At 65.1% G+C, this 115,343-nt stretch carries 101 protein-coding genes, 4 tRNA genes, 1 pseudogene and 1 riboswitch (1 of these 107 running past the window's edge); of the genes and pseudogenes, 40 read left to right on the forward strand and 66 right to left on the reverse strand.

Annotated elements, in window-relative coordinates; translation table 11 throughout:
* Positions 1–639 precede the first annotated feature (639 nt).
* Both E3T31_RS18100 and E3T31_RS00930 read right to left on the reverse strand, forming a co-directional pair.
* Positions 640–963 (reverse strand): hypothetical protein, encoded by a 324-nt coding sequence (locus tag E3T31_RS18100; RefSeq protein WP_241977456.1) that lies wholly within the window; start codon positions 961–963, stop codon positions 640–642.
* Positions 899–1,675, reverse strand: a complete 777-nt coding sequence (locus E3T31_RS00930) for an FtsK/SpoIIIE domain-containing protein (protein WP_241977457.1) — start codon at positions 1,673–1,675, stop codon at positions 899–901. The genes E3T31_RS18100 and E3T31_RS00930 overlap by 65 nt, the downstream gene beginning before the upstream one ends.
* A 19-nt stretch (positions 1,676–1,694) precedes the next feature.
* Here E3T31_RS00930 and E3T31_RS18590 point away from each other — a divergent pair, with 19 nt between their 5' ends.
* Together E3T31_RS18590 and E3T31_RS00940 are read left to right on the forward strand one after the other, a co-directional pair.
* On the forward strand, positions 1,695–2,375 hold the full coding sequence (locus tag E3T31_RS18590) for a PAS domain-containing protein (RefSeq protein WP_370304179.1): 681 nt from the start codon (positions 1,695–1,697) through the stop codon (positions 2,373–2,375).
* Positions 2,372–2,746 (forward strand): EAL domain-containing protein, encoded by a 375-nt coding sequence (locus E3T31_RS00940; RefSeq protein WP_134467078.1) that lies wholly within the window; start codon positions 2,372–2,374, stop codon positions 2,744–2,746. The genes E3T31_RS18590 and E3T31_RS00940 overlap by 4 nt, the downstream gene beginning before the upstream one ends.
* Positions 2,747–2,756: 10 nt before the next feature.
* Here the strand turns inward: E3T31_RS00940 and E3T31_RS00945 are convergent, their stop codons facing one another.
* From E3T31_RS00945 to rpoB, 12 genes are all read right to left on the reverse strand, one after another.
* Positions 2,757–3,497 carry a type 4a pilus biogenesis protein PilO gene (locus tag E3T31_RS00945; protein ID WP_134467079.1) on the reverse strand — a complete coding sequence of 247 codons (741 nt, stop codon included), beginning with the start codon at positions 3,495–3,497 and terminating at the stop codon, positions 2,757–2,759.
* A gap of 2 nt (positions 3,498–3,499) precedes the next feature.
* Positions 3,500–4,165 (reverse strand): hypothetical protein, encoded by a 666-nt coding sequence (locus tag E3T31_RS00950; protein WP_134467080.1) that lies wholly within the window; start codon positions 4,163–4,165, stop codon positions 3,500–3,502.
* The gene (gene pilM, locus E3T31_RS00955; protein WP_134467081.1) at positions 4,162–5,208 is read right to left on the reverse strand and encodes a type IV pilus assembly protein PilM; all 1,047 of its coding nucleotides are present in this window, start codon (positions 5,206–5,208) and stop codon (positions 4,162–4,164) included. Before pilM ends, E3T31_RS00950 begins: the two co-directional genes overlap by 4 nt.
* Before the next feature lie 64 nt (positions 5,209–5,272).
* Complete coding sequence (locus tag E3T31_RS00960) at positions 5,273–6,691, reverse strand: hypothetical protein (RefSeq protein ID WP_134467082.1); 1,419 nt, start codon at positions 6,689–6,691, stop codon at positions 5,273–5,275.
* Complete coding sequence (locus tag E3T31_RS00965) at positions 6,682–7,251, reverse strand: type II secretion system protein J (RefSeq protein WP_134467083.1); 570 nt, start codon at positions 7,249–7,251, stop codon at positions 6,682–6,684. Before E3T31_RS00965 ends, E3T31_RS00960 begins: the two co-directional genes overlap by 10 nt.
* 1 nt (position 7,252) lies before the next feature.
* On the reverse strand, positions 7,253–7,669 hold the full coding sequence (locus E3T31_RS00970) for a hypothetical protein (protein WP_134467084.1): 417 nt from the start codon (positions 7,667–7,669) through the stop codon (positions 7,253–7,255).
* Positions 7,670–7,809: 140 nt separating this feature from the next.
* Positions 7,810–8,217 (reverse strand): type IV pilin protein, encoded by a 408-nt coding sequence (locus E3T31_RS00975; RefSeq protein WP_134467085.1) that lies wholly within the window; start codon positions 8,215–8,217, stop codon positions 7,810–7,812.
* A gap of 121 nt (positions 8,218–8,338) precedes the next feature.
* Positions 8,339–9,568, reverse strand: coding sequence for a type II secretion system F family protein (locus E3T31_RS00980; protein ID WP_134467086.1), 1,230 nt, complete (start codon positions 9,566–9,568; stop codon positions 8,339–8,341).
* A gap of 4 nt (positions 9,569–9,572) precedes the next feature.
* The gene (locus E3T31_RS00985) at positions 9,573–10,928 is read right to left on the reverse strand and encodes a type IV pilus twitching motility protein PilT (RefSeq protein ID WP_304993875.1); all 1,356 of its coding nucleotides are present in this window, start codon (positions 10,926–10,928) and stop codon (positions 9,573–9,575) included.
* Between the two features lie 19 nt (positions 10,929–10,947).
* A complete protein-coding gene (locus E3T31_RS00990; protein ID WP_134442829.1) occupies positions 10,948–12,618 on the reverse strand; it encodes a GspE/PulE family protein in 1,671 nt (556 codons plus the stop codon).
* A gap of 267 nt (positions 12,619–12,885) precedes the next feature.
* Complete coding sequence (locus tag E3T31_RS00995; protein WP_134467087.1) at positions 12,886–16,809, reverse strand: DNA-directed RNA polymerase subunit beta'; 3,924 nt, start codon at positions 16,807–16,809, stop codon at positions 12,886–12,888.
* Between the two features lie 55 nt (positions 16,810–16,864).
* A complete protein-coding gene (gene rpoB / locus E3T31_RS01000) occupies positions 16,865–20,356 on the reverse strand; it encodes a DNA-directed RNA polymerase subunit beta (RefSeq protein WP_134467088.1) in 3,492 nt (1,163 codons plus the stop codon).
* Between the two features lie 307 nt (positions 20,357–20,663).
* Here rpoB and E3T31_RS01005 point away from each other — a divergent pair, with 307 nt between their 5' ends.
* Positions 20,664–21,548, forward strand: a complete 885-nt coding sequence (locus E3T31_RS01005; protein WP_134442832.1) for a spermidine synthase — start codon at positions 20,664–20,666, stop codon at positions 21,546–21,548.
* 79 nt (positions 21,549–21,627) lie between these two features.
* On the opposite strand, the gene E3T31_RS18110 is transcribed toward E3T31_RS01005, so the two are convergent.
* Entirely contained in the window at positions 21,628–21,939 is a 312-nt protein-coding gene (locus E3T31_RS18110; protein WP_241977459.1) for a hypothetical protein, read from the reverse strand.
* Between E3T31_RS18110 and E3T31_RS18115 the strand changes: the two genes are divergently transcribed.
* The 3 genes from E3T31_RS18115 (at position 21,931) to E3T31_RS01020 (ending at position 24,011) form a co-directional block, all read left to right on the forward strand.
* A complete protein-coding gene (locus tag E3T31_RS18115; RefSeq protein ID WP_241977461.1) occupies positions 21,931–22,170 on the forward strand; it encodes a hypothetical protein in 240 nt (79 codons plus the stop codon). The two genes, E3T31_RS18110 and E3T31_RS18115, sit on opposite strands and share 9 nt — an antisense overlap.
* A gap of 103 nt (positions 22,171–22,273) precedes the next feature.
* Entirely contained in the window at positions 22,274–23,434 is a 1,161-nt protein-coding gene (locus E3T31_RS01015) for a sorbosone dehydrogenase family protein (RefSeq protein ID WP_134467090.1), read from the forward strand.
* A gap of 64 nt (positions 23,435–23,498) precedes the next feature.
* Positions 23,499–24,011: a SprT-like domain-containing protein gene (locus tag E3T31_RS01020; RefSeq protein WP_134467091.1), complete on the forward strand. Its 513-nt coding sequence runs from the start codon at positions 23,499–23,501 to the stop codon at positions 24,009–24,011.
* Positions 24,012–24,086: 75 nt separating this feature from the next.
* On the opposite strand, the gene E3T31_RS01025 is transcribed toward E3T31_RS01020, so the two are convergent.
* On the reverse strand, positions 24,087–25,352 hold the full coding sequence (locus E3T31_RS01025; RefSeq protein WP_134467092.1) for a hypothetical protein: 1,266 nt from the start codon (positions 25,350–25,352) through the stop codon (positions 24,087–24,089).
* A 30-nt stretch (positions 25,353–25,382) separates the two neighbouring features.
* Entirely contained in the window at positions 25,383–25,823 is a 441-nt protein-coding gene (locus tag E3T31_RS01030) for an EVE domain-containing protein (RefSeq protein ID WP_233194879.1), read from the reverse strand.
* 44 nt (positions 25,824–25,867) lie between these two features.
* Here E3T31_RS01030 and E3T31_RS01035 point away from each other — a divergent pair, with 44 nt between their 5' ends.
* The 5 genes from E3T31_RS01035 (at position 25,868) to E3T31_RS01055 (ending at position 30,791) form a co-directional block, all read left to right on the forward strand.
* Complete coding sequence (locus E3T31_RS01035) at positions 25,868–26,410, forward strand: hypothetical protein (protein ID WP_174844830.1); 543 nt, start codon at positions 25,868–25,870, stop codon at positions 26,408–26,410.
* A gap of 64 nt (positions 26,411–26,474) precedes the next feature.
* Positions 26,475–27,113 (forward strand): DUF1684 domain-containing protein, encoded by a 639-nt coding sequence (locus E3T31_RS01040; RefSeq protein WP_134442837.1) that lies wholly within the window; start codon positions 26,475–26,477, stop codon positions 27,111–27,113.
* 401 nt (positions 27,114–27,514) lie between these two features.
* On the forward strand, positions 27,515–29,113 hold the full coding sequence (locus tag E3T31_RS01045; protein ID WP_134467093.1) for a DEAD/DEAH box helicase: 1,599 nt from the start codon (positions 27,515–27,517) through the stop codon (positions 29,111–29,113).
* A 100-nt stretch (positions 29,114–29,213) separates the two neighbouring features.
* Entirely contained in the window at positions 29,214–29,711 is a 498-nt protein-coding gene (locus E3T31_RS01050; protein WP_092452001.1) for a GNAT family N-acetyltransferase, read from the forward strand.
* Between the two features lie 90 nt (positions 29,712–29,801).
* Entirely contained in the window at positions 29,802–30,791 is a 990-nt protein-coding gene (locus tag E3T31_RS01055; RefSeq protein ID WP_134467094.1) for a nucleoside hydrolase, read from the forward strand.
* A 24-nt stretch (positions 30,792–30,815) separates the two neighbouring features.
* On the opposite strand, the gene E3T31_RS01060 is transcribed toward E3T31_RS01055, so the two are convergent.
* Positions 30,816–31,400, reverse strand: coding sequence for an NUDIX hydrolase family protein (locus E3T31_RS01060; RefSeq protein WP_134467095.1), 585 nt, complete (start codon positions 31,398–31,400; stop codon positions 30,816–30,818).
* Between the two features lie 299 nt (positions 31,401–31,699).
* Here E3T31_RS01060 and E3T31_RS01065 point away from each other — a divergent pair, with 299 nt between their 5' ends.
* On the forward strand, positions 31,700–32,365 hold the full coding sequence (locus E3T31_RS01065; protein WP_134467096.1) for an alpha/beta hydrolase: 666 nt from the start codon (positions 31,700–31,702) through the stop codon (positions 32,363–32,365).
* A gap of 197 nt (positions 32,366–32,562) precedes the next feature.
* Here E3T31_RS01065 and E3T31_RS01070 read toward each other — a convergent pair whose 3' ends face one another.
* Positions 32,563–33,003, reverse strand: coding sequence for a DUF5997 family protein (locus E3T31_RS01070; protein ID WP_134467097.1), 441 nt, complete (start codon positions 33,001–33,003; stop codon positions 32,563–32,565).
* A gap of 67 nt (positions 33,004–33,070) precedes the next feature.
* Here E3T31_RS01070 and E3T31_RS01075 point away from each other — a divergent pair, with 67 nt between their 5' ends.
* The gene (locus E3T31_RS01075; protein WP_370304161.1) at positions 33,071–33,922 is read left to right on the forward strand and encodes a LysR family substrate-binding domain-containing protein; all 852 of its coding nucleotides are present in this window, start codon (positions 33,071–33,073) and stop codon (positions 33,920–33,922) included.
* A 43-nt stretch (positions 33,923–33,965) separates the two neighbouring features.
* Here E3T31_RS01075 and E3T31_RS01080 read toward each other — a convergent pair whose 3' ends face one another.
* From E3T31_RS01080 to E3T31_RS01090, 3 genes are read right to left on the reverse strand one after another with little or no spacing between them, the layout of a single operon-like run.
* Positions 33,966–34,358, reverse strand: coding sequence for a VOC family protein (locus E3T31_RS01080; RefSeq protein ID WP_134467099.1), 393 nt, complete (start codon positions 34,356–34,358; stop codon positions 33,966–33,968).
* A gap of 37 nt (positions 34,359–34,395) precedes the next feature.
* Entirely contained in the window at positions 34,396–35,364 is a 969-nt protein-coding gene (locus E3T31_RS01085) for an ABC transporter permease (RefSeq protein WP_134467100.1), read from the reverse strand.
* Positions 35,361–36,431, reverse strand: coding sequence for an ATP-binding cassette domain-containing protein (locus E3T31_RS01090; RefSeq protein ID WP_134467168.1), 1,071 nt, complete (start codon positions 36,429–36,431; stop codon positions 35,361–35,363). The genes E3T31_RS01085 and E3T31_RS01090 overlap by 4 nt, the downstream gene beginning before the upstream one ends.
* A 432-nt stretch (positions 36,432–36,863) precedes the next feature.
* On the opposite strand from E3T31_RS01090, the gene E3T31_RS01095 reads away from it, so the two are divergent.
* On the forward strand, positions 36,864–37,328 hold the full coding sequence (locus E3T31_RS01095; protein ID WP_134442846.1) for a hypothetical protein: 465 nt from the start codon (positions 36,864–36,866) through the stop codon (positions 37,326–37,328).
* A 112-nt stretch (positions 37,329–37,440) separates the two neighbouring features.
* Here E3T31_RS01095 and E3T31_RS01100 read toward each other — a convergent pair whose 3' ends face one another.
* The 4 genes from E3T31_RS01100 to ald form a co-directional block, all read right to left on the reverse strand.
* A complete protein-coding gene (locus E3T31_RS01100) occupies positions 37,441–38,727 on the reverse strand; it encodes an ATP-binding protein (RefSeq protein ID WP_134467101.1) in 1,287 nt (428 codons plus the stop codon).
* 236 nt (positions 38,728–38,963) lie between these two features.
* Positions 38,964–40,721 (reverse strand): aldehyde dehydrogenase family protein, encoded by a 1,758-nt coding sequence (locus E3T31_RS01105; protein ID WP_134467102.1) that lies wholly within the window; start codon positions 40,719–40,721, stop codon positions 38,964–38,966.
* 38 nt (positions 40,722–40,759) lie between these two features.
* The gene (locus E3T31_RS01110; RefSeq protein ID WP_134467103.1) at positions 40,760–41,002 is read right to left on the reverse strand and encodes a hypothetical protein; all 243 of its coding nucleotides are present in this window, start codon (positions 41,000–41,002) and stop codon (positions 40,760–40,762) included.
* A gap of 32 nt (positions 41,003–41,034) precedes the next feature.
* Positions 41,035–42,150, reverse strand: a complete 1,116-nt coding sequence (gene ald, locus E3T31_RS01115) for an alanine dehydrogenase (protein ID WP_134467104.1) — start codon at positions 42,148–42,150, stop codon at positions 41,035–41,037.
* 150 nt (positions 42,151–42,300) lie between these two features.
* Here ald and E3T31_RS01120 point away from each other — a divergent pair, with 150 nt between their 5' ends.
* From E3T31_RS01120 to E3T31_RS01130, 3 genes are all read left to right on the forward strand, one after another.
* A complete protein-coding gene (locus E3T31_RS01120; protein ID WP_092452027.1) occupies positions 42,301–42,786 on the forward strand; it encodes an Lrp/AsnC family transcriptional regulator in 486 nt (161 codons plus the stop codon).
* 22 nt (positions 42,787–42,808) lie between these two features.
* Positions 42,809–43,435 (forward strand): LysE/ArgO family amino acid transporter, encoded by a 627-nt coding sequence (locus tag E3T31_RS01125; RefSeq protein WP_134467105.1) that lies wholly within the window; start codon positions 42,809–42,811, stop codon positions 43,433–43,435.
* A gap of 362 nt (positions 43,436–43,797) precedes the next feature.
* The gene (locus E3T31_RS01130) at positions 43,798–45,075 is read left to right on the forward strand and encodes a hypothetical protein (protein ID WP_134467106.1); all 1,278 of its coding nucleotides are present in this window, start codon (positions 43,798–43,800) and stop codon (positions 45,073–45,075) included.
* A gap of 204 nt (positions 45,076–45,279) precedes the next feature.
* Here the strand turns inward: E3T31_RS01130 and E3T31_RS01135 are convergent, their stop codons facing one another.
* From E3T31_RS01135 to E3T31_RS01150, 4 genes are all read right to left on the reverse strand, one after another.
* Entirely contained in the window at positions 45,280–45,798 is a 519-nt protein-coding gene (locus E3T31_RS01135; RefSeq protein WP_092107039.1) for a CarD family transcriptional regulator, read from the reverse strand.
* 11 nt (positions 45,799–45,809) lie between these two features.
* Entirely contained in the window at positions 45,810–46,478 is a 669-nt protein-coding gene (locus E3T31_RS01140; RefSeq protein WP_134467107.1) for a TetR/AcrR family transcriptional regulator, read from the reverse strand.
* A gap of 80 nt (positions 46,479–46,558) precedes the next feature.
* Positions 46,559–48,934 carry a trehalase-like domain-containing protein gene (locus tag E3T31_RS01145; RefSeq protein WP_134467108.1) on the reverse strand — a complete coding sequence of 792 codons (2,376 nt, stop codon included), beginning with the start codon at positions 48,932–48,934 and terminating at the stop codon, positions 46,559–46,561.
* Between the two features lie 205 nt (positions 48,935–49,139).
* Positions 49,140–49,484 (reverse strand): HPF/RaiA family ribosome-associated protein, encoded by a 345-nt coding sequence (locus E3T31_RS01150; RefSeq protein WP_134467109.1) that lies wholly within the window; start codon positions 49,482–49,484, stop codon positions 49,140–49,142.
* A 344-nt stretch (positions 49,485–49,828) separates the two neighbouring features.
* Between E3T31_RS01150 and E3T31_RS18595 the strand changes: the two genes are divergently transcribed.
* Together E3T31_RS18595 and E3T31_RS01160 are read left to right on the forward strand one after the other, a co-directional pair.
* A complete protein-coding gene (locus E3T31_RS18595) occupies positions 49,829–49,951 on the forward strand; it encodes a hypothetical protein (RefSeq protein WP_370304163.1) in 123 nt (40 codons plus the stop codon).
* A 9-nt stretch (positions 49,952–49,960) separates the two neighbouring features.
* On the forward strand, positions 49,961–50,974 hold the full coding sequence (locus E3T31_RS01160; protein WP_134467110.1) for a DUF418 domain-containing protein: 1,014 nt from the start codon (positions 49,961–49,963) through the stop codon (positions 50,972–50,974).
* 1 nt (position 50,975) lies between these two features.
* On the opposite strand, the gene E3T31_RS01165 is transcribed toward E3T31_RS01160, so the two are convergent.
* Positions 50,976–51,746 carry a hypothetical protein gene (locus E3T31_RS01165; protein ID WP_134467111.1) on the reverse strand — a complete coding sequence of 257 codons (771 nt, stop codon included), beginning with the start codon at positions 51,744–51,746 and terminating at the stop codon, positions 50,976–50,978.
* A 117-nt stretch (positions 51,747–51,863) separates the two neighbouring features.
* Here E3T31_RS01165 and E3T31_RS01170 point away from each other — a divergent pair, with 117 nt between their 5' ends.
* Together E3T31_RS01170 and heR are read left to right on the forward strand one after the other, a co-directional pair.
* Positions 51,864–52,082 (forward strand): hypothetical protein, encoded by a 219-nt coding sequence (locus E3T31_RS01170; protein ID WP_134467112.1) that lies wholly within the window; start codon positions 51,864–51,866, stop codon positions 52,080–52,082.
* Between the two features lie 968 nt (positions 52,083–53,050).
* Positions 53,051–53,854 (forward strand): heliorhodopsin HeR, encoded by an 804-nt coding sequence (gene heR / locus E3T31_RS01175; RefSeq protein WP_134467113.1) that lies wholly within the window; start codon positions 53,051–53,053, stop codon positions 53,852–53,854.
* Between the two features lie 140 nt (positions 53,855–53,994).
* Here heR and E3T31_RS01180 read toward each other — a convergent pair whose 3' ends face one another.
* Entirely contained in the window at positions 53,995–55,041 is a 1,047-nt protein-coding gene (locus E3T31_RS01180; protein WP_134467114.1) for a TerC family protein, read from the reverse strand.
* Between the two features lie 606 nt (positions 55,042–55,647).
* The gene (locus E3T31_RS01185; protein ID WP_134467115.1) at positions 55,648–55,926 is read right to left on the reverse strand and encodes a hypothetical protein; all 279 of its coding nucleotides are present in this window, start codon (positions 55,924–55,926) and stop codon (positions 55,648–55,650) included.
* An 84-nt stretch (positions 55,927–56,010) separates the two neighbouring features.
* Here E3T31_RS01185 and E3T31_RS18125 point away from each other — a divergent pair.
* A pseudogene (locus E3T31_RS18125) lies at positions 56,011–56,157 on the forward strand (recombinase family protein); the annotation flags it as partial.
* A 249-nt stretch (positions 56,158–56,406) separates the two neighbouring features.
* Here the strand turns inward: E3T31_RS18125 and E3T31_RS01195 are convergent.
* Positions 56,407–56,496: transfer RNA gene (locus E3T31_RS01195), tRNA-Ser, on the reverse strand.
* Positions 56,497–56,582: 86 nt separating this feature from the next.
* Between E3T31_RS01195 and E3T31_RS01200 the strand changes: the two genes are divergently transcribed.
* Positions 56,583–57,362: an SGNH/GDSL hydrolase family protein gene (locus E3T31_RS01200; RefSeq protein WP_241977463.1), complete on the forward strand. Its 780-nt coding sequence runs from the start codon at positions 56,583–56,585 to the stop codon at positions 57,360–57,362.
* A 53-nt stretch (positions 57,363–57,415) separates the two neighbouring features.
* Complete coding sequence (gene radA / locus E3T31_RS01205) at positions 57,416–58,777, forward strand: DNA repair protein RadA (RefSeq protein ID WP_134467116.1); 1,362 nt, start codon at positions 57,416–57,418, stop codon at positions 58,775–58,777.
* 149 nt (positions 58,778–58,926) lie between these two features.
* Here the strand turns inward: radA and E3T31_RS01210 are convergent, their stop codons facing one another.
* From E3T31_RS01210 to tilS, 21 genes are all read right to left on the reverse strand, one after another.
* Positions 58,927–59,334 (reverse strand): dehydrogenase, encoded by a 408-nt coding sequence (locus tag E3T31_RS01210; RefSeq protein WP_241977465.1) that lies wholly within the window; start codon positions 59,332–59,334, stop codon positions 58,927–58,929.
* Positions 59,335–59,598: 264 nt separating this feature from the next.
* A complete protein-coding gene (locus E3T31_RS01215) occupies positions 59,599–60,246 on the reverse strand; it encodes a hypothetical protein (protein WP_134467118.1) in 648 nt (215 codons plus the stop codon).
* 131 nt (positions 60,247–60,377) lie between these two features.
* The gene (locus E3T31_RS01220; protein ID WP_134467119.1) at positions 60,378–65,114 is read right to left on the reverse strand and encodes an ExeM/NucH family extracellular endonuclease; all 4,737 of its coding nucleotides are present in this window, start codon (positions 65,112–65,114) and stop codon (positions 60,378–60,380) included.
* Between the two features lie 212 nt (positions 65,115–65,326).
* Positions 65,327–65,875: an amino-acid N-acetyltransferase gene (locus E3T31_RS01225; RefSeq protein ID WP_166788351.1), complete on the reverse strand. Its 549-nt coding sequence runs from the start codon at positions 65,873–65,875 to the stop codon at positions 65,327–65,329.
* A gap of 344 nt (positions 65,876–66,219) precedes the next feature.
* Positions 66,220–68,745 carry an ATP-dependent Clp protease ATP-binding subunit gene (locus E3T31_RS01230; protein ID WP_134467120.1) on the reverse strand — a complete coding sequence of 842 codons (2,526 nt, stop codon included), beginning with the start codon at positions 68,743–68,745 and terminating at the stop codon, positions 66,220–66,222.
* A 193-nt stretch (positions 68,746–68,938) separates the two neighbouring features.
* Positions 68,939–70,402 (reverse strand): cardiolipin synthase, encoded by a 1,464-nt coding sequence (gene cls, locus E3T31_RS01235; RefSeq protein ID WP_134467121.1) that lies wholly within the window; start codon positions 70,400–70,402, stop codon positions 68,939–68,941.
* A 6-nt stretch (positions 70,403–70,408) separates the two neighbouring features.
* Positions 70,409–70,588, reverse strand: a complete 180-nt coding sequence (locus E3T31_RS01240; protein ID WP_092451794.1) for a hypothetical protein — start codon at positions 70,586–70,588, stop codon at positions 70,409–70,411.
* Positions 70,589–70,622: 34 nt separating this feature from the next.
* Positions 70,623–70,769 (reverse strand): hypothetical protein, encoded by a 147-nt coding sequence (locus E3T31_RS17585; protein WP_166788352.1) that lies wholly within the window; start codon positions 70,767–70,769, stop codon positions 70,623–70,625.
* A gap of 13 nt (positions 70,770–70,782) precedes the next feature.
* The gene (lysS, locus tag E3T31_RS01245) at positions 70,783–72,309 is read right to left on the reverse strand and encodes a lysine--tRNA ligase (RefSeq protein WP_134467122.1); all 1,527 of its coding nucleotides are present in this window, start codon (positions 72,307–72,309) and stop codon (positions 70,783–70,785) included.
* Between the two features lie 47 nt (positions 72,310–72,356).
* Positions 72,357–73,229: a pantoate--beta-alanine ligase gene (panC, locus tag E3T31_RS01250; RefSeq protein ID WP_134467123.1), complete on the reverse strand. Its 873-nt coding sequence runs from the start codon at positions 73,227–73,229 to the stop codon at positions 72,357–72,359.
* Positions 73,226–73,987, reverse strand: a complete 762-nt coding sequence (locus E3T31_RS01255; RefSeq protein ID WP_092451788.1) for a Rossmann-like and DUF2520 domain-containing protein — start codon at positions 73,985–73,987, stop codon at positions 73,226–73,228. The genes panC and E3T31_RS01255 overlap by 4 nt, the downstream gene beginning before the upstream one ends.
* Entirely contained in the window at positions 73,984–75,645 is a 1,662-nt protein-coding gene (locus E3T31_RS01260) for a PH domain-containing protein (RefSeq protein WP_134467124.1), read from the reverse strand. The genes E3T31_RS01255 and E3T31_RS01260 overlap by 4 nt, the downstream gene beginning before the upstream one ends.
* Complete coding sequence (locus E3T31_RS01265) at positions 75,642–76,178, reverse strand: PH domain-containing protein (protein WP_241977467.1); 537 nt, start codon at positions 76,176–76,178, stop codon at positions 75,642–75,644. The genes E3T31_RS01260 and E3T31_RS01265 overlap by 4 nt, the downstream gene beginning before the upstream one ends.
* Entirely contained in the window at positions 76,171–76,647 is a 477-nt protein-coding gene (locus E3T31_RS01270; protein WP_134467125.1) for a DUF3180 domain-containing protein, read from the reverse strand. The genes E3T31_RS01265 and E3T31_RS01270 overlap by 8 nt, the downstream gene beginning before the upstream one ends.
* Complete coding sequence (folK, locus tag E3T31_RS01275) at positions 76,644–77,177, reverse strand: 2-amino-4-hydroxy-6-hydroxymethyldihydropteridine diphosphokinase (protein WP_134467126.1); 534 nt, start codon at positions 77,175–77,177, stop codon at positions 76,644–76,646. The genes E3T31_RS01270 and folK overlap by 4 nt, the downstream gene beginning before the upstream one ends.
* A complete protein-coding gene (gene folB, locus E3T31_RS01280) occupies positions 77,174–77,539 on the reverse strand; it encodes a dihydroneopterin aldolase (RefSeq protein WP_134467127.1) in 366 nt (121 codons plus the stop codon). The genes folK and folB overlap by 4 nt, the downstream gene beginning before the upstream one ends.
* Positions 77,536–78,390 carry a dihydropteroate synthase gene (folP, locus tag E3T31_RS01285; protein ID WP_134467128.1) on the reverse strand — a complete coding sequence of 285 codons (855 nt, stop codon included), beginning with the start codon at positions 78,388–78,390 and terminating at the stop codon, positions 77,536–77,538. The genes folB and folP overlap by 4 nt, the downstream gene beginning before the upstream one ends.
* Positions 78,391–78,404: 14 nt before the next feature.
* Positions 78,405–78,974 carry a GTP cyclohydrolase I FolE gene (gene folE, locus E3T31_RS01290; protein ID WP_092451776.1) on the reverse strand — a complete coding sequence of 190 codons (570 nt, stop codon included), beginning with the start codon at positions 78,972–78,974 and terminating at the stop codon, positions 78,405–78,407.
* A gap of 6 nt (positions 78,975–78,980) precedes the next feature.
* Complete coding sequence (gene ftsH / locus E3T31_RS01295) at positions 78,981–80,990, reverse strand: ATP-dependent zinc metalloprotease FtsH (RefSeq protein ID WP_134467129.1); 2,010 nt, start codon at positions 80,988–80,990, stop codon at positions 78,981–78,983.
* 82 nt (positions 80,991–81,072) lie between these two features.
* Entirely contained in the window at positions 81,073–81,645 is a 573-nt protein-coding gene (gene hpt, locus E3T31_RS01300; protein ID WP_092451772.1) for a hypoxanthine phosphoribosyltransferase, read from the reverse strand.
* Between the two features lie 28 nt (positions 81,646–81,673).
* Positions 81,674–82,648 carry a tRNA lysidine(34) synthetase TilS gene (gene tilS, locus E3T31_RS01305; protein WP_134467130.1) on the reverse strand — a complete coding sequence of 325 codons (975 nt, stop codon included), beginning with the start codon at positions 82,646–82,648 and terminating at the stop codon, positions 81,674–81,676.
* A 45-nt stretch (positions 82,649–82,693) separates the two neighbouring features.
* On the opposite strand from tilS, the gene ppa reads away from it, so the two are divergent.
* Positions 82,694–83,185 (forward strand): inorganic diphosphatase, encoded by a 492-nt coding sequence (gene ppa / locus E3T31_RS01310; protein ID WP_134467131.1) that lies wholly within the window; start codon positions 82,694–82,696, stop codon positions 83,183–83,185.
* A 339-nt stretch (positions 83,186–83,524) separates the two neighbouring features.
* Here ppa and E3T31_RS01315 read toward each other — a convergent pair whose 3' ends face one another.
* Together E3T31_RS01315 and E3T31_RS01320 are read right to left on the reverse strand one after the other, a co-directional pair.
* The gene (locus tag E3T31_RS01315) at positions 83,525–84,970 is read right to left on the reverse strand and encodes an NlpC/P60 family protein (protein WP_134467132.1); all 1,446 of its coding nucleotides are present in this window, start codon (positions 84,968–84,970) and stop codon (positions 83,525–83,527) included.
* Positions 84,963–86,312 (reverse strand): M23 family metallopeptidase, encoded by a 1,350-nt coding sequence (locus E3T31_RS01320; RefSeq protein WP_241977469.1) that lies wholly within the window; start codon positions 86,310–86,312, stop codon positions 84,963–84,965. Before E3T31_RS01320 ends, E3T31_RS01315 begins: the two co-directional genes overlap by 8 nt.
* A 255-nt stretch (positions 86,313–86,567) precedes the next feature.
* Between E3T31_RS01320 and E3T31_RS01325 the strand changes: the two genes are divergently transcribed.
* The 8 genes from E3T31_RS01325 to E3T31_RS01360 all read left to right on the forward strand — a co-directional run bounded on the left by E3T31_RS01325 (position 86,568) and on the right by E3T31_RS01360 (position 91,768).
* A tRNA-Glu gene (locus tag E3T31_RS01325) sits at positions 86,568–86,640 on the forward strand.
* A gap of 99 nt (positions 86,641–86,739) precedes the next feature.
* Positions 86,740–86,813: transfer RNA gene (locus E3T31_RS01330), tRNA-Asp, on the forward strand.
* A 69-nt stretch (positions 86,814–86,882) separates the two neighbouring features.
* Positions 86,883–86,958 (forward strand) — tRNA-Phe (locus tag E3T31_RS01335).
* A gap of 269 nt (positions 86,959–87,227) precedes the next feature.
* Positions 87,228–87,524, forward strand: a complete 297-nt coding sequence (locus E3T31_RS01340) for a hypothetical protein (RefSeq protein ID WP_134467133.1) — start codon at positions 87,228–87,230, stop codon at positions 87,522–87,524.
* Positions 87,525–87,676: 152 nt separating this feature from the next.
* Positions 87,677–88,183 carry an HAD domain-containing protein gene (locus E3T31_RS01345; protein WP_134467134.1) on the forward strand — a complete coding sequence of 169 codons (507 nt, stop codon included), beginning with the start codon at positions 87,677–87,679 and terminating at the stop codon, positions 88,181–88,183.
* Positions 88,180–88,851: a haloacid dehalogenase type II gene (locus E3T31_RS01350; protein WP_134467135.1), complete on the forward strand. Its 672-nt coding sequence runs from the start codon at positions 88,180–88,182 to the stop codon at positions 88,849–88,851. Before E3T31_RS01345 ends, E3T31_RS01350 begins: the two co-directional genes overlap by 4 nt.
* A 57-nt stretch (positions 88,852–88,908) precedes the next feature.
* On the forward strand, positions 88,909–89,838 hold the full coding sequence (locus E3T31_RS01355; RefSeq protein WP_134467136.1) for an aldo/keto reductase family oxidoreductase: 930 nt from the start codon (positions 88,909–88,911) through the stop codon (positions 89,836–89,838).
* 31 nt (positions 89,839–89,869) lie between these two features.
* Positions 89,870–91,768: a Na+/H+ antiporter gene (locus tag E3T31_RS01360; protein ID WP_134467137.1), complete on the forward strand. Its 1,899-nt coding sequence runs from the start codon at positions 89,870–89,872 to the stop codon at positions 91,766–91,768.
* Here the strand turns inward: E3T31_RS01360 and E3T31_RS01365 are convergent.
* Positions 91,765–92,139 carry a multidrug efflux SMR transporter gene (locus tag E3T31_RS01365; RefSeq protein ID WP_134467138.1) on the reverse strand — a complete coding sequence of 125 codons (375 nt, stop codon included), beginning with the start codon at positions 92,137–92,139 and terminating at the stop codon, positions 91,765–91,767. The genes E3T31_RS01360 and E3T31_RS01365 overlap by 4 nt on opposite strands.
* A gap of 11 nt (positions 92,140–92,150) precedes the next feature.
* Positions 92,151–92,214, reverse strand: a riboswitch (guanidine-III (ykkC-III) riboswitch).
* 90 nt (positions 92,215–92,304) lie between these two features.
* Positions 92,305–93,354 carry a dipeptidase gene (locus tag E3T31_RS01370; protein ID WP_134467139.1) on the reverse strand — a complete coding sequence of 350 codons (1,050 nt, stop codon included), beginning with the start codon at positions 93,352–93,354 and terminating at the stop codon, positions 92,305–92,307.
* 471 nt (positions 93,355–93,825) lie between these two features.
* Between E3T31_RS01370 and E3T31_RS01375 the strand changes: the two genes are divergently transcribed.
* The 5 genes from E3T31_RS01375 (at position 93,826) to E3T31_RS01395 (ending at position 100,009) form a co-directional block, all read left to right on the forward strand.
* Positions 93,826–95,373 carry a sugar transferase gene (locus tag E3T31_RS01375; protein WP_134467140.1) on the forward strand — a complete coding sequence of 516 codons (1,548 nt, stop codon included), beginning with the start codon at positions 93,826–93,828 and terminating at the stop codon, positions 95,371–95,373.
* A 1-nt stretch (position 95,374) separates the two neighbouring features.
* Complete coding sequence (locus tag E3T31_RS01380; protein WP_134467141.1) at positions 95,375–96,628, forward strand: DUF1972 domain-containing protein; 1,254 nt, start codon at positions 95,375–95,377, stop codon at positions 96,626–96,628.
* A complete protein-coding gene (locus E3T31_RS01385; RefSeq protein WP_134467142.1) occupies positions 96,625–97,398 on the forward strand; it encodes a CDP-alcohol phosphatidyltransferase family protein in 774 nt (257 codons plus the stop codon). Before E3T31_RS01380 ends, E3T31_RS01385 begins: the two co-directional genes overlap by 4 nt.
* A 149-nt stretch (positions 97,399–97,547) precedes the next feature.
* Positions 97,548–99,005, forward strand: a complete 1,458-nt coding sequence (locus tag E3T31_RS01390; protein WP_134467143.1) for a polysaccharide biosynthesis tyrosine autokinase — start codon at positions 97,548–97,550, stop codon at positions 99,003–99,005.
* Positions 99,005–100,009 carry a glycosyltransferase gene (locus E3T31_RS01395; RefSeq protein WP_166788353.1) on the forward strand — a complete coding sequence of 335 codons (1,005 nt, stop codon included), beginning with the start codon at positions 99,005–99,007 and terminating at the stop codon, positions 100,007–100,009. Before E3T31_RS01390 ends, E3T31_RS01395 begins: the two co-directional genes overlap by 1 nt.
* A 25-nt stretch (positions 100,010–100,034) precedes the next feature.
* Here the strand turns inward: E3T31_RS01395 and E3T31_RS01400 are convergent, their stop codons facing one another.
* From E3T31_RS01400 to E3T31_RS01420, 5 genes are all read right to left on the reverse strand, one after another.
* A complete protein-coding gene (locus E3T31_RS01400) occupies positions 100,035–101,111 on the reverse strand; it encodes a glycosyltransferase (protein WP_134467145.1) in 1,077 nt (358 codons plus the stop codon).
* A gap of 60 nt (positions 101,112–101,171) precedes the next feature.
* Positions 101,172–105,452, reverse strand: a complete 4,281-nt coding sequence (locus E3T31_RS01405; RefSeq protein ID WP_241977471.1) for a LamG-like jellyroll fold domain-containing protein — start codon at positions 105,450–105,452, stop codon at positions 101,172–101,174.
* 116 nt (positions 105,453–105,568) lie between these two features.
* Positions 105,569–106,516, reverse strand: coding sequence for a glycosyltransferase family 2 protein (locus E3T31_RS01410; RefSeq protein ID WP_241977473.1), 948 nt, complete (start codon positions 106,514–106,516; stop codon positions 105,569–105,571).
* 99 nt (positions 106,517–106,615) lie between these two features.
* Positions 106,616–109,912 carry a LamG-like jellyroll fold domain-containing protein gene (locus tag E3T31_RS01415; RefSeq protein ID WP_241977482.1) on the reverse strand — a complete coding sequence of 1,099 codons (3,297 nt, stop codon included), beginning with the start codon at positions 109,910–109,912 and terminating at the stop codon, positions 106,616–106,618.
* 122 nt (positions 109,913–110,034) lie between these two features.
* Positions 110,035–110,748 carry a hypothetical protein gene (locus E3T31_RS01420; protein ID WP_134467147.1) on the reverse strand — a complete coding sequence of 238 codons (714 nt, stop codon included), beginning with the start codon at positions 110,746–110,748 and terminating at the stop codon, positions 110,035–110,037.
* 172 nt (positions 110,749–110,920) lie between these two features.
* Here E3T31_RS01420 and E3T31_RS01425 point away from each other — a divergent pair, with 172 nt between their 5' ends.
* Positions 110,921–112,048 (forward strand): glycosyltransferase family 4 protein, encoded by a 1,128-nt coding sequence (locus E3T31_RS01425; RefSeq protein ID WP_134467148.1) that lies wholly within the window; start codon positions 110,921–110,923, stop codon positions 112,046–112,048.
* Positions 112,049–112,064: 16 nt separating this feature from the next.
* Here E3T31_RS01425 and E3T31_RS01430 read toward each other — a convergent pair whose 3' ends face one another.
* Complete coding sequence (locus E3T31_RS01430; protein WP_134467149.1) at positions 112,065–113,948, reverse strand: hypothetical protein; 1,884 nt, start codon at positions 113,946–113,948, stop codon at positions 112,065–112,067.
* Between the two features lie 366 nt (positions 113,949–114,314).
* Here E3T31_RS01430 and E3T31_RS01435 point away from each other — a divergent pair, with 366 nt between their 5' ends.
* On the forward strand, positions 114,315–114,827 hold the full coding sequence (locus tag E3T31_RS01435; protein WP_241977484.1) for an adenylyltransferase/cytidyltransferase family protein: 513 nt from the start codon (positions 114,315–114,317) through the stop codon (positions 114,825–114,827).
* Positions 114,828–114,926: 99 nt separating this feature from the next.
* Here the strand turns inward: E3T31_RS01435 and E3T31_RS01440 are convergent, their stop codons facing one another.
* A protein-coding gene (locus tag E3T31_RS01440; protein WP_134467150.1) for an acyltransferase family protein crosses the window boundary here: on the reverse strand, positions 114,927–115,343 show its 3' portion. 645 nt of this gene lie beyond the right edge of the window; the window shows 417 of its 1,062 coding nt (coding positions 646–1,062); its start codon lies off the right edge, out of view — the gene reads right to left on this strand; the stop codon is at positions 114,927–114,929.

Raw genomic sequence — 115,343 nt, forward strand, 5'->3', positions numbered from 1 at the left:
CCGATCGACCCCGAGACCGCCCGCCGCCTCGCTGGGACCGCGACGAGTTTTCTGCGCATCCTCACCCACCCGCACACCGGCATCGTCCTCGACGTCAGCTCCACCCCGTTCCGCGTGCCCGCGGCGCTGAAGAAATACCTCCGCCTACGCGATGGAACCTGCCGCTTCCCCGGCTGCAACCGCTCCGCCGGCCACAGCGACCTCGACCACACCCTAGATAAACAATTCGGCGGCCCCACCACCGCCACCAACCTCCACTTCCTCTCGCCCGCCCACCACAACCTCAAACACTTCTCCGCCTGGAAAGCCGTCGCCGACCCCGACGGCACCGTCCACTGGACCAGCCCCGCCGGCAAACACTACGCCACCGACCCCGCCACCCGCATCANCTACGCCACCGACCCCGCCACCCGCATCAGTCCGCACTTGCAGCAAACCGAAACACCACCACCGGCACCATCCCCACCAGACGAACCCCTGAGTGACCCCTGGAACACCCCCTGGAACACCGCGCGGAACACCGACGACCCCAACCCCCAACCGTTCTAGCAGCCAGTCCCCGGAGGAGGAGTGGCGCGGGATGATTGTCAATACTGATGGTCAATACAGCAGCCAGAGACCCCGGGAAGGCACTTGCCGCTATTCCACGAGCGGAAGCTGCACCCGCAGAACCTTGCCGCCGGCCACCATCATGCCGCGGCCGGGCGGAAAATCGGCCCGGTTCAGTCGCGGCAGCGGAGTCTTGAGCAGAATGTCGCCCGCGATGGTGTCGGGCTGCAGCAGCAGGCCGCGCCTGGAGTTCTTCATCTCGGCGAACAGTGGCCAGGACGAGTTCCACGACGCGGTTTCACCATCGGCGATCAGAAACTGGTCACTGCGCTTGACCTGTTTGATGAGCTCAACCAGCGCGGCATCGGCCGGGGTCTGCAGAAAGTCCGGGAGGTTTTCGACGACGAGCGCCACGCGCGGGCTGGCCAGGTAGGCGGTAAAAGCCACGTGGATGCCCAGCTGACGACCATCCGAGAGGATGCTGCGGAACACGTCGTACCAGTTCGACCGGCCGCTCGCGACCTCCCAGTCTTCCCGAAAGGCCGCGAACCCGTCGATGAGCAGCAGGATGCGCGGCTCGTTCGGGCGGTTCGTTGGGGCGGTTCGCCAGCGCGCGGTACTCGGCGATGGTTGACGCGGTGGCCTCGGCAAAGCGGTTGCCGCGCGCTTCAAGTTCGGCCTGGAGCAGCCGGAACAGGCGAATGATGCGTTCAATGTCGTCGCCGCCGCCGCCGATCATGCTGCCCACGTGCGGCAGCGGTTCGAGCATGCGGAGGCTGCCGGCGGCGAAGTCGAGGCCATAAACCGCGACGGGCCCGCCGGCGCTCGTGCGGCTGGCCGCGATCGCCAGGGTGCGCAGGGCGACGCTCTCCAGTTCATGGCCGAGCAGGGTGACCATCGACACCGAGCTCGGCAGGTCGCTCGAGTCAGCGATGAGCGCACCGGCGTCGATGACTGGGGCCAGGCGGCGCGCGAAGTGCAGGGTCGTGGCGGAGTCGACCGACTCGACCGCGACATCCGTTAGGGTCTCACCGGGGAAGGACCAGTGCTCGGGCCGTCGGGTCCACATGAGCCGTCCGCGCTCGAACGACACTAACGTCGGTGTTGCGCTCCTCGTTATAACCATGATGATTCTCGGCTGCGGAATGAGCTGGGCCGCGGCAGTGCGGTTGCGCAACCTCGACCGACTCCGCGATCGCTCCACTGACGACCTCACGCAATCAAACGCGACGGAGCGAACCCGCGAATTGACTAACACCGCCACGCAGCTCTACGCGCTCGTGCGACTCGCCCCCGTTGGCATCGTCGAGCTCGACGCCAGCGGCGATCTGCTGACGGCGAACGACCAATTTCACGCGCTCAGCGGCCTGCGACTTGACCATTCCCGGGGTTCGGGCTGGGCCGTCACCATCCATCCCGACGACATGGAGCGGTTGACGGCCGAGCGGGCCGTGCGGGCCGTGCGCGTAGCCGAGCAGGAAGCATCCGCTACCCATGCCCGGTTTGAGGCGGCTTTCGAGTCGTCTCCCCTGGGAACGGCCATTGTGACCCTCAACGGTTACGTCGTGGAGGGTCACAATGGCCGTTCGAGCTGGCCGGGCCGGCCCACGGAGCGCTCAACCGGCCCATCGAGAATATTTTCAAGCCGGGCAAGTCAGCGGATCACGGTGCAAACGTCAGCCCGTCGGCTGACGAGTACACGCACCAGCGCTCAGAGCGGGCGCTGCGTGGCATCGGCGAGAACTGTGTCAACGTCAGCGTCGCCGAGATCCACGAGGATACCCGGGTCACCGGCCTGCTCTACCAGGCTTCCCTCGCGGCAATGACCCTCAACCAGGTGACTGTCAGCGTCAACGTGTCGGCCCGTCAGTTCGCCCGCGACGATTTTGGTGCCACGGTGCGGCAAGCCCTGCAGGTATCGGGGCTTTCGCCAGCGCAACGCTGCCTGGAATTGACCGAAAGCGCACTGCACGATGCCATTGGCCCGGCCGCCGCGACGTTTGCCGAGCTACGACAGCTCGGGGTGCGCCTCGCCGACGTGATGCACCTCGACGTTATCGCCGAGGGGATCGAGACGGCCGGTCAACGCGACCTGCTCTGCGAGATGGGTTGCCACTACGGCCAGGGCTACTACCTCTCGCGGCCCAGCCCGCCCTGGTTTCGCACGACTGAGGGCGGCGAATTGGGGTTGGGGTAGGGAAATCCGATTATTGGGCTGTCTGCGTCTCCGTGTTCGGATCGAGGAGAACGTAGACAAGGGCGGTAATCGTGCCCGTGACTGTGCCGCTCACTACCGCGACGTCGAGGGTCGGCACCGTGGAGAGGGCGTTGATCAGGACGAGCCTCCGGCCGTGCTGAATGCCCGAAACGAAATCGAGCACACTGTCGTATCGACCGGTAACGGTGATGCTGAGCGGGATCGCAATGAAATTCGCCGGAGTGAGGCGGGGGTCAACCCCTGCGGCTGGAACCGCGCCGGCAGCAGTCGCCGCCTCGGTGGCAGCGTCGGCAGCTTCGCTCGGCGCCGGACTCGGCGTTGCCTCCGAGGCGGGCGCCGACGGGGGCGCCGCTGCTGTGGGTGCCGCCACGACGAGCAACGCCGGGTCAAATGCCTGCGCGTCGTTCTGCCTGAACGCGGAGATCACGACCTGGCTGCTCGCGGCGATCGAATTGAACTCGTCAATCAGGGCTGGAATCTCGGCGGAGCTGGGAACGGCCAGTTGAATTGCGGACAGGTCGTCCGTGAGCTCGTCGATGTTCTCGAACTGCTTCTTGAGGGCAATCACCTGTAGCTCATAAGCGGCATTTTGCGCCAGCGTCGTGTCACGATCGGCCTCCGCCACCCGAACCTCGCTCAGTTTGGGCGAAATCCCGAGAAGCCACCCGAGGCCCACGATCGCGCCGATCACCAGCAGGGCACCGATCACCCAGAGCCTGTTCTTGTCCATGATCACTTCCCCTCCGCAGTGGCGAAGCGTCCCGAAAACGCGCCCTCATTGACGTGCAGCACGAAGTCAACGGTGTAGAGACCGGCATCCGTCCGGGTGATCGCGGCCGGCAGGGAATCCGCATAGCCGGGCAGCGTCGACATGCGCTCCAGCCACGCCGGCACGCTCGTGGCATCGGGGCTCCTGAAAAGTATCCTGATCGTCGCCACCCGGGCGTTCAGCAGGGGGGACGCCGCCTGCTCGTAGGGAACCAGGGGCGATGCTGAGTCGATCGAAAGCGTGTCAACGGTCACGGTGCTCGGCACGAGTGCCAGCACCTGGGCGAGGTAGGCCTTCCAATCAATTTCAGTGGATGCGCCGAATTGCCGCGCGACCAGTGTTGTGTCGAGAGCGGCCTGCACCTTCTGAACCTCGGAATACTTCGATTGGCTGGCCAGCAGCTCCGTGGTGCGTTCCCGCGCAGCGGCAAGTTCGGCCTGGCTCTGCAGGGCGTACCAGCTGGATGCGCCGACCCCCGCCCCAACGAGTACCAGCACCGCCAGCAAGAGGCCTCCGAGGCGTCGCCGGGTAGCCTTGACCTTCTTGAGCAGACGAACTTCGGGCGGAAGCAGGTCCATGCGGGGTTCCGCCCCGAGAACGAGTTCATCCGTCGGCTTCTTGCTGGTCATGCTGTGCTCCCCAGCGCGAGGCCGAGTGCCACGGTAAAGGCACCATCCGTGAGCTGCAGGGCTGCGGCATCTATGCCTCTGGCAAGCGCAACCGACGCGAACGGATCTGCCGGCAGGATGGGCAGTCGAGTCAGCGCACTGAGCGCCTGCGCGAATCCGTCCAGTTGGGAGCCACCTCCCAAGAGCACAATTGCAGTCACGGGGATGTGCGGCCTGGTATGTGAAAAGTAGTTGACGGTATTGCGGAGGCTGTTGAGCAGGTCGCTCGTTGCCTCGGAAATGATGGTCGCCTCGACAGCGTGGTTCGTCGTGGATACCCCGGCAAGTCCGTGCTCGCGTTTCACTAACTCTGCTGTGGGCGCGTCGACGGACAAGCCCAGCACCAGTGCCTGGGTGAGGTCTCCCCCGCCCGCTGGGATGAGCCGCACAAACTGCGGAACTCCGGCGAGCGTGATCACAATGCTCGTGGTTGCCTGACCGACATCGATGAGGGCAACCGCACCGTCGAACGTTGTCCCCCGACACACGGCTCGGCTGACCGCGAAGGGGATGAGGTCGACCTCGACTGCGGTCAGGCCGGCCAGTTGCACGGCGGCGATATTGCCCTGCACCCCCTCCTTGACCGCAACGATCAACAGGCCGTTGATCTCGGGTCCGTTCTCACCCGCACTCTCGTTGATCGGGTAGAAATCGAGCAGGGCCTCCGCTACGGGCACGGGCAACATGTCTGCAACGAGGAAGGGCAGGGTTTCGCGGATGCGTTTCATACTTGTCTTGGGCACCGCGAGGTCCCGCGCGAGCGCGCGATGATTACCGATTCCGAGCACCACATTCTTGCTCTTAAAACCGCCCGCCGACCACAGGGTCTTCAGCGCGGCCGCTACGGTATTTGGCTCAGCTACCTCTCCGCGGTTCACTGCTCCCGCCGGCAGTGCAATCTGGTGGTAACGCATGAGCACGGGACGGGCCTTGTCGGCGTCGCGCACCTCCACGCCGCGCAAGCCGGACGTGCCGATATCGATTCCGACGACGCTGTCCGTCATGGCTGGGCTCCTGTGCCTATCGCTGCCGTGTCTATCGCTGCCTTGTTTATCGCTGCCGTGTTCATCAGTCGGTCACTTCCCTGTTCGATACGACCGATCCCGGTTGCGGGTTCGTGATGGTGGGTGTCGCGCTGCCGGTTTCGAGGTCCACTCCCGGCAGACCGAGCGGCACAAAGGTGAAGGTGGGGTTGTTCTTGGCCGAGCTGTAGTTTCCCGCGATCACTTGCCCGCGCCAGCTGAAGCCATTGGCACCGTCGAAGGCGCACGGCGTGTAGAGTAGCGCCTCGACCGGACTGTTGATCGAGAAACCGTTCTTCACGGTGAAGTTTCCCTGTGTCGGCGCCGTGCAGGTGGGTTGTTCGTTGGACAGCTGATCCGGCGTGATGAACCAGATCTTGTGCACGGCACTCGTCGACGAGGAAAACTGCAGCGCGTTGACCCCGGAGAAATCGAACTTGTTCGCGAAAATCACCACATCGCTGGTGAGCGTGACGGTGGTGTTGTGGGACGCCGTCGGTCCCAGCGCACAGTCGAGCGCGTTGATGATAACCGGCTTGCCCGCACTGGTTCCGCCGAGGTTTCCGTTGGGCAGAGCGCAGGCGCCCAGAGTTCTCACCTCATAGGGTGTGCCGGTGGAATCCACCCAGGCGGCGGGGGCGTACGCCACTTCTGTCCACGGCGGCACCTCGGGAATGATCGCGGAGTGAGTGAACGTGCCGCCGACGCGAGTCCCGGGCGGGTTGGGACTCACTGTGCCAGCCGTCAGGTTGTCGCTGATCCTCCCCGAGCCGAGAGTCGCCGCGCCCGACACCCAGGCAGTCCCGTTAACCGTGCATGATCCCGTGAACGTCAGGTTTCCCGTCACGAGAACACTCCCGTTGATCACGGTGTTGTTCTTCGCGCAATCAAAGTTGCCGTTTTTGACCATGAGGCCGGCCCCGGGTGATTCCGTCAAATCGAAGCTCGAGTTGGACTCCACGGTGCCGCCCCGATACAGGTAGAGCGCAACGCCGCTCGGCTCGATCCCGGGCACGAGGTACTTCAGGATCGCCTCGACCTTCGTCGCGTTGCCTTCCGTGGCACCGTTGACGCCCGCAGTTTGGGCCGTTCCGAGCGAGGTAATCCGCACCTCGGTTGCCGTCACGGGCGGACACCCCGCAATCCAGGTGCTGCCCCCGAAATACTCGATTTTCGCGCTGTACCGGGGAGCCACCGCAGAAGCGTAAGTTCCCGGAACGGCTTGCCCGGCGCAGTTGCCGACGACGTAGAGACCCTGGCGTGCCGCCGCAACGCCAGCATCCGCTGCCGCACCGGACTGAACCCCGGACCGAGTAGACGAACTCACTCCATAGGCGCCCACAACAGCGGCCGTGATGAGCGAGGCGAACAGCAAACCAACCGCCATCACACCCAGCACGGAGGCCAGCGCAGCCCCGCGCTCCGGACAGCCGCGCAGCGAGACGACGCCGCGATCTAGAAACATGTCAGGCCCCCCGATGCTCCGGCCCGACTGGTTGCGGAGCTTGAGATCACGACCGGCGGGTGGTCACCGGCGAGGCTCGTGAAATTCACGGTGAGCTGCTGTCCGCTGGCAGAAAAAATATTTGTCCCAGCCACGGGTGCGATCCCTTCCTGCACGAGCGTCCAATCCTGGAGTTCAATCGGCGTAGGCAGGAGAATGGCAACACTGGATCGCTTGAAGCGGATGCTGCCATTGCCAGCCGCCGAGTAATACCAGGCGACGCAATACCACGACAGGGTTGAGTCTCGATTCACGGTGCGGGCGACGAGGAATTGATCGGTACCCGCCGGGGTCGTCAAGAGAAAATCGGTGGAATTGCGCACGTTGGTCTCGATTGAATCCGCCACCACTTGCCCCGATGTGGTCGCAGCCGTCACGGTTTGCACGCGCTCAGTTGCGGTCAGACCGCTGACGAACAGTCCGGCGACGACGGCGACGACGATGATCAGCAGACTGCTGTAGACGATCAGCTCGACGAGCGTGTAGCCCCGCTCCGGATCGTCGTCTTGTTCGAGGAACATGTCATTTCACCGCCACAAAAATCAAGGTCTTGGCCGACGCCAGCACGGCACCCGTATCGGTTCGCACGACCGTGACAGCCATGGGAACCGTTATCGGGTACGACGACGCCGAGGTAGGACAGGCACCGCCGACCGTCCGAGCTACCTGAAGAGTCACGCCACGCGGATCGACCACGGAGAAGGTAGCTGCGGTCAGGGCGGTGCAGGTGGTTTGGGCCCGCGCGTTCTCCATCTCCTTGTTCAGGAGTTGGGTGGCCGCCGCGAGCGTTCCGTTGGCCGCTGACTGGGTGACGCCCTGCACCAGGAACGGCAACAGGGCCACGGCCAGTAGGCCGAGCAGGAACATGGAGACAGCAATCTCGATGAGGCCGAAACCCGCTTCCGTTGCCCGGGGAGTCTCCCGCTGGCGGTCGTTCATGGCCCCTCCTTTGGAACGACGTGTCAGAGATCGGAGAATGAAACGGTGGGGCGTCGCGTTCGCGATGCCCCACCGTTCTTGGCGCCACCACCGTACTCGACTTCGGCCGGGGCAACAGCTCGGCGGCACTCCGTTGGACCCTAGGGGGCGCAGGCACCTGCGACGACACCACCGGCATTGGTGATACTGAAGGTGTTGGTGGCCGCGCTGACCGCCTGGATGCAGAAGTTCGTCGAACCTCTCACAATTGTGACAGTGTCGCCGGCGGTCGGCACAAAGCCGTAAGGGGACAAGGCACCGATCGATGTCGTTCCTCCCGGAATATCGATCAACAAACTCACGTAGGCAACTTTGGCATTGCCAAGGTCTGATTTGGCGGCGGAATCCTTGGCCTGGTTCTGCTGGCTCAGAAAGATCGGAATGGCGATTGCGGCCAGAATTCCGATGATGATGACGACCACGAGGAGTTCGATGAGGGTGAACCCGTGGTCTTCTTTGTTCAGGGCTGCTCGCTTGCGGGCAAGTGGTCCGGTAAGGCTGTTGATCATGATGGGTCCTTGTCTGGGCGCTGGCGAGGAAGACCTTCGCAAGCTTGATTTGAGCCTACGGGGATTGCACAAAAAAAAGTAAAAAATCTGAATTATCAATCCCCAATTCAGGGGCGAAATGTCACTTGATATATTCAAAAATCGAAAACATGGGCATGTACAGCGCCACGATCATGCCGCCGATCACAATTCCGATGAACGCGATCATCAGCGGCTCGATCAGTGCCGTCAACTGTTCGGCCGTGGACTGCACTTCTTGGTCGTAAAAGTCCGCGATCTTTCCGAGCATGGTCTGCAGGGCTCCGGCATCTTCGCCGACCGCGATCATCTGCACGACCATAGGGGGAAACACCGGTTCCAGCGAGAGCGGCCCCGCGATCGACATGCCCTGCCGCACGGACTCCTGAACCTTACGGAGCGCCGATTCCACCACCCAGTTGCCGGAGGTTTCCCCCACGATATTCAGCGACTGCAGAATGGGCACGCCGGCGCCGATCATGGTCGAGAAGTTGCGACTGAAGCGTGCGATCGCGAGTTTGGTCATGAGCGGCCCGAAAACAGGCACCTTGAGCTTGATCGGGTCAATAATTTTGCGCACGGTCTCGGTGTTTTTGTTCTTGCGCCACCACACCGAAAAGACGATTCCCCCCACGACGAGCAGCGGCAGCAGCCACACCATGACTTGGGAGAGCACGACGAGAATCTGGGTCGGAAGGGGAAGCTGGCCACCGAACCCGGCGAACATCTTCTCGAACACCGGCACGATGAAGGTGAGCATGCCGATAACGGCCACGACCGCCATAATGAGCACGATCGTGGGGTAGGCCATCGCCGACTTAATCGTGTCGCGCAGCTTGCCCTCCGATTCAAAGTTTTCTGCTACCGAGTTGAGGGAATTTTCAAGGAATCCACCGGTCTCTCCCGCCCTGATCAGATTGATCATGATGGGCGGGAACACGTTCGCGTGTTTGATCATGGCTTCCGACAGGGAGACGCCCGTTTCCACATCGTTACGAACGCTCGTGAGGATCTTTGCGAGTTCCTTGTTCTCGGTCTGCATCGACAAGATATTGAGAGTGCGCAGCAGGGAAAGCCCGGCGGAGGTCATGGTGGCCATCTGGCGGCTCATCACGGCAAGGTCTTTGAGCCCCGGATGCTTGGCGAACCCGGGAATACTGATCTCTCGACTCAGTCCGGTACCGACCACGACCTCGGCGACGGAGATCGGGGCGACTCCCATGTTGCGCAAGCGAGTAATGGCGACGCTTTCAGAAGCGGCATCGAGTCGCCCCTTCACGACCTTTCCGGCAGCGTTACGCCCCTTGTAGGCATACGCGAGGGTGGTGGGCATGGCGCTACTTCTTTCGGGGTGAGAACGAGTCGCCGAAGTCGATTCCCCCGGCCGACATGGTCGTATCGAGCGAATTGCTGCCGCCACCGGAATGCGCGATGAGCTGAGCCAGGCCCTCGAAGTCCTGGGCTTTTTCTTCCGCGGACTGCCGGGTAATGCTGCCGGCATTGACGAGGTCGGCCAGGTGCTGGTCCATCGTGTGCATACCGAGCGCCCGCCCTGCCTGCATGGCAGAGGAGATCTGGTAGGTCTTGCCCTCCCGAATGAGGTTTGCGATGGCTGAGGTCGCCACGAGCACCTCCGTGGCCACCACGCGACCACCACCGACCTTTTTTACGAGGGTCTGGCAGATGACTCCCTGCAGGGTGGCCGCGAGCTGGGCCCGCACCTGTCCTTGCTGATAGGGCGGGAAGACGTCGATCACCCGGTCGATGGTCTGCGCGGCGTCCTGCGTGTGCAGCGTTGCAAACACGAGGTGCCCCGTCTCGGCCGCCGTCAGGGCGACCGACACGGTTTCCAGGTCACGCAGTTCTCCGATCAGGATCACGTCTGGGTCCTGCCTCAGTACATGCTTGAGCGCGGCGGCGAAGCTGTGCGTGTCGTGACCGACTTCGCGCTGATTCACGAGCGACTTTTGGTGCCGGTGCAGAAACTCGATCGGGTCTTCGACCGTGACGATGTGGTCGGCACGCGTGCGATTGACGAGGTCGATCAGGGCGGCGAGCGTCGTGGATTTGCCGGATCCGGTCGGTCCGGTCACGAGCACGAGTCCGCGCGGCAACTGAGCGAACTTCGCGACCGACTCGGGCACCCCAAGTTCGGACAGCTGCTTAATTTCCCGCGGAATGAGGCGGAAGGCCCCTCCCACCGAATTGCGCTGCTGGTAGTAATTCACCCGAAATCTCGCGCCGCTCGCCGTGAAGGCGAAGTCGAGTTCAAGCTCCCGATCGAACTCTTCGCGCTGCGTTGGCGTCAGCAGGCTGAAGAGCGCGGACGTCACCTTGTCCCGCAACCACTTTGTAGAGCCTGCGACCGGGCGTAGCCCGCCATCGACGCGAATGCACGGCTGCGCCCCCACCGTGACGTGTAGGTCGGAGGCATTGAGGTCGAGCACGGTCCTGAGCGCGTTCAGGAGATCCGGATCGGGTTCCTGCCCTGCTGCCCCGCGCGTGAGCACGGCGGAATCACCGGCGTCAACAAAGACTCCCTCGGTGGACACGATCGGAGCGGTCAGGTAGTCCGGCTCGGCCAAGCCAGCGGGACCAGGGGTGCCAGCGGGCTGATCGGCATCCGCTCGGCTCATTGCCGTTGGACCAAAGCCGGGAGCCGCCACCGGAATCTCATAGATCGGATTGTTCATGCTGCCTGTCCTTTACGTTCTAAGCCACCACTCGGAGAATTTCCTCAATCGACGTGAGGCCCAGCAAAACCTTGGCCCAACCGTCTTCTCGCAGGGTGATCATGCCCTGCTCTTTCGCCTCTCTTAAGATCTCCGCGCTCGATGCACGGCCCACAGTGAGTCGTTCGATCTCTTCGGACACCGTCATGACCTCGTGAACGGCAATGCGCCCCCGGTACCCCGTCTTGGAACAACTGGCACAGCCGACGGGCCGGAATATCACCGGTGCCGGCAAATCAGGATCGACGGCGAAGTTCAGCAACACCAGCTCTTCCACCTCGCGGTTGTCGGGCAGCTTGCAGCGGTCACACAGCCTGCGCGCGAGCCGCTGGGCGACGACACAATCCAGTGCGGAACCGACAAGGAACGGCTCAATGCCCATCTCGGTGAGCCGCGTGATCGCACTCGGCGCACTATTGGTATGCAGGGTCGATAACACGAGGTGGCCGGTGAGTGCCGCCTCGATCGCGATAAGCGCGGTCTCGTGGTCCCGGATCTCACCGATCAGAACGACGTCGGGGTCGGAGCGCAGGATGGACCGCAGCGCACTGGCGAAGGTGAGCCCGGCTTTTGGGTTCACCTGCACCTGGTTGATGCCCTCCATCCGGTATTCGACCGGGTCTTCGACGGTGATCACGTTGATCTCGGTGCGGGCGACAGAATTAAGGGTCGTGTACAGCGTGGTGGACTTGCCTGAACCGGTCGGCCCGGTTACGAGGATCATGCCGTAGGGCTTGGAGTATGCCGTCTTATAGGCGTTGAAGTTTCCCTCGAGCAGGTTAAGGTCGCGCAGGCTCAGCTTGGTGCTGGAGTTGTCGAGAATTCGCATGACGATCTTCTCGCCCCAGACCGTGGGGAGCGTGGCAACCCGCAGGTCGATCTTGCGGCCGCCATGGCTCACGGACATGCGCCCGTCCTGCGGTTTGCGGCGCTCCGAGATATCAATGTCGCTCATGATCTTGAGCCGGGAGATAACACCGTTCTGGATGCTTTTGGGTGCACGCTGCATCGCGTGCAGCACTCCGTCGATGCGGTACCGCACGCCGAGGCTGTGCTCTGCGGGTTCGATGTGGATATCCGATGCCCGATCCTGGATGGCCTGGCTGACGAGCAGGTTGACGAAACGAACAATTGGGGCGTCATCATCGAGGGAATCCGAGACACCGAACGCTGCGGACTCCGTGGGCGCGTTCTCCTCCTCGAGGGTCGTCGTCAGATTGGTGAGCTCGTCGTCGGCTCGGTGGTAACGGCCAATGGCGGCAAGCAAATCCGCACGTTCCGCGACGACCTGCTTGACCTGCATCCGTGAAGCATCACGCACATCGTCGAGGGCAAAGACGTTACCGGGGTCGACCATCGCGAGTAGGAGACGGCCCTCGATAATCGCGATCGGCAGCACATCATGGCGTCGGCAGATCGACGGGGTGACGAGCGCAACCGCCAAGCGATCAACCGGGTAATCAAGAAGTTCAACGAACGGCAGGTTGGCCTGCTCGGCCCGAGCCTTGGCGAACTGGAGCTCGGTGATGACGCCGCGCTCGACCAGCGCCCGGACCGCGCTCTCATCGGCCGGGTCCCCGGCCATGAGCGTGTCAAGCACTTCGATAGGGAGCAGCCCGTGGAGAATCAGAATTTCGGTCAAGGTTGCCACACGAACCTCCCCCGAAGTGGTTACTTCTAGTCTAGACCCCGAGTATACGTCCCCACCCCAGAATCCCGTTACCTTACAGGTAGCCCCCTTCTTCCTGTTCGGGGCCCGGGCCCGGAACGCGGGCCCAGTTTACAGACTGAGCCCGGAGTCACAAGGTGGACTTGGTGGCGCCGCGGCCAGCCCACGGCATCCATTTGTCTGGTCTTGCACGTTAACGACGGATGGCCCCTGCCGAAGCAGGGGCCATCCGTTTAGAGCTGCCGGGTACTAGTTGTACGTGCCCGGTGTCAGGTCGTCCGACGAGAAGCTGTCGAAGTCAACGAAGCTGAGGTCACCCTCGTTGAACGTGGCATCTTCGGTGAAGATGCGGTTCGGGTAACGCTCAGCCTTGGCTTCTTCCGTTGCCTCGACGGTGACGTCGCGGTAGCGGGGAAGGCCGGTGCCGGCGGGGATCAACTTACCGATGATGACGTTCTCCTTGAGGCCCATCAGCGGGTCGCTCTTGCCTTCCATGGCCGCCTGGGTCAGAACCCGGGTGGTCTCCTGGAAGGAAGCTGCCGACAGCCAGGACTCGGTCGCCAGGGAAGCCTTGGTAATACCCATGACCTCCTGGCGAGCGGATGCCGTCTTCTTGCCCTCGGTCAGCGCCGTGCGGTTGAGGTCGTTGTACTTCAACCGGTCAACGAGCTCGCCCGGAAGCAGTCCGGTGTCGCCGTGTTCGACGACGGTCACCTTGCGAAGCATCTGACGAACGATGACCTCGATGTGCTTGTCGTGAATCGGTACACCCTGCGAACGGTAGACCTCCTGCACACCGGAAACGAGGTGCTTCTGCACCGCGCGAACACCCTTGACGCGAAGAACTTCCTTCGGGTCGACGGCGCCGATGATGATCTGCTGCCCCAGCTCAACGTGCTGGCCGTCCTCAACAAGGAGGGTTGAACGCTTGAGCACGGGGTAGGCGATTGCTTCGTCGCCACTGTCGGGGGTCAGGATGACCTTGCGGCCCTTGTCCGAATCCTCGATGGTGATGCGTCCGGCGGAGTCGACGATGGGCGACGCACCCTTGGGGGTACGCGCTTCGAACAGCTCCTGAACACGCGGCAGACCCTGGGTGATGTCGTCAGCGGATGCCGACCCACCCGTGTGGAAGGTACGCATGGTCAGCTGGGTGCCGGGCTCACCGATGGACTGCGCAGCGATGATACCGACGGCCTCACCGATGTCGACGAGCTGGCCCGTGGCGAGCGACCGGCCATAGCAGACCGCACAGACACCGACGGCAGACTCACAGGTCAGCACGGAACGCACCTTGATGGTTTCGACCCCACCGGCGATGAGCTTGGCGATGAGCACGTCTCCGACGTCGTCTCCGGCGTCGGCGATGACCTCACCGGCAGCGTTGACCGCGGCTGCGGCCAGGCTGCGAGCGTAGACCGCGTTCTCGACGTTGAAGTCGACCAGGAGGCCGCCGTCGTCGCCCCGCAGGAGCGCACCGGTCGTGGCATCCGTTCCGGCAATGGGCAGGTCAAGGCCCTTCGTCGTTCCACAGTCGTCTTCACGGATGATGACGTCCTGCGAGACGTCCACCAGACGACGGGTGAGGTACCCCGAGTCGGCGGTACGCAGAGCCGTGTCGGCCAGACCCTTACGAGCACCGTGAGTAGCAATAAAGTACTCGGCGACGGACAGGCCTTCGCGGTAGCTCGAGATGATCGGGCGAGGGATGATCTCACCCTTCGGGTTGTTCACGAGGCCTCGCATGCCGGCGATGTTACGCACCTGCAGCCAGTTACCACGAGCACCAGAGGTCACCATGCGGTTGATGGTGTTGTCGGCCGGGAAGTTCGCCTGCATCGCTGCGGCGACATCTTCCGTGGCACGAGTCCAGATCTGGATGAGCTCCTGGCGACGCTCGAGGTCGGTCGTCAGACCCTTGTCGAACTGGCCCTGAACCTTGGCAGCCTGCTTCTCGTAGCCAGCGACGATCTCCTTTTTGTTCGGAGGCGTCAGAATGTCGCTGAGCGCTACGGTCACGCCGCTTCGGGTTGCCCAGTAGAAACCGGCATCCTTGATCCGGTCGAGGGTTGCAGCAACCTCAACCTTGACGTACCGCTCCGCGAGGTCGTTGACAATGGTCGACATGGTGACCTTGTTGGCAACGTCTTCGAAGTACGGATAGTCGGCCGGAAGCGCCTCGTTGAAGATGGCGCGACCGAGGCTCGTCGTGACGAGAACGGTGCCGACAGCCTGACCGTTGACGAGCTCGACGCCTTCGGGCTGGGTGCCCTCGGTGAAGTACTTGTCGGTCAAGCGAATGCGCACCTTGGCGTTCAGGTCGAGCGTCTTCTGGTCGAACGCGAGAATCGCCTCTGACACGGTGGAGAATGCGCGGCCTTCTCCGACCACACCTTCCTTCATCGTGGTGAGGTGGTGCAGACCGATGATCATGTCCTGGGTGGGCAGGGTCACCGGGCGGCCGTCGGACGGCTTGAGGATATTGTTCGAGGCGAGCATCAGGATGCGAGCCTCGGCCTGGGCCTCAACCGACAGCGGCAGGTGCACGGCCATCTGGTCACCGTCGAAGTCGGCGTTGAACGCCGCGCAAACGAGCGGGTGCAGCTGGATTGCCTTACCTTCAACGAGCTGAGGCTCGAAGGCCTGGATGCCGAGGCGGTGCAGGGTGGGTGCACGGTTGAGCATGACGGGGCGCTCGCGGATAATCTCCTCGAGCACGTCCCAGACCTGCGGACGCGAACGCTCGACCATGCGCTTAGCAGCCTTGATGTTCTGAGCGTGGCTCAGGTCGATCAGGCGCTTGATCACGAACGGCTTGAACAGCTCGAGTGCCATCTGCTTGGGCAGACCACACTGGTGCAGCTTGAGCTGCGGGCCGACCACGATGACCGAACGGCCGGAGTAGTCCACGCGCTTGCCGAGCAGGTTCTGGCGGAAACGACCCTGCTTTCCCTTGAGCATGTCGCTCAGGGACTTCAGGGCACGGTTACCGGTTCCGGTGACCGGGCGACCACGGCGACCGTTGTCGAACAGTGCGTCGACGGCCTCCTGCAGCATCCGCTTCTCGTTGTTGACAATGATCTCGGGAGCACCGAGGTCAAGCAGACGACGCAGGCGGTTGTTGCGGTTGATCACACGACGGTAGAGGTCGTTGAGGTCGCTGGTCGCGAAGCGGCCACCGTCGAGCTGCACCATCGGGCGGAGTTCCGGCGGGAGCACCGGAACGACGTCGAGCACCATTCCGGCCGGCGAGTTGCCGGTCATGATGAACGCGTTGACCACGCGCAGACGCTTAATGGCGCGGATCTTCTTCTGACCCTTGCCCTCAGCGATCTGCAGGTGCAGGTTTTCGCTTTCGGTGACCAGGTCGAAGGCCTCAAGGCGCTTCTTGATGGCTTCGGCGCCCATGTAGGCCTCGAAGTACATGCCGAAACGGTCCTGGAGCTCGTGGAAGACGGAGTCTTCCGGCTTCAGGTCGCCGACCTTGAGGGTGCGGAAGTCTTCCCACACGCGCTCGAGGTGAGCAACCTGCTCGTCCAGAGACTTGCGAATCTGGCCCATTTCCTTTTCGGCGGCGTCCTTGGTGCGCTTCTTCTGGTCGCTCTTGGCGCCTTCGGCCTCCAGCGCTGCGAGGTCGGTTTCGAGGCGCTGCAGGCGATCGGCGATGCGCGAGTCGCGGCTGGACTCAATGGTCTTGAGTTCGAGACGCAGCTCGTTCTCGAGGCCGGGCATGTCCTGGTGGCGACCGTCTTCGTCCACCGTGATGACCATGTAGGCGGCGAAGTAAATGACCTTTTCGAGGTCCTTCGGAGCCATGTCCAGCAGGTAACCGAGACGCGAGGGCACACCTTTGAAGTACCAGATGTGCGTGACCGGGGCAGCGAGTTCGATGTGGCCCATGCGCTCACGGCGCACCGACGACTTCGTGACCTCTACACCGCAACGCTCGCAGACGATGCCTTTGAAGCGAACACGCTTGTACTTGCCACATGAGCATTCCCAGTCCCGTGAGGGTCCGAAGATCTGCTCGCCGAACAGGCCGTCTTTTTCCGGCTTGAGCGTGCGGTAGTTGATGGTTTCGGGCTTCTTGACCTCACCGTGCGACCAACGACGGATGTCGTCTGCGGTAGCCAGGCCAATACGAAGCTCGTCAAATGTTGTTACGTCGAGCAATTTCTCTCCTTGGAAAGTTTTCGAAGATTGCGGGGCGGGCCCTGCCTTAACAAGCTCAGATGTCGTCGATGGACGACGACTCAAACCGGGTGGAAATGTTGATGCCGAGTTCTTCCGCAGCACGGAACACCTCGTCATCCGTGTCGCGCAGGCTGACTGCGGTGCCATCGGCCGAAAGCACTTCGACGTTCAGGCAGAGCGACTGCATTTCCTTGATAAGAACCTTGAAGCTCTCGGGAATGCCGGGTTCCTGGATGTTCTCACCCTTGACGATGGCCTCGTACACCTTGACGCGGCCGAGGATGTCGTCGCTCTTGATGGTCAGGAGTTCCTGCAGGGCGTAAGCGGCTCCATATGCTTCGAGCGCCCACACCTCCATCTCACCAAAACGCTGTCCACCGAACTGCGCCTTACCACCCAGCGGCTGCTGCGTGATCATGGAGTACGGGCCGGTCGAGCGAGCGTGGATCTTGTCGTCGACGAGGTGGTGGAGCTTCAGGATGTACATGTATCCAACGGACACCGGCATCGGGAACGGTTCGCCGGAGCGGCCGTCGAAGAGCTGGGTCTTGCCCGAGGAACCGATGAGGCGTTCGCCGTCGCGGGTCAGGGTCGTGGAGTCCAGAAGACCCTCGATCTCGATCTCGAGCGCACCGTCGAATACCGGGGTGGCGACCTTCGTGCCGGGCGCGGCGCTGAAGGCGTGCTCCGGAAGACGAGCAGCCCATTTCGGCTTGCCCTCGACGTTCCAGCCCTGCTTCGCAATCCAGCCGAGGTGCGTTTCGAGCACCTGGCCGAAGTTCATGCGACCGGGGATACCGAGCGGGTTGAGGATGATGTCAACCGGGGTTCCGTCGGCGAGGAACGGCATGTCCTCGATCGGCAGAATGCGGGAGATAACACCCTTGTTGCCGTGACGGCCGGCGAGCTTGTCACCCTCGGTGATCTTGCGCTTCTGGGCGATGAACACGACCACGCGCTGATTGACGCCACTTCCGAGCTCGTCGTCGCCGTCCTGCGAGTCGAACACCTTGACACCGATGATGGTGCCGCGCTCACCGTGGGGAACCTTGAGCGAGGTGTCGCGAACTTCGCGGCTCTTCTCGTTGAAGATGGCGCGCAGCAGGCGCTCCTCGGCAGACAGCTCGGTCTCGCCCTTGGGCGTGACCTTGCCGACGAGGATATCGCCGGGGCGAACCTCGGCTCCGATGCGAATGATGCCACGCTCGTCGAGGTCGGCGAGGAAGTCCGGCGACACGTTGGGAAGGTCGCGAGTGATCTCTTCCTTACCCAGCTTGGTGTCGCGGGCATCCACTTCGTACTCTTCGATGTGAATCGAGGAGAGGGTGTCGTCCTTGACCAGGTTCTGGCTCAGGATGATCGCGTCCTCGAAGTTGTAGCCTTCCCACGGCATGAATGCCACGAGCAGGTTCTTTCCGAGGGCGAGTTCTCCCTGGTCGGTGGCGGGTCCGTCGGCGATAACCTCGCCGGCTTCGATCCGCTCACCGGCGTTGACGATCACGCGGTGGTTGAAGCTCGTGCCCTGGTTGGAGCGCGAGAACTTGCGCAGGTAGTAGTCCTGCGTGCCGCCCTCATCGAGCTGGATGGTGACGACATCAGCCGACACCTCGGAGACCACACCGGGCTTCAGCGCGGTGAGCACGTCACCGGCGTCGATGGCTGTGTAGACCTCCATGCCGGTTCCGACGAGCGGGCTGTCGCTGAGCAGCAGCGGCACCGCCTGACGCTGCATGTTGGCACCCATGAGTGCGCGGTTTGCATCGTCGTGCTCGAGGAACGGGATGAGGCTGGTCGCGACCGACACCATCTGGCGCGGCGAGACATCCATGTAGCCGATGTCTTCAGCGGGAACGAGGTCGACCTCGCCACCCTTCTTACGGGCGAGCACGCGGGTCTCGGCGAAGTGCGAGTCCTTGGTGAGCGGCGCGTTGGCCTGGGCGACGATGAAGTCGTCCTCTTCGCTCGCGGTGAGGTAGTCAATCGTCTCGGTGACCTTGTTGTTCAGCACCCGACGGTACGGCGTCTCAATGAAACCGAACGCATTGATCTGCGCGAACGAGGCGAGCGAACCGATCAGGCCGATGTTCGGGCCCTCAGGGGTCTCAATGGGGCACATGCGGCCGTAGTGCGAGGGGTGAACGTCTCGCACCTCGACGCCGGCGCGGTCACGGGACAGACCACCCGGGCCCAGCGCGGACAGGCGACGCTTGTGCGTCAGTCCGGCGAGCGGGTTGTTCTGGTCCATGAACTGCGACAACTGCGACGTACCGAAGAACTCCTTGATCGCGGCGACGACAGGGCGCACGTTGATCAGGGTCTGCGGGGTGATCGCTTCGATGTCCTGCGTGGTCATGCGCTCGCGAACAACGCGCTCCATGCGGGACAGGCCGGTGCGCACCTGGTTCTGGATGAGCTCGCCGACGGCACGGATACGACGGTTACCGAAGTGGTCGATGTCGTCGATGTCGATGTTGATGTCGGTCATCTTGCCGTCGCGCAGACCCGGAAGGGTGGTCTGGTTGTCGTGCAGGGCGACGAGGTACTTGATGGTGGCCAGGATGTCCGCCAGCGTCAGTACGGAGTCACTCAGCGGAGCTTCGAGGCCGAGCTTGCGGTTGATCTTGTAACGACCAACCTTGGCCAGGTCGTAGCGCTTGGAGTTGAAGAAGAAGTTGTCGAGGAGCGCGCGCGCAGCCTCGGCGGCAACCTGCTCGCCGGGGCGAAGCTTGCGATAGATGTCCTTGAGGGCTTCTTCCTTGGTGAGGATGTTGTCCTTCTCGAGGGTGAGCTCGATGGACGCGTAGCCCTTGAACTCTTCGAGGATCTGCTCGCTGGTGAGGCCGAGGGCCTTCAGGAACACGGTCACGGACTGCTTGCGCTTGCGGTCGATGCGCACGCCAACCTGGTCGCGCTTGTCGATCTCGAATTCAAGCCAGGCACCACGGCTCGGGATGACACGGGCGGAGTAGATGTCCTTGTCAGACGTCTTCTCCTGCTCGCGGTTAAAATACACGCCCGGGGAGCGCACCAGCTGCGACACGACGACACGCTCGGTGCCGTTGATCACGAAGGTGCCCTTGGGGGTCATCAACGGGAAGTCACCCATGAACACGGTCTGAGTCTTGATCTCACCGGTGAGGTGGTTCATGAACTCAGCGTTCACATAGAGGGGTGCGGAGTAGGTCTTACCCTTTTCCTTGCACTCGTCAATGGTGTACTTCTCCGGCTCGAGCTCCGGGTTGGTGAAGGACAGCTGCATCGTTTCGCCGAGGTCCTCGATGGGAGAGATCTCCTCGAAGATCTCATCGAGCCCGGTGCGATTCGGCAGGTCCTGGCGTCCGGCAGCCTGGGCTTCGGCGACGCGAGCCTTCCAGATGTCGTTGCCGACGAGCCAGTCGAAGCTCTCGGTCTGCAAAGCAAGCAGATCCGGAACGTTCAAGTGGTCGCTGATCTTTGCGAACGACAGACGCTCGTGCGAGCGGCCGTTCTTGGGTGAGTTGGTGGTTGCGTTGCGCGCAGCAGCCAAGGAAATAACCTCCGTGGACCCCGTCAGGTCTAGTTACTGTTATTGGTGATGACTCCGCAGACCCTCATAAGAGGTGTGCCTCAAGGTGGCTTGAACACGCAAAGCCGACCGCAATATGAAGGCATAGTTTGTCTGGGAGCGCAAGGATCAACTATATGCCCCCATTCGCGTCATGTCCACCTAATTGTTGCAAATCTGCAAACTCTCAGGTATAACACCCTTCTCACATCCGGCACCGCTCCCGCGCCGCTTCTCGCGAAAGCGGATGCTGCGGCGCGGGCACGCAGACAGGGCGCAGACTAGGACGATGAGTACTGGGCGTAAGGGTGAGGTGACGGAGGGGCATCCGTCTGTCGTGTTGAAGTTGAGCGGACACACTGCGGTGATCGAACCCGACCGTTTCACCCCCGGCAGCTTTCAGCTCGTGGTCGACGGTACCCCGCAGTCGCACGTGAACATCGATCACCCGGATGAGCTGTTCTTCGAGTACATCCAGCGCATCGGGCACGTCATCGACCTGCTCGGCGACCCGCACGAGCCGATCACCGCCGTCCACCTCGGGGCCGGCGCGCTCACCTTGCCACGCTACGTCGAGGCGACCCGGCCGGGCTCGCGCCAGCAGGTGGTCGAGATCGAGAGCGATTTGATCGACCTGGTTCGGGAGGTGCTGCCGTGGGACAAACGCGCCCAGCTGCGCGTGCGCCATGGCGATGCCCGCGAGGTGCTCGGCAAGCTTCCCGCCGGGCTGCAGGGCGCGGTTGACCTCGTCGTGGTCGACATTTTCTCCGGGGCACGCACCCCGAAGCACGTCACGAGCCGCGAGTTTTTCGCGCTCGCCGCCCCGCTGCTGTCGTCACGCGGCGTACTCGCCGTCAACGTAGCGGATGGCCCCGGCCTCGCGTTCGCGCGCGGCCAGGCCGCAACCCTCTCGGCGGTGTTTCCGCACGTGATCGGATTCGCCGAGACGCAGGTGCTCAAGGGGCGCCGGTTCGGCAACATCGTGTTCATCGCAGCGCACACGCCGATCGACCTCAATTGGATTCCGCGGCTGCTGGCCAACGGTCCGCACCCGGCAAAGGTGATCGAGGGAACCGAACTCAAGCAGTTCATGGCCGGTTCGCTCGTGGCGACCGACGAGACGTCGACGCAGTCGCCGCTGCCCGGCCGCACGGTCTTCCAGATCGGGCACTAGCCGGCGACCGGATGCCCGCGGGCGGCGGTACTCTGGGGACACCCGTCATTTCTCCGCGCGGCCGCGTCCGCCTTCGTCATTACAGGAACACACCCTGAGTTTCATCATCGGTTACGACCCCATCACCCTGCGCGAAAAAGTAGACCTTCAGGCCGCCGGTGAGCGGCTTGAAGAACTCGGCACCCTGCGCAGCCTGGCCGCGCTGAACGAAAAGGTTGCCCTGCTGCGCCTCGTCGGCCGGCTCGATGAAGCCTGGGAAGTGGCCAACGAGGCCGTGCGCCAGTCGCGCTTCACCGGCAACCGGGAGCAGGCGGTGGCCAGTCGCATCCGTCGGGCGCAGGTCCTGCAATTTCAGGGCAAGCTCGTCGAGGCCGCGAGCGAGTTGACGCATTGCATACTCGACTCCGAGGTGCACGAGTGGAGCCGCCTCGCCGCCTATGCCCGCCAGCACCGCGGCAAGGTGTACTTCGACCAGGACAACCTCGAAGGAGCCCTCGCCGACTTCACCGCTGCCGTGTTTCTGCGCGAGAAAGACGGCGCCGACGCCGACGAACTCGACAGCTCGTTGCTGGCCGTTGCCGTCGTCGAGCAGCACATTGCTGCTCGCAGCGCCCAGGCCTGACCTGACCTGCAGTCCCGCCGCGAGTGGACGGGCCCGGGGCCAGCTACTGGCCGCCGCACGCGTTAAGCGGCATGCTGTGTTCACGACGAAGGCGAGGTGACCGGTGACCGATCCGACCGAGCGGCGGCGTGCGGTGGGCACGGCCGTGCTCGTGATTCTCACCCTGACCGCGTGCAGCGCTGCGGACCCGCGCGCCACTCCGACGACCACGACACCGGCCCAACCGACGCCGAGCGCAACGGATGCCGGTGCTGACCCGCTCGCACCGGTGCATCCGGTCGGCGAACCGGTCGTGATCGCGTCGGGGCTTCAGGCTCCGTGGTCGATTCTGCGACTGCCCGACGGCGCCACGCTCATCAGCGAACGCGACACCACCCGGCTTCGCGAGCTGCTGGCCGACGGCAGCCTGCGCGACGCCGGCACCGTCGCGGCGGCGCGCCCGAGCGGTGAGGGCGGGCTGCTCGGCCTCGCCTTTCTCGCCGACCGGGCGGCCCCGGGCGGCACTGGCTGGGTGTACGCCTACTACTCAACGGCGGCCGACAACCGCATCGAACGGATGCCGCTGGCCGGCTCCCCCGGTAGCCACACCCTCGGGGCACCCACCCTCGTGCTCGACTCCATCCCCCGAGCCGGCAATCACAACGGTGGACGCCTCGCGTTCGGCCCCGACGGACTGCTCTACGCCACGGTCGGGGACGCCGGAGACACCGCCAATTCCCAGGACCTGGACTCGCTCGGCGGCAAGATTTTGCGAATGACACCGACCGGTGCCGCGCCAGCGGACAACCCGTTCGGCACACTGGTGTACTCATTCGGGCATCGGAACCCACAGGGCCTGGCCTGGGATTCGCGCGGCCAGCTGTGGGCGAGCGAGTTCGGGCAGAACACCTGGGACGAACTCAACCGCATCGTTCCCGGCGGCAACTACGGCTGGCCGCTGGTCGAGGGCCAGGCCGGCGACCCGGCGTATCTCGACCCGGAACGTCAGTGGTCGACGGACGTAGCGAGCCCGAGCGGCATCGCCATCGTGAACGACACCATCTTCATGGCGAGCCTGCGCGGGCAACGGTTGTGGAGCATCCCGATTCTGAGCACGTCCTCCACCGACACCCCCACCGAGTGGTTTGTCAACGGATACGGCCGGTTGCGCGACGTGGTGTCAGGGCCGGCTGGCACACTGTGGTTTGTGAGTAATAACACGGATGGCCGGGGCTCCCCGGCGGCTGAAGACGACCGGCTCCTGCAAGTGGCGGTGGCGCCCTGATGTCTTTCCCGACGTCTGATCTCGCTCAGACCCCCGCTTGCCTCGCGGAAACGGCGGCCTCCTGATGGCCGATCTCGCCCAGGTGCGACGCTGGGCCGACGCGCTCATCGTTCTGCACCTCGACCCCAGCTGGACCTTCGGCTTCGACAACGCGAAAAAACGTGCCGGCCTGTGCAATTTCAGCGCGAAGCACATCACGGTGTCGCGCTACCTCGCCTCCCGCTATGCCGACGACGACGTGCACCAGATCCTGCTGCACGAATTCGCGCACGCCCTGGCCGGGCCGCGTGCCGGGCATGGTCCGCGCTGGAAGAAGGTGGCCTTCGACCTTGGCTACGACGGCAAGCGCACCCACGACGGCGAGATCGCCGACGAACTCGCCCCCTGGGTGGGCACCTGCCCCGCCGGCCACACCCATTTTCGGTATCGGCAGCCCACCCGGCCGCTGGCCTGTGGACTCTGCGCCCGCCGATTCGATCAGGCCCACGCCATCAGCTGGTTACGCCGCGAAATCACGCCGGCGATCCGGCGTCGGGCCGCGGCCTCGGCCGGCCCTCGGCTCCCGCCGGTCGGCTGAGTTCAGGGCCCGGGGTCAGCGCCCAAACGTTCAGCACCCAGACGTTCAGGGCGCACCAGGTCGGCGCGCACGCGTTCAGTGCACGTCGTAGCGGGCGAGGGCGTCGGCATCCGTGGCGTGCATCATCGCTCGACGAGCGGTATCCAGCGCGGTCACCGGGTCGGCCTCGGCCACGGCGAGCGCGAGCTGCCGTTCAGCCTCGGCCAAACGGGTGCGCGCGGCGGCCTGCACCCGACCGCGATGGGCGGACACGAAGTCGCGGGTGATCGTAATCTGGCTGCGGGCGGTGAGCAGCGCGCCGGCTAGGGCGGTGCGGGCGTTCTCGAGCCGCAACTGCCGATTGCGTGCCTCCGAACGGATGCTGTCCAGCCCGTTCATCGCCGCCTCCAGCTTCACGACATCCGAGGATGGGTCGCTGAGCCTCCCGGGCTCCCGCAATTGCGCCTGCACGGCTGCCGCCTCGGTGATGACGAGGTTCAGGGACGCGCTCGTATCGGATTCTTCGTGACCATCGCGCAGGGCTCGCGCCTGCGCGAGTTCCGAGCCGGCAGCATCCAGTGCCTGCTGCAAGTTCGCGAAACCGCGGTGCAGCAAGTCCTCGCCGGTTTCAATCGCGTCGAGCAGTTGTGTCGCCTGAAACAGGGAGTGCTCGGCGGACTGCAGCTGCTCCCCCACCGGTTCGGACGACGCGGCCTCGAGGCGCGCAGCGGCAGCATCGGCGGCGGCCGCGGCCAGGTCGAGTGCGGTTTGCGCCCGCAAAACGTTGCCGCTGATCGAAGCGAGCGCCGGCGGCGAATAACTCAAACCGAGCCGGGCGAGCGTGCTCGCTCCGCCGGCGACCCGGTCGGACACGCGATCGAGGCGTCGGCGCAGTTCGTCGAGTTGCTGCGGGGCGTTGCGTTCCACGCCGCGCCTGGCGGTGAAATTACGCGCCTGACCGGTCAGCCGACCGGTGGCCTCGTCCGCGAGCTGGATGATCTGCTGGTTCCAGCGGGTGCGTTCGGCAGCGGTGTCCGGCACGGCGTCGTCGAGCTTTTGCTGCAGCGCGAAAGCATCGCTGAGCTGGCGTTTCGACGTGCTGAGCGCCGTGGCGAACTCCCGCGTCGAAGACTCGCCGAACTGGGCGATGGCGAAGCCGAGCTCGTCGGTCGCGTCTTGCACCAGATCGTCGGCGCGAACCAGGCTGATCGCCGCGCTGCGGGCGAGAACTGCCGCCTCAGCGTTCACCTGCCCGATCCGAGCCCGGGTGCGCCGCCGCGAGGCTGCCACCAGCGCCCAGACTCCGGCCAACACGAGGCCGATAACGATGACCGAGGGTACCCACCAGAGATCGCCATTCATAGCCGTGAGTCTAATGAGGGTTACTGGGCGCTACCGATCGTCGGCAGAGGGCCGCCGCATCTGCTGCCGAATCATCTCGAAGTCGTGCCGCGAAATCTCGAGCACGCCGCGGCGCAGCTGGAAGCCCCAGTCCGGGTTTCCGCGGGTGAGCTGTAGCACGGGCAACAGCGGGCGGATGCTGGTCGGCCAGGCATCCAGATCGTAGTCGGCCCGGCGTCGCCAGGGCCGAAACTCGTTCGCGGGGTCGCCCACCTGGTAGGCATAGGCATCCGCTATTCGGCCGATGGCCGTGAATTCCTTGAGCGGATCGCCCTCGATCGCAGTTTTCGGGGAGTAGTAGACGATGCCGTCGGCCTCGCCCATCTGCGCGATCAGGTCCCCGGCGCCGCGATTGGCGCGGGCGATGCCCAAATCGACACCGCGCAGCACGTGCTCGCGGTGCACAACGCCGAGCCAGAACCGAATTGCCACATTCCTAGTTGTACCGCATGCCACGCACACACCAAACTAGGCAGATGCGAGTACTCCTGAAAGAGATTCTGGACTGCACACCGGATGCTGCCTGGCACGCCATCCACAGCCCCGCCGTCTTTCGCGAGGTGAGCAGCCCGTTCATGGCGGTCGAGTCTCTCGAACCCGACGGGTTTCCCACCCGGTGGGAACCGGGCGAACACCCCGCCGTGTTCTCTATGCTCGGCCTGGTGCCGATGGGAACCCAGATCATTCGCCTTGCCAACTCCACGCACCGGCCCGACGGCGTGCGCATTCTGCGCGATACCGGTCGCGGCGTCTCCGGCGCGCTGAGTGCGGTCACGCTCTGGGATCACCGCATGGCGATCGCGCCCGACCCGGCCGGCACCGGCAAAACCCTCTACCGGGACCAGCTCATTTTTCGCGGCCGCCCGGCCACGATCGCCCTCTGGCCGACGTTTTGGGCGTTCTGGCAGTGGCGGATGCTGCGCCTCAAAGTTCTCGCCCCCACCTGGCAGCACGACGTGGGCATCGACGACCCCAACTTTGTGCCGCTGTCGCAGCGGGAGTCCGACGACGGCAACTAGCGCTTCCGCAGTTTCCCCGCGCCATCTCCTATGCACCGGGCCCGCCAGCGGTAGCGTAGCCACCATGAGTTCTTCCCTGGGGGCCTTGCAGATCGCGGACTGGCGTCGGCGTGTGACCGGTTTGTACGCGGGGGTGCGCCAGCTCAGCGTGAGCAGCCCGAAAAGCGGCCATGAATTGTGGCGGTCGGGGCGGGATGAACTGTTTGCGGGGCATCCGTCGTCGCCGTTATTGCCCGACGACCGTTCGGCCTTCACCGGGCTTCCCATTGCCGCGTACGACCCGGACTGGCGGTTTGAAGTCGAGGTGCACCGCTCCGAGCAGTCCTATCGCATGAACGTGGAAACCGGCACGGACGGCACCGTGCCCTTCGACCTGGTCGGCACCGTGCGCCTGCCCTACCTTGGTTCGCTCGACGTGTGGCGGCTCGCAAGCTACGGCGGCGGCCTGTTCCTGCCGCTGAAAGATGCCCTGGCCGGCAAAAGCGGCGGAACTTACGGCGGCGGACGGTACCTGCTCGACACCATCAAGGGTGCCGATCTCGGCCCGGGGGTCGACGACGACACCCTCATTCTCGATTTCAACTTTGCTTACAACCCCTCCTGCGCGTACGACCCGATGTGGGCCTGCCCACTGCCGCAGAGCGGCAATATCATCGACGTCGACGTGCCCGTCGGCGAGCTCTACCACGGCGACCACTCGTAGCTACCCGGGTGCCCGTTCACACCTGCGGAGAATTTCGTCGATTCGCCCGCTCCGCGCGTGGGATGCCCCGAATCTCGAAAGATTCGGCACAGCGCCCCGGATACCAAGGTCACTCTCGGTGCGCGCGAGCTGCGATTTGACAGCATCCGCTAGAGTAGTGGTACTTGCGAGTGCGTAGTTGCGCTTGCTGCGTCGTAGAACGCCCTCTTCTCTATCTGGCGGCCCACCAGGGCTGACCTGATTTTTCGAATGAAACATTCTTACGGCGAACGGATGTGCCCCTCGGCACCTTCGCCATGTGAATCCTCCTGGTTTGCGTATCGCTGCGCGATACTTCGAACGGGCGAGGAGACTGATGCCCGAAAGGCACCATTTTGTCTACAGCTTTATCTACAACCACTGTGCCCACACCCTTTGGCACGCTCGGCGTGCCGGCACCCCTGGTCAAGGTCCTCTCTTCCCAGGGAATCGACACCGCCTTCCCGATTCAGGTCGACACCCTTCCGGACACCCTGAACGGCCGCGACGTGCTCGGCCGCGGCAAGACCGGCTCGGGCAAGACCCTGGCCTTCTCCATTCCGATGGTGTCCCGCCTCGGCGGCAACCTCGCCGGCGGCAAGCGTCGCCCGGGTCGCCCGCTCGGCCTGATCCTCGCGCCGACCCGCGAGCTCGCCACGCAGATCACCAACGCCATCACCCCGCTCGCCGAGGCCTACGGCCTCAACACCACCACGATCTTCGGTGGCGTCTCGCAGGGCCGCCAGGTCACCGCGCTCAAGGCCGGCGTCGACATCGTCGTGGCCTGCCCCGGTCGCCTCGAAGACCTCATGAAGCAGGGCTTCGTGAACCTCGACTCGGTTGAGATCACCGTGCTCGACGAGGCCGACCACATGGCCGACCTCGGCTTTCTGCCCGTCGTCACCCGCATCCTCGACAAGACTCCCGGCAACGGCCAGCGCATGCTGTTCTCCGCCACCCTCGATAACGGCGTGGACAAGATCGTCAAGCGCTTCCTGCACGACCCGGTGATGCACTCCGTCGACGAGGCTAACAGCCACGTCTCGGCCATGACCCACCACGTGTTCGAGGTCGCCGGCGTCGATGCCAAGAAGGACCTCGTGCAGAAGCTGGCGAGCGGCTCTGGCCGTCGCATCCTCTTCATGCGCACCAAGCACCAGGCCAAGAAGCTCGCCAAGAGCCTCACCGACGCTGGCATCCCGTCCGTCGACCTGCACGGAAACCTCTCGCAGGTGGCCCGTGACCGCAACCTCGCCGCGTTCAGCGCCGGCACGGTCAAGGTTCTCGTCGCAACGGATGTCGCCGCTCGCGGCGTGCACGTCGACGACATCGAACTCGTCATCCACGTCGACCCGCCGGCCGAGCACAAGGCGTACCTGCACCGTTCGGGCCGTACCGCCCGCGCCGGCAGCGCCGGTGACGTCGTCACCGTCGTGCTGCCCGAGCAGAAGCGCGACACCGACGCTCTGCTGCGCAAGGCCGCCATCAAGGTGACCCCGCAGCGCGTGGATGCTTCCTCCCCCGCCGTCGACGCCCTCGTCGGCGATGTTGCTGCTTATGTCAAGCCGGCTCCCCGCGTCGAAGCGCCGCAGCAGCAGCGCCAGTCGCAGGGTGGTCGTTCGCAGGGCGGACGCTCGCAGGGCGGACGTTCACAGGGCGGTCGCTCTGAAGGCGGTCGCTCACAGGGTGGCCGTTCAGAGGGCGGCCGCGATGCCGGCGCCGGCCGCTCCGGCGCAAGCCAGGGCGGTGCCCGCACCGAACGTAACGACGGCGGCCGCAGCCGCGACTCGGCTCCCGCCGGTGGCGCTCGTCGCGAGCGCACCGGCCGTCCGGCCGGCGCTGCCTCCAGCGCTCCCCGCTCGGGTTCGGCCGCTGGCCGCTCGGGCGGCGCTCGCGTCGGAAGCCTCCAGGTCGGCGGACTTGTTCGCGGACCCGGCTCGGGTGGAGCAGGCCGCTCGGCTCCCCGCCGCTCGCAGGGCTAAACAGCCAGCAGCATCCGCTTGAAACAATTGGGCCGGTCTCTTCGGAGGCCGGCCCATTCGTGTGTCCGGGATCGCCCGCAAAGACGGATAGTGTCGAATCATGAACACCACAGTTGTCGTTCGACCCGTAGAAGAAGCGGATGCCGAAAGCCTGGGCCGCGTACACGCCGCCTGCTGGCATGAAACCTATGATCACCTGCTCAGCCAGGCCGCGTTGTCCCACCTGCGACCGGAGCGTCTCGCCACGATGTGGCACGGAATCACCAAGCTCGGTCACGAGTACCGACAGGTCGTCGCCGTCGACGGCAGCGGCGAGATCATCGGTTTCGCTGCGAGCGCCCCGGGTCAGGAAGACGACCTGCCGGCATCCACTCGCGAATTGAAGGTCATGTACCTGCTCAATGCGCACCACGGCGTCGGCGTCGGCCGACTGCTGTTCGACGCTGTCGTCGATGCCGGCCCGTCGGTGCTCTGGGTGGCCGCCGACAACCCGCGCGCCCACGCTTTCTACGCGCGCAACGGCTACACGGCTGACGGTCGGGAGAAGACCGAAGAGGTTCTCGGCGAAATGCTGCACGAGGTGCGTCTGGTTCGCTGAAGGTCTGCTCAGAAGTGCAGAATGAGCCGATAAGGGGCGCAAACCCACCTGCTGGGGTCTGGGGCACACCAGACCCAATAGGGTGATCTGATGACTAATTCCACGGCGGCAATCCCCGTCATCCTCGACGTTGACACCGGCGTAGACGACGCCCTGGCCATCCTGTTCGCGGTCAAGCACCCCGGCATCAACGTGCTCGGCATCAGTTGCGTGGCCGGAAATGCCTCACTCGACCGCGTCGTCGAGAACACCCTGCGCGTGCTCGACGTCGCCGACGCGCCGTCCATTCCGGTCGCGGCCGGCGCCCGCCGCCCCCTACTGGAACCGGCCAGATCGGCCGCGCACGTGCACGGCGAGAGCGGCCTCGGCACACTGCAGCTGCCGCCGACCGACCGCACGGCCGAGTCCATCAGCTCGATCGAGCTCATGCGCCGGCTGATTTTGGACAGCCCCCGCCCGGTCACCCTGGTCGGGCTCGCTCCGCAGACAAACCTTGCCCTGCTGCTGCGCCAGTACCCCGATCTGGTCAAAAATATTGAGCGCATCGTCTTCATGGGCGGTTCCACGACGGTCGGAAACGCGACCGCGGTCGCCGAGTTCAACGTCTGGCACGACCCGGAGGCCGCGGCCATCGTGCTCGATTCCGGCGTGCCCACCTTCATGTATGGGCTCGACGTGTTCAATCAGGTCGCGATCGGCGAGCAGGTCGCTCGTGAACTCGTGCGCAGCGAGTCGAATCTGGCCCACGTCGTCGGCCTCCTGCTGAGCAACCGGATCGCCCTCGGCTCGGGGCGCAACGCCGAATACACCGGTCTGATCGGTGATGCCGGGGCCCTCTGCGCCCTCGTCGATCCGTGCGGATTGACCACCCAGATGCTGCCCCTGCGCGTGCAACTCGCCGGTTACGGGCGCGGGCAGACCCTGGTCGACAAGCGCACGCATCCGGGGGAAGACATCCTGCACGGCCTGGCCGGCGACTGGGAGGCCGCGGAGGTCGCGCTCGACGTCGATGTCGACCGGTACGTGCGCCTGTTCCTCGATACGCTCGGGCTTGGTTCGGCGCTGCCGCAGCCCGCCTAGCGGTGAGCGGATGCTGCCGCCGGCTCAGTACAGCAGGCCGACCGACGCCATCGCGGCGCGCAGCAGGGCGCCCCGACCGCCTTCCATCTCGGCCGAGACTCCCGGTGACACGGCCTCGGTCGGCGTCATCCAGGTGAGTTCGAGGGCATCCTGTCGCGGGTCGCAGGTACCGGTGACGGGAACGACGTAGGCCAGCGAGACGGCGTGCTGGCGGTCATCCGTGTAGGCGGTAATGCCCGGCAGCGGAAAGTACTCCGCAACGGTGAACGGCACCGGGCTGACCGGAAGCTGCGGGAAGGCCATCGGGCCGAGGTCCTTCTCGAGGTGACGAAAAAGCGCATCGCGCAAGGTCTCGCCATAGAGCACCCTGCCGGAGACGAGGGTGCGGGTCATCTCACCGGTTGAACGGGCACGGAGCAGCACACCGACCTCGACGACCTGGCCGAGACCATCAACCCGCACGGGCACGGCCTCAATGTAGAGAATCGGCAGGCGGCGGCGAATCTCGGCCAGTTCAACGTCTTTCAGCCAGCCCGGATTCGTGTTCGGGGCTCCCACGGGGGGCTTCGGCGTCCAGTCCGGGTCTGGGTCAGGGGTTCGCACGCTCATGATGCCATTCTGTCCTACGTGGGCACCGCGCGCGCACTCGCGAGCCGCTCCGCCCGGACTGCCGTGGGCCGGTCCCCTCCCTCACCACGCGCACAACTCCTGCAATTCGCGCGGTGCTCGGCCACCTCTCCAATGATTTGCTGCCATCGGGTCGCGCACGTCAATTTTCTGCAGGAGTTATGCCGAGCAACCGCTGACATAGTTCGAGATGATCATCGACGCGGCACGTCTGGACGGCACGGCAATGGAAGTATGGGAGTGCGCGGCGTCCACGAGTCGCGAGCTATTTGGAGGAAGCTATGACCACCATCGACAACGCCGCCGTTCTCTGGTCGGCCACCGGCGCCGACCGGACTGACCGCCCCTTATTGCTCATCCTGCACGGCTACGGCTCGCACGAGGGCGATTTGTTCTCCCTCGCACCGCACCTGCCGCTTGAGCCGGTGATCGCGGCCCTGCGCGCGCCCCTGCAGGCACCGGCGCCGGTCACCGCCGGCTGGGCCTGGTTTCCGATCGCGGAGCCGGGCAGCCCCGACCCGGCCCCCGTCGCGGCGGCCGTAACCGCGGTGCTCGACTGGCTCGACGCCCTGCCGCAGCAGCCGCCGTCGATCGGCCTGCTCGGGTTCTCGCAGGGGGGAGCAATGGCGCTCGAGCTGCTGCGCGCCGCGCCCGACCGCTTCAGCTTCGCGGTGAACCTCTCCGGATTCGTCGCCAGCGGACCGCAGCACAGCGACGCCGAGCTGGCCGAGCGGCCGGTTCCCGTGTTCTGGGGTCGCGGCACCGCCGACACCGTGATTCCGACCAGCGCGATCGAACGCACCCAGGCCTGGCTGCCCGGGCACAGCACCCTCACCGAGCGCATCTACGAGGGTCTGCCGCACTCGATCTCGCAGGCCGAGCTCGGCGACGTCGTCAACTTTCTGCGCACACAGTACTCCGACGCCGCGTCCAGGCCGGCCGCCTAGAAACGCTCAGCCGAGTGGATGCCGCAGCGCGGCATCCACTCTCAGTCACGACAGAAGGCGGTCACCGCCGCGCCGCGCCCGTACCGAAAGGAGCGGACGTGCCAGACGCCAGCCGATGCGGAAGCCCGGGTGAGGAATCGCAGATCGTCCTACAACCGTCCCCGACCGGACGATTTACGCCCCCCAACGCTCAAGCGCTATGAGCGGTCGCGCTTGGCCTGCTCCTGCGAAGCCTGGCGCTCGACGTGCGCTTTCTTAGCCGCGCGGTGGGCGTCGCGGTCTTTCACCGCGATCTGGTCGGCGCGCACGCCAGCCTGAGTGGAACGCTCCAGCACGAGCCAGGCCGGCGGCTGCTGCAGCAGGGCGGAAATCTCAGCGGTGGTCAGCGGTTCGGTGATCTCGCTGCGGGCCAGGCCGGAAATCGAGACGCCGAGCTTGGCGGCGACGACCTGGCGCGGGTGCGGACCGTTGGTGCGCAGCAGCGCCAGCCACTCCGGCGGGTTCGCCATGAGCTCGGTGAGCTCGGTGCGGCTGACAAATTCGGTCTGGAACTCGGCCGGTGCCGCGTCGAGCAGAATCCCGAGTTTCTGGGCCGCCGTGGCGGGCTTCATGGTCTGGGGCTTCTTCTCGGAACTCATTGTTCAAGCGTATAGCCTGAGAGGGCCCTCATTTGGGCAAATAGCCCCTCAACGACTACGAGAAAGGATGCCGGTGAGCTTTTCCATCGCCTTCGTCGCCGGTGTCACCCCCACCAAATGGACCCGGATCTGGGGCGACCGCCGCCCCGACGTGCCCCTCACCGTGTTTCGCACCGAAACTGACGAGCAAATTTCGGTGCTGCACGACGGTCGGGCCGAGGTCAGCCTGGTGCGCCTGCCCATCGATGAAACCAATCTGAGCGTCATCAACCTGTACAACGAGATCCCGGTCGTAGTCGCGTCGAAGGATCACACGATCGAGCAGGCCGAGACCGTGCTGCTCGCTGATCTGGCCGGGGAGCATTTGCTGCAGAACCCCGACGACGTGCCCGAGTGGCGCGACCTCGCCGATGAAGTGCGCGACGGCACCCGCCGGCCCCTGCCGCCGATGCGCGACCTCGACGAAACCATGGAGCAGGTTGCCGCCGGCGTCGGCATCATCATTGTGCCGCACTCGATCGCCCGGCTATACGGCCGCAAAGACGTCGTCTCCCGCCCGGTCACCGGCGTCCCAGACACCCAGATCGCCCTCGCCTGGATCACCCGCGAAACCACCGAGGACATCGAGGAATTCATCGGCATCGTGCGTGGTCGTTCCAAGGCGAGTTCACGAACCGATGCCGGCGCCGCAGACGCGGCCGCTCTCGCAGACGAAGCGCCGCCCGAGCTTCGCAGCGACGGGCGCCCGGCCAAGCCGCCACGCAAACCCAAGAAGACCGACAAAGCCAAGGCCGCCGCCAAAGCCATCCGGGTCGCCGCAGCGAAAGCCAAACCGGCCGTGCGCAAGAGAACCGAGAGCGCCCCCGGCCGCACCCGTCCGACCAAGAACCCCAACAAGGGCAAGGGCCGCGGGCACTAGAACGGATACCCAGAGACCGGTTGCGTTGGGCGCGACCTCGCTGCTACGGGTTCTTCAACACCGACAAAATATTGCCGGACGGGTCGGTGAACCAGGCGATATCCGGTCCCTGCCCGCCGCCAGCGGCAATTCCCTTGTCGTTCTGCTCGAAGCCGTCGTAGCGGAGAAACTCCACGCCGCGCTCGGTGAGCTCATCGACGGTGGCATCGAGGTCGGTCACCGCGAAGTTCAGAATCGTGTACGTGGCCGGCACAAAATCGGGCTTGGGGTACACGATCACGGTGGCGCCATCGGGCAGTAAAATGCGCAGCATCCCCATCTCGCCCACCGTGACCTCGAGGCCCAGCGTCTCGGCGTAGAAGGTTCGCGCGGCGTCGAGATCTTCGACCGCGAATCCACTGAAGCCGGCGACAATACCTACGGCATGTTCGGTCATGGGTAACTCCCTCTAGAGTGGTGCGGGTTTCGCCGGGTCAGCGGGAGCTGATCGACGCGAACTTGCGGATGCACAGGGGCACGAACACGAGCAGCATCACGGTAATGCCGATCAACACGGTCAGCACCGGGTTTTGCATGGTCCAGATATCGGGAACCGGCGCCGTGCCGAGGTTGCCGAACAGCTGCCGCACGGCCTGCACGAGCGAGGACACCGGGTTCCACTCGGCGAAGACGCGCAGCGCGGTCGGCAGGGTTTCACTCGGCACGAACGCGTTCGAGACGAAGGTCAGCGGGAACAGAATCAGAAACGACGCATTGTTGATGACCTCAGGGCTCTTCACGCTCATGCCGAGCAGCGCCATCACCCAGCTGAACGCGTAGCCGAACAGCAGCAGCAGCCCGACTCCCGCCAGAAATTCGGGCGGGGAGGTGTTGACCCGCCAGCCGACCGCGAGCCCGGTGGCCATCATGATCACCATGGAGATGGTATTCAGCACCAGGTCGCCGTTGGTGCGCCCAATCAGCACAGCGGATGCGTTCATCGGCAAGCTCCGAAAGCGGTCGATAATGCCCTCTTTCAGGTCGAGCGCCATTGCAGCACCCGAGAAGGTGGCGCCGAACACGACGGTCTGCGCGAAGATGCCGGCCATCAGGAACTGGGTATAGTCGCTGCCCGCAACCGCAATGGCCCCGCCATAGACCTGGCTGAACAGCAACACGAACATGATCGGCTGGATCACGGCGAACACGAGCATGTCCGGCGAGCGCTTGATCTTGATCATGTTGCGCTTGGTGACGGTCCAGCCGTCGGAGTACCACAGGGAAAACGGGTTCCAGGTGGGGAGCGGGGGCAGGGTGGCCACCCGAGCGCTGGCCCGCTCACCGTTTGCGTCGGCCACGGCCGGTGCGACTTCCGTCGTGGCAGAGTCCGCGATCGCAAACGCGGTGGGAGTGGTCGCAGACGGGGCGGGCTGAGCCGGGGTATCGGCGTGGCGCGCATTCATTTGACGCTCTCCAAATCTGCAGCTGAGGCATCCGCTGCCAGCGCCTGGTCGCGTTTGGCCTGCGCCCGTTTGGAGAGCTTGGGCCCGCTGGAATCGTCATCGTCGGCCGTGCTGAGGTCGGCCTTGTGACCGGTGAGCTTGAGGAAGACGTCGTCCAGGGTGGGGCGGCGCATGCCGGCATCGTGCAGAGTGACCTCTGCGGCGCGCAGGTCGGCGAGCATGTTCTGCAGGGCGGTGGGGCCGTCGGTGACGGCGACTTCGACTCCCCGACCATCGGTGGAGATCGAGGGGACACCCGATCCGTGCCGGGCGAGAATGTCGCGGGCGGCCGCACCGTCGGCGGCATCGACGAGGGCGACCACCACGCGGTGCCCGCCGATCTGAGCCTTGAGTTGATCGGAGGTGCCCTCGGCGATGACCCGGCCGTCGTCGATCACGACGATGTCATCAGCGAGTTGGTCGGCCTCTTCGAGGTACTGCGTGGTCAGCAGCACGGTTGTGCCGTCGGCGACGAGGCGTTTGATCACGTCCCACAGGGCGATGCGACTGCGCGGGTCGAGCCCGGTCGTCGGTTCGTCGAGAAAGAGCACCTTGGGGTTGATCACGAGCGCCCCCGCGAGGTCGATGCGGCGCCGCATGCCGCCGGAAAACCCCTTGACCGGCCTATTGCCGGCGGCGGTGAGCTCGAACAGGTCGATCAGCTCCTGCGCCCGTTTGCGGGCCGCCGCGCCGCCCAGGTGATACAGCCGGCCGACCATTTCCAGGTTTTCGAACCCGGTGAGGTTCTCGTCGACGGCGGCGTACTGGCCGGACACCCCGATGATGCGCCGCACCGATTTGGGGTGGCGAACGACGTCGATTCCGTCGATAACGGCCGTGCCGGCATCCGGTCGAATCAATGTTGTCAGCATTTTGACGACGGTGGTCTTTCCGGCGCCGTTCGGGCCGAGGAGCGCCTTGACCGTACCGCGCGGAACCTGCAGGTCGAGCCCGGCGAGCGCGCGCACCGGACCGCTCTTGGACTGGTAGGTCTTGGTCAGGCCCTGGGCCTCAATGATCACGGGAATTCCTTGCCGATTCGGGTGGTGCAATCAGGTTCGATGCCATGCTAGTAACCCCCTCCGACATCGACAACCGCCCGCCCAATCTTGGGCAGGGCCCGGCCCGGAACGCGGGCCCGGCTTATAAACACGGCTCAGGTTCCCAGGTCGGTCTCACCCACATCGTTGCCGTCGGTAACCGCCACCGACAGTACGCACCGGGCGGGGTCGAGAGCTTCGGGCTGCAAATTCACTGATGCGGTTCGCTTCATGCCCCGATAGGGCCATACCCGCGGTGTCTCCCGGCATTGGAAGACCCGATCGGCTCCCTGCTCTGAAGATCTCAGGAACGTGGCTGGCAGCGAACACGGAGTGTGCTGTGCACTGCCGATGAATCGCCCGTGCGCGTCACATGCCTGTCACTGTTCATACGGGGAAACACTCCATGGAGAGGTATATATGACTACGACCGCCACGCGATCGCCTGACGAACCGATGCAGCCCCCTGCTGCACATCCGGGCAGCACGGCCGCGCGCCTCATCGACCAGCACCTGCTCACACGCCGCATCACCGTTGCATTGTCGCTCGCCGTCATCGGGGCGATTCACATCCTCGACCTCCCCGGCAAATTCGCCGAGACTCCCTATCTGGCCTTCGCGTACATCGGCATCATCATCGCTGTGGCCGTATTGATCGAACGCGTTCTCGTCGTCGGATCGAGAATCGACTTCCTCGGCGCTGCTGCGCTGTCTGCGGCCGTCATCGTCGGCTTCGTCATCAATCGCACCGTCGGCATGCCGATGGCCATGGGCGATATCGGAAACTGGCTGGAACCGCTCGGTCTGCTGTCACTCGTCGTCGAGTTTTTCGCCATCTGGCAAGCGCTCGTCGCCGCTCTGGTTTACCACCGCCGGGCACGCTGAACGCCTCGTTTCGCAGCCGTCCAGGGCTCGTACTCCGCCCCCGGCCCATCCCCGAACGCGGGCCCAGTCTAAAAACTGGGCCCGCGTTCAATGGTTCCGGGTGTCCGCTCGGCTAGAGCCGGGCAAGACGCTCGATGTCTTCGAGGAACTCGGCGGCGACCTCGGCGGAGACGGTCATGCGAGTTTCCGAGATAGCCCTGACGTAGTCCGCGGTGCTCGGACCATTAATGACCGGACCATCGTCGGCCGAGTACAACGCCTTTTCCAGGGCATGCTGGGACGCCCGATGCGCGGCATACTCAACGTCAGCGGGCGAGAATCCCTCGCTCTTTTCGACCAGCACCGCGAGGTCGACCTCGTCCGTCACGCCTTGCGGAATGTACCGCTCCCAGATGGCCTGGCGAGCGGCAACATCCGGCAGCCCGATCGGCACGACGTAGTCGAAGCGGCCGTGGCGGAGAAAGGCGGAGTCGAGCGCGCGAATAAAGTTGGTCGCACAGACCAGCAGGCGCCCGGGCTGGTCACGGAACGCCGGGATGATCTTGAGCAGTTCGTTGGTCACGCCCTGCATCGCCGACGGCGGTTCGCCCGAGCGCTGGGACGCGATCTCTTCGACCTCGTCAATGAACACCACCGCGTGTTCCAATTCGGAAATCTTGAGGAAGGTTTCGCGCAGCGCCCCGGCCAGACCTTGCGGGTCGGCAGCCAGGCGCGACGGGAACACCTCGATGAATGACCATTCCAGGCGAGAAGCGATCGCCTTGGCGAAGGTGGTCTTTCCCGTGCCGGGAGGGCCGAACAGCACGACCGCCTTGGGCGGAGAAACACCGTACTGCTCGGCCAGTTCCGGCTTGGCCAGGGGCATAACCAGGCGGCGTTCGAGCAGTTCCTTCTCGCGCGCCATGCCGCCAACCTTCTGCCAGAGGTCGCGCGGCAGCACCCGGCCGCCGAGTTCGCCGAGCAGCTTGAGTTCCTCGCGCTGCACGGGAATGTGCCGTTCGAAGTAGCGCAGGTTCTTCTTGACCTCGAAGCCGCGGTTGATAAAAGCGTCGACCTTGGTCTCGGATTCGGGCATGAGCGCCGACAGCTTGGTCATGCCGTGCGGGGCCATGCGGGCCTCGAGCGCGGCGAGCATTGCCGTACCGATGCCCTGACTCTGCCACTTTTCCGCGGTCGCCAGAAAGACGATCCAGCCCTGAGCGTGCGCGGCGCGGCCGACGGCGGCACCGATCACCTCATCTCCGTGCAGGGCCACGACGGCATGGTCCTTCTGGCAGGAGGTGAGCACCTCGGACAGGCCGTAAACCGGCTCGGTGTCGGCGGCCTTGATCTCGTCCCACAGGCGCAGAATGCCGTCCAGATCGTCGGAGTGAAAATCGCGCAGTCGCCAGCCAGTCATCGTGAACCTCGCATTGTTGGGTGTGCTGCCACACTATTGCACCCGCTCCCCTGCCCCCTCCCGGCGAGGTGCCCGGCATCTCTCCGGAACCGTCCGCGCGTAACTCCTGCAATCTGTCTCAGCAATTCCTCCAAAGCCCGAAAATACGCCCAACTTTTATTCGCCGATTCCAAATTGCAGGAGTTATGCGCGCCAAGCACCCGGACTGCAGTCACGAAGTGGCCGAAGGAATCGGGTCAGGCGCGAAAGGCGGCGGCAAGGATGCCCGGCAGCCTGCGCACCGAGGGACGCGCGGCGAATTCGGTCAGCAGGCGAGCGGTCAGGGCGCCACTTCGGGCCGAGACGAACCACGGAGGCTTCGGCAGCAGCGCCCACTCCCCGTGCACGATCGAGCGCGGAAACGGCCGAAAGGGCCCCCGCACGACGGTGCGCTCCACGTCGTCGAGCAGCAGGGCGTTGTGCACCACGCCGATGCCGCTCTGCACGTCGCTGAGGGCATGCCCCGGGAACGCGCCCCACGGCGACGCCGCTGAGAGAAACCCGACGCCGGTCCAGGCGTTGATTGCGATGGTTCCATAGCGCAGGCGCGCCACTGCCTGCTCGAACCCGGCACCGAGCCGGCGGATCATGCTCGGCACTCCGAGAATATTCGCGCCGAGCGTGCCGAGAAAGTCGCGGTTTACCGTCTCGACGGCTGCGTCGAGAAACGCCAGGCCGGTGCCGGGAAGTTCGACGACGCCGAGCACCGGCGCGAAGTATTCCGTTCTGAGCATATCTTCCGGCACAGCGGATGCCCACGCCTCGGGCGAGTCCACACCGCCCGTTTGCGGCGCTTCACGACTCGCCCCGGCTGCCACGAGCAGGCGCCCGCCGGGAATCGAACGCGCGGCCGGGTAGGCGGCGCGGGCCGCGCGCATCCGCTCATCGCTGCCGGGGTACCAGGCTGGCCGAGGCGGTGCGGACGCGAGGGCCGCCGCGACCGCGTCCAGAAACGCGCGCTTCTGTGGCCAGGCGGCGCTGAGTACGAGCACCTGTCCGGCTATGCAGTTGTAGCCGCCGTTGTGCAGCCGCATGGTTGCGACGTGTTCGGCCTGATAGCGCAGGTCGCGGGTGCTCCACCGGCCCGGCAGTACGATGATCGGTGAGACACCGCCGAGTTCGCTGGTGATCGGTTTGGTGAGGCGCGGGGCATCCGTTTTCGAGCCGGCGAACACGATGGCGTCGTGGGTGGCCGCGCTGCCGGTGATGTGCACGTGGCCGATGCCGGCGTGGTGCGCGAGGTAGTCGCCCACATCGGCGCCGCCGGTGACGATGCAAAGCAGGCCGGCCTCGATGAGTGGGGCGAGCGCCGCGCGATAGACCGGCAGCAGGCCGTCGAAGGTGGGGTTGAGCTTGAGGATGGAGACCCGATTGTGTGCCACGAGTTCGTAGAGCACGTCGAGCGGCGCGATCGAACTGATGTTTCCGGCGCCGAGTACGAGGCCTATTCCACGGTCGGGCCTGGGCCCAGAGTCCTCCCTGGGTGCCCTGCCGGAAACGTGCTGCCCCAGTCCGGCCCGGGATCGGGCCTGCGCCGCTGTGACGCCTGGTCGCAGCCACGCCTGGGCGGTGAATCCGTGCAGCAGGAGCCCGTCCCAGGCGTTGTGTGGAAGCACGGGAACCGTGACCCGACCGCCCGGCGCCCGCCCCAGCCGCCGGCCGGCGAGCGGGCTGTGTCCCGCGTCGAGCACCCGAAGTGTGCGCTGCAGCGCGGTCAACGACGTGAGCACGCCGTACGGCCCGGTCAGCCATTCCTCCCCGATCAGCGGCGACGCCTGGTCGAGCCCCTTGGCGTGCGCGGCAGCGAGCACCCAGCGCTCGGCTTCGGCGCCGACGGATGCTGCGACTCTCGCCAGCAGATCGGCTCGCGCCGCTAGGGTGGTCGCCGCCCACCCCTCGCTCCCCCGTGCCAGCGCTGCGATGGAGAGGTCGAGCCCAGCCTGATCCACCGTCATTGATCTCCCCTGATTGCCGACCAGCCTAGTGCTGCAGTTCAGGGGGCGACGACGGGGCAGTGCAGCTGGGTACGCTCGCCGCTGCGATCGATCTCGTGCTGATCCATCGGCTGGGCGCAGACCGGGCAGCCCCGAACCGGCGCGGGAGCGGCGGGCAACAGATCCGACCCGTTCAATCCGACCGGCGGCGGTCCCAGAATGGGAAACAGACGACCGTTGAGCCAGGCCGTCATTCCGCCGGGTCCCTTGATTCGCGGCTGGGAGTCCTTACCGTGTGTCACAACTCTTAGTGTACTGACCAGCCCGCGACCGCTCAGGCGATCGCGTCGGCGACCGTCAGCAGCTCGGCCTGAAACGCCGACGCGACGTGCGCGTTGGTGATGCGCCCGTTGTGCACATTGAGGCCCTGGGCGAGGGCGGCGTCTTCGGCAATGGCCTTCTTCCAGCCCTTCTGGGCCAGCGCGATCACGTAGGGCAGGGTCGCGTTGGTCAGCGCACGGGTCGAGGTGGCCGGAACGGCGCCGGGCATGTTGGCGACGCAGTAGTAGACGCTGTCGTGCACGGCAAAGGTGGGGTTGTCGTGCGTCGTGGCGTGCGAGCCCTCGAAGCAGCCGCCCTGATCGATCGCGATATCCACCAGTACGGAACCCGGCTTCATCGAGGCGACCATGGCATCGGTGACGAGCTTGGGTGCCTGCGCTCCCGGAATCAGCACGGAGCCGATCACGAGGTCGGCTTCCCGAACCTGCTCGGCGATCTCGTACTGGGTCGAGGCACGCGTCTGAATTTCGCCGTTGAACCGCGCCTCGAGCTGGCGCAGGCGGGCCAGCGACAGGTCGATGATGGTCACGTCGGCGCCCATACCGAGGGCGTTGGCCGCGGCATGCTCGCCGGCGACGCCGCCGCCGATCACGACGACCTTGGCCTTGGGGGTTCCAGGAACGCCGCCGAGCAGAATGCCGCTGCCGCCGTTGGCGCTCAGCAGGTGGTAGGCGCCAACCTGCACCGAGAGCCGGCCGGCCACCTCGCTCATCGGCGAGAGCAGCGGCAGCGTGCGGTCGCTCAGCTGCACGGTCTCGTAGGCGATCGCGGTGGTGCCCGACTCGATCAGTGCTTCGGTGCAGGCAGCGGATGCCGCCAGGTGCAGGTAGGTGAACAGCACCTGCCCCTGGCGCATCAGCGGGTACTCGCTCGCGATGGGTTCCTTGACCTTGAGCAGCAATTCGGCCGCCGCCCAGACGTCGGCGGCGGTGGCAACGATGGATGCCCCGGCGAGGCGAAAAGCGTCATCGGTGATGCCAGAGCCGAGCCCGGCGCCCTGTTCGATGATGACCTCGTGACCGCGACGGGTGAGCTCATTCACACCGGCCGGCGTGATCGCGACGCGGTTCTCATTGTTCTTAATCTCGGTGGGAATGCCGACCAACATAGGGGCTCCGTTTCGCAGTCGCCAGTGCCGAACGCATCGGCTTCGATAGGAGTAAGACTGCTATTGATTCGTTTCCGCTAGGTAAAATTCGTGGAATCTGCCAGACTTCAAGAATATTTCACGAATTATGCGGTGACGAGGAGAAGCGACATGGCCGAAGCGAAGAGGATTCGATCGCTCGAACCCCTTGACGAGGTCGATCGCATTCTGGTCGCGGCGCTGCAGGCGGATTCCCGCACCACCAACAGCCGTCTGGCTGCGGCGGCCGGAATCGCCGAGTCCACCTGTGTTTCCCGGGTGCGCTCACTGGTCAGCCGCGGAATCGTCACCGATTTCACGGCCATGGTCGATCCCAAGGCGATCGGCCTCGGGCTGCAGGCGCTGATCAGTGTCAGCATTCGCGCCGGGGCCCGCACGCACATTCCGGCATTTCGCGACTCGATCCGGGTGATGCCCCGGGTCGTCCAGCTGTTCTTTCTCGGCGGCTCCGAGGACTTCATCATTCATCTGGCGGCCCGCGACACCGACGATGTACGCGATTTCGTGCTCGAGCATCTCTCCGCCAATCCGGCCGTGGCGTCAACCCGCACGAGCATGGTGTTCGAGCACTTCTACAACGGTGTCGCCCCCGAATAGTGCGCCCTAAACTGAGCAGGAAATGAACCTCGCCGATACGCTCCTGCCCGCCCTGTTCGGCTTCGGCACCGGACTCGCCCTGATCATCGCGATCGGCGCCCAGAACGCGTATATTCTGCGGCTCGGCATCGCGGGCAAAAACCACACCGTGCTCGCGGCCGTGCTGATCTGCTCCCTGTCCGACGCCGTGCTCATCTTCGCCGGAATCGTCGGAATCGGCGTGCTCATTCAGGCCGCCCCGGCCGCGCTCGTCGTCGTGCAAGTGCTCGGCGTCGGCTTTCTGCTGAGCTACGGCGTGTTCGCCGCCGTGCGCGCTTTTCGCCCCGGCGTGCTCGTCGCCGCGGCCACCACCCAGGTGAGCACCAGGGCCGCCGTCGCGACGACCCTCGCGCTGACCTGGCTCAACCCGCATGTCTACCTCGACACCCTCATTTTTCTCGGCTCGGTGGCCAATCAACAGGGCGCGAACGAACGCTGGTGGTGGGGCGCCGGCGCGATCACGGGAAGCTTCGTCTGGTTTTTCTCGCTCGGCTTTGGCGCACGGATGCTGCGGCCCCTGTTCGCCAAGCGCTCCTCCTGGCAGGTGCTCGACGGCTTCATCGCCGTGGTCATGATCGCCCTCGGTGTGCGCATGGCCGTCGGGGTCTAGCGCACCAACTCGCGCCAATATCCGGTCTTGCCGAGCAGCTGAACCTCACGGTTCGCGCCCTTCGGCACCTCAACCTCGGGCGGGAACACGCCGCCCCGCAACCCGCGCCCCGCGCCCCGCGCCCGAGCTCGCCCGCTACTGGTCCGGGCCCCTGTCAGCGCACGAGCGCGCCCGATACTGGTGCGCGCTACGCCCGTTACCGTAGCGCGCACCGAGATCGGGCGCGCTCAAGCGGACCTCCGACCAGGCACCGCGGCCGCCACCCTCGGGGGTTCGCCCGTGCACTACCGGGACACGATGCTGGTTGGATAGGAAGCACGTGCCCGACCGACGAGTTGGGCGAACCGTTCGGGAGGCCACGAGTGCGACTGCTCTATGCGCTGCTCCTGAGCGGGGTGATCCTGTTTGTGGGACTGTCGGTCGCGCTGCCAGACGCGACGCTCGTGGCGGGCGGGCTCACCATCGCCGCGGCTGCGGTCGGGCTGGTTCTGGTCAACCGCACCCAGCGCATCATTGCAATGCTGCTGATCGGTCTTGGGATCGCATCCGTTCTGATCGGGGTTGCACTCGGAGGCACAGTCAACGGCCGGGACCTGCTCTCTGTCAATCAAGACCTCATCGGCATGCTCACGGCCGTGTCGTTTCTGCGGCTCGTCACACCCAGCGAACCGACGACCCGCACCCGTTTGCACGGCCGGCTCGCAGTGCTGCGCACCGCGCTCGCCACCCACGCGCTCGGCGCCATCATCAATATCGGTGCGGTTGGAATCGTCGGCGACCACCTGCGCGGTCGCACCGCGCTGCGATTACCCGATGCCGCGCTGTTGTCCCGGTCGTTTTCGGCAGCGGCGTTCTGGTCACCGTTCTGGGCGGCCGCCGCCGCGGCGACCACGCTCGTGCCCGGTGCCAACTCGCTCGTGTTGTTGCTCGTCGGCTTGGGCCTCGCGCTCGCGGCGATCGGGCTGAGTGTCTGGGACATTTTTCGGCTCTGGGGCCGCGACCTGCCGGCCTATACCGGCTACTCGCTGAGCTGGGCGCTCGTGCGGGTTCCGCTCGCCCTGGTCGCTCTCGTGATCATCGCCCACCAACTCTTTTCGGCCGTGCCGGTGCCGCGCATTGTGCTGATCGCCGGCCTCGGCGTGACGCTGCTCGGCTTGCTCATCGTCAACGGTCGCGGTGCGGTGCGCTCGCTGGCCCGGCATGCCAAACACGACCTGCCGCAACTGCGGGGTGAGGTCACGCTCTTCGCCTCAGCCGGGGTGCTCGCGGTCGGTCTGCGGATGCTGTTTCCCCTGTTCGAGCTGCCGCTTCCGGTCAGCGAATTCACCGTTCCCGTCGCCTGGGCCATGATGCTGGCGATGATTCTGGTCGCGCTCGTGGGCGTGCACCCGGTCGTGTCGGTCGCGGTGGTCGCGGCCCTCGTGCAGCCGCTGGGACCCGACCCGACCCTGTTTGTGCTGGCCGCCTGCATCGGCTGGGGAGTCTCGACCGCCGTGGGACCGATCACCGGGCTGACCATGCTGCTCAGCTCGCGCTACAGCATCGATAGCGTTGCGCTCACCCGCCGCAATCTGGTCTATCTGACTGTCGTGCTCGTCGCATCGTGGCCGGCCCTGCTGCTGTGTGCCGCCTTGGTCTAGCGCCTGGACGATGCGCGGGGCGAACGCCAGTGCGCGGTCCCCTGCCCCACCGGCGCACGAGCGCGCCCGATACTGGTGGCCGCTACGCTCGTTACCGTAGCGCGCGCCAGTACCGGGCGCGCTCATGCGGACGCCCGGCGCGGCTGGGTTAAACAGGTGTGCACCCTCGTTCGCGCGGCGAGCGAGGGTGCACGGTCAGGCAGACTAGACGGCTACTTCAACCGGCTCGTCGCTGACGACGTAGTTCTGAATCTCGATGAGCAGCAGGTCGCCGGCTTCCTGGTCGGTCAGGCCCTGGGCCAGAGCGAGCTCGGAGACGAGGATCTGACGAGCCTTTTCGAGCATCCGCTTTTCGCCGGCCGAAACGCCCTTGTCCTGGTCGCGACGCCACAGGTCGCGTACGACCTCGCTGACCCGGTAGACGCTGCCGCTGGCCATCTTTTCCTGGTTGGCCTTGTAGCGGCGTGACCAGTTGCCCGGCTCCTCGGTGAAGGCGTTCTGCAGAATTTCGTAGACGGCACTCACCCCGGCGGCGTCGATGACGTCGCGCACCCCGACGAGCTCGACGTTGTCGACCGGCAGCTGAATGGTCAGCGCGCTGGTGTGCACGTTGAGGGTCATGAACTGCTTTTCGACGCCCTTGATGGTGCGGGTTGCGAGGGCCGTGATGGTGACCGCTCCGTGGTGCGGGTAGACCAGAGTTTCGCCGATTTCAATCTTCATGGAATGCGCCTTCAGTGTTGTGTGGGTGATGCAACGCGTAAGGGCGTTGCGCTTGAGGTCTGGGGGCCTTGCAGCCAACCGGGCAGCAGCGCCACGAGCTGGTCGACAAGTTCGTCGTCGGATACGTCGAGGTGGCCGCGCATCCAGGAGCCGATCAGGGTGAGCGCACCGCCAGCCACATAGGTCGTCACCAGTTCGGCGTTCACGGTCTCGTCAAAGACGAGCACCGACTCGAGCATGCGAGTGGCGTAGGCCTCGATGATCTGGTCGTGCGCGCTGCGGGTCAACGGCAGCTCGAGCACGCTCGCGTAGAGGGGAAAATTCTCGACCATATGCGCGACGAGCCGGCCGTACCCGAATCGGGCAGCGCTCTCGCCCGCTCTTAATGGGCGCAGATCCAGGCCGGCCGAGCCGATGTCGGCGAACTGGGCCTGCAGCAGCTCGGCGGCGAGAACGTCGAGGCTCGCGAAATGCGCGTAGAAGGAGCTGCGGCTGATTCCGGCCAGGCGCACGATTTCGGCCACTGAAACGGATGCCGCCGGCTGAGCAATCAGCGTACGGATCGCCGTGAGAATGAGCCCCCGGGTGCGCTCGGCCCGCGGATCGTGCGTGAGCTTGAACTCTGGGATAACATCGACCGGCACCTCGGCCACGAGGCCGGGGTCAGTCAACGAAGTCATCCATTTACTATAGCACTTTTCGGACACGTGTCCGAGACCCGGGCGCGTCCTCACGGCGGACTCGCGGAAACCGGCCGGCGCTACCGCCCGCGGTGCTCGTCGAGGAGCTGCGCGCAGCGGATGAAGCCGAGGTGTGAGTACGCCTGCGGGTGATTGCCGAGGTGTTTCTCGGTGGCCGGGTCAAATTCCTCCGACAGCAGCCCGGTCGGGCCCACGAGGATGACCAGCTGGTTGAACAGCGCCTCGGCCTCGTCGAGACGCCCAGCCAGGACGTAGGCCTCGATCAGCCACGTCGTGCAAATGTGAAAGCCACCCTCGAGCCCGGGCAGCCCGTCGTCATAGCGGTAGCGGAACACGGTCGGACCAACGCGCAGCTCGCGCTCGACGGCGCTGACCGTCTTCTGAAAGCGCTCGTCGTTGACGTCGAGCAGGCCGGACAGCCCGATATGGAGCACGGCGGCGTCCAGATCCGGGCTGTCGTAGGCGACGGTATAGGACTGGGCTTCCTCGCTCCAGCCCTCGCGCAGCACTTCGTCGCGAATCGTGGTGGCGAGCTCGTGCCACCCGGCACCGACCTCGCGGCCGTGCCGTTCTGCGGTGCGAATGGCACGATCCACCGTCACCCAGCACATCGTCTTGGTATAGGTGTGGTGCCGCGGCGAGCGCCGGGCCTCCCAGATGCCGTGGTCGGGTTCCTGCCAGCGACTCGTGACGGCCTCGACCATCTCGGTGAGCAGGTGCCACTGAAAGTCCGAGAGCGTTCCCTGCCGGGCGCTGAGCGTGTCGATGAGTTCGGCGACCGGTCCGAACACGTCGATCTGCACCTGGTTGTCGGCGGCGTTTCCGATGCGCACCGGGCGAGATCCGGCGTAGCCGGGCAGTGATTCGAGGCTCGCCTCCGTCGACAGCGACGAGCCGGTGACCGAATAGAGCGGATGCAGCCACTGCGCGCCGGGGCTGTCCGCCACGACTCCGGCCAGCCAGTGCAAAAAACCGTCGGCTTCGTCGGTCGATCCGAGGTCGACGAGCGCCTTGACCGTCATCGATCCGTCGCGCAGCCAGCAGTAGCGGTAGTCCCAGTTGCGGGTTCCGCCGATGCCCTCGGGCAGGGACGTCGTCGATGCGGCGAGCACCGCACCGGTTGGTTCGTAGCAGAGGGCACGCAGCACGAGCGCGGAGCGGCTCACGAGCGACGGCTTGACGCTCGGCAGGGTGAGTGTGTTCACCCAGGCACGGGAGTCATTCATGACCGCACCGCGTCTGGCTGCTTCGCCGGCAGCATCCGGAATATAGGGCTCGGTGTCGCCGCAGCGCAGGTTGAGCATGACGGCGCCGGCAGACAGGTCGACGATGGCCGTGGCGGTCTCATTGCGGCCGTCGGAGGTGACCGTGAATTCGACGCCCGGCGCCGACAGCGCGATGGGGTCGGGGGTTCCGGTGATGGTGACGACCCCGTCGGCCGCGTGCATGTTGAAGTGGGCGACGGCGTAGTCGGGTCGGGGCGCGAACACGATGCGGGCCAGACCGGTACCGGTGAGTTTGCGCACGAGGTTGGTGATGCCGAGCGGTGAGGGCTCGATGTAGTCGGTCACGGTGACGTCGGCCCAGCGGGTTTCGACGATCATGGTGTTGTCCACATAACGCTGGCCGAGAACGCGGCTTTTCTTGACCGGTTCGATCGAGAAGTGACCGGCCTCTTCACTGCCCAGAATGCTCGCGAACAGCGAGCCAGAATCGGGCAGCGGATGCGTCATCCAGCAGATGCGCGCTTCCGGCGTCACGAGGGCGGTCGACGTGCCATCGCCGATCATGGAGTGGCGTTCGATGGCAACGACGTGCTGGCCGAACAGCCAGTCCTTGCGCAGTTCAAAGAGCAGGGCCAGCAGTTGCGCGAGCTTCTCTGGGCCGCTGACCCGGTGCGCGGCGACGGATTCGCCGTCGCCGATGCGAATTCCCAGGTCGGGGCCGTGCAGGGTGTTCATCGCCATCTCGTCGCTCGCACCGTCGCCGGCGAAGAAGGCGGCGCTGACGCCCAGTCGGGAGCGCAAGCGGTCGAGGGCCGCGCCGGAATCCTGCCTGGTCGCGTCACCGTCGTCGGTGTCGGTGTCGGTGTCGGTGTCGAAGAACTCCGAGTCGAACTCGGCGCCGTTCGAGCCGACCAGGTGCACCTCGCGGGGCAGTCGGGAGTCAGCGGCGAGGTCGCGCAGGGTGCGCCCGCTCATTACGGCCGTGTGCGTGTTGGGCAACGCGGCGAGCGCCCGCAGCGCGAGCGCCGACTCGACGAGCAGCTTCGAGGGCACATCCGACGCGCCGTGATACGACAGGGTGCCACCGTAGTTACAGGCCACGAGGAGGGAGGGTGTGCGCGCCAACTGCTGCAAGTCCTGCAGGATCTCGCGCGACAACCCGGCCAGGCTGCGCGGTAGGTTCTTGGACAAGTTCAGGCGTTGGGGCATGAGGGAGTTCCTAGCAGAGGAGCAAACAGAGGGGCACTGCTGCCAAACGCTGGGCAGACCTAGGCGACGTTACCATCGGCGCTGGGCTGCACGAACGGTGCCACACCTTCTAGCATGAGGTTGCCAGCCGCGCTGCGCCGCTCGGGGCACCCAGTGCTCGGGGTGCCCCGAGCGACAAAGGGTGCCGCGACCGCCACGCGGTGAGTTAGACGACCTCGCCCATCGGGAGGTTGCCCTTGCGGGCATCCAGCTTGCCGAAGTGGCTCTCGAGCAGGCTCTTCATCTTGTGCAGGGCACCGGTCAGGGCTTCCTCCACGGCGTTGGCGTTTTCGGTGACGACGACGGGCGTGCCGCCGGCTGGGCGGGCCTCGAGGGTGCACTTGATGTCGTCGGCGCTGCTGCGGCCGGCGCTGCCGTCGGAGAGGTGAACCTCAACCCGGGTCAGGCGTTCGCCGTAGCGCGAAAGGGACTCTTCGACGATCGTTTCGAGCGCGCCAGCGACCCGTTCGGTGCCGTCGATGTTGCTGTCGGTATTGACGATGACCTGCATAATCACTCCTTCAATTGCGTACAACTTCAGGTTAGCCCTCCCGCATGTGAGCGCCGGTTGGTGACGCGTGGTGTGCGCACAGCTGCGTCTGAGGCTTGAGTCGTTCGTGTTCCCAACGTGAGGTTGCACCAGTGACGATTCTCGTTGCTTTCGCGCCGCAGTCCCTGCGCTGACCCTCGCCATTTCGGTTCCGGTGCTAGTGCCTTCAAAACCTCTGAGGACCTCGAATTCAGCGCCGCCGACCTCGACCGACCTGTCGGCTCGACGAACCCAGCAACAATCTCGACCGGTAGAGCGTCGACCAGCTCGTCGACGCCCTGCTCGGCTACCGGGGAGCGCTCATCGTGGTCAGCCACGACGACGCGTTCCTCGCCCGGCTGCACCTGACGACGACGCTCGCACTTGATCTGACCGGCGCGCTGCCGGAAAGCGCGAACCCGACTGCGTGCTGCCGCAAGAACCCGTAGCCTATTCTCATGCAGACGAGGCCTGACCGGGGCGAACGGGTCGTTGCCATCGACATCACCCGCGGGCTGGCGATCATCGGCATGTTCGTGGCCCATGCCATTCCGCGCGCGGGTGACGCCGAATTGCTCGTCGATGGGCGCTCCTCCATTCTGTTCGCGACCCTGGCCGGGGTATCGCTTGGAATCATGACCGGATCGGCGCATCCGCTCGGTCGCGGCCAACGTTCGGATCGCGTCGGCGGCATCGTGGTGCGCGCGCTGTTTTTGTTTCTGCTCGGCCTGGTGCTGTCCGGCCTGCACAGCGGCATCGCCATCATTCTGCACTTCTACGCCCTGATGTTCCTGCTGCTTCTGCCGCTGTTGTTTCTGCGTCGGTGGCTGCTCGGCCTGATCGGCGTCGTGTTTCTGCTGGGGGCGCCCATGCTCGGCGCCGCCCAGGCCGACGTGGATGTCGACCAGTCCACGCTCGCCTATTTCGTCGACTATTTCTTTCTCAACGGCACCTACCCGGTGCTGATCTGGATGCCGTTTCTCCTGGCCGGCCTGATCGTCGCACGGTCCGATCTGCGGCGTGCGAAAACCCAGGTCGCCCTCGTCGGTGTCGGCGCGTCAGTGGCGGTGGCCGGCTACGGCGCGGCCCTCGTGTTCCCCGGGGTCAGCGCCGAGGCGCACTCCGGATCGATCGCCGAAGTGATCGGCTCTGGCGGGCTCGCCATCGCACTGATCGGCGCGCTGCTCTGGCTCACGGCGGTGGACCGTGGCCGGCTGGGTCGGATGCTGCGCGGCATCCTCTCGCCGGTCGGAGCGACCGGATCGATGGCGCTGACCGTCTACACCCTGCAGATTATGGTCCTGGCCATCGTGGTCGCCGGCGGCCGGGAGGTTGACTACCCCGGCTGGCCGTTGCTGATCTGGATGCTGCTGCTCACGTTCATCCTGGCCAGTCTGTGGCGCGATCTTCTGGGCCAGGGTCCGCTCGAGCGTCTGCTCGCCGCGCTGACCCGCGCGCCGCGAAAGAGCTGACTCAGCTGATGCCTCCCATGCGCTCGAGCGCCGCGCGCATGATCTGCGCCTCGGGCGTCGCGGCCACGTGGTGGTTGGTGTAAATGCCGACCAGCCACTGCAGCACCTCGTCTTCGCTCATCGCGACGGCGGTCCAATCCACCCCGGGCTCCGCCGCGGTGCGCGGCTCCCCGGTTTGCGGGTCGAGCCAGGCGCGCGCGATCGGCACGTCGGGGTCAGCGTTGTTCATGTTCCAGAGCAGCGCGATCGGGTGATTGTCGCCGTCGATGTGTTCGTGGTCGACCCGCCCGGACCCCAGCCACGGCAGGGTCAGCAGCTCACCGATGATGTCGACCTCGATCAGTTCGAGCTGAGTCGGGTCCGTCTCGGGAACATAGAGCGTGAAGCCCTGCTCGAACCACTCGGCGGCCTCATAGATCGAGTCGAGCAGCTCATCGAGTCCATCGATCTCCTGCACCAGAATGAGCGCCCATTCGAGCAGAATGGCGGTTTGATCCTCCGGCCACGGGCTCTCGTACGGGTCGGCGGTGCCGTGATAGTGAAAGCTGGGGCCGGCTTCATCGAGCAGCACGTGCAGTTGACCGCTGTCGTAATCGATCGACAGGTTGAGTGCCTCTCCCTGGTCGTCGCGGTCGGCGAACAGGTCGGGATGGGCCAGCTCCGGCGGCAGCGTGATCGCTGCAGCGAGCCGGGCGCCCAGATCGAGAACGACGCGAAACTGAACGGTGGGAAGGCGCAGGGTTTCATCCTGCTCGTAGTGCTGGTCTGACATATCCAAAGTTTATCGATCAGGCGCGGGCGTGGTCGCTGGTCCGTGGCCATTCACCGATGCTGCCAGCGGCAGCTACGGCCTACCGCACATCGGCGGCAGCATGGCAGACTGCGCCGTATGACTATCGAACTGTGGTGGCCCAAGCTGACGCCGTCGACGAGGGAGTGGCTGATGGAGAACAACGGCGATGCCGTGCCGCCGCAGGTCGTCGCCGAGATCACCCGGTCCGGCGGTTCGGCCGTCCTCGATAGCGACAGTGAGGACTCGGACCATTACCTGTCCGACCAAGACGTCGACTGGATTGAGTCCGTGGCAAACGGGGAAGAGCCCTCGTGACGCCCGACCGCGGCGCGTCCCACCCGAAACAGTAAAGTATGGACGCCCGAAACGGCAATGTGGGCGACGTCGGCGCGCCCGACATCGGTAGCCGCTGCGCCCGTTCGTTACCGTAGCGGCTTCCCACTTCGGGCGCGGTCGCGCGTTTAAGCTGGCGCACTCATCAACAGAGCCGATATAGTCCCTGCTGAGCTGCGGGACGGACCGATGCTCGATGCGCTGTTCGAGTCGTTGGTAACGCTGAGCGTGTTCGGCCCTGCCGTCGAACGAGCCCGAGGCGCAGCCTGCGAGGCTGGGGACCAATCATGACTTTCCTCGAAAGCGCCGTCAACCCGATCCAAAACCATTCACCCAACGACAGCCTCCGCCGGCTCACCCGGCTGCGCCGACTGAGTATCTGACCGATTTGACACGTCCACGAGCCGCAGGAAGCACCCATCCGGACATTCCAGCGCCGCCTTTCCGCACGGCGAACAACTCGATGATGGCAGGCTTGCGACGTTTGCACCTGGGCATCCATGGCCGTACTCGAACAACAGACGCGGGACGGTGGCGCAGCGGACAACTGTGCGAGCGCGCAACTGCGCGCACTCTTCCGGGGTGACGTAGATGTTGTAGTGCTTCGTCCAAGGCGTTTCCGCATTCTTGCGGTGCTTCCGGCCGAGCGGGCGACCCTCACTCGTGTCGCTCATGGAGCGGTGACACGCAGAGTGCTGTCGTGGACGACAAGTGAGCCGGATTGCAGCGATCGCGATCTTGGACGCGTGCGCAGAAGTGTGCACGGCTCGGCGGCACAGCAGCCGTACACCATCGGAGCCGACTCCCATCGTTCGCGAGACAGGACGCACGCCACAGCTGGAGAAATGGCCAGCCTCATCCCGGTTTTTACTCGTCGAACCCGATCGTGGATTCGGCGGTGCCAAGATGTCCTCAAGGGAACTAGCCCCCACGAACGAAGGAGCCGTCCCATGTCCCAAAGGGTCTACTCACCCGACGAGCAGATCGATCGGCTGCGGATCTATAACGTTGTCGCCGGAAGTCTGCACCTGCTCCAGGCCGCCGGATTTGCGGTGATTCTCACCATGCTGAGCTCGCAGGTTCTGTTCGCCGTGACGGCGGACTACCTGGCTGGCCCTCCCGGAGTTCCGATTCCACCGGAACGGGTCACGCTCTTCGAAGTGAACATCGGTGTCGGCGTCGTAGCGTTCTTGGCCCTCAGTGCCTTCTTCCACTTCCTCATCTCAAGTCCCTGGTTCTTTGCGCGCTACAAGAATGGGTTGCAGAACAACCACAACTACTTTCGATGGGTCGAGTACTCCCTCAGCGCGTCGATCATGATCTGGCTGATCCTGGCAATCAACGGGGCCACCGACATCGGTGCGTTGTTCGCCGTTTTCGCCGTCAACGCGGCCATGATCCTGTTCGGTGCACTGCAGGAGAAATACGAACAGCCCGGCTCGGGCGGGCTGCTGCCCTTCATCTTCGGGTCGATGGTCGGCATCGTGCCGTGGATCCTGATTCTGATCTACTTCCTGCGTCCAGGCAGCGTCAGTGACGTCGCGGCCCCCGGCTTCGTCGTCGGCATCGTGATTTCGCTGTTCCTGTTTTTCAATACCTTCGCTGTTAACCAGTGGCTGCAGTACAAGCAGGTCGGCAAATGGAAAAGTTATCTGCAGGGCGAACGCACCTACATCACCTTGAGCCTGGTGGCGAAGACCGCGCTGGCCTGGCAAGTCTTCTCGGGTGCCATCATCCCGGCGATCGCTAGCTAGGCCAGTCCACAACGGGAGCGGCCTCACTGCCCGAGCGTCCCCGCAGCCCCGCTGAGTCGGCCGAGGCGTCCGCCCGGCCGAGCCGGCCCCTGTTCGAAGCTGTCTGGGGATTAGGGGCCATGCCCACCGACGGATCCACGTCACTCATCGGAGCGATCCTTTCCGCCACCGACAGGCACTCGTCCACTGCGGCGGAAGACCGGCTCGACCGCAGCAAGTTCCTCGTCGGTGGCGATCCGGAACACCCCTGCCGCCTCGGTATGCACTTCGCGTCGACCTTGACCGCGGGTGGCGCGGAGGCTGGCCACGATGGACACCGTGATGATGGTCACGACCACTGCCAGGCTCATCGTGGTCGGGATGTAGAAGACATCCAGGAGCAGCATCTTGATACCCACCCAGATCAAGACGAACGAGAGTCCGATCTTGAGGTAAATGAAGCGATGGATCATGTTCGCGAGCAAAAAGTACATGGCCCGAAGCCCGAGGATGGCAAACGCGTTCGCGGTGAAGACCAGGAACGGTTCGCTAGTGACGGCGAAGATAGCCGGGATCGAGTCGACGGCGAAGATGATGTCCGTGATTTCCACCAGCACCAGCACGGCCAGCAGCGGGGTCGCCACCAGCATTCCCGCCTTGCGGATCAGGAGCTTCTGCCCGTGGTATGCGTCGGTCATCGGCACGAACCGACGAAACACCTTGAGGATGGGGGATTTCTCGGGGTGGACGTGGTCGTTACGGGAGTGGAACATCCGCCACCCGGTGTAGATCAGGAACGCGGCGAATACGTACAAGATCCAGGAGAAGTTCTCGATCAGCGCGGCGCCGGCGGCGATGAAAATCCCGCGTAAGATCAGGGCGCCCAGGACGCCGAGGAACAGCACTCGGTGCTGGTACTCGCGCGGGACCGCGAAAGCGGCGAAGATAATCGCCCAGACGAACACGTTGTCCACCGCGAGGGATTTCTCAATCAGGTAGCCAGCGAAGTACTGCTGCCCGAATTCCGCCCCCCACAGCATCCACACCAGCACGCCGAACGCGACACCGAGGGTCACCCACACGATCGACCAGACGGCGGCTTCCCGCACACCGATCACGTGAGCTTTGCGGTGGGCGACCAGGTCGACGGCGAGCATCAGCAGGATCACACCCAGAACAGCGAACCACGCCCACAGGGGGACAGTCATGACAAAGACCTCCACGAAATTTTCGTGAAGGTCTCATCTACCTTGCGGCCCTGCGCACCGGAACCCGCGGCGGGAACGTATTGACGATGCGAAGCGAGGATTACTCCCCTTCTGTGGTAATTCAACAGGAGAGTGTGCTTCACGTCAACTGGGCAAGCCGAGGAATGTTTGAGCGAAGCAAGAAAGATGCTGGTTTGAGGCGCGCCGGTCATCCCGCTCGATTAGGCTCACCCTCGCGGCTCACTCCCAATCGGCGGGCGATTTCCCGGCCCGCGATTCCGTGGGAGTCGAGAGTTCTGATATTTTCTTGCACGGACATGGGTACCGTTATCTGCTTCCTGGTTCCTTCCGGCGCGACCGCTTGGCAGTAGCTACGCCTTAAGGAACCTATCGAGGGGTGGCCGGCCCATGTCTCCAACACGCTGGAGCGGGCCGCGGCCACCGTGTGATCTCAAGCTCTGCGCATCCCCGAAACCACCGTCGTGGCGGGGAATTACCTGGCCTGATAATTAGCGCTCTTTCGGCAGGAAACCCGCCACTAACTTGGCAGGAATCCAGCGCCGAAACGGCCTCCAAAGAGTTGATCACACACAAGCGGGCTGAGCCTCAGTCGAGAACGCACCATTCGCGCACGAACTCCTCCACGGTTTTGGTTTCGAGGTCGCGGCGCACGGTCTCCAAAAGGAACTGGGGGTCGCCGAGGTCAGCGGCAGTGCGTAGAATCTCGGCTCCGCTCCCGCGCCGACGGATGACGAGGTCGGCGTCGATCTCAACGTCACCCCATAGTGCGCGAACCAGTGCCAACGCACGACGACGCAGACGTCGAGTACGCGTGCCCGATGGTTCCTCGAGCTCTGCGACCAGGTGGTTTGACGCAGAATCCATTCCCTCATCTTGTCGCAAAACAAAGTGCCCCGCTTGGCCTGCCCGCTTGTTGAGGCTGACGGCGTACAAGGAGGCCAGCACCGTGCAGATGGGATCGACCCCGCAACGACGAACGGTCGACTGATGCTGAATTTACTCGCGACACTGACGGAGTATGAACGCGAACTCATCGTCGAACGCGTCAATGCCGGCATCGCCGTGGCACGCTCTACGACATCGTCGAGGGGTCGACACATCCATCTGCGATCTCGCAGGTGAGAGACGATGCCGGGACGAAGCGTAGGGCATACGGATTCGCCGCACCGATTAAGTGAGCCGCGAGAACGTAAGCCAGGCGGTGCCAACAAATGGCCATCACCTGGATGCTCACTGAAGAAGGATCGCGGCCCGACGGCTGGCCTTCAATCACCATGATTTGGGTGAATTGTGGGCAAACAGAACGACTTAGCGTGCAAAGATCCCTCTGATCAGGGACGAAAATGGCGGTACCGGTGGGATTTGAACCCACGGTGGAGTCTCCCCCACACGACTTTTCGAGAGTCGCACCTTCGGCCGCTCGGACACGGTACCGCCGTTGATTCTAGTAGAGACTGAGGTCCGACGCGAATCGGCAAACATGCAGCAGACACACGGATGCCGCGGAGTACCCTCAGCGGGTGACCTCACCGACCCCACGCATCCGCTCTGCCATCGCTACCGGAGCCGCCGTTTTTGCCGGCGGCGTCGTGCTGGCCACGACCTTGTGGCGCCGCGACCTGGAACAGCAGAAGGCCATTCTCAACGAGACCCTGCCGGTGCACTCGGCCTGGTGGCGCGACCACGCGAAGCAGTCGGGCGAGCTGCTCTACGTCGCGATCGGCGACAGTGCCGCCCAGGGAATCGGGGCGTCGAGCCCAAGCAAGAGTTACGTCGGCGTGCTCGCCGATCATGTGCGCCTGGCGACCGGCCAGACGGTACGCGTTGTGAATCTCAGCGTCTCTGGCGCGACCGTGGCATTGGCCGTGCGCGACCAGCTTCCCCGCTTCGCCAGGCTGGAGGCCGACCTGGTCACGGTCGCGATCGGCGCCAACGATATCGCCGCGTGGAACCCGGCGGCGTTTGAAGCCGGTATCCGAACCGTTTTTGCCGCACTGCCGCCGCACGCCCTCGTCGCCGACCTGCCCTGCTTTCACCTGCCGCACAACGAGGTCAAGGTCGCCGCGGCCAACGAGATCATTCGCCGGATCGCCGACGAGCACGAGCTGACCGTGGTTCCGCTGCACGCAACGACGAAGCGGGCTGGTTATCGCAGCATTCTGACCCACGTAGCCCGGGATCTGTTCCACCCCAACGACCGCGGCTACCGCTCCTGGGCCGAGGCGTTCCTGCCGGCGATCAGCGCCGATGTCGCCCACCGGTTCTCGGCGGTCAATCAGGTGTCGGAGGACGCCGACTAGCGCCGGAACCGCGCGCAGAGTCGGCTGTCGGCGGCCCCGGCTAGGCTCGAAACATGGCAAAATCCGTCTCCTCTTTCCGCTGCTCCGAATGCGGCTGGACCACCTTGAAATGGGCGGGCCGCTGCGGCGAATGCCAGCAGTGGGGCACCGTCGTCGATGCTGGCCAGACCGCTGGCATCACCCGCAAGCTCAAGGCCATCACGCTCGTCGGCGATGGTATCGCCCGACCCATCACCCACGTTGAAACGGATGCCGCCGCTCACTGGCCGACCGGAATCAACGAGTTCGACCGGGTGCTCGGCGGCGGCATCGTGCCCGGCTCGGTGATTCTGCTCAGCGGTGAGCCCGGCGTCGGCAAGTCCACGCTGCTGCTCGAGGTCGCGTCGAAGGCGGCGGCTGCCAAGAGCCGCGTGCTCTATGTCAGCGCTGAAGAGTCGGTGAGCCAGGTGCGATTGCGGGCCGAACGCACTAACGCGCTCGAACCCGAGCTCTATATCGCGGCCGAAACTGACCTCGGCGTGATCCTCGGGCAGATCGACGCTGTGAAGCCCGACCTCATCATCATCGACTCGGTGCAGACGGTGTCGAGTGCGCTCTCCGACGGCTCGCCGGGGATGCCCAGCCAGGTGCGGGAGGTTGCATCCACTCTCATTCGCGTGGCCAAAGATCGCAACCTGCCGGTGCTGCTCGTCGGCCACGTCACCAAGGACGGCTCGATTGCGGGCCCGCGGGTGCTGGAGCACCTGGTCGACGTTGTCTGCCAGTTCGAGGGCGACCGGCAGACCTCGCTGCGGTTCATTCGCGCGCTCAAGAACCGATTCGGGCCCACCGACGAGGTCGGCTGCTTCGAGATGACCGGCGACGGCATCGCCGAGGTGCCCGACCCGAGCGGGCTGTTCCTAAGCCGGGCCACTGAACCGGTCGACGGCACCTGCGTCACCGTCGCCCTTGAAGGCCGTCGGGCAATGCCGGTCGAGGTGCAGGCGCTCGTCACCGACACCCAGGCACCGAACCCGCGCCGGGTCACGAGCGGTGTGGACGCAGCCCGTGTGGCCATGTTGCTCGCGGTGCTGCAGGAGCGCGCCGGCATGAAACTCTCCGCCAAAGATGTCTACGTGTCGACGGTCGGCGGAATCCGTCTGACCGAACCGGCCGCCGACCTCGCGATTGCGCTGGCCATCGCGTCGGCCTTCACCGGGCTGGCGGTGGCCCACAACGTGGTCGCCTTCGGTGAGATCAGCCTGGCCGGCGAAGTGCGCGGGGCACTCATGTCGAAGCAGCGCGTGAACGAGGCCGTGCGCCTCGGGTTCACCACCCAGATCGACGCCGCCTGCGGGTCGATCCACGCGGCGGTTGCTCTCGCGCTCGGAACCAGCCGCAGCCCCCGCGACGCCGAACTCGATCGGGCGTTCTAGACTCCGCCGCCACCCCGTCCCATATTCGGCCGTAGCTGAGCGCTTTCCCGAAAAAAGGATGCACGCTCGGCGCACTGACCGGCGCGCCGAGCCTGCGCCTGGACCCGGCGATTTATCGGGCACTTGCTCGATGCTGCCCGGGCGAGGACTCAGTCGGCGTCGCTCTGGCCAAGTTCGGGGCTCAGCGCCTTGAGCAGATCGGCGGGAGCTGCCTGCATCACGTTCGGCCCGGCGATGTCGAAGAACACCATCTCCAGGGTCGCGGCGTGCACGGTGAGAAATTCCCGCAGCCACTGCCCGTCGCAGACCATGACCTGCGGGTTCGGGTCGTCGGGTACCACGCGCACGTAGTTTTCGGCGGCCGAGAAGAGCAGCAGCATCCGCTTGTCGGAGCCTTCGCGGCCGAAGACCCGCACCTGCGCCGCCTCCCCGTTGACGACGAGTTGCGGCACGATCATGTAATCGTTGCGCAGCGCATAGGCGACGGCGACGACGTCTTGCGCCGCCAGTGCGGCGGCGAGCGCCTCGGAACGGGTGTTGGCAGTCGTATCGGTCACCCATTCATTCAATCAGGCGCGGCCGTACACGCCCAGCTGGCAGCGCATGCCACGAGCGAACGCGCTCCCCAGCCGAGGCCCCAGCGAGCCGACCACCTGTTCCACCCCAGCCCCAGCCAGACCCGCCTCCGTGAGGGGTCTCAAGTCGCTCTAAGACCGGCCCTGGAAGAGCAATATGCTACCCCTGACCCGCGCACTCGCCCCAGTTCAACGGGAAATAGTGTTCGGCACCACCGGGCGGGGCGTCAGATTGAGCAGCCAGCCCTAGTTCAGAATCATCACGGCCGGGTCGGCCGCTTCGATACCGTCCACGGTCACATGCAGGTAGTACGACGCCCCGCCGGCCGGAACTGCGGTGCGGGACTCGGTCTGGCAGGTGTCAACGGCCGAACGGGTGCGATCCCAGCTGATCGGGGTTGCGAGCGGCATGACCACGCCGGGCTTGAGCGTCACCTCGGCGTCGATCGGGTTGGTCTGGCAGTCGGTCGAGGTCCAGTAGACGTCTTCACCACTCATCACGGTGAACACCTGCTGCTTGTTGCCGGCGTTGATCACGCAGTCCGTGGTTCCGATGTTGGTCAGGCTCAGCGACAGCTGCGGCAGCACGTCGGCCGCATAATTCGTGGCGTCGGTGATGGCCGCAACCTGCACCGCTGACGGGTCGCAGGCCGAGCCGTCTACGGCTGTGGCTACCTCGGGAATCGCGGTGGCGGCATCCGCCGGCGTCGCCGACTCGGTCGTGGCCGCGGCGGGCGTGTTCGGGGAGTCTGCGTCGCCCTTGCTCACCCCTGGTTGCACGATGATGAGAAACAGAATGATGAGCACGGCGAGCAGACCGAGCCCCACTACGAAACGCCGGCGCCGGTACACCTTGCTGGACTGGCGGCCGACCGGTTGCTTGATCGTCGACATGCCCCAAGGTTATTGATGTTCGACGCCAGAAGGCGGTAATGGCGTGCGTGTCGGCAGCAATTGCCGCCGGAACAGGCAGGGGACCGCCCGCAACCGAAACGGTGCGAGCGGGCCCCAGCACAAACCATGGCTTAGCGGTGCCCTGGTTTCGGCGGCTTCGGTGCCTTCTTGGCGTGGTCGACCGTGACGTTGGTCCAGCCGATTACGTCACCGTCAGCGTTCTGCGCGGACACGCTGTACTTGCCGTGCTTGAGGCCGTCAGCGAGTGTGACGCTCACCGTGCCCTCTGCGCTGACGAGCAACCAGCCGCCGAGGTTGGCGGCCTTCTTCTTGTCGTAGGCCCACACCGACACGTACTCGCCGGCGTGCGAGGCACCAACCTCGACAGCGACCGTGTCACCGGCCCGATAGGAGTTCCGGTCGGTGTCGATCGCGTTCCGCAGCTTTTTGGTGAGGTCCTTCGCTGGGGCTGCGGTCGGCGCATCTCCCGGTTCGGTGCTCACGGTTACCGCAACGGCGAGGCGTACGATCGTGCCCGATTCAACCGCGGTCATCTCGAGGACACTGCTCGCGACGGCATCGACCGGCACCGTGACGGTGACGATGGCTGCGCCCGTCGAATCAACGGATGCCGTACCGACGTCGGTGCCCGACCAGCTCAGCGTGAGCTGGGTGTTTTTCGGGGCGCCGAGCGAGGTGAGGTTGAGGCTGCCGACCGTGAAGGTGATCGTGTCACCCGAGCTGACCGCGGCCGTGGGGGCGCCGGTGATCGAAGCCTGGCTGGCCTTGAACGACGGGGACAGCGGGCTGTTGGCCTGAATGTAAGAGATCCAGGCGTCGCGGTCGACGAGACCCGAGTCGCGGGTATCCGTTCCCTTCGTGAACTCTCGGAAGTTGTCGCCACCGGTGAGCAGGAAGTTGAACGAACCGATGCGGTAGGACTGCGCCGGGTCGATCTGGGCACCGTCGATCCAGATGCCCGTGATGCGGCTTCCGGCATCTCGTGACGCGTCGAAGGTGTAGTTCACGTTGTCGCTCAAGCCGAGTTGCAGGAACGGCCGGCTCGGAATCGTGCCATCGGCGTTGGTCTGCCACTGCTGCTCGAGAACGGTCTTGAACTGTGCGCCGGTCAGGCTCGTCGTCCAGAGGTTGTTCAGGAACGGCAGCACCGCGTTCGCCTCGGCGTAGGTCACCACGCCGCCAGGAGACAGCGAGAGGTCGGCACGCATTCCACCGGGGTTGACGACGCCGATCTCGGCACCGCCAATGGTGGGGTCGGCCAGCGACGCGCGCAGCGAGTTGGCCACGAGCGTCCCCAGAGTGGATGGCGCCATCCGGTTTTCGGCGCACGGCGCGACTCCACCGAGGCACGCCCGGGTGATGTCGGCGGTGACCGAACCCACGGGCACGTTGCCCTGGATCGCGGCCGCGGCCAACGCGGCGTTGGTGATGGCCTGAACCTCGGCGACGCGCGGGTACGCGGCCACGAGGTCGGCATCGGCAACGGTCGAGCGGGCCACGTTGCGGTTCTTCACCGTGGTCGTGTCGCCGGAGGCCACGTCATAGCTGAGCACAACCTGGCCGATGTTCTCGCCGTAGCTGCCCGTCTGCAGCACCGGGCGCGTGGCGCCATCGGCCGCGCCGGGAACCGGGGCGTCCCAGGCGTACTGCTTGTGCGTGTGACCGGTGAAGATCGCGTCGACCTCGGCCAAGGTGTCATTCACGATGCTCGCGAAGGCCCCGCCGGCGGCGAGTTCCTGCTCGAGCGTGGCGCCATCCGGAATTCCGGCGCCGGCACCCTCGTGATACTCGGCGATCAGGACATCCGCTTCGCCGTTGGCGGGGTCGCCGTCGGTGAGCTGCGCGGCAACGCGGTTGACTGCGGCAACAGGGTCCCCGAAGCTGAGGCTCGCGATACCGTTCGGCGAGACGAGGGAGGGGGTCTCTTCCGTCACCGCGCCGATAACGCCAACCATCACGCCGGCAACATCAATGAGGGCGTATTCCTGCATCGCGGGCGTTTCCGTGCCCGCGTTGTAGACGTTGGCTCCGAGGTAGTCGAAGTTGGCAGCATCGGCCACTCGTGCCCCGAGGTCAGCGAAGCCCTGATCGAACTCGTGGTTTCCCACGCCAGAGGCGGCCAGATCGAGGGCGTTCAGCACGTCGATCGTCGGCTGATCGTTCTGCGATGCCGATGCGAACAGCGAGGCACCGATATTGTCTCCGTCCGAGAGGAACAACGAATTCGCGTCGCCGTACTCGGCCCGCAGTTGCTCGATGGTTCCCGCGAACTTGACGGTGTTGGCGTCGATGCGTCCGTGGAAGTCATTGATGTTCAGCAGGTTGAGCTCCACCGAGGTGGGCGTGGCGAGGTTGAGTCCGAGCACGACCGGGTCATGATCGGAGGAGCGGTACGCGTCGGCAACGTAGAAGTCGGTCACGTTGTTGTTGTACCGGCTGTACTCGAGGGCCACCGATTCAACGGAGTTAATGTTCCAAATGTCGACGTCGTTGACCGTGGCATCCGCTCCTGGCGAAGCGAACACGTGGTCGAGCGAGCCGACCGTGCCACCGAAGGCATAGCTGTATTCGCCGGTCTTGGCGCCCTGGTTAATGTACCCGGCGTCGGTGATCACCCTGATCGGGTCTTCCAGGTCGTAGGCGTTGAAATCGCCCGTGAGGAACACCCGGTCGATACCGGTGCTGGCCGTGAGATCATTGGCGAAGGCCACGAGGGCCGTGGCCTGGTTCACCCGGGAAGCGTTCGAGGCACCCTGGCCGTCTTTCATGTCGGCGTCGACCCCGGTTCCGGAGCCCTTCGACTTGAAGTGGTTGACGATGGCGAGGAACGAGCTGTTTGTGTCACCGACCAGCTGGAACGCCTGGGCGAGCGGCTGGCGGGCATTGCTGAACGCGGCGGAACCGGTGAGAATTTTGGACCCACCCACGGTTTCGACGGTACCGACCTTGTAGATGAAAGCGGTGCGGATGACGTCTTCGTTGGCGGGGAGCTCGGTGGGCGAGGCCGCGAAGGCCCAGGCCGTGCTGCCGACCGCTGCGTTCAGCGCGTTCACCAGGTTGGCGAGGGCGTCGTCGCGGTCCTTGCCGAAGGCTGCCGAGTTCTCGATCTCCTCGAGCGAGACAACGTCGGCGTCGAGGGCGTTGATGGCCGCGACGATCTTCGCCTGCTGGCGTTCGAAGTTGACAATGTTTGCGGCGCCGCGGGCGTCGCATCCGCTGCGCACGGTTACCGGGTTCCCGGCCCGGTCGTTGTAGTACGAGCAGCCAACGAGGGAATCACCGACGGTGGAGAAGTAGTTCAAGACGTTGAAGCTTGCCAGACGGATGTCCCCTCCCACGTCTTCGGGAGCCTCCGTGCGGGTATTGGCGAACGTGGCCGGCTGGACCGTGGCGGCGTTTGCCGCGGTGAGCGCCGTGGTGGGCTGGAATTTCCACGCGGAGTTGCGGTAGTCGAAGATCACGGGCTTGGTGAAGGTCACGGCCGCACCGATGCGCAGCGGGTCAGCGACGGTGAGGTAAGGAACCGGGGTTCCCTGGTTGGTGTTGGAGAGGTAGTTCGTGCTCGCACCGTCATCGAGGGTCACAGCGCGTGCGGCGTTGGCCGCGATGGCCGCCGTGTACTCGGCCGAGCCGGGCAGTGCCGTCACGGTCGGGTTCACCAGCGGCGTCGTTCCGGCGGCGAGGCCGATCTCGGCGTACTGGTTAGTCGTGTAGTTGTTGGTGACGGTGTAATCACCCTGGGGCGCGATGAGCATGCCCTCGAGGGTTTCCCGCTGCGCCTCGCTGGTCGGCAGGGACACCGTGACCGGTGTCGGCAGGGCTACGTCGGTGCCCGCAAGCTGGGTGACATCGTCAACGGTGCTGAAGGTGATTTCGGTCAGGCCGAAGAACTCCACGACGGTTCCGACGACCTGCACGTGGTCGCCGATCTTCACGTCGGCGGTGGCCGAGTTGGAGTACGCGAAGACGCCGTGCGATGCGGTGTGGCTGGCGAAGTCGATATCGCCGCCGGTCCCTGCGGTCTGCAGGTAGAAGCCGTTGAAGCCGCCGGTCGGGTAGGCGGCTGTGACGACACCGGACGTCTTGACGACCGTTCCGGCCAGCGGGCTCACTGCGGCCCTGCCCTGGATCGCGTTGATCGCGGTGAGCTCGGCGGGCACCGGGGTTGGGCCAGGGTCGGGTTCTGGGTCGACCGGGCTGCCGGTCTCGCCGGCCGTGTTTGTCGGCGTTGGCGCGGCCGAGCTGAAGTCGGTGGCATTGACATCGGTGTCAATGAAGTTCGTTCGGTTCACCGAAGTGGTGACGGATGCCGCGGCTGCGGCCGTTCCCTCGTAGGTGTTCGAGCTGCCGTAACCGATCAGGTCGAGAATCTCGGGCTGCCCGGTGAGCGAGCCGATGGCGGGCGCAGACAGCGCCTCGGACTGGTTGGCGAAGAAGATCGTGCCGGAGCCGGCGGCAAAGGAGATGCCGGAGGCGGCATCCGCTTCTGGGAGCGACGCGCCATTTGTCGCGTTCGAGCCGCCCTGTACGAGGTAGTAGCCTCCGGCGGCGATGGCGCCGGTCAAAGCGAGGACCGAGGTCGGATTCGACGTCGAGCCCGACGCGCGATACTGAATCGACGTGCCGTCGAGCGAGACGTCGGCGTTGGTCGGGTTGTACAGCTCGACGAACTTGTTCAGGTAGGTCGCACCCGAGCTGCCCCCGTTCAGGTAGGCCTCGTTGATGACGACTCCGGTGCCGGCGGTGTTGGCGCTGGCCGGTATGGCAATGATCGGAGCGGCCGCGAGGCTTACCCCCAGAAGTGTGGCGAAAACCAGCCTCGAACGGCTGCGAACGGCGGATGACATGGATCTCCTCATTCATTGAACGATGGTCGTCTCATTGCACCCAGGGTCTTGCTCCCCGTGGAGTAGTTCCGGCCGGTGCAATAGTTCGCAGCCTAGTGACGGGCCGTGTCCGGGGGGTGAACTCCGCTCATTCTGCTCGTATGCGCAGCTGAAATCGGCGCCACGCAGCACAGATAGCCGCGATCGAGCCGGTCACGCAGAATTCCGCCGCTTCAGGAACGAGTCAGGCGCTTCACCATGCGGGTGTTGCCGAGCGTGTTCGGCTTCACCCGTGCCAGGTCGAGAAACTCCGCGACGCCCTCATCGGGAGACCGCACGAGCTCGGCGTAGATGGCCGGATCGACGGTTTCGGTACCCATGTCGCTGAAGCCGTTTCGGGTGAAGAAGCCCACCTCGAACGTCAGACAGAACAGTCGGCTCAAGCCGAGGTCGCGGGCATCCGCTTCGAGGCGTTGCATCATGGTGTAGCCGACGCCGTGGCCGAGCCAGTGCGCGTCGACGGCGAGGGTGCGCACCTCGCCGAGGTCTTCCCACATGACGTGCAGGGCGCCGCAGCCGATCAGCTTCCCTGAGGAGTCAACGGCCACCCGAAATTCCTGCACCGCCTCGTAGAACACGACCCGGTCCTTACCGAGCAGGATGCGCTGCTGCACGAGCGGTTCGACCAGCGCTTCGATGCCGGGAACGTCACTCGTGCGGGCGCGGCGCACCGAATACTCCAGTTCGGGTTGTTCCGGTGCGGTCTGCTGCAATACGGTCACGCCTATCGGCCCCTCTCGTGGCTAAATCAGGATCAAACCACCAGTCTAGGGATCGTGCCGCGGGATTCCGCCGCCGCCGCCGCCCGCCACCCCCGTCCTTTCTGAATTCGCCCCCACTTTTCGCCCCCACCAGAACGGATGCCCCGCCCAGCCACCCCCTCCCCGCGCATAACTCCTGCAAATTGTGGCGGCCCCGGCCGGCCACCCCCGGAAAGACGCGGGAGTTGGCTGGAGGCCACAGAAATTGCAGGAGTTATGCACGCCAGCCGGTGCTGGGGGCACGCAGAAGGCCCGGCAGACGAATCTGCCGGGCCTTCTGCCGCTGAACTAGCGCGGGGTGAAACCTAGTCGCTCGTGATCGCCAGGTCGGGGGTGGCCGGACCGGTGCCGACGGCGGCTGCGGTGTTCACTCCGACGCCGACCGAATCTGCCCGGGTCGTCGTGGTGAAGACGAGCTTGCCCTCGACGAAGTCCACGTGCACGTGGTCTCCGGCGTTGAGCTCGCCCTGAAGGATCTTCTCCGACAGGCGGTCCTCCACCTCGCGCTGGATGGCGCGGCGCAGCGGACGAGCACCGAGCGTCGGGTCGAATCCGACCTCGATCAGGTGTTCCTTGGCCGCAAGGGTGACCTCGACGGTCATGTCGCGGTCGAGCAGACGCACGCCGAGACGCTTGATGAACAGGTCGACGATCTGCAGTAGCTCGGGCTTGGTCAGCTGCGGGAACACGATGATCTCGTCCACGCGGTTGAGGAACTCGGGCTTGAAGTGCTTCTTCAGCTCGTCCTTGACCTTGCCGGCCATGCGCTCGTACCCGGTGGTGGTGTCGCCTTCCAGCTGGAAGCCGACCGGTCCACCCGAGATGTCCTTGGTGCCGAGGTTGGTAGTCATGATGATGACGGTGTTCTTGAAGTCGACGACGCGACCCTGACCATCCGTCAACCGGCCCTCTTCCAGAATCTGGAGCAGGGAGTTGAAGATGTCGGGGTGAGCCTTCTCGATCTCGTCGAACAGCACCACGGAGAACGGCTTGCGCCGCACCTTCTCGGTGAGCTGGCCGCCCTCTTCGAAGCCGACGAATCCGGGAGGCGCACCGAACAGGCGCGACACGGTGTGCTTCTCGCCGTACTCACTCATGTCGAGCGAGATCATGGCGGCCTCGTCGTCGAACAAGAACTCGGCGAGCGCCTTGGCGAGCTCGGTCTTGCCGACACCGGTGGGACCGGCGAAGACGAAGGATCCGGAGGGACGCTTCGGGTCCTTCAGGCCGGCACGGGTACGACGGATGGTCTTGGCGAGCGCCGAGATGGCCTCTTCCTGACCGATGACGCGCTGGTGCAGTGCCTTTTCCATGAAGACGAGCCGCGAGGACTCTTCCTCGGTGAGCTTGAACACCGGAATGCCGGTGGCCTGGGCCAGAACCTCGGCGATCAGGCCTTCGTCGACCACCGCGGTGGTCTTGACGTCGCCGGACTTCCACTTCTTCTCGAGGCGCAGACGCTCGCCGAGGAGGTTCTTCTCCTCGTCGCGCAGGCCGGCGGCCTTCTCGAAGTCCTGCTCCTCAATGGCGAGTTCCTTGGCGGCACGAACCACGGCGATCTTCTCGTCGAATTCGCGCAGCTCCGGCGGGCTCGACAGGATCGACAGGCGCAAGCGAGCGCCGGCCTCGTCGATCAGGTCGATGGCCTTGTCGGGCAGGAACCGGTCGGAGACGTAGCGGTCGGCGAGGTTCGCCGCGGCTACGAGGGCACCGTCGGTGATGGACACCTTGTGGTGCGCTTCGTAGCGGTCGCGCAGTCCCTTGAGGATGTTGATGGTGTGCGGCAGCGACGGTTCGTTCACCTGGATTGGCTGGAAGCGGCGCTCGAGCGCGGCATCCTTCTCGAAGTGCTTGCGGTACTCGTCGAGGGTGGTCGCACCGATGGTCTGCAGCTCACCGCGGGCGAGCAACGGCTTGAGGATCGACGCGGCGTCGATGGCACCCTCGGCGGCGCCCGCACCAACCAGGGTGTGGATCTCGTCGATGAAGACGATAATGTCGCCGCGGGTGCGGATCTCCTTGGTGACCTTTTTCAGGCGCTCTTCGAAGTCACCGCGGTAGCGGCTGCCGGCGATGAGCGAGCCGAGGTCGAGCGAGTAGAGCTGCTTGTCCTTGAGCGTCTCGGGCACATCGCCCTTGACGATCGCCTGGGCGAGCCCCTCGACGACGGCGGTCTTGCCGACGCCGGGCTCACCGATCAGCACGGGGTTGTTCTTGGTGCGACGCGAGAGGATCTGCATGACCCGCTCGATTTCTTTCTCGCGCCCGATGACCGGGTCGAGTTTGTTGTCGCGGGCCATCTGGGTGAGGTTGCGGCCGAACTGGTCGAGCACCTGGCTGCCGGCCGTGTTGGCCGCCTGCTCGTTGGCGCCGACCGCGACCTGCTCCTTGCCCTGGTAACCGGAGAGGAGCTGGATGACCTGCTGGCGCACGCGGTTGAGGTCGGCGCCGAGCTTGACGAGAACCTGGGCGGCAACGCCCTCGCCCTCGCGAATGAGGCCGAGCAGGATGTGCTCCGTGCCGATGTAGTTGTGGCCGAGCTGCAGCGCTTCGCGCAGGCTCAGCTCGAGAACCTTCTTCGCCCGCGGCGTGAAGGGAATGTGGCCGGTGGGCTGCTGCTGCCCCTGGCCAATGATGTCTTGTACCTGCTCGCGCACGGCATCCAGCGAGATGCCGAGGCTCTCTAGAGCCTTCGCGGCGACGCCTTCACCCTCGTGAATCAGCCCGAGCAGAATGTGCTCGGTGCCGATGTAGTTGTGATTGAGCATCTTGGCCTCTTCCTGGGCCAAAACTACGACGCGACGAGCTCGGTCGGTAAATCTCTCAAACATATGATCGCTCCCTTGGCGCCAGGGCAGTTGGTGCCGTTACATCGAGAATAACCAGCCTGCGCGCCTCGCGCGTGTTTGTTCGCCGCAGGCGTGACTAATGCTGCGGAGCAGCATCAGTCACGCCTTGTTTTTATATGTACAGCGTGACGGATGCTCCGCGACGGGCCTGCGCGCAGCATCCGTTCTTTCGGTGCTACTGCACCGCAGAGGTCAGCCGGGCGAGGTTGTCGAGGATAGTCGAGCGCAGCGGCTGCTTGCGCCACTCCTCGAGGGTGAGTTCGCGGCTGTTTAGCCGGTTCTCGTCTTCCATGGCGCGCAGGTTGCGCACGAACGACCGGCCGCGCACCATGAGCGACACCTCCATGTTGAGGCTGAAGGAACGCTGGTCCATATTGCTCGAGCCGACGACGGCGACCTCATCGTCGATCGTGAAGTGCTTGGCGTGCAGAATGTACGGCGCGTTGTACATGTAGATGTGCACGCCGGCGGTCAGCAGTTCCTCATAGTACGAGCGCTGGGCGTGATAGACCACGGCCTGGTCGCCGATTTCCGAGACGAACAGCTCAACGTGAAGCCCTCGCTGCACGGCGGTCGTGATAGCGTACATGATCGATTCGTCCGGCACGAAGTACGGGCTCGTGATGATGATGCGGTCCTGCGCGTAGTACAGCAACGCGAGAAACAGGCGCAGGTTGTTCTCACCCTTGAACCCCGGGCCGCTCGGCACGACCTGGCAGTCGAGGGCATCGGTCACCGGCCGCGGGTGCACCGGCTCAATGTCACGAGTGAGCAGCTCATTGGTTTCGCTGTACCAGTCGGTGATGAAGATGGCGCCCAGCCCCGACACGATCGGGCCTTCCAGCCGGGTCATGAAGTCTTTCCACTTCAGACCCCGACGAATGTTCTTGCGCATGTTGTAGGTGCGGTCGATGATGTTCTGCGACCCCATGAAGCCGACCAGGCCGTCGACGATGAGCAGCTTGCGGTGGTTGCGCAGGTCGGGTCGCTGCCATTTACCCTTGAACGGCTGCACCGGAAGCATGAGTTCCCAGTCGACACCGGCATCCGTCAGCCGTTTCTTGGTCTGGCGAAAACCCGGCTTGCGCATTGACTGGATGTGGTCCATCAGCACGCGCACGCTGACCCCGCGCCGGTGCGCTCGCTCGAGGGCGTCGAAGAACGGCGCGGTGGTGTGGTCGAGCGAGAGAATGTAGAACTCGACGTGCACGTATTTCTTGGCCAGGTCGATGTCGGCAATCATCGTGTCGAACGACAGCTGATAGTCGTTGATCAGGCTCGCGGTGTTGTCGCCGACGAGCGGCATCGCCCCGAGGTTGCGGTTGAGTTCAACGACCGATTCTAGCCAGCTGGGCCACGGGTGGTCGCGGCGCACGAGCTCCATGCCCGCGGTGCTGCCCTGGATGAACTGGTTGATCTCATCCTGCATCAATCGGCGCTTCTTCGGCAGGGTGCGGTAGCCGATCAGCAGAAAGAGCAGCACGCCGAGGTACGGGATGAAGAAAATGGTCAGCAACCAGGCCATGCCCGACATCGGGCGGCGGTTGCGAGGGACCACAATGATGGCCACGACGCGAACGGAAAAGTCGACGATCAGGGCCAGCAGAACGGTGATGGTCAGGCCGTCGATGCCGAACATTGGTACTTAGGTGGTCGGTTTGTCGAGACCGAGCCGGGCGCGTTCTTCGGCTTCGATTTGGGCGTACACCTTACGTTCGGTGCGGTCGGCGCGCAGGATTGAGCGCATCAGCATCCAGAAGATGAGGCCAAGCGCAATGGTGGGCACGACCGAAAAGAGCGCGTTACCCCAGAAGTTCTCAATCACACCCCCAGACTACGCGTAAAGGCTGGCGAAGCCCCTACTTGGTCAGGATGCCGTAGATTCCGCTGCCGAGAAAATACACGCCGACGCCACCGACGATCACCCAGATCGCGATGCGGTTCATCGACGGCGGTTTGCGCCCGCCCTTGTCGGGCTCTAATTCGTCTTTGGGGAGATAGCTCATTAGTACCTACTAACTACTTGACCAGCGGGAAGAGGATTGTCTCGCGAATACCTAGGCCGGTCAGAGCCATCAGCATGCGGTCGATACCCATGCCCATGCCACCGGTTGGCGGCATGCCGTATTCGAGAGCGCGGAGGAATTCTTCGTCGAGGCGCATGGCCTCCGGGTCTCCCCCGGCGGCCAGGCTGGCCTGCTCGATGAAGCGTTCCCGCTGCACCACCGGGTCGACGAGCTCGGAATAGCCGGTGGCCAGTTCGAAGCCGCGCACGTACAGGTCCCACTTCTCGACCACGCCGGCCACCGAGCGGTGGCCGCGCACGAGCGGGCTCGTGTCGATGGGAAAGTCCATCACGAAGGTCGGGCGCACCAGGTCGCCCTTAACGAAGTGCTCCCAGAGCTCTTCGACGTACTTGCCGTGAATCGGGTGGTCGATCTCGATGCCTTCGCGATCGGCGATCGCGACGAGGTCGGCGAGCGGCGTCTCGGGCGTGATCGTGATACCGGCCGCCGTGGACAGGCTGTCGTACATGCCGATGCGGTCCCAGTCGCCGCCGAGGTCGAACAGGGTACCGTCGGCCCAGGTGACCACGTATGATCCGGCAATCGCGAACGCGGCATCCTGAATCAGCTTCTGGGTGAGGTCGGCGATGGAGTTGTAATCGCCGTACGCCTCATAGGCCTCGAGCATCGCGAACTCGGGCGAGTGGGTGGAGTCGGCGCCCTCATTGCGAAAGTTGCGGTTGATCTCGTAGACCCGGTCGATGCCGCCGACCACGGCCCGCTTCAAAAACAGCTCCGGCGCGATGCGCAGAAACAGTTCGGTGTCGAAGGCGTTGCTGTGGGTCTGAAATGGGCGAGCGGATGCCCCACCGTGCATGACCTGCAGCATCGGGGTCTCGATCTCGATGAACTCGAGGTCGGTGAACGTCTTGCGCAGGCTCGCGACGGCCTTCGAACGGGATAGCACGTTGGTGCGGGCCTGCTCGCGGCTGATCAGGTCGAGGTAGCGGCTGCGCACCCGCGTTTCTTCGCTGAGCTCAGAGTGCAGGTTCGGCAGCGGCAGCAGCGCCTTCGCGGCGACCTGCCAATCGGTGACCATGATCGACAGCTCGCCGCGGCGGCTAGAGATGACCTCACCGGTAACGAACAGGTGGTCACCGAGGTCGACCAGGTCTTTCCAGGCGGCGAGCGACTCGTCCCCGACGGCGGCGAGCGAAACCATGGCCTGAATGCGGGTGCCGTCGCCCGACTGCAGGCTGGCGAAGCACAACTTGCCGGTATTGCGCAGGTGCACGATGCGGCCGGCCAGGCCGACGATGACGCCGGTGACGGCATCCGCTTCGAGCGTGCCGAATTCGGCGCGCACGGCCGGAATGGTGTGGGTCACCGGAACCGACACCGGGTACGCGCCGCCGGCCGGGCTGGCGGCCGCCGCGTTCAGGCGGTCGCGTTTGCCGAGGCGCACGGCCTTCTGCTCGTTCATTTCCGCGTCGGAGAAGCCCTCGTCGTCGGTCGAGATGGGCGGGGTGTTCAGGCTCATACGGTTCTCCGTTGGTGCTGTCAGTTCAGAAATAAAGCGGATGTTGCCTACCCGAGGGCAAGCGGCACGTTGTCAATCAGCCGGGTGGTACCGACCCGCGCGGCCACGAGCATCCGGGCCGGTCCGCGATAGGCGTCGTCGACCGGTACAAAGGTCTGCGGGTGCACGATCACGAGATAGTCCAGTTTAACCAGCGGCTGGGCGGCAATGCGTGCGTGTGCGGCAGCGAGGGCGGCGGCGGGTCCGGCCAGCGCTGCCTGCACGGCCGCGCGGAGCCCGGCGAACAGGGCTTGCGCCGCCGTATTCTGGGCGTCGTCGAGGTAGCGATTGCGGCTCGAGAGGGCCAGCCCGCTCGGCTCCCGCACCGTCTCGACGACCTCGATCGCGGTGCGCAGGTTGAGGTCGGCAACCATGCTCTGCACGAGAAAAACCTGCTGGCCGTCTTTTTGACCGAACACCGCCGTATCCGGTGCCACGATGCCCAGCAGTTTCGCGACGACCGTGAGCATGCCGTCGAAGTGGCCCGGGCGCGCAGCCCCCTCGTAGGCGCTGCCGATCGGGCCGGCGGTCACCCGCGTGCCGTTCGCGCTGTCTGGATACATTTCGCCGGCCGTGGGCGCAAACACGACCGAAACGTTCTCGTCGGCGAGGGTGGCCAGGTCGGCATCGAGGGTGCGCGGGTACCGCTCGAGGTCTTCACCGGCACCGAACTGCAGCGGGTTCACGAAGATCGACACCACCACGATGTCGCCCAGAGCGTGCGCCCGCCGCACCAGCGCGAGGTGCCCGGCGTGCAGGGCCCCCATGGTCGGCACGAGCACGATGCGGGTGTCCCCGCCGACCAGCGCCGAACGGCCCCGGGCCTGACCGAGCCGGTGTTGCAGGGCGGTGATGGTGCTGATTACTTCGGGCGTGCTCATTCGATTGTCCGGTCGTCGTCAAGCGGATGCTGCCTGGGCGCGATTTCGTCCAGCCCGGTCAGGTCGAGGCGTTCCGGGCTCGTGCGCCCGAGGGCGTTCTCCATCGCGGAGCGCAGCAGCGGCCCCAGCACGGCTCCCGGCTGCTCCATCCCGATTCCGGCGAGCAGCCGCGTGGCCTGCTCGACGATCGACGTGGAGAATGCGGTGGCGATCTCGATGGCTTCGGCGTAGCTGGCGCGGTCGGCCTCGGCGACGATGAGCGGTTCGCCGCCCATCTCCACCGCGAGCGCCTGCCCGATCGGCAGCACCGGGCCGGGCGCGGTCACCGCGAAATAGCTGTCCGCGAGCCGGGCCAAATCGAGGCTCGTGCCGGTGAAGGCCATGGCTGGGTGGATGGCGAGTGGGATCGCACCGGCTGCCTGGGCGGGCGCGAGCACCGCGGTGCCGAAGCGGGCGGAGGTGTGCAGCACAAGCTGGCCGGGCTGCCAGGTGTTCGTCACGGCGAGGCCCTGCACCAGACTCTCCAGCTGGGCATCGGGTACCGCGATGATGACCAGCTCACTGCGTTCGACCACCTCGGGCACGGTGAGGATCGGCACGAGCGGCAGGATGGCTTCGGCCCGATCACGGCTGGCCTGCGAGATCGCTGAGATGCCCACGATCGCGTGGCCGGCACCCGCGAGTGCGGCGCCGAGAATGGGGCCGACGTGGCCGGCTCCGATGATTCCGACGCCGAGGCGGCCGGGCTTGGCGTTCATTCTGTCGCTCCGTATTGATCTGCGGCTGGCTTCGGGGCCTCGTCGGCCCGGCTCCAGCGGTGGCTGGTGTCGGCGAGCGCCGAGCTGACCGCGCCGGTGCACATCCATTGGAAAAGCACGAGCGCTTCATCGACGTCGATGACGCTGAGCGACGCCGTGACCGGGCCGGCGACCGTGAGCAGGTCGGCCGAGGCGAGGCGCAGCCGACGCTTGATCGGGCCCTGCCTCACGCTCACACCCTGCATGCGGGCGAGCGGCACGAGGATCAGGTCGCGGGAGAGCATCCCGCGACGGATCAGGGCGACATTGCCCGAGACCGCCCAGCCGGTGCGCCACCAGGAGAAGGGTCGCAGCCAGACCGCTCGCGGTGGCGCATTGCTGTAGAAATCGGCGACTCCGGAATCAGCCTTGCGTCCGCCGAGCATGCCGTTTTCGACCAGCGCCCCATGGGTATCGGTGGTGAAGCCGGGGACGGCCAGTTCGAGCACCTTCTCGACGTCGGCGAGGGTGCCGACCGGCAGAAGCACCGTGCTCGTTGGATTACTCGCGCTCGCCCCGGCAGCGTGCCCCGCTGTGTTGATGTTGATCTGCCACCAGCCGAAACGACGCCACAGAATGGGTTGAGACACCTTGATGGCGTGGATGCGCCCGGGCGGCAGGGTCTGGCTGCTCGTGGAGAGCAGGCCGAACCCGACCCGCACGCCGTCAGCCGTGCCCGCGATCGTGAACCGCAGCTGCTTGGTGATGCGCGAGAAGTAGTAGCCGACGCTGCCGATCAGGCCGGGAAGCACGGCCACGAGCACCCAGCCGCTGCTGCCGGCGATCACGCTGACGATCAGCCCGATGCCGGCCAGGAGCAGAAAGACGGTGAAGCCGCTGAGCACGACCGACCCGATCAGCCGTCCGGGCGGAATGCGCACGACCGACTCCGGCGGGGCGGCGTCGGGGCCCCGTTCCGGGGCCACAAACTGGTTGTAGCGCGCCGCGGCGAAATCGCCGAGGGCCGAGTGCGCCGAGGGCGGGCCGATCAGGGTGGGGGCGGCATCGCCGCCGAGCACGGCCGGGGCGGTTAGTGGTGGCGCGGTGTCCAGCGCTCTGGTCTGCCGCAGGCCGGAGGCGAGGTGCAGGATGTCGCGGCGCAGGTCATCCGCTAATTTCGAGCCGAGGTAGGCCAGCTGCACGTTGCCGTCCTGACCCGCGACGGCGATGTCGAGCCGGGCGGCTCCGAACAGTCGGGGAATCAACGGCCGAGCCAGGTTCACCCCCTGCACCCGGTCGAGGCGCGCCTTGCGGTTGCTGCGAAAAACGAGGCCGCTGCGCACCTCGACGACTTCCCCGTTGATGCGAAAGGTGTGCATGCGCCAGGACAGGTAGAACGCGACAATTATGACCAGCAGCACGCCGGCGATGATGAGCAGCGCCCACCCGGTGCCGCCCCGCTGGTAGATCTCATCGATCGGGTCGCCGCCGTAGTTCTCCTCGCCCAGGAACACGTCGATGAGCCGTTCGCGCAGGTTGGCGATCACGAAGCCGAGCACGGCCACCATGAAAATGCCGCCGCGCAGCAGTGGTGTCGCGGGGTGCAGTCGGTGCCACTGCCCGTCGGTGAGGTCGGTACGGGGTGCAGCGAGTGGCGCCGGAACGGCGGGCTCGCTCACAGCCCCGCCCGGCGGATCTCGGCGAGCTCCACCAAACGGTCGCGCAGACTTTCGGCATCCGCTTCGGCCAGCCCGGGGATCGAGACCCCGGCGGTCGCCGCCGCGGTCACGAATTTGAGGTCGGCCAGACCGAGCCAGCGCGCCACCGGGCCGCGGGTGATATCGATGAGCTGCATGCGTCCGTAGGGCACCGCCACAAAGCGTTGAAAGAGGATGCCGCGGCGAAAGAGTAAATCATCCTCGCGCAGCAGATAGCCGATGGAGCGCACCCGGCGCGGTTCGAACACCAGGTTGATGATGGTCATCAGGAGCACCGCGAGGCCGACCCACAAGGCCCAGGTCTGCTCGAGCAACAGCCAGAGCAGGCTGGCGCCGCCGCAGACCACGACGCCGAACAATATGGTGCCGACGATCTCGACCAGCACGTACTTCGGGGAAACCCGCTTCCACTCGCCGACGCCGACCAGGTCGAGCCGTTCCGACGGTGCGACCCGCGCGTGTTCGGGTGGGTTCACATCGTCGGAATCAGGCACGCGTACCTCCGGGCTCGTCGGTATCGGTGTCGTCGTCGGGCGGAAGGGTGCAGAAGTGTTCGGCCACGAGGCCGGCCGCCAGCATGACGGCCGCGCCGATCGCCGTACCGATCGCGAGCCAGAGCGAAGTGACCGCCGGCACCACGGATCGGGTCAGGATGTACAGCACGATGCCGAGGGAACCGCCGAACAGCAGGGACGCTGACAGTGAGGTCGCCTTCGACAGCACGGCCACACGCATCGCCCAGAACGGGTCGATGCGGCGCAGCGCCTTGCGTCGGCTGCCCTGACGTACCCGCCAGGCCAGACTCACGACGACGGCCGCCAACAGGATGAGCGTTAGCGGCAGGGTAACCGGTGGAACGACGATGGGGGCACCGGATGCCGCGAACGCGATCTCGATCAGAAAGCCGATCACGAGTCCGATGAGCAACACCGCGAGCAGCCCGGTCGCGTGCGAGCGCTTCATCGCGGTGCTCCCGGTGCCGGGTGGAAGGTGGCGGCATCTGTTGCCCGGCGCACTGTCTGGCCGGTCGCGGCGAGTAGGTCGCGCACCAGGCCCCGTCCGGGAACGGTGGCTTGCTCATCGAGGTCGAGCCAGGGGGCGAGCACGAAGTCGCGTTCCGCCGCGCGCGGGTGCGGCACGGTGAGGCGCGCGTCGTCGATGCTCAGCTGGCCGAAGGCGATGATGTCGATGTCGAGTGTGCGGTCGCCCCAGCGCTCGGCGCGCACCCGGCCGTGCTCGGCCTCGATGGCGTTGACGGCGTCGAGCAGCGCGTAGGCGTCGCCGGTGTAATCGATCGTGAGTACCGCGTTGAGATAGCGGGGGGCGCGCTCGTCAACACCGTCGAGTTTCACGGCTGCCGATTCGTAGCTCGGCGACACCGCGACCAGCGTCGCGCCGGGCAGGTCGGCGAGATCCCGCACGGCGCTCGCGAGCGTCGTTTCCCGGTCGCCGAGGTTGCTGCCGAGGGCCAGAACGACTCGATCACCGGTCATGGCCGCACCCGGGTGATCTGAACAGCCACGTCGGTGAAGGGTACGGAGATGGGAGCCTGCGGCTTGTGCACCGTGACCTGCACCTTGAGCGCCGGTGGGTGGTGGGCCAGCACGACGGCGGCGATGCGTTCGGCGACGGTTTCGATGAGGTCGACCGGGTTGTGCCTGGCTGCGTCGGTGATTTGCTCGGCGAGTTCGCCATAGTGGATGGTCTGGGTCACGTCATCGCTCGCCGCCGCCGCGAGCAGATCGAGCCAGACGGTGACGTCAATGACGAAGTCCTGGCCGTTTTCTTTCTCGAAGTCGTAGACGCCGTGGTGGGCGTTCACCCGCAGGCCGGTGAGGGTGATCGAATCAGTCATGGTTCCATTGTGTCGGACTCGAACGACCCGCCCGACAATCCAGTGGTGGCCGACGGCGTCGACTGCCGGGCGCTGGACAGCACGTTGAGCGCCGCGCGGGTGCCGGCGACGTCGTGCACGCGCACCGCCCAGGCGCCCGCCTGTGCGGCCAGCACACTCACCACGGCGGTCGGCAGGTCACGGTCCTGCACGGGAGCGCCGTCCGGCAAAACCGCGGCCAGAAAGCGTTTGCGCGAGGCTCCGATGAGGATCGGAAACCCCAGCGAGGCGAAGGCATCCAGCCGGTTGATCAGCTGCCAGTTGTGTTCGGTCTTCTTGGAGAAGCCGAGGCCAGGGTCGAGCACGATGCGCTCGTGCGCCACGCCGGCGGCGGTCAACGCGTCCACCCGGGCGGTGAGCGCGACCATGACCTCGGTGACGACGTTGTCGTACTCCGTGAGGGCGTCCATCTGCTGGGCATGGGCACGCCAGTGCATGGCCACAAAGTTCAGGCCCGTGTCGGCGACGACAGCGGCCATGTCGGGGTCGGCCAACCCGCCGGAAACATCGTTGATGATGCTCGCTCCGGCTTTCGCTGCCGCGCGGGCCGTCGAGGCGTTGAGCGTGTCGATGCTCAGGCGCAGTCCCTGCCGGGCGAGTTCGGTGACGACCGGAATGACCCGGTTTTGTTCCTCGGCCGGAGTGACGCGGGTGGCACCCGGGCGAGTGGATTCACCGCCCACGTCGATCAGGTCGGCGCCCTGGGCGCGCAGCAGCAGTCCGTGCTCGATGGCGGCATCCGTTGCTGCCCACCGTCCGCCATCGCTGAAAGAGTCAGGTGTGACGTTGAGCACCCCCATGATGAGCGTCACTGGCCTGATCAGAGTCATTGGCCCGCGGCGATCAGGGCAATGATCTCGGCGCGAGCGGTCGGCTCGGTCAGCACGCCGCGGGAAGCCATGGTCACGGTCGAGCTCGCGCTCTGGCGTGGGCCGCGGGTGCCGACACAGCCGTGCACGGCATCGAGCACGACGAGCACGCCGAGCGGGTCGAGGCCGTCCTGCAAAGCGCCGGCGATCTCCTCGGTCAGGCGCTCCTGCAGCTGGGGCCGGGCTGCGATGGTTTCAACAACGGCGGGCAACCGGCCGAGGCCGACGACCCGGCCCCGTGGCAGGTAGGCCACGTGGGCGGTGCCCAGGAACGGCAGCAGGTGGTGTTCACAGATGGACCGAAAGGCGATGTCGCGCAGCAGCACGAGTTCCCCGGTGCTGTCCCCGACCGGAACGAAGTCCTGCAGGAGCTCCTGCGGGTCCTGGTCCAGGCCGGCGAAGAACTCGGCGTAGGCATCCGCTACTCGTCGCGGCGTGCTCTCCAGGCCGACCCGTTCCGGATTCTCGCCGATTGCAGCGAGAATCTCTGAAACGGCCGCTTCGATGCGTGCCCTGTCCACCGCCACGGGCGCCTAAGCGGTCGCGGGGCGGGGGGTACGGGCCGGCGCGCGTTTCGGTTTGGCGGGGGCGGCGTCACCGCTCGTGATGCCACCGTCGACGGCGGCACCGTCGATGGGAGCCTTCGGAGTCGGCATCGCGATCGGCGGCACGTCAGACACGGGGCGCTTGTCGCTCGACAGCCACTGCGGGCGCGACGGGAGCTTTTCGACGTTGGCGAAGATCTCGGCGAGAGCGGTCTGGTCGAGCGTTTCGTGCTCGAGCAGTGCCGTGGCGAGGTCGTCCAGGATCACGCGGTTCTTGATCAAAACCTCGTAGGCCTCGTCGTGGGCGTCCTCGAGCAGCTGGCGCACCTCGCGGTCGACGCTCTCGGCCACGCGCTCCGAGTAGTCACGCTGGTGGCCCATGTCGCGGCCGAGAAACACCTCACCGGAACCCTGGCCGAGCTTGAGCGGACCGACGACCGCGCTCATGCCGAACTCGGTGACCATCTTGCGGGCCGTCGCGGTGGCCTTCTCGATGTCGTTGGACGCGCCGCTGGTCGGGTCGTGAAAGATGATCTCCTCGGCGACACGGCCACCCATGGCGTAGGCCAGCTGGTCGAGCAGTTCGTTGCGGGTGACCGAGTAGCGGTCTTCAAGCGGCATGACCATCGTGTAGCCGAGGGCCCGGCCGCGCGGCAGAATTGTGATCTTGGTGACCGGGTCGGTGAAGTTCATGGCGGTCGCGACGAGGGCGTGGCCACCCTCGTGGTACGCCGTGATGAGCTTTTCCTTGTCGCGCATCACGCGGGTGCGTCGCTGCGGTCCGGCCATGACCCGGTCGACGGCCTCGTCCAGGGCCCGGTTGTCGATGAGCTGGGCGTTCGAGCGAGCGGTCAGCAGAGCGGCCTCGTTGAGCACATTTGCCAGGTCGGCGCCGGTGAAGCCGGGCGTTTTACGGGCGAGGACCTCGAGGTCAACACCCTCGGCCATCGGCTTGCCCTTGGAGTGCACCTCGAGGATGCGCTTGCGACCGAGCATATCGGGCGCATCAACGCCGATCTGCCGGTCGAACCGGCCAGGGCGAAGCAGAGCGGGGTCGAGAATGTCTGGTCGGTTGGTGGCGGCGATCAGAATGACGTTCGCCTTCACGTCGAAGCCGTCCATCTCGACCAGCAACTGGTTCAGGGTCTGCTCGCGTTCGTCGTGGCCGCCGCCCATTCCGGCACCACGGTGACGACCAACGGCGTCGATCTCGTCGATGAAGATGATGGCCGGGGCGTTTTCCTTGGCCTGGCTGAACAGGTCACGCACGCGGCTGGCTCCGACGCCGACGAACATTTCCACGAAGTCCGAGCCGCTGATCGCGTAAAACGGCACGTTGGCCTCGCCGGCCACGGCCCGGGCCAGCAGCGTCTTTCCGGTCCCGGGAGGGCCATACAGCAGAACGCCCTTGGGGATGCGGGCTCCGACCGCCTGGAACTTGGCCGGCTCCTTGAGGAAGTCTTTGATCTCTTCGAGCTCTTCGATGGCTTCATCGGCGCCGGCGACGTCGGCGAAGGTGACCTGTGGGCTTTCCTTGGAGACGAGCTTGGCCTTGGACTTGCCAAACTTCATGACCTTGCTGCCACCGCCCTGCATCGAGATCATGAGCCAGAAGAAGGCACCGATCAGCAGCACGGGCAGCAGGAAGCTCAGCACGGAGAGCACCCAGTTAGGCTGCGGCACCTCGTCGGTGAAGCCGTCCTTCGGGTTTGCTGCGGTCACCGCGGTGATGATCTCTTCACCACGCGGAGCAACGTAATAGAACTGAACCTGGGTGCCGAGGTCGCCGCTGGCCTTGGTCAGCGTCAGGTCGACGCGTTGTTCGCCATCGACGATGGTCGCCTCGGCGACGTTGCCCGATTCAAGAAAGCTCAGGCCCTCTTGTGTGCTGACCTCACGAAATCCGGACATGGTGATGAGGCTCGACCCCACCCAGACGGCGATGACGGCGAGCACAATGTACAAAATGGGGCCGCGGAGTAGCTTCTTGACGTTCATGGTGACCTCAGGCTAGCGCGCGTTTACAAGGGAATGCCGTGTGTTCGCCCAAAGGAAAACTCTGGCGCAGAGCCGAACGCTGTTAGAGCGCGGCGGCCGCGACGGTGGAATACACGTGCGGGGCGAGAATTCCGACCGAGCGCAGGTTGCGGTACTTCTCGTCATAGTCGAGGCCATAACCGACCACGAACTTGTTCGGAATGTTGAATCCGACGTATTTCACGTCGATGTCGACGCGCGCGGCATCCGGTTTGCGCAGCAGTGCGCAGATTTCAATGGATGCCGGACCGCGCGTTTTCAGGTTCGCCAGCAGCCACGAGAGGGTCAGGCCGGAGTCGATGATGTCCTCGACGATGAGCACGTTGCGGCCGGACAGGTCGGTGTCGAGGTCCTTGAGAATGCGCACGACGCCGCTGGACTGCGTGCCGGAGCCGTAGGAGCTGACCGCCATCCAGTCCATCGTGATCGGGTGGCGCAGTTCGCGGGCCAGATCGGCCATGACCATGACCGCGCCCTTGAGCACGCCGACCAGCAGCAGATCGGTGCCGGCGTAGTCGGCTTCGATCTCGCGGCTCATCTCGGCCAGGCGATCGCGGATCTGCTCCTCGCTGATCAGGATCTCGGTGAGGTCGCCGTCAATGTCGCGAGGTTCCATATGAAAGGTGCAGTCCATTTCTTCAGATTTATGCTGGCACGGAAAAAATCAACAATCCGCCCTGCCGTACAACTCTAATACCCGGCAGGCTGAGTGCCCCCTGTCCATGCCAATCGGTCACGAGGGCCGCCACCGCCAGGGTCTGCCGCCGGTCGAGCCACACCCCACACTCCTGCTCCACTCCCAATCGGATCACGCGCTGCCGCACCGCAGCCGGCTGGGCTGCGAGAGCGGCCGCGTCGATCGTGCCATGAGCCCAGTGCCTGCGCGCGACCGCGTCGGCCAGCTCATCGAGCGCGTCGGAATCCTCGCGCAGCGCCTGAGCGGTGCGGGCGAGCGCCACGGCGACGCCGGGACCGAGCTCGCTTTCCAGCAGCGGCAGCACGGTTTCGCGCGCCCGCACCCGGGCATAGCGCGGGTCGAAATTCTGCGGGTCGGTCCACGGCACTAGGCCGGCATCCGCACAGAATTGCCGGGTAGCGGCGCGACGGATGCCCAGCAACGGTCGCAAAATCGGCCCGGTTTGCGCCGCCATTCCGCGCAGGCTGGTCGGCCCGGAGCCCCGGGCCAGCCCGAGCAGCACGGTTTCGGCCTGGTCGTCGAGGGTATGACCGAGCAGTACGCCGCTCGCCCCGGTCTGCTCGAGCGCCGCAGCGAACGCCGCATAGCGTGCGGTGCGGGCGGCCGCCTCCGGGCCGGTTCCGTCGCCGTCGACCGTCACGCTCCAGACGAGCACGGGGTCGAGGCCAAGCTGGCGGGCGGTCTCGGCGGCTGCGACTGCGACATCCGCTGAACCGGTTTGCAGGTTGTGATCGACGATGACCGCGCCGGCACGGATACCCGCGCGCCCGGCCTCGAAGGCGGTCGCCGCGGCCAGCGCGAGCGAATCGGCGCCGCCGCTCAGGCCGACCAGCACGAGTCCCTCGGTCGGCAGCAACGCGCGCACGGCCCGGCGAATGTCGGCGATGGCCGGGGTTAGGCGCGGGCGGCGGGAAGACTTCATCCAGTAACGTTATCCGCAGACTTAGATCAAGGGAGAAACAACGCCATGGCCGAATACGACGCAGTTATCGAAATCCCCCGCGGGAGCCGCAACAAGTACGAGGTAGACCACGAAACCGGACGGGTGTATCTCGACCGGGTGCTCTACACGAGCTTCATGTACCCCACCGACTATGGCTACTTCGAGAACACCCTCGGCCTCGACGGCGACCCGGTCGACGTGCTCGTGCTGCTCGACTACCCTTTGTTTCCGGGCGTTGGCGTCTCGGTGCGCCCTGTCGGTGTGTTCAACATGACCGATGATGGCGGTTCAGATGCCAAGGTCATCGCCGTTCCGGCCGGTGACCCGCGCTGGGATCACATTCAGGATGTCCTCGACATTCCGGAGTACACCCGCAAGGAGATCGAGCACTTCTTCGAGCACTACAAGGATCTCGAGCCGGGCAAGTGGGTCAAGACGGAGGGCTGGGGCGACGCCGCCGAAGCCGATCAGATCATTGTCGACGGCATCGCGAAGCTCGCCGCTGAGGGTCACTAACCCGCAGGAGCTTCCTGAGGGGGCGCAAATCGACCTAAAACCGGTTTCGGATGGACGGTTTGCGCCCCTTCAGCGCCAAACAGCAGGCGGGCGCTACGAACAGGGGCTCCGGTCACCGGTTATCCGGCGGCAGGGGCCCCTGTTGGTGTCCGGTTCGGGGCCCCCGCCCGCAGCGGGCCCTCGGCCTGCCAGTAGCCCCCACCCCTCGGGGGTGGCATCAGGAAATCCGCCAAGTGCCGGTGCGGTCGTCGCACTGGTCCTCTGGCCATCGAGCGATCCCGTGAAGATCTCCAGCATTAGCTACACGTCCGGCCTCATGCGGGGCCTGAGAGCTCCGCGCTACGCTGCGGGGCGCCCGACGTAGGGCGCAACAGCCCAGGACGACCAGATGCTGTGCACCCGCACGCGCGCCGAGGGGTTCGGGGCTTCGATAACCTGCCCGCCGCCGACGTAAATCGCCACGTGGTAGTAGTTTCCGGGGCTGCCCCAGAACACCAGGTCGCCCACCTGCACCTGCGCGAAGGAGACGAGCTTGCCCTGCCGCGCCATGGTGTTGTACTGGTCCGTGGCTGAGTGGGTGCCGATGTAGACGCCCGCCGCGGCGTAAGCCGCCTTGGTCAGACCCGAGCAGTCCCAGGCGTCGGGGCCGGAGCCGCCGAAGACGTACCGGTCGCCGAGCTGGTCGCTGGCGAAGGCGAGAGCGGTGTCCACGACACTCGCATTCGGCACCGGAACGGTCGTACCGCCGCCGGCCGGAGCGCTCGGCACGCTCGGCACGACGGGAGTGGCCGCGCCAGACCCTGAACCACTGCCGAAACCGGACCCAGAACCCGAGGCGGAACCGCTGCCCGAGCCGGAACCCTCAGCGGCCGCGGCGTCCTGCGCCGCTTGCGCTGCTGCGGCAGCCGCAGCAGCCGCTATTGCAGCAGCCGAGGCCTGAGCCTGCGCGAACGCCTTCGCTGCAGCGGCCGCTTCTTCGCCGACGTGAAAGCTACGCTCAGCCTCGGCCGTGGTGTCCTTGAGCAGGGCGAGCTGCTCGAACAGCTCGCTCGACCGGCGTTGCTGAGTGTCGTAGGCTGCCTCGGCCGCCGCTGAGCTGGCAGCCGCCGCCTCAAAGGTGGTCTTGGACTCTGCGGTGAGGCGTTCGCGTTCGTCGGTGGCCGACGCCGCCTGGTCGCCGAGCGACTCGGCCGCGTTCTGGTCCTGGCGCGCTTCGGTGTAAATCTGCTCGGACTGCTCGCTGAGCTTGCTGGCTGTACCGAGCTGGCTGAGCAGGTCATCGGCGCTGTTGCCGCTCAGGAACAGGTTGAGTGAGAGACCGTTGCCGCCGGACTTGGCGAGGTGGGCCGCGATCAGGCCGGCCCGCATCTTCGACGTCGCAGCGGCAGCCTCTGCCTTTTTCGCCTGCGCGTTCAGGCTGGCTTCCCGCTCGGTGGCGGCAGCCAGGGAGTCCTGGGTGATGCGATATTCCTCGGCCGCCATCTGTGCGGTCGTCACGGCGGTCGCCGCCTGGGCGGCCAAACCGTCCAGCAGCTCACCCAGCGTGGCAATTTCGGCCTGCTTGGTCGACTCGTTCTGCTTGGCCTTTTCGACGTCGTTCCAGCTCGGGTAGTCCGGCGCGGCAAACGCCGCCCCGCCGGCCGCGGCAACGGATGCCGTCACGGCCGAGACCGCGCCGATCGCGACGGCCGAGAACAGGCGCTTCGATCGTGTGTGAACTCGTGCACGTGCAGTGGTGCTCGGTAACGCTGCGGTATTCCCTGCAGGTGTGCTGTTGTTAGCCAAGTGCTGCTCCCCGGTCGGCCATGAATGGAACGGGATTGATGCGGTTTCCACCAATCCAAACTTCGAAGTGCAGGTGGCAGCCGTTGGCGGCCCCGGTCTGTCCGGAGCTGGCGATGAGCTGCCCCGCCGATACCGACTGGCCGACTCCCACGTTGTACCCGCCGTCGCGAATGTGGGCGTAGCCGGTCGAGACGTTGTCGCCGTGGCTGATCTTCACGAAGTTACCGTAGGTGCCGAGGCGCCCGGCCCAGGTGACGACGCCGGCGTGGGCGGCGTAGATGGGCGCGCCGCAGCCGGTGCCGAGGTCTGTCGCGTAGTGAAAGCTTCCGCTGCACTGTCCGCCGTCGCCGCAAATGGTCGAGCGGGGGCCGTAGCCGCCGGTGATGCGTCCGCTGGCCGGAACGCCCCAGCCGGACATGCTCACGGTTCCGCCGGAGCCGCCGCTGGCGCGCGCTGCAGCCGCTGCCACCCGGGCCGCCTCGGCCTCGGCCGCCACCCGGATCGCTTCGAGGCGGGCGCGCTCGGCCACACCGGCCTCGTAGCCGGCCGTAGTCGTGGCCTGGGCGTCGCGCATGAACTGCAGCTGCTGCTCCAGTTCGATGCCCTTGGCCTCAGATTCGGCGAGGGCATCGGCCGCCGCCTCGGCCGCTGCCTGGGCCGCGACGAGGGCAGCCTCGGCGGCGACGCGCAACACTTCGCGTTCCGACTGGGCGACCTTGGCCTGGTCGCCGAGTGACTGGGCGTTATTCATGGCGGACTGAGCCTCGACGTACACATCCGAACTGCGCTCAACCAGCTTGCTCATACTGCCGAGTTTTGCCAGCAGCAGGTCGGCGTCGGCGCCGTCCCCCTCACCTTCCAGGAACAGGTTGACACTCAGGTCCGTGCCGCCGGTGCGGTAGAGCTGGGCGGCGAGCTGGCCGGCCTGCTTGGTGGCGGCATCCGCTGTGGCCTTGCTGTCGTCTGCCTGCTTCTGGATGTCCTCGGCACGACGGGTGGCATCGTCAAATTCTCGCTGCGCGTCTTCGAGTTCGATGGCGCTCTTCTCGGCGGCGGCCTGGGTCTCCTGCACCTGCACCTGCAGGCCAGCGATGAGATTCTCGATCGCGGTCACCTGCGCGGCGGCGGCACTGGTGTTCGCCTTGGCGTTCTGCAGATCCTGCCACGAGGGGTAATCGACGGCCCGCGCCGGGGCGGCCGGGGCAACCAGCGTGACCAGAAGAGTCATGGCTGCGACGACGCTGGTCAGCGCCAGGGCGTGCCGAGGCCACCGACTGCCCGCTCGAAAACGGCTGGCCGGAGGGTTTCCGGAGCGGCGGATCACGGCTGTAGAACGAATCATTGTTTCCCACCGGGCTTTCCAGCTGCAGCTTGCGCCGCAGCAGACTCTTCAGAGTAACAAATTGAGCAGGTTTCGCCCAGTTTCAACGCCGAATCTAACTCGCGAAAAGGGCTGTGGCCCGCACATTTGTGGGCGCGGTGCGAATTGGCGTCACAAAATGGGCAGCTTTCAAGCGGATGCTGCGCGCGTCGATTTGGCCTTCGCCCCACAAGACCGTATGCTTACTCTTCGGCAGCCATGAACTTTATGGCTCACGGCCCCATCGTTTAGCGGCCTAGGACGGCGCCCTTTCACGGCGTTAACACGGGTTCGAATCCCGTTGGGGCTACGCAAACTGCACGTGCACACAGAGTAAGTGAAAAAGTAGCAAAGAAATAGAATAGTCTTACCAAGTGCCTCGCACACAGATTCACAATTTTCACCTCGAGGCCCTGTAGCGCAGTTGGTTAGCGCGCCGCCCTGTCACGGCGGAGGTCGCCGGTTCAAGTCCGGTCAGGGTCGCAAAGGAAATATAGCCCTTTCGAAAGGAAGGGCTTTTTTCTTAGAAGACACGTTTTGACGTATCTTTGGGGCCCTGTAGCTCAGTTGGTAGAGCGTTCGACTGAAAATCGAAAGGTCACCGGATCGACGCCGGTCGGGGCCACCACCGCCACTTCCTGGGAAACTCACTCGTGAGGGACTCGGGGAGTGGCCTTTTTTATGCCCGGTCCGAGTCTCGGGCATCGCGCCCTCGACAGGGCGGGTGCGAGCTGCAGCTCACTCGAATCGTTGTCGTCGGGTCCCTGCGGCCCGGCTAGCGTAGCCAAAAGTGCCGCGTCGAAATCGGTATCTCCGCGCCGTTTGTCGATGAGAGTGCCGGCATCCGTCGGCTCATCCACCAGACGCGCTGGAGATCCAGAGCAATAGGCTGATGAAATGCCAGAATCGATCGAAAATTTGTGGCCGCCGTTTGGGCTCAGGATCGCCTGCGGCCCGGTGACCTTGGCGCCTGTTCGCGACGGCGAGATGGCCCTGAGCCAGAAACTGGTTCTGACTGCAGAAACGCTGTGCCGACCCAGGCACGAGCTCACGGTCGCAGGCTTGACACTTCTCAAGCGGATGACCCTCGTCGTCGACGGGCAGACCATCAGGCACGTGTTTTATCCCGTCTTCCCGGCGGACGCTCATGCAGAACAAGTCCGTGCCTGGCTGCGAGCAAATCCCGCGGACTAATGTCCCGAGACCAATCGCTGCCGGTCACCGTTTCAGGAAGCGCCCGTACGCGGAATCGAGCGGGACGGACCATCCGTTCACGAGGCAGCGCGCATCAGGTGCCGAACCTGGCAGCACCGACATCATCCGAAAGGAACACCTAGGCTCAAGTGATGACCCCGCGCACCGTCCTTATCCTGCTCGACGTCGATGGGGTACTGAACCCGCGGGTCGTCAGCCAGCGGCTCGTGCTCGATGCACCCCGCCAGGAGCTGGTGCGGCAGCTCGCCGAGCTGGGATCCATCGTCTGGGCGACCACCTGGTCCCCCACCCACACCTTTCACCTGACCCGGGACCTCGGCCTGGCAGCAGACACCGAGGGCATCGCCTTTCCGCGCAACCTGCACGCCGATCCGTCAGCTCCCGCACCGACGGCGAAGCTCCACTGGGTCGCCCGCTGGCTGGCCCGGCAAGAGCCGCAGCCCGACGCGGTGATCTGGATCGATGACATCCTGCGCCAGGATGCCGTCAGGTGGGCGGCCGCCGAGGCGCGACCCACGCTTCTGGTGCAGCCCGACATGAACATCGGGCTCACCGCCGCGCAGATCGCCGACGTGCAGCGCTTCATCGCGGGCCTGGTGCCGACCGACACACCCACCAACCCACGGAGCGAGTCATGACCAGCACACCATCAGTGATCGTATTCGATGTCAACGAGACTCTCTCCGACATGTCCCCGCTGAGCGCCCGATTCGTGGAGATCGGCGCCCCGGCCGAACTGGCGCGAATCTGGTTCGCCGCGCTGCTGCGGGATGGGTTCGCCCTCGCTGCCGCGGGTGGAACTGCAAAATTCGCGGCGATCGGTTCGGAGGTTCTGCGCGGACTGCTCCGCAATGTGGCGCTCACCCGCAGTCTCGACGATGCCGTGAACCACATCATGAACGGCTTCCAATCGTTGAGCCTGCATCCGGACATCGCTGACGGAATCCGGGCCCTGAAAAGCGCGGGGATGCGCCTCGTGACATTGTCCAACGGATCGGATCAGGTAGCCGAGTCCCTGCTGACCCGGGCCGGGCTGCGGAGCGACTTCGAGGCCGTACTCACGGTAGAAGACGCCCCAGCGTGGAAGCCGGTTCAGGCCGCCTATGACTATGCCGCGGTTGCGTGCGGGGTGATAGCGGCCGACCTGGTGCTGGTGGCCGTGCATCCCTGGGACATCCACGGGGCGGCCAGGGCGGGCCTGGGCACCGCGTGGTTGAACCGTACGGGCGAGGCCTACCCGAGCTACTTTGCGGCACCGGACCACACGATCACCGCTTTGAGCGACCTCGCCCGTCAACTCAAATAGGGTACGAATGTGGCCGCTGAACGCCGGTTCGTGTCCGTCTGCATCCAAAATGGGTACATGAGGACAATGACATTACCGAATACACACTTCCCGGTCTCCGACATCGTTCTCGGGCTGATGCGAATTGTTCCCCTCGCCGACCAGGAGATCCGATCCTTGGTTGGAGCCGCCCGAGACGCCGGCATAAATTTCTTCGATCACGCCGACGTGTATGGCGGCGAGCCCCACGAATGCGAGCGGCGTTTCGGCGACGCCATCACGTTTTCCGCCGAGGAACGGGCAAGCGTCGCCATCCAGTCCAAGGTCGGCATTCGATCGGGCTTCTGGGACTTCTCCAAGGAGCACATCCTACGGTCCGTCGACGAATCACTCGCGGCGTTGAAGACCGATTACCTCGACCTGCTGCTGCTACACCGTCCCGACGCGCTCATGGAACCCGATGAGGTCGCCGAAGCCTTCAAGATTCTGCACGATGCGGGAAAAGTGCTCAATTTCGGCGTCTCCAATCACACTCCGGGACAGGTTGAGTTGCTGAAGCATTCGGTGGTGCAACCGCTCATCGTCAATCAGGTGCAATTGAGCCTTACGCATGCGCCGCTAATCGCCGCCGGTGTTTCGGCCAACATGGCCGGCCTGGACCAGTCCATCGACCGGGACAACGGCATCCTCGACTACTGCCGACTCAACAACATTACGCTCCAGGCCTGGTCGCCTTTTCAGAAGGGTTTCTTCGACGGCATTTTTCTGAACGATCGCGAGAACTACGCCGCATTGAACGAGGTCATCGACGACCTCGCGCGAACCTATGATGCTCCCCCGGCTGCCATCGCCGTGGCCTGGATCACGCGGCATCCTGCCCATATGCAGGTCGTGCTCGGAACGACCAGCGTTCGGCACCTCGTCGATTCGGCCGCGGGGTCTGATATCACCCTCACCAGGGGAGATTGGTATCGACTCTTCACTGCCGCTGGACATATCTTGCCGTAGTCAGTCCCCTGCAACTCTTGGCGGTAAAAAAATGAATGTCGCACTCGGTCTTCTCACTCTCGTCGCCGTCGTCTGCGCGGCCAGTGCTCTCGCGAGGCGCCTGAACCTGTCCGTTCCACTGCTGCTGGTGGTCGTTGGAGTGATCGGCTCGTACCTGCCGTTCATTCCAGCGATCAAGCTGGATCCGGAACTGGTATTGGTGGGCATCCTGCCTCCATTGCTCTACGCGGCCGCCATTCGTACCTCCCTGGTCGAGTTCCGCACAAACCTGCGTTCTATCGCACTACTGTCGGTCGGCTACGTCATTTTCGGAACCGTAGCCATCGGCCTCATCGTCTGGTGGCTGATCCCGGAGATTCCGCTGGCTGCGGCGTTCGCCCTGGGCGCGGTGGTGGCTCCGCCGGACGCTGTAGCGGCGACCACGATTGCCCGTCGCGTTGGGCTACCGCGCCGGGTAGTGAGTCTTTTGGAGGGCGAGTCGCTGGTCAACGATGCGACCGCACTGGTGCTTCTTCGCACGGCGATCGTTGCTATTGGCGGCAGCGTCACCGTCTGGCAGGTGGCGTCTGACATCGCTTTGGCCGCCGGTGGAGGTATCGTGATCGGGCTGATCGCGGCGTGGCTCCTGTTGCAGATCCGAAAACGTGTGCGTAACGTCGCCATAAACACGTCCATGTCTCTCGCGGCCCCGTTCGTGGCCTATATCCCGGCGGAGGAAATCAACGCATCGGGCGTGTTGGCTGTCGTCGTGGCCGGCCTCGTGATCGGCACCAAGTCGCCAGCGATGCCCGGCGGCGCCTCCCGATTGAGTCAGCGCAGCAACTGGGCCACCGTCCAGTTTTTGCTCGAGAACTCCGTCTTTCTGCTGATCGGGTTACAGGTGCGCACAATTATTGAGGCGACCTCCGGCGATTCGCTTGGCGCCGCGCGCATCTGGGGCACCTGTATTGTCGTATTCGTCGCGGTTCTCCTGTTGCGCCCGGTGTGGGTGTTCCCGGCAATTTATCTGCCTCGGCTGATACCCAAAATTCGCGCGGCTGACCCCGCACCACCCTGGCAGTTGCCCACCATCGTGTCTTGGGCGGGTATGCGCGGCGTGGTCACCCTGGCTGCAGTCTTCGCCCTCCCAGAAGACGTGGCACACCGTCCCGTCCTTGTTCTCGCGGCCTTGGGAGTGGTGGCCGGAACGCTTGTTGTGCAGGGCCTCAGCCTGCCGTGGCTGGTACGCATCCTGGGTGTACGCGGACCAGATACGAAAGCGGATGCGCTCAGCCAGGCCGCTCTGATGGATCAGGCCACCGCCGCCGGGATCGAAAACCTGCGCCGGCACGGCCGGCCCGACGATCCTCCGGAGGTGCTCGAAATGCTCGAACGCCGCACGCAGGAACGCAACCGGGCGGCATGGGAGCGCCTTGGACGTTCGGAGCTCGCAGACCGCACTCCCAGCAAGCGCTACGTCCAGTTACGGCTGCTCATGCTCGACGCGGAGCGGGCCAAAGTCCTAAAACTGCGCCGTACCGGCGAGTACGCCCACGAGGTGATCGGTGAAGTGCTTGAGATGCTCGATGTCGAGGAATCCATGTTGGATTCCTCGTCCGAAGACATCGGTGTCGACTTACGCGCCGAGACCCAACCCGCGACCCGGCCCGACAGCGCTGGAGTCCCGCTGGGAGCGGGCGGCTGCGAGCATTTACGGGCCGTCGGTGAACATCCAGTGCCGCAGGACCCGGAGTGCGGCGACTGTGTGCGCGAGGGCACCAGCCCGGTGCATCTTCGAATGTGCCTGCTGTGCGGAAACGTGGGGTGCTGCGATTCATCCGTGGGTCAGCACGCGACCAAGCATTTCCAACAGTCCGGCCACGCCATCATGTGCAGCGCCGAGCCGCGGGAATCATGGCGCTGGTGTTACGTTGACGAACTCCTCGGCTAGCGCGTGCTCGTCGACTCGTTGTAGGAACCGTTCCCGAGAGCTGCAGCTTTGGGCGGGGTGTCGACGAGTTTGAGGCCGACGATGCAGCCGATCAGGCCGAGCAGCAGCGCGATCTTCAGCCACGACACACTCGCATCGCCGCTGATCATGGCCCAGGCCACGGTGAGGGCCGCGCCGATGCCGACCCAGACGGCGTAGGCCGTTCCGATCGGAATCTCCCGCATCGCCCAGGCCAGACCGCCCATGCTGAGTGCGAGCGCACCGCCGAAGATAATGGTCGGCCACAATTTGCTGAAGCCCTCGGACTTGCCGAGCGCCGTCGCCCAGACAGCTTCCAGCACTCCGGACGCAATGAGTACGATCCACGACATGACTGCTACTCCTCGGCCAGTCTTGTCTTGTGCCGGGTACTGATCCGTCGTCCGGGGCCGCGTTTCGCGACCTCCCTCGACCATAGGCAGACCCACTGGGCAACGCCTGTGCAGAGCCGCGCGAAACAAGCGGATGCCGCAGCAGCCGTTCACCCGCACCAGCCGCTACGCGATAAACGCGCGATAGGCGGGGTCGTTCGCGCGCAGCACGCGCAGCACGTTCTGGTAGCCGAGCTTGGCCAGGTCGGCGTCGCTCCAACCGCGACGCGACAGCTCGGCGAACAGGTTCGGGTACTCCGAGACGTCGGCCAGACCAACGGGCATGTCGGGGCAGCCGTCGAAGTCGCCGCCGAGTCCGATGTGGTCGACGCCGGCCACACTCCGGGCATGCTCAACATGGTCTGCAACGTGCGCGACCGTCACGAGCGGCTTGTCCCCCGCCGAGCCCTCGTCTTCCCAGCGTCGGTAGTCGGCCGAGATGAACGCGGGCACGAAGGTGATCATCTGCACACCATTGTTGGCCTTGAGCTGGGTGAGAATCTGATCCGGCACGTTCCGCGGGTGGGGGTTGAGGGCAAAGCACGACGAGTGGCTGAAGATGAGCGGCAGCTCGGTCGCGTCGAGCGCGTCCTGCATGGTCGCGGCCGAGACGTGCGAGAGGTCGATCATCATGCCGATGCGGTTCATCTCCGCGATGACTGCTCTACCTCGATCATTCATTCCGTCGTGGGTCACATCGCCCACTGCTGCGTCAGCCCAGTCGGTAGAGGAATTCCAGGTCAGCGTCATATACCGCACACCCAGGCGGGCGTATTCGCGCAGCACGGCGAGCGAGTTGTTGATCTGATTGCCGCCTTCAACGCCCAGCAGCGACGCGATTCTTCCATTCAGCTGGGCGCGCTCGACGTCGTCGGCCGTGACGGCCCACTCGAAGTCGTCGGGATACGCGGCAATCAGGCGGTGAATGAAGTCGATCTGCTCGAGGGTTGCCTGGACCGAATCCGTCCCCTCCAGATCGGTGTGCACCCAAACCGACCAGAACTGGCCGTGTACGCCCCCGCGACGCAACTTGGGGACATCCGTTTGAAGCGCGCTGCGCCCGGAATCCTGCTCGGAATCGAGTCCGCTGACGGAATAGTCACGATGCGCGCGGCAGGCCCAGGCAAGATCGTTGTGCCCGTCAATGACAGGAAATCTCGTAAATCTTTCGGTCATGTGAATTCTCCCCGGCAATGCGTTGGCTCCGATCAGCCTACGACCCGCGCCGTGCGGGTGCGCGGCCGCCGATAACGCCCCAGTGTGCCGCAATACCGCACGTTGATGAGACTCCGAGCCGTTCGTGGCGACACAAACATGACCCGTCACGCACTGCCCCACCCGGCACGGGTAATCTGCCCCCAGTTGAGGTTACAGCGCGGCCGACTTGAATCGGGGTAGTCTCTGCCAGTAAGTTGCTGAGAAAGAATCAGCTTCACTGCCGCGCTCCACCGAGAGACAAGTGCCAGCATCGTCACCTTGTCACTAAAACCACCTGTTCCTGTAAACCCGACTGCAGGGAATGCAACGTGACACACACCCCGACCCGTCACTCCACCGTCAGCGCAGCCTGCGTCAGGCCGGTGCCGAGCGCACCCGATTGCCCCTATCTGGCCGCGCCCTGGCGTTCGATCACACCGGGAAGCACGCATGAGTGAACCCGACTCCCCCGCGCCACTCCCGGTAGGCGATTCCCTTTCTCGCACGCCGAAGCTCCGTCTCGTCGACCAGGCCGCGTCAGCCACCCGCGACATCGCGCTCGACACCCCGTCGTCGGGACTCATCTGGGCGCGCCGGTACCGCACGAAGCTGCGACTGACCGATGTCACCGTCATCGTGTTGGCCGTGGCTGTTGCCCTGGTCTTTCGGTTCGGTGTGCGCGGTATTCCGGCCGTTCCCGGATCGTTCAGCGCCAATTATTGGCTGGTGTCCCTGCTGATCGTGGTGACCTGGCTCGTCGCTCTCGAGCTGTTCCATACCCGCGATTCGCGCGTGGTGGGTGTGGGAGCGCACGAGTACAAACAGGTGGTGAATGCGAGCGCCGTGACCTTCGGCATGCTCGCCATCGCCTTTCTCATCTTGCAGGTTGACATCGCACGCCTCTTTTTCATTCTCGCGCTGCCCCTCGGCGTCATCGCCCTGGTATTCGAACGGTGGTTGTGGCGCAAATGGCTGCTGCACCAGCGCGCGTTCGGCCACTATCTCGCCCGGGTCATCGTGGTGGGAAACCGGGAGGACGTTGAGTATGTCGTCAGCCAGATCGACACCAAGTCCGGCGCCGCGTACTACATCGTCGGGGCCGCACTCGAAGAGAGCGACAGCGCTGAGATAGCCGCTGGCGACCGCATGGTGCCGATCGTGTCCGATCTCGAACATGTCGCCGCGGCCGCATCGGCCATGGGCGTCGACACGGTCATCGTGGCCGGACAGCCCAGCGGTGGCAGCTCCTACATCCGCAACCTCGGCTGGGACCTCGAGGGCACGTCGGCCGAGCTCGTTCTCTCCAGCCGGCTAACGGATGTCGCTGGTCCCCGCATCCACTTCCGTCCCGTTGACGGCCTCCCGCTGATCCACGTCGAAATCCCCCGGTTCGAAGGGGGGCGTCATGCCCTCAAACGCACCCTGGACATCGTGACGACCGGACTCGCCATCGTGTTCCTGCTGCCCGTCCTGGCCGTGATCGCTGTGCTGATCAAGATCGACAGCCCCGGCCCGGTGCTGTTTCGCCAGGAGCGTTGCGGCCGCAATGGCCAGACCTTCCGCATGATCAAGTTCCGTTCCATGGTGGAGACGGCCGAAGACGACCTGGCTGGCCTCCTCGACCAGAACGAGGCCGCCGGGGTGCTGTTCAAGATTCGCAATGACCCACGCATCACCAAGATCGGCCGGGTGCTGCGCAAGTACTCGCTCGACGAACTGCCCCAGCTCTGGAACATCTTTGTGGGTGAAATGAGTCTGGTCGGCCCCCGTCCGCCGCTTCCGGAGGAAGTGCAGGGCTACGAGACCCACGTGCACCGACGCCTTTATATCAAGCCCGGTCTCACCGGCATGTGGCAGGTCAACGGACGTTCCAACCTGAGTTGGGAAGACAGCGTACGGCTCGACCTGTACTACGTCGAGAACTGGTCGCTGGCCGGCGATCTGATGATCATCTGGCGCACCTTCAAGACCGTCATCCAACCAGTAGGGGCGTATTGACATGACCGCGGGGACCGAACTCACTGCGCCCACCAGCCAACGACGCCTGCACATCGCAATGATCGGCACCCGCGGAGTACCCGCCACCTACGGTGGTTTTGAAACGGCCGTCGAGGAGATCGGCCGGCGAATGGTCGACCGCGGCCACGACGTAACCGTCTACTGCCGCCACACGGTGGAGCCGGCACCGAAAGAATATCTCGGCATGACGCTGGTTGAGCTGCCAGCCCTGCGGCACAAGATTCTCGAAACCCTCAGCCACACCGGGCTCTCGATGCTGCACGCGACCACCCATCGCCGCCCCGATGTCGCGTTCGTCTTCAACGCCGCCAATGCACCGTTCGTCCCGCTGTTGCGCCTGCGCGGAATTCCCAGCGTTGTGCACGTGGACGGACTCGAGTGGAAGCGCGACAAGTGGGGCCCAACCGGCCGCCGCTACTATCGGTGGGCCGAAGAGGTAGCTGTTCGTGAAGCGGATGCCCTGATCGCCGACGCGCAGGGAATCGTCGACTACTACCATGATGAGTTCGAGGTGCCCACCGAGCTGATCTCTTACGGCACCAAGATTCTTACGGACACCCCGTGCGATCGGCTCGCCGAACTCGGCCTCCGCCCCGGCGGCTACCACCTCGTCGTCGCTCGGTTCGAGCCGGAGAACCATGTCGATGTGATCGTCGAAGGCTACCGGGCCAGCGGCGCCCTACTTCCGCTCGTGGTGGTCGGCTCTGCACCGTACGCGGTCGATCACATCAATCGCATTGCCGACCTGGCCGCCTCCGATTCGCGTATCCGCATGATCGGAAGCGTCTGGGACCAGGGCCAGCTCGACCAGCTGTACGCGCACGCGCACACCTACCTACACGGCCATTCCGTCGGCGGAACCAACCCCTCGCTGCTGCGGGCGATGGGCGCCGGCACCAAGGTCATCGCCTGGGATGTCGTCTTCAACCGGGAGGTGCTCGGCACCCACGGTGCCTACTTCAGCCGGGCGGACTCGCTCGGCGCCCTGATCGAAGACTCCGAGCTCAGCCCCGATCGCACCGCCGAGGTCGGAACCGCGCTGCAGGAGCGGGCGGCGAAGTTATACAACTGGGACAGTGTCACGGCGAGCTACGAGGGCCTTGCCCGCCGTGTGGCCGCCGGCTACAGTACGCACCATCAGAGCAGCGGCCGTGCCGAGGAGTCAACCTGGAGCCTGCCCGAGACCATGAGCCGGCAACCGTCAACCGCACCGTCCAGGGGAATCACACTATGACCAGCACGCCAGCCCCGACCGCGCAGCCAACGGAAGGCTATTTCGACACCGTGCGCCGGTTGTCCTCCGCCCAGAAAACCGCCACCCGCGGTGCGCCGGCCTACTCGGTCTACGTGAACCGACGAGTCGGCCGTTACATCGCGGCCGGCGCCTATCGGATGGGGCTCAGCCCCAATAACGTGACGGCGATCAGCGCCGGCTTCACGTTCTGCGCCATCGGGCTGCTCGCGATCGGCGAGCCGAGCTGGCTGCTCGGCATCACCGTGTGGCTGCTGCTGGCCGTCGGCTACGCCTTCGACTCGGCCGATGGCCAGGTCGCACGATTGCGTGGTGGTGGCTCAGCCTCCGGCGAATGGCTTGACCATGTCATCGACGCCATCAAGATCTCCACGCTCCACCTGGCCGTGCTGATCACCGCGTTCACGCATTTTGCCCTCACTGATCCGGCCTTGCTGCTGGTTCCGATCGGGTTCACCGCGGTGGCGGCCGTATCGTTCTTCGCGATGATCCTGAACGACCTGCTCAAGGCCAAGCATGCTCCCCTGGCCCCGCCATCGACCGCTCGCCGCACGGTGCTGCGCTCGCTCCTGGGGGTGCCGACCGATTACGGTGTGCTCTGCCTCGCGTTTGTGCTGCTCGGCGCTCCCCCGCTGTTCTTCGGGGTGTACGCCGTGCTCTTTGTCGCTAACGCACTGTATCTGGCGCTCGCTTTGGCCAAGTGGTTTCGGGACATGACCGCGCTGGGCGGCGTCGGAGCGACCCAGCCATAGCTGGGCATCCGCTTGTATCTGGGCCGAGTATTCCAGCGCCCCTGAACTATCCGGCGACGTCCCTCCTACTGGGGGATGTGCTGCGGCCTGATGAATGTGAGTTTTGATCATCTTGATTGTAGTGTGGGCGCAACTGAACGGAGAATACTGTGGAACCGATCGACTATTTGAGGACCATCACGAGGCGATGGCTGATCATCCTTATTGTCGGGCTGCTCGGCGGTGCGGCAGCGTGGGGGTATGCGGCGAGCCTGCCCCCGCAGTTCCAGGCCACCAACAGTGTTTTCGTCACGAGCGATCGCGGTGAGACCACCAGCGAACTCCTGCAGACCTCCACCTTCACGCAGAATCTCGTACAGTCCTATGCGCAGCTCGCGACGACGCCGACCGTTCTCGGCCCGGTGATCACCCGATTGGGACTGGATACGACCACCCAGAGCCTCGCCGCCCAGGTTTCCGCCGTCACGCCGCTCAATACCGTATTCATCAATATCACCTCCACCAGCACGTCAGCGGAGCAGGCCGTCGAGCTGGCCGACGCCGTTTCACTGTCGCTCGCCACGACGGTGGAGAGCCTGGCACCCAAGGGCCCCGACAATTTGCCGTCGATCTCGGTGAAGACCGTGTCGCCCGCGCAACTCCCCGGTGCACCGTTTTCGCCCAATACCAGGCTCATCGTGCTCACCGGCCTGCTGCTCGGCCTCATGGTCGGCGTGCTCTACGCCCTGGCCCGGGAGGTTCTCGATACCCGGGTGAGCACGCAGAAGGACCTCGACCGGGTTTCATCGGACCCGCTGCTCGGCATGGTCGGGCGTAAGCGGCGCTCCGACCCCGCGGGCCTGGCCATGCGGGTCATGCCCCACAGCGCGCTGGCCGAGGCCTACCGCCGGGTGCGCGCCAATCTCGAATTCATCGACGTTGACAGCCCGCCGCGCAGTACAGTCGTCACCTCCGCCGTCGCTCGCGACGGAAAATCCACGACCGCGATCAACCTTGCGCTGGCCATGGCCGAGCGCTCCGCGAAGGTGCTACTGATCGACGCCGACCTGCGACGCCCGTCTATCGCCGAGCTGTGTGACCTCGAGGGCGACGTCGGCCTCACCACAATTTTGCTCGGCGACGTCGGACCCGAAGATGCCATCGTGCGCTGGTCCGATGGGCTCGATGTACTGCCGTCCGGCGCCGTCCCGCCTAACCCCGGGCGACTGCTCGGTTCGGCCGCGATGAAAACGCTGATGAAGCGCCTGCTCGAAGACTATGACTTCATCGTCGTCGACTCCCCTCCACTGCTTCCGGCGACCGACGCCCTCGGGCTGTCCCACCTCACCGACGGCGCCATCGTTGTGGCTCGCTACAAAACGACCACCCGTCAGCAGCTCACGACCACCCTCGAGTCCCTCGAAGCGGTCAACGCGCGCATTCTCGGTATTGTACTGAACCAGGTGCGCGAACATCGCGCCGAGGTCTACTACGGACCGCTCGCACCCGTGAAGGGAGTGTCTGCACCAATGACCGGACCGATCAACCGGGTCACGGCCACCCGAGCGCCCAAAGCCGCGTTCGATGACTCCGGCCGCCGAGACTCGGAATCGGCGCGGACCAAGTAGTGCGCGTCCTCCAGTCGTTTCCGGAGGGCCGCGCCACGACCAACCCCTACCTCGTTCAACTCGACCGGGGGCTGCGGGAGCACGTGAAGGTTGACGGATTCTCCTGGTGGCGTGCGTTGACGGCACCATACGACGTGTTCCATGTGCACTGGCCGGAGATTCTGCTGCAGGGGCGCACCCCGGCGCGAGCTCTGGCTCGGCGCCTGCTGTTCGCACTTCTGCTGACGCGACTGCGTCTCCGCCACACGGCCGTGGTTCGTACGCTGCACAACCTGCGCAGCCACGAAGAGAAGTCACCGACCGAGCGGCGCCTGCTGCAAGCGTTCGACCGCCAAACCACCCTGTGGATCCGGCTCAACGCGTTCACTCCGCTTCCGGCGGGCGCGCTCGAACGCACGATTGCACACGGCGATTACCGCGAGTGGCATGCCGGTCAGACCTGCCCCTCGACAGTTCCCGGTCGCCTGCTCTATTTCGGCCTGATTCGCCCCTATAAGGGCATCGACACACTGATCGAGTGCTTCACGGCGATAGCGGATACTGCGGAATCGTCCGCAACGCTGCGGATCGTCGGTCAGCCCCACACGCCAGAGCTGGCCCGAACGCTGGGAGCTCTGGCGGCCGGAGACCCACGCATCGAATTCAGCCTGGGCTACGCGAGCGACGAGGCGCTCGCCCACGAGATCGGCGAGGCCGAGCTGGTCGTCCTCCCGTACCTGGAGATGCACAATTCTGGCGCCGCACTGTTGGCCTTGTCTCTCGGCCGCCCCGTTTTGGTGCCGCGGAACGCTGTCACCGAGGCGCTGGCGAACGAGGTGGGCGGCGACTGGGTGTTGACCTACCCCGACACACTCTCGCCCGGGGACCTCACCGACGCGCTCGCCGCCGCTCGGTTCTCGCGCCACACGGCTCGTCCCGATCTCTCGGCCCGCACCTGGGAGACCGGCGTGGCCGGGCACCTGGAGGCGTACGAGTGCGCGGTGCGCGCCGTTCGAGCGCGCTGAGCGCCCATCCACCGAGCTGGCTTTTCTAGCGCGCCCCGACGAACATCCAGGCGTCGGCGGCCAGGCGCCCGTCGACCGCCGGCAGGTCGGCCGCGCCAGTTCCTACCCGCTTCTGCAGGGCGTGCATGACCGCGTTCGCCAGGGCCGGAACCCCGGCCCCGGGGGCGACGACGTCGTGGCCGTGCTCGGTGAGCCAGTCCGCGAGGCCGGTCTCCGAAGTTGTGACGATATTGCACCCGTGGGCCAGGCCCTCAACTATGGGCAGGCCAATTTGCTCGCGCCACGTTGCCGTTGGCTGAGACGGCAGGGCGAGCACTGTCCCGCGCCGCAGGTGAGCATGAATTTCACTGCGCGGCGGGTCGATGATGACCTCTATCGTCGGGTCCTGCTCGGCCGCTTGACGGGCCCGGTCTTCGAGTGCCCCCTTGCCGATGATGGTCAGCCGCGCTGCGGGAATGAGAGCGGTGACGCTCGGCCAGGCCGCAAGCAGTTCAGGAAAACCCTTCCGGGCCACGAGGGCTCCGAGAAAAACAACGCGCGGCTCGCCAGGGCCGGAATCGACCGGGCAGGCACACGGGGCGGGCAAAGCCGGGATGACGGTGCTCGTGGTTCCGGCCGACGGCCGACGCAGGGCGCTGCCGTAGGTAATTCTCGCGGCATCCGTGCCGAAGGCGATGCGATCGGTGTGCCGCCAGACAAACCGCGACAGGCGGCTGTTGGCGAAGCGCCGCAGTCGACCCTCCTCGCCGACCGGGCGGACCAGAGGATTTGAGTTTTCCATGGCGTAGCTGACGATCGTCGCGCGCGGGCCACCGAGCAGCGACCGCGCTCGCAGGCCGCTGATGGCCAGCGCACTGCCCCACACGCTTGAGAGCATAAGCGGTTCGTTGATTTCGAGGGTGGTCACCTTCGACCGGGCCAGTAGCCAGGCGGCGCGCACCGGACCGGCCTGCACGACGGTGAGCCCCTCCACCAGGGATTCGTGAAAGTCGTATCGTTTCGCCCGATAGAGAATGGTCGCCTCCGGCAACACATGGGCACGCTCAAGATAAGCGCTGCGCAGGGTTCGGTACAGCCTCGCCCGTGTGGTTATGATCCGCATTCTGCGCGGTCCCTTTCCTGCTCAGTGCCTGTCATCGAAATAGCGCCTTGCCTGGACAAATTACTGGGGCGTCACAGCGATCAGGTCATCGAAGGTCGCCGTCATCGGGCTCACGGTGGCCGAGCCACTGACGTAGAACGCCACCCCGATCGAACCGGCCTGCTGCAGGGCGGCCGTTGAATCCGTAGCACTGACCTGCCAGATATCAGGGGCAGGCTCACCGAGCTTCCACGCCATCGCCTTGAGCGTGGTCGGTACGGTGCCGGTGACCTGCACCCGCAGCTGCAGCTGATCCCCCGCCGCGTAGCTGAGGCCGGGGATGGTGAAGGACTTGAGGCTCGTCTCATAACGCAAGAGTTGCACCTGCACCGCCCCGGAGGCCAACAATTTGACGCGTGCCCGATAGTCGTTGGTACCCACCCGACGCCCGATCGCCGTGAGGTAGACGCCGCCGCCAGTCACTGCCTGCTGCACGCCCGTTGTCACGGTCAGATCGGTTTCAGTGGATGACACCGTGCTCAAATAGCCGTTGAGCATCCTGCCTGGCACGGCACGGAGTGTGGCCACGCCGTCACCAACCGAGTAGTTTGCTGCGGATCCGGTCGTGGTCCATGACCCGCCGAGGTCCGCTGCGCCGAAGCCGGTGCTCATGGCTCGGCTGAAGGCATCCGCTGCGAACGCCGTCGCCGGCGCTGGCCCCGGGTCGGTGACCACAACGCTGCGGGAAGCGCTCGACGTTGCACCGGCATCGTCGGTGACCGTGAGCACGATTTCATAGGTACCAGCTCCCGCGTAGCCGTGGGTTGCCGTTGCCACGGCGGCAGATTCGGTCGCGCCGTCTCCCCAGGCCCAGGTGTAGCCCGCGATCGTGCCGTCCGCGTCAGTCGAACCGACGCCGTCGACAGCGACCGCAAGATCGGTGGCCGTCGCCGTGAAGGCCGCAACCGGAGGCGCATTCTCCGGGGCTGGCGGCGGGGCGGCGGTGACCGTGACCGACTCGGTGACGGCCGAGGTGGCCCCGGCATCGTCGGTCACGGTCAAGGTAACCTCGTATATTCCCGACTCGGCATACGTGTGGCTCGCCTGGACGGCGGTGCCGGTGGCGCCATCGCCGAACGTCCACGCATAGCTCGCAATCTGTCCGTCGGAATCCGACGACGACGCCGCGTCAACCTGCAGGGCCAGGTCGTCGACCGAGGAGACGAAGGCTGCTGTCGGTGGCAGGTTGGCCGTGCTTCCTCCCGATCCGAGCGTGAAGTGCTGGCCGATGACCCCTGGCGCCAGGGCGGTGGAATAAACCGCAACCTCGTCGAGGGTACCAGCGAGCGCCGGGCTGCTCGAGCCCCAGGTGGGGTCGCTGCCAATGCGCCAGTATCCCGAGTAGGCCTGCGCCGCCGGTTGCGGATTCGTGCCCACCAGTGCGCCGTCGACGTAGAGCTGCATGCCGGCGGGAGACTGCACGGCGACCACGTGGTGACTCACACCATCGTTGTAGGACGCGGCTGAGGTGACCGTGTTTGCTTTGCCGGTCCAGGTTCCGAAGACGAGACGCCCATCATCCTGCAGGTAGACGTGACGGTCATAGTTGGTCGACAGCCCGGTCTGGCGGTTGCCGAAGCCGATGATTTTTCCGCCCTGCGTCGTGGTCGTGTTGAACCAGGCCTCGAGCGAGTACGTCGTCGGATTCACGAATTGCGTGTCGCTGCTGACCGTTCCGCCGTTGAAGGTGGCAGCGGTACTGCTCGCCCCGGCGATCAGTGCATCCGCACCCTTCGTGACGGCTCCGGAGTACGTTCCGGAATTGCCCAACAGGCCAGCATCGAGGGCGCTCGTTCCGGCAGCTTCGCCGAGCCGCCAGTACAGGTCGGGTTCGGCACCGTACACGGCGGCACCGTAGGCATCGGCGGGGGCGGCCGGTACCGGTGAGGTGCGGCCGGATGCGACGTAGTGGTCGAGCACCTGCTGACGGCTCAGCGGGCCGCTGTACAGCGCGACCTCGTCGATATCGGCCGCAATGTACCCGCTCGTCGGCTGGCTGGTCCAGCTGCTGAGGGTATCTCCGCCGATTCGCCAGAATCCCTGGTAGACCTGGCCGGTCGTCACGTCGGAGCGATGGGCCGCGCGCGTGCCGTCGATGTACAGCGTCATGCCCGCCGGGCTGAGGCTGGCCACAATGTGATGCCATTGCCCATCGTTATAGCTGTCACTCGTATTAATGGTGCGAAGCGCGCTGGGGTAGGCGCCGAACCAGATCTTGCCGCCGTTGTCCATATAGACGTGGCGGTCGTACCCGGCCGAGCTGCCGGTGGCCTTATCACCAAATCCAACGATTTTACCGCCTCGGGTGGTTGTGGTTTTCACCCACGCCTCGACGCTGAAGTTGTTCGACGGTTCTTCCGCAGTTGCGGTCGAGGCCAGCCCATTTGCCGTTCCGTCAAAGCGAGAGGCGGCCTGCTCAGCTATGGCGCCTGCGACATCTCTGGTCACGCCCGACCGCACTGCCAGGTCGGCTCCGCCGGTCCAGTCGAAGGCCGTTGTGCCCTCCGGCTCACCCAGTGGCCAGTAAGACCGCGGCGAGTCACCCAAAACGGATGCCGCGTAGTCACTCAGCCCCGCGCCCTCGGCAACCGTGACCGAGGCCACGGCACCGGTGCGACTGTTGCCGAATGGGTCGGTCACGCGGATGCGATAGTCGTAGCTTTGTCCCGATGTCAGCCCGGTGTCGCTCCAACTGAGCATCGGCCGGTCCCAATCGGTGGAGTCGGCCAGGATGGTCGCGACGCTCACACCGTCCCGGAGCACTTCGTAGCTGAGGTTTTCGTTGTCACGGTCGTAGGCGCTCATCCAGCTCAGCCGGGTGCCTCCCGGCACGAAGGACGCGACGGACGGCACGAAGTCTGCGGCCACGAAGGAGGTATTTGTGACCCGCGGGCCTTCTTTATTCGGGGCGATGGTCCGCGCCGCGAACCGCGCGAGCCCCTGCTGCCCTTTGTTGTTGACGATCGTGAACTCGCCGCCATAGAGCAGGAAGTCCTCATTCGCGGTGATGTTCCATGGTCCCTGCCCCTGACCGGTGTACGTGCCCGAATTGATATCCGGGTAGAAGGTCAGCAGGTCGGGCCGGGGCGTTCCCTCAAAGTTGTAATACGAGCCGCCTGTCCGGTTTCTGGTGATGATTCCCTTCGCCTCCGATGTGAACGTCAGGGTGCGGTGGAAGGTCCACGGGTCGGTCTGCGGCGGGCCGGCAATGTTGCCACAAAAGTGAGCGTGCGAGGTGGTGTAGACGACGTCGCCCACTGGCACGGCAGAGTAGGTATCGCCGTGGCAGTCCTCGACCCAGATCAGCGCGCCCTCGTCCCAGCTGGCGCGAAACGCACCCTCGAGAGTTCCGCCGGTTCCGAAGACATAACCGGTTCCGATCACGCCCTGATCCGACGAGGTCAGGCTCAAGATGGCGGCGTCCTTGCCGCCGTTACGAATGATCGAGTTGATCTTCCATGGAAGGGACGCGCCGGTGGCGGCATCCGTTGCTGCCATGCCATAGCCGGGGTTGGAGCTGCCGTTGTACGAGGTGAACGCGCCGCCGATGACGACTCGGCCCCCGTCAGGCGAGATGGTCAGTGCATTGACCCCACCGCCGGCCGGCGTACCGGTCCAGGTGCCGAGTGCACCGTTGGACGCAGCGAATGAGGCCGTCATGGTGCGAGCCTGTCCCCCGGCGGTGGAAAAGGTTCCTCCGGCATAGACCGTGTCGCCGAAGAATCCCAGCGCCTTCACAGAGGCGTTCACGACCGGCTTCCAGGTGGAGACCAGGGCGCCCGTACCGGTGTTAAAGGCCGCCAGGCGGTACCGAGTGTCCGAACCGACCTTGGTGAAGGACCCGCCAGCGTAGACCCGGGTACCGTCGGTCGAGGCGACCAGAGCACGAACGGCTCCGTTGACGTTGGGGCTGAACGAGGAAATGAGTTGTCCGGTGGTGAGGTTGTAGGCGAGCAGGTTGTTGCGCACCACCTCGTTGGTACCTCGGGCCGAGCCGGCCGGGCGAGCCCTGGTGAATTTACCTCCCACGTACACCGTGTTCCCCACGATCAGCTGAGTCCAAACGACACCGTTGATCTGTGTCGTCGGCAGCGAATCCGCGGCGACCGTGGCCGGAGTGCCGACATCGACCGGTGCGGAATCCGCCAGCGCCACCGCTGGGACGCTCAGAACTCCGGCCATTACGGCGACCGCCGTCGCCAGAGCGAGCCAGCCTGCCCGTGCCAGGGGGGCCAGGCGCGGGGTTCCGCTGGGCACTGGAGCGACAAGACGGCGCGAAGGGATGAGCAGAGGAGCAGCCACCAGAAGGCCTCACTTAGGGTTTGGACCGTAGCCTTCGAGTAGCCACCGCACTAGTTCGCAGTATATTGAGTCTTTGTCAGTTACCAATGCCCCCCATACAGGGCAGTGGTGCTGGACTAGCGCTTGTACTCGTGATAAATCGACCCCACGGAGCCGCTCAGCATGCCGGCACCGCGGGCGGCGGTGCGCAGCCCCCGGGCCCGATGGGGCAATTGTCCGATGATCAATCCGGTCAGGTAGCGGGCAAGGCCGCCCAGTACCCGCGCGGTGCCGCGGGCGACCATGGTGGCTCGCACGAGCATCCGCTCGCCGTGCGCGGTGTCGTCGAGATTGATTCGACTCCAGGTATTGCCCATGCGGAAAGCGCGCTGCAGCACCCATGCTCGGGTGAGCCGGCTGGCTGGGACCACGTCGATGACAATGGCCTCGTCGCACCAGATCATTTGCCCGCCGAGGCGATGCAGCTGCCGGGTGAACAGCGAATCCGAACCGCCGGAGATGCCGAACCGTTCGTCGAACTGCAGGCCGAGGCGGCGCACCTGAACGAGGTCAAGGAGCAGATTGTTGGTGGCGGCGAGCGAAACCGACGTCCCCGTGGCGAATCGGCGGCGTTCAAAGAAGCCGCCGGCCCGAATCCACGGTTCAGGCTCCGTGTCGTATCGCGAGAGCACCGGACCGACCACGGCGGCCGGGCGAAAAGTAGCGTAGGTGTCGAGAAGCTGCATGAGCCACTGGGCAGTGGGCCGCTCATCATCATCGATGAAGATCAACACTTGGGCATGATCTGCTTCCGTCAAGGCCCGATTGCGACCGGCCGCGATCCCAGGAATCGGTTCATGCACGTACCGCACCGGCACGGAGCTACTCGAAGCGGCGACCGCAGCCACCTGGTCACGTGCACCGCCGTGCGGATCGTTGTCCACGACGAGAATCTCGATCGACCGAGAAACCGTGGCGGCCTGGTCAAGGAGCTCTGGCAGCAACTCCACCAGGTCATGGGCTCGACAATAGGTGAGGACCGCGATCACGACGCTGGCCTTACCACCTGGATATTCTTTGGTCACGATTCCCCCTCTTTGGCATTTCGCCATCACAAATCCTGCACACACAGCGGTGCTGCTTACCTCCGATCAGTCACGATGATCGGCCTCTACCGGCATCGGTCAATTGACGCGCAGGGCGACGAAATCGTCGAAGGCCGTGGTGACCGGAGTCACGGTAGCCGTTGACCCGAGGTAGAGGGCCAGTCCGACCGAGCCCGACGCCTGCATGGCGGGCGTGGCATCCGTCGTACTGAGCTGCCAGGCCGACGGCTCGGTGCCGCCGACGCTCCAGACCTTAGCCCGAATGGTCGTCGGCCCGGTGCCGAAAACCTGCAGCCGGACCCGAAGCTGGGTTCCTGTCGTGTAGGTCAGCCCGGCGATGTTTTGCACCGTTAAGGTCGTCGCACCGTGCATGAGCTGCAGCTGCACAACACCCGTAGCCAGGAACTTGACCCTGGCCCGGTAATCATCGGTGCCAACTCGTCGGCCGATGACCGACGAGTACGCTCCCGAGCCGGTGGCCGCCTGCTGAAGTGCCATCGTCACACTCACGTCACTGTCAGCCACGGACACGCCCGACAGATATCCGTTGACCGTGGCCCCGGCCGCGGCTTTAAACCGCCCGACACCTTCACTGACCGAGTAGTTCCCCGACGATCCGGTCGTGGTCCACGCCCCTCCGCTATCGGCCGCGCCGAGCCCGCTGCTCAAGACGCGGGAAAACGCGTCGGTTGCCACGGGCAGATTGGGATCGACAGCCGGCACGAGCACGTTCTGCGTCGTCACGGCCGTTGCGCCAGAGTCATCGGTAACCGTGAGGGAGACCGGATAACTGCCGTCGACGGTGTAGCTGTGCGTGGCTGTCTTGCCAGCCGAATTCGTCCCGTCGCCCCACGACCAGGCGTATCCGGCAACGGTGCCATCAGCATCCGTCGAAGCGGATGCGTCCACCGAAACAGCAAGCGGCGACGTCTGGTAGCTAAAGGCCGCGGTCGGCGGCACGTTGGCCTGAGGGCCGGAGCTGCCCACGGCGTAGTGGTTCGCGATGGATGCCGCCCCGAGTGCGGCCGGATACACGGCGACTTCATCAATGTCAGCGTCGATGTAGTCGCTCAGGGGCCGACTGGTCCAGCCTCTCAGATTGTCGCCGCCAATGCGCCAGTAGCCTTGAATCGGGGCGGCGGACGTCGTGTCGGTGCGTTGGGCGGCGAGTACTCCGTCGATGTACAGCGACATACCGTTTGCGCCGACAGTGGCGACGATGTGGTGCCACTGTCCGTCATTGTAGGACCCCGTCGTATTGACCGTGCGTAAAACACCCGGCTTGACTCCGAACCAGATTCGGCCGGTATTGTCCATATAAACGTGGCGGTCGTAGGCGGCGGAGTTGGCGGTGGCGCTATTGCCGAGGCCGATTATTTTGCCGCCACGCTTGGTCGTGGTCTTGACCCAGGACTCAACGCTGAAGTCGCCGCGCGGCGTTTCAAACGCGCTGGACGCGGCGAACCCAGCGGTAGTGCCACTGAACCGCGAAGCAGAGCCACCGTCACCGCTGAGGGCACCCGTGACGCCCCTGGTCACGCCAGAGTTGGTTTGCGCATTGGCGGCGGCGGCCCAGTCGAAGGCCGTCGTTCCGCTGGCTTCACCGAGCGGCCAGTAGGACGTCGGCGAGTCTGCACGAACCGCGGATGCGTACGCGCTGTAGCTCCCAGCACTTGCCACGGTAACGGATGCCGGACTTCCGGTCTTCACATTGCCAAACGGGTCGCTCACCCTGATCTGATAGGAATATGCCTGCCCGGGGGACAGCCCACTGTCCGTCCAGCCCATGCTGGGTCGGGACCAGTCGACGGATAGGCCCAATACGGTGCCGACCGATACTCCATCACGCAGAACTTCGTACTTGAGTCGCTCATTGTCACGGTCGTAGGCCGACTTCCACCCAATGCGCACCGTGCCGGTCGAGAGCGATTGCAGGTCTGGAACGAAAGCCGACGCGACGAAGGCCGCGTTGGCCAAGCGGGGCCCTTCTTTATTGGTCGCGGTCGTGGAGCTGGCGAATCGCGCCAGACCCTGCTGCCCCTTGTTGTTGACATTGGTGAACTCGCCGGCGTACAAGAGGTATTGACCGTTGGTCACGACGTTCCAGGGACCCTGCCCTTGCCCGGTGTAGACGCCGGTGTTGATGTCCGGGTAAAAGCTCAACAGGCTCGGTCGAGGTTTGCCGACGAAGTTGTCGTAGCTGCCCACGGCGTTCGGCGTAATGAGTCCGGTGGTAGCCATCGTGAACGACAGGGTGCGGTGGTAGGAGCGCGGCGCCGTCTCGACCGGTCCGCCAATATTGCCGCAGTAGTGCGCGTGACCGGTGGTATAGACGACATTCTGCGTCGGGGCCGCGGAGTAGGTGTCACCGTGGCAGTCTTCCATCCAGATGATCGAACCGTCCGACCAGCTGGCGCGGAAGGTGCCCTCGAAGTTGGCGCCAGCTCCATAGTCGTATCCAGTGCCGAAGACGCCATCGGACGAGGAGGTCAGGCTCGTGATACCGCCGTTGATCCCTCCGTTACGGAGCAGCGAGTTGACCGCCCAAGGCAGGGAGGCGCCGGTGACGGCGTCGAGGGCCGCCATCCCGTAGCCGGGGGTGCTGGCGCCGTTGTACGAGGTGAAGGCGCCGCCGATAATGACCTTGGCACCATCGGGCGAGACGGTGAGGGCGTTGACGGCGCCGCCGCTCGGGGTTCCTGACCACGCCTTCAACGCACCGTTGGAGGCGTCAAAGGACGCAATCTGAGGGCGCGGCTGACCACCGGCAGTGCTAAAGACCCCGCCAGCGAACAACGTGCCACCCGAAAATCCGAGCGCTTTGACCTGAGCGTTCAGGACTGGGGCAAACGAGGCGACGAGCGCGCCCGTGCCGGTGTCAAAGGCCGCAAGACGGTACCGATCGGCTCCGCTCACGGAGGTGAACGAGCCGCCGGCATAGATTCTGCTGCCGTCTGCGGAGGCGACGAGTGCTCGAACCGCACCGTTGGGGTTTGGGCTGAACGTCGGGATCAGCACACCGGTCGTCAGGTTGTAGGCGAGCAGGTTGGTGCGCACCACCTCATTCACCCCAACGCCGGAGCCGGCCGGGCGGGCTCTGGTGAATTCACCCCCCACATAGACTGTGTTGCCAACGATCAGCTGGGTCCACACCACACCGTTGATCTGCGCGGTGGGCAGGGAATCCGCGGCCATCGTCACCGGCGTCGCCGGATCGGTAGGAGCGGTGTCGGCTACGGCCTGAAGTGGAACCGTGAGAACGGCGGCGACGACCGCGACAGCGGTCAGCAATCCGAAAACACCGGTGCGTGCTGGCCGATTACGAACCGAAATCAGACCTGCGAGGTTCAGTCGAGACGCGTAGAGAGATCCCACGATGTTTCCTTACTCGGAGGAGGAGCGGGGCCGTCGGGTGACCGTCGCATTCAACGGAGTCTAGTGAGATTTTCTCAGTACGGAATACCCTCTATGGGGGGGTAGCCATTTGTACGGCCTGGTCAGTGCGGTGCCGCGCCCTCAAAGAGCACGATCGGCACGCCAGCCGAGTAGTCGACAGCGATCTGCACTTCGTCTCGCGCATCAGCGGGGACAGTGAAAACGAACACGCCCTGCGCGGCCTGGCCCGCGGCGACCTCGTCAGGAAATGAGACTCCGCCCGGCGCGGCAAGTTCGGTGGCCGGCGACTGGGCAGCCCCAAAGAAGAAGTTGACGACGGTTGACGTCAACGACACGGTCGCAGCCGTGTCGTTGCGAACAGAGACGGCGAACCGGAGCGACGGCCCGGCAATCTCGCCCGGTCCCCGCGCCACACCCTCGACCGCCTCGAGCTCGCTGATACTGAACACGACCCCGGGCACGGCCACGGCGGGGTCCGTCAGTGGAACCGGTTCCTGAACCTGTGGTGGAGCGACCTCGCTCGATGGAACGCCGACTCCGGCGTTCGGGTCGGGGACGCTCGGGGCGGGCGTCGTCGTTTCGGCCGGCACGGGGCTGGGCGAAGGGCCGGGCGACCGGGAGGGAGCGGGGGATGGGGTCGTCACGGACCGCGTCGCGGTGACATCGGCCGAATCGGCACGTTGGGATGCCCAAACGTTAGCCACCAGCATGATGACCACGAGCAGGGCCAGCAGTCCGGCCCCGGCGATCCACCACAGCCGACGCCGCCGGCCCGCGGTTTCGGGACCGGTATCGGAGGGGTGGTGCACGGCCATGGTCGAACTCCAAGCTGAGGACCCGCTCAAAAAAAGAATCGGGTGAAGACGTCGTTGAACCATTAATACACGCGTGGGATTTCTTTCCAAGGGGGCACCTGAGCCCACTTTGGGGGTACACGCCCACCCTGTACAGTGTGTGAAAGCTGCCGACCACTGATGAGGCCCACACATGCGCATCGCAATCCTGCACGGGAACAATGACGCCTACGGGGCCTCTCGCGTGCTCATTCAGGAAATCTCCTGCCTCCTCAGCCTCGGCCACACGGTGGCCGTCATCGTGCCAAATGCCGGACCACTAGCAGAAGAGCTGGCTCAGTCCGGACTCTCTGCGACCGTCATCGTTGACCCGGGGCTGTCGGTCCTGAGGCTCAGCAAGATCTCAGACCTCCTGCATCCGATTCGTCTTCGACCAGAAATTACCCACGCCGACGTCGTGGTCTTGTGGACGCTCGCCCTCGCCGCGTACATTCCACTCCTGCGCCTGAAACGCAAGAGTTTTTACCTGTCGGTGCACGAGCTTCTCCCCAGCCGCTTGGGAAACCTCCTGGTTCGGGTACTCCTGGCCCCCGGCCGCTTTCCAATCTGCGCCTGCAGCGAAGCCACGGCAGCGTGGCTGGAGCACAACGGGGTCGCCCGCACGCGGCTGACCGTGACGTCGCCCGTGTTCGACCCGGTCATTGCCGTCGGAGCACCGACGCTCCACGACCCGTTCACCCTCGCCGTCATCGGCCGCGTCAATGGTCGCCGGGGACACCTCGAGGTGGCTCAGGCACTCCAGTCCCTGTGGCCAGCGGTGAGCCCCCCCCGTCCGACAACCGGTCCTTCCTGGCGACTTCTTCTGTTCGGTGCGCCATTTCCCGGTCAGGAGTCCGCTCTCGACGCGGTGTTGCACCTGATCGAGGGCGACCCACGTATCGAATACCGCGGTGAGGCAAAATCCGTGGAAGCCATCGCGAGCGAGATTGACGCTGTTGCCTGCTTTCCCTCCATGCCCGAGTCGTTTGGCCTCGTTCCCGTTGAAGCATGGCGGGCGGGGGTTCGGGCTGCGGGATTCGCCGACGGTGGGCCCGGCGAGGTGTTGCCCATTGTCGGCGGCATCGGCGTGGCACGCACCGGTACGCCCCTGGCTGATATTTCGTCGGCGCTCCTCACTCTGGAGCGGTCCGTCCGAGCTCGGGAAGCCTTGCCCGAACCGTCGACGGTCAACCTGCACTTTACGAAGGAACGCCGTCTGATATCGCTGACCCAGGTTCTCAGCCGGGCCGTTGCCCGGCCAGCCCGCCGCACGGTCCGCTAACGTCATTCCTGATCGGCTAACCCTGTCCCTTCGGCGTAGGCAGCACGTTCAGGTCGGGAACCTCTGCGGGCTCAGGCACGACGTCCGCGTCAGGAACCGCTTCAGGCTCAGGCACGACGTCCGGGTCGGGAACCTCTTCAGGCTCAGGCACCACCTTCGGCTCAGGCACCACCTTCGGCTCCGGCACCACATGTGCGTCGGGAGCGACCTCGGGTGCCGGCAACAGGTTCACGTCGGGAGCGACTTTCGGTTCGGTGGGCGCTGTCGTGCCCGGTGTCTCCGTGAGGGTAGCGGCGCTGGCAGCTCTGACGCTGACAGAATCGCCGGTGACGGTATTTCCGAACGGGTCACTCACCCGAATTTGGTACGAGTACATCGTTCCGGGCGTGCGACCGGTGTCGGTCCAGCTGATCGGGGGCCGGCTCCAGTCAACGGAGAGCCCCGTTTGCGTGCGCACGACAGCGCCGTTTCGCAAGACCTGATAGGTAAGCAATTCGTTGTCGCGGTCGTAGTTCGACTTCCAGGTGACCGTGACAGTTCCGGCGCTTGGCGTGGTGAGCGTTGGCGTGAAGCTGGCACCGGTCACCCGCGGCCCTTCTTTGTCGGGCGCGATGGACGACACCGCGAAGCGCACCAGTCCCTGCTGTCTCTTATTGTTGACGAGCGTGAACTCGCCGCCGTAGAGCACATATTGGGAGTTGGCGGCTACGTTCCACGGCCCCTGACTTTGACCGGTAAAGTTGCCGGCATTGATGTCGGGGTAGAAGGTCAGCAGCGATGGCCGGGGGTACCCCTCAAAGTTAAAGTAGCTCCCACCCGTGCGGTTCCGGGTGATAGTGCCTGTTGCATTTTTCGTAAAGGCCAGAGTCCGATGAAAGGTTCGCGGACTGGTTTCCGAGAAACCACCGATGTTTCCACAAAAGTGGGCGTGCGCGGTCGTGTACACGACGTCGCCGACCGGAACGGCCGAGTAGGTGTCACCATGGCAGTCCTCGATCCAGACGGTGTTACCGCTGCTCCAGCTGGCCCGGAACGTTCCCTCGAACATGGCGCCGGGGCCATAGTCGTACCCGGTGCCGTAGACGCCGCCGGAATCCGAGGTGAGCGACAGAATGGAACCGTTAGGGCCAGCATTCTTGATGAGCTTGCCGATATTCCAGGTCATTCCGGCGCCCGAGCTGGAATTCGTTGCCGCCATTCCATAGCCGGGAGTCGTCGCGCCGTTGTAGGAGGTGAATGAACCGCCGATGACGACCCGGTCGCCGTTCGGGGAAACTGTTAGTGCGTTCACGGCCCCGTCGGGCACCGTGCCCTTCCAGGTACCGAGCGATCCGGTGGAACCGGTGAACGACGCGATCCGCTGTCGTCCCTGAGAGTTGGCCGAGGTGAAGCTCCCCCCCGCGAAGACGGTACTCCCAAACGTTCCGAGCGCTCTGACGGTGTTGTTTGCCGTGGGTTTCCAGCTGGAATCGAGCGCCCCGGTAGCCGTACTGAAGGACGCCAACCGAGTTCGCGTCACGGAGCCGACATTGGTGAAGGCTCCACCCACGTAGATGCGCGATCCGTCTGGCGAGGCGGTAATCGCCCGCACCGCGCCATTGAGGTTGGGGTTGAATGACGTCATGACACCAGTCGACAGGTTGTACGCCATGAGATTGTTGCGCGTCACCTCGCTCGTTCCGGCCGAAGCTCCAGCGGGGCGTGCGCGAGTGAACTGGCCACCGACGTAAACGGTGTTTCCGACGATCGTCTGGGTCCACACCACCCCGTTGATTTGGGCGGTCGGCAACGCATCGGCCGCGACGGTTTTGGGAGTGGAAGAATTTGGCGGCGCCGTGTCCGCTTGCGCGCTGCCGGTACCAAAAAAAATCGTCGCCACCAAAGCTGCTGTAGCGATCATTGCCACTATCGGAGACCGAACGCTCCGCGCCATAAGAAAACCTCAATTTCAACTCGGACGGCGGCCTTCGGGCGGCCCCGTGGTGCAGGAATCATACTTGACTTCACGAATTTCGGGCTTGTGCCGCGAAAAACTGCATGCCCGACCGTAGTTGGTCCGTCGGGGCGTGCGCCGGCGGACCAACATCCGTTCATTTCTCACCCCTAGTCAGGCTGAAGGATAAAGGTTAGGATTCCTCACTGCCTCTCTTACCCGAATTCTGTTAAAGCTCACGCTGCAGCCTGAGAGAAATCTGAGCCTTCTGTGACCCCCAAGCGCCCGACCACAGCGATTCCTCCAGAAACGAAACCGAACCGCGCGAACCTGGTGAAGCCCGCTGGCGACGAGCCCCCCGGGCTTCTTGCTGCCCGGCAGAACGGGCTGCGCATCGGCTACGCGGCTGGCGGGTTTGACCTTTTCCACGTTGGACACCTCAATATTCTCAAGCACGCCAAAAGCCAGTGTGACTACCTGATCGCCGGCGTTGTGTCCGACGAGATGCTCCAACTCACCAAGGGCATCACCCCCGTCGTGCCGCTGGTCGAACGTCTCGAAATTGTTCGACACATCTCTTTCGTGGACGAGGCGGTCGCCGAAGTCGTCGAGGACAAGCTCGATACCTGGCGCGACCTCCGCTTTGACGTGTTCTTTAAGGGCGACGATTGGCGAGGCACCCCCCGCGGGGTACACCTCGAGAACGAGTTCGCTGCTGTCGGCGTCGAGGTCGTGTACTTCCCCTACACGGTCAATACCTCCAGCACGATCTTGCGTCGGGCGCTCGACGCTCTCACGCGCCCCGATGCGGCCGGTCTTCGGCAACCACGCACGAGCACCCCCTAACTATCGGCGAGCAGCCAACGCACCAAAGAACGGGTTTCTCGGCCGAGAAACCCGTTCTTTTCGGGCTGTTCCCGTAACTGCCGCAAACATCGGGCGCAATCAAGCGGATGCTTCGGTTTGCTCCCGCACGGCCTTGCGCGGCTGCGCTGCCCAAGAGGCAATGGGCACGGTAAACACTCCCGGCACGACCGCAAATCGTCGGTAAACGGCCAGAGCCAGCACGATTGCCGCGCCGCACAGCAGCAGCGGAACCGCCGTTGCGGCACCCGTCGGCAACGTCACGCCGCCGGCCATGACGATCGCCGCGAGCGCCGCCATGGGAAAGGTATGCACCAGATAGATGGGCAACGTGCGACTACCCAGCACCCGCATGAAATCAAACACCGAAGCGCGCGACAGAACGACGGCCACGCTGATGCCCACCAGCACTGCCAGCACGCTCACGGCGAGGAGCACGAACGGTACCCGCGTCAACGACAGTTTCACCATGAGGAGCACAACGCCGGCATACACGCC

It is taken from the genome of Cryobacterium sp. TMS1-13-1 (genome assembly GCF_004403125.1).
GTDB classification, from domain to species: domain Bacteria; phylum Actinomycetota; class Actinomycetes; order Actinomycetales; family Microbacteriaceae; genus Cryobacterium; species Cryobacterium levicorallinum.

Bases quoted from the DNA above. Each gene is read 5' to 3' on its own strand.
- E3T31_RS00930 (WP_241977457.1), bottom strand. From the start codon at position 1,675: ATGGTTATAACGAGGAGCGCAACACCGACGTTAGTGTCGTTCGAGCGC.
- E3T31_RS18590 (WP_370304179.1), top strand. From the start codon at position 1,695: ATGAGCTGGGCCGCGGCAGTGCGGTTGCGCAACCTCGACCGACTCCGC.
- E3T31_RS00940 (WP_134467078.1), top strand. From the start codon at position 2,372: ATGACCCTCAACCAGGTGACTGTCAGCGTCAACGTGTCGGCCCGTCAG.
- E3T31_RS00945 (WP_134467079.1), bottom strand. From the start codon at position 3,497: ATGGACAAGAACAGGCTCTGGGTGATCGGTGCCCTGCTGGTGATCGGC.
- E3T31_RS00950 (WP_134467080.1), bottom strand. From the start codon at position 4,165: ATGACCAGCAAGAAGCCGACGGATGAACTCGTTCTCGGGGCGGAACCC.
- pilM (WP_134467081.1), bottom strand. From the start codon at position 5,208: ATGACGGACAGCGTCGTCGGAATCGATATCGGCACGTCCGGCTTGCGC.
- E3T31_RS00960 (WP_134467082.1), bottom strand. From the start codon at position 6,691: ATGTTTCTAGATCGCGGCGTCGTCTCGCTGCGCGGCTGTCCGGAGCGC.
- E3T31_RS00965 (WP_134467083.1), bottom strand. From the start codon at position 7,251: ATGTTCCTCGAACAAGACGACGATCCGGAGCGGGGCTACACGCTCGTC.
- E3T31_RS00970 (WP_134467084.1), bottom strand. From the start codon at position 7,669: ATGAACGACCGCCAGCGGGAGACTCCCCGGGCAACGGAAGCGGGTTTC.
- E3T31_RS00975 (WP_134467085.1), bottom strand. From the start codon at position 8,217: ATGATCAACAGCCTTACCGGACCACTTGCCCGCAAGCGAGCAGCCCTG.
- E3T31_RS00980 (WP_134467086.1), bottom strand. From the start codon at position 9,568: ATGCCCACCACCCTCGCGTATGCCTACAAGGGGCGTAACGCTGCCGGA.
- E3T31_RS00985 (WP_304993875.1), bottom strand. From the start codon at position 10,928: ATGAACAATCCGATCTATGAGATTCCGGTGGCGGCTCCCGGCTTTGGT.
- E3T31_RS01005 (WP_134442832.1), top strand. From the start codon at position 20,664: ATGAGTACTGGGCGTAAGGGTGAGGTGACGGAGGGGCATCCGTCTGTC.
- E3T31_RS18110 (WP_241977459.1), bottom strand. From the start codon at position 21,939: ATGCGTCAACTCGCTCGCGGCCTCGACGAGCTTGCCCTGAAATTGCAG.
- E3T31_RS01020 (WP_134467091.1), top strand. From the start codon at position 23,499: ATGGCCGATCTCGCCCAGGTGCGACGCTGGGCCGACGCGCTCATCGTT.
- E3T31_RS01025 (WP_134467092.1), bottom strand. From the start codon at position 25,352: ATGAATGGCGATCTCTGGTGGGTACCCTCGGTCATCGTTATCGGCCTC.
- E3T31_RS01035 (WP_174844830.1), top strand. From the start codon at position 25,868: ATGCGAGTACTCCTGAAAGAGATTCTGGACTGCACACCGGATGCTGCC.
- E3T31_RS01040 (WP_134442837.1), top strand. From the start codon at position 26,475: ATGAGTTCTTCCCTGGGGGCCTTGCAGATCGCGGACTGGCGTCGGCGT.
- E3T31_RS01050 (WP_092452001.1), top strand. From the start codon at position 29,214: ATGAACACCACAGTTGTCGTTCGACCCGTAGAAGAAGCGGATGCCGAA.
- E3T31_RS01055 (WP_134467094.1), top strand. From the start codon at position 29,802: ATGACTAATTCCACGGCGGCAATCCCCGTCATCCTCGACGTTGACACC.
- E3T31_RS01060 (WP_134467095.1), bottom strand. From the start codon at position 31,400: ATGAGCGTGCGAACCCCTGACCCAGACCCGGACTGGACGCCGAAGCCC.
- E3T31_RS01065 (WP_134467096.1), top strand. From the start codon at position 31,700: ATGACCACCATCGACAACGCCGCCGTTCTCTGGTCGGCCACCGGCGCC.
- E3T31_RS01070 (WP_134467097.1), bottom strand. From the start codon at position 33,003: ATGAGTTCCGAGAAGAAGCCCCAGACCATGAAGCCCGCCACGGCGGCC.
- E3T31_RS01075 (WP_370304161.1), top strand. From the start codon at position 33,071: ATGCCGGTGAGCTTTTCCATCGCCTTCGTCGCCGGTGTCACCCCCACC.
- E3T31_RS01080 (WP_134467099.1), bottom strand. From the start codon at position 34,358: ATGACCGAACATGCCGTAGGTATTGTCGCCGGCTTCAGTGGATTCGCG.
- E3T31_RS01085 (WP_134467100.1), bottom strand. From the start codon at position 35,364: ATGAATGCGCGCCACGCCGATACCCCGGCTCAGCCCGCCCCGTCTGCG.
- E3T31_RS01095 (WP_134442846.1), top strand. From the start codon at position 36,864: ATGACTACGACCGCCACGCGATCGCCTGACGAACCGATGCAGCCCCCT.
- E3T31_RS01100 (WP_134467101.1), bottom strand. From the start codon at position 38,727: ATGACTGGCTGGCGACTGCGCGATTTTCACTCCGACGATCTGGACGGC.
- E3T31_RS01105 (WP_134467102.1), bottom strand. From the start codon at position 40,721: ATGACGGTGGATCAGGCTGGGCTCGACCTCTCCATCGCAGCGCTGGCA.
- ald (WP_134467104.1), bottom strand. From the start codon at position 42,150: ATGTTGGTCGGCATTCCCACCGAGATTAAGAACAATGAGAACCGCGTC.
- E3T31_RS01120 (WP_092452027.1), top strand. From the start codon at position 42,301: ATGGCCGAAGCGAAGAGGATTCGATCGCTCGAACCCCTTGACGAGGTC.
- E3T31_RS01125 (WP_134467105.1), top strand. From the start codon at position 42,809: ATGAACCTCGCCGATACGCTCCTGCCCGCCCTGTTCGGCTTCGGCACC.
- E3T31_RS01135 (WP_092107039.1), bottom strand. From the start codon at position 45,798: ATGAAGATTGAAATCGGCGAAACTCTGGTCTACCCGCACCACGGAGCG.
- E3T31_RS01140 (WP_134467107.1), bottom strand. From the start codon at position 46,478: ATGACTTCGTTGACTGACCCCGGCCTCGTGGCCGAGGTGCCGGTCGAT.
- E3T31_RS01145 (WP_134467108.1), bottom strand. From the start codon at position 48,934: ATGCCCCAACGCCTGAACTTGTCCAAGAACCTACCGCGCAGCCTGGCC.
- E3T31_RS01150 (WP_134467109.1), bottom strand. From the start codon at position 49,484: ATGCAGGTCATCGTCAATACCGACAGCAACATCGACGGCACCGAACGG.
- E3T31_RS01160 (WP_134467110.1), top strand. From the start codon at position 49,961: ATGCAGACGAGGCCTGACCGGGGCGAACGGGTCGTTGCCATCGACATC.
- E3T31_RS01165 (WP_134467111.1), bottom strand. From the start codon at position 51,746: ATGTCAGACCAGCACTACGAGCAGGATGAAACCCTGCGCCTTCCCACC.
- E3T31_RS01170 (WP_134467112.1), top strand. From the start codon at position 51,864: ATGACTATCGAACTGTGGTGGCCCAAGCTGACGCCGTCGACGAGGGAG.
- heR (WP_134467113.1), top strand. From the start codon at position 53,051: ATGTCCCAAAGGGTCTACTCACCCGACGAGCAGATCGATCGGCTGCGG.
- E3T31_RS01180 (WP_134467114.1), bottom strand. From the start codon at position 55,041: ATGACTGTCCCCCTGTGGGCGTGGTTCGCTGTTCTGGGTGTGATCCTG.
- E3T31_RS01185 (WP_134467115.1), bottom strand. From the start codon at position 55,926: ATGGATTCTGCGTCAAACCACCTGGTCGCAGAGCTCGAGGAACCATCG.
- radA (WP_134467116.1), top strand. From the start codon at position 57,416: ATGGCAAAATCCGTCTCCTCTTTCCGCTGCTCCGAATGCGGCTGGACC.
- E3T31_RS01215 (WP_134467118.1), bottom strand. From the start codon at position 60,246: ATGTCGACGATCAAGCAACCGGTCGGCCGCCAGTCCAGCAAGGTGTAC.
- E3T31_RS01220 (WP_134467119.1), bottom strand. From the start codon at position 65,114: ATGTCATCCGCCGTTCGCAGCCGTTCGAGGCTGGTTTTCGCCACACTT.
- E3T31_RS01230 (WP_134467120.1), bottom strand. From the start codon at position 68,745: ATGTTTGAGAGATTTACCGACCGAGCTCGTCGCGTCGTAGTTTTGGCC.
- cls (WP_134467121.1), bottom strand. From the start codon at position 70,402: ATGTTCGGCATCGACGGCCTGACCATCACCGTTCTGCTGGCCCTGATC.
- E3T31_RS17585 (WP_166788352.1), bottom strand. From the start codon at position 70,769: ATGAGCTATCTCCCCAAAGACGAATTAGAGCCCGACAAGGGCGGGCGC.
- lysS (WP_134467122.1), bottom strand. From the start codon at position 72,309: ATGAGCCTGAACACCCCGCCCATCTCGACCGACGACGAGGGCTTCTCC.
- panC (WP_134467123.1), bottom strand. From the start codon at position 73,229: ATGAGCACGCCCGAAGTAATCAGCACCATCACCGCCCTGCAACACCGG.
- E3T31_RS01255 (WP_092451788.1), bottom strand. From the start codon at position 73,987: ATGAACGCCAAGCCCGGCCGCCTCGGCGTCGGAATCATCGGAGCCGGC.
- E3T31_RS01270 (WP_134467125.1), bottom strand. From the start codon at position 76,647: ATGAAGCGCTCGCACGCGACCGGGCTGCTCGCGGTGTTGCTCATCGGA.
- folK (WP_134467126.1), bottom strand. From the start codon at position 77,177: ATGACCGGTGATCGAGTCGTTCTGGCCCTCGGCAGCAACCTCGGCGAC.
- folB (WP_134467127.1), bottom strand. From the start codon at position 77,539: ATGACTGATTCGATCACCCTCACCGGCCTGCGGGTGAACGCCCACCAC.
- ftsH (WP_134467129.1), bottom strand. From the start codon at position 80,990: ATGAACGTCAAGAAGCTACTCCGCGGCCCCATTTTGTACATTGTGCTC.
- hpt (WP_092451772.1), bottom strand. From the start codon at position 81,645: ATGGAACCTCGCGACATTGACGGCGACCTCACCGAGATCCTGATCAGC.
- tilS (WP_134467130.1), bottom strand. From the start codon at position 82,648: ATGAAGTCTTCCCGCCGCCCGCGCCTAACCCCGGCCATCGCCGACATT.
- ppa (WP_134467131.1), top strand. From the start codon at position 82,694: ATGGCCGAATACGACGCAGTTATCGAAATCCCCCGCGGGAGCCGCAAC.
- E3T31_RS01320 (WP_241977469.1), bottom strand. From the start codon at position 86,312: ATGATTCGTTCTACAGCCGTGATCCGCCGCTCCGGAAACCCTCCGGCC.
- E3T31_RS01340 (WP_134467133.1), top strand. From the start codon at position 87,228: ATGCCAGAATCGATCGAAAATTTGTGGCCGCCGTTTGGGCTCAGGATC.
- E3T31_RS01345 (WP_134467134.1), top strand. From the start codon at position 87,677: ATGACCCCGCGCACCGTCCTTATCCTGCTCGACGTCGATGGGGTACTG.
- E3T31_RS01350 (WP_134467135.1), top strand. From the start codon at position 88,180: ATGACCAGCACACCATCAGTGATCGTATTCGATGTCAACGAGACTCTC.
- E3T31_RS01355 (WP_134467136.1), top strand. From the start codon at position 88,909: ATGAGGACAATGACATTACCGAATACACACTTCCCGGTCTCCGACATC.
- E3T31_RS01360 (WP_134467137.1), top strand. From the start codon at position 89,870: ATGAATGTCGCACTCGGTCTTCTCACTCTCGTCGCCGTCGTCTGCGCG.
- E3T31_RS01365 (WP_134467138.1), bottom strand. From the start codon at position 92,139: ATGTCGTGGATCGTACTCATTGCGTCCGGAGTGCTGGAAGCTGTCTGG.
- E3T31_RS01370 (WP_134467139.1), bottom strand. From the start codon at position 93,354: ATGACCGAAAGATTTACGAGATTTCCTGTCATTGACGGGCACAACGAT.
- E3T31_RS01375 (WP_134467140.1), top strand. From the start codon at position 93,826: ATGAGTGAACCCGACTCCCCCGCGCCACTCCCGGTAGGCGATTCCCTT.
- E3T31_RS01380 (WP_134467141.1), top strand. From the start codon at position 95,375: ATGACCGCGGGGACCGAACTCACTGCGCCCACCAGCCAACGACGCCTG.
- E3T31_RS01385 (WP_134467142.1), top strand. From the start codon at position 96,625: ATGACCAGCACGCCAGCCCCGACCGCGCAGCCAACGGAAGGCTATTTC.
- E3T31_RS01400 (WP_134467145.1), bottom strand. From the start codon at position 101,111: ATGCGGATCATAACCACACGGGCGAGGCTGTACCGAACCCTGCGCAGC.
- E3T31_RS01420 (WP_134467147.1), bottom strand. From the start codon at position 110,748: ATGGCCGTGCACCACCCCTCCGATACCGGTCCCGAAACCGCGGGCCGG.
- E3T31_RS01425 (WP_134467148.1), top strand. From the start codon at position 110,921: ATGCGCATCGCAATCCTGCACGGGAACAATGACGCCTACGGGGCCTCT.
- E3T31_RS01430 (WP_134467149.1), bottom strand. From the start codon at position 113,948: ATGATCGCTACAGCAGCTTTGGTGGCGACGATTTTTTTTGGTACCGGC.